The organism is Solibacillus sp. FSL K6-1523 (genome assembly GCF_038005225.1).
Taxonomy (GTDB): Bacteria; Bacillota; Bacilli; order Bacillales_A; family Planococcaceae; genus Solibacillus.
This window is the reverse complement of record NZ_JBBOSU010000001.1, coordinates 4060172-4175514: the sequence shown is the minus strand read 5'-3', so window position 1 is coordinate 4175514 and position 115343 is coordinate 4060172. Positions and strand designations below refer to the sequence as shown.

General features: G+C 38.0%; 107 protein-coding genes, 8 tRNA genes and 3 rRNA genes (1 of these 118 cut by a window edge). 95 read left to right on the top strand and 23 right to left on the bottom strand.

What is annotated here, in order from left to right:
- Positions 1 to 61 carry the 3' portion of an RNA polymerase alpha subunit C-terminal domain-containing protein gene (locus MHI10_RS20105; protein WP_340788663.1) on the top strand. Its footprint begins 236 nt before the window's first position, so only the last 61 of its 297 coding nucleotides appear in the window; its start codon lies off the left edge, out of view; the stop codon is at positions 59 to 61.
- Positions 62 to 222: 161 nt separating this feature from the next.
- Positions 223 to 807, top strand: a complete 585-nt coding sequence (locus MHI10_RS20100; protein WP_340788661.1) for a CueP family metal-binding protein — start codon at positions 223 to 225, stop codon at positions 805 to 807.
- A 67-nt stretch (positions 808 to 874) separates the two neighbouring features.
- On the opposite strand, the gene MHI10_RS20095 is transcribed toward MHI10_RS20100, so the two are convergent.
- The 4 genes from MHI10_RS20095 to MHI10_RS20080 form a co-directional block, all read right to left on the bottom strand.
- Positions 875 to 1288, bottom strand: coding sequence for a GNAT family N-acetyltransferase (locus MHI10_RS20095; protein WP_340789302.1), 414 nt, complete (start codon positions 1286 to 1288; stop codon positions 875 to 877).
- A 97-nt stretch (positions 1289 to 1385) separates the two neighbouring features.
- Complete coding sequence (locus MHI10_RS20090) at positions 1386 to 3119, bottom strand: ABC transporter ATP-binding protein (RefSeq protein ID WP_340788658.1); 1734 nt, start codon at positions 3117 to 3119, stop codon at positions 1386 to 1388.
- Positions 3116 to 4858, bottom strand: coding sequence for an ABC transporter ATP-binding protein (locus tag MHI10_RS20085; RefSeq protein ID WP_340788657.1), 1743 nt, complete (start codon positions 4856 to 4858; stop codon positions 3116 to 3118). The genes MHI10_RS20090 and MHI10_RS20085 overlap by 4 nt, the downstream gene beginning before the upstream one ends.
- A 450-nt stretch (positions 4859 to 5308) precedes the next feature.
- Entirely contained in the window at positions 5309 to 6727 is a 1419-nt protein-coding gene (locus MHI10_RS20080; RefSeq protein WP_340788655.1) for an aminotransferase-like domain-containing protein, read from the bottom strand.
- A gap of 217 nt (positions 6728 to 6944) precedes the next feature.
- On the opposite strand from MHI10_RS20080, the gene MHI10_RS20075 reads away from it, so the two are divergent.
- From MHI10_RS20075 to MHI10_RS20050, 6 genes are all read left to right on the top strand, one after another.
- Entirely contained in the window at positions 6945 to 7547 is a 603-nt protein-coding gene (locus MHI10_RS20075; protein ID WP_340788653.1) for a LysE/ArgO family amino acid transporter, read from the top strand.
- An 80-nt stretch (positions 7548 to 7627) separates the two neighbouring features.
- Positions 7628 to 8101 (top strand): fructose-2,6-bisphosphatase, encoded by a 474-nt coding sequence (locus tag MHI10_RS20070; RefSeq protein ID WP_340788651.1) that lies wholly within the window; start codon positions 7628 to 7630, stop codon positions 8099 to 8101.
- Between the two features lie 13 nt (positions 8102 to 8114).
- Positions 8115 to 9698, top strand: coding sequence for an amidohydrolase (locus tag MHI10_RS20065; protein ID WP_340788647.1), 1584 nt, complete (start codon positions 8115 to 8117; stop codon positions 9696 to 9698).
- A gap of 159 nt (positions 9699 to 9857) precedes the next feature.
- Positions 9858 to 11474 carry a glutathione ABC transporter substrate-binding protein gene (locus MHI10_RS20060; RefSeq protein WP_340788644.1) on the top strand — a complete coding sequence of 539 codons (1617 nt, stop codon included), beginning with the start codon at positions 9858 to 9860 and terminating at the stop codon, positions 11472 to 11474.
- A gap of 106 nt (positions 11475 to 11580) precedes the next feature.
- Positions 11581 to 12084, top strand: a complete 504-nt coding sequence (locus MHI10_RS20055; RefSeq protein WP_340788643.1) for a DNA-deoxyinosine glycosylase — start codon at positions 11581 to 11583, stop codon at positions 12082 to 12084.
- Positions 12085 to 12366: 282 nt separating this feature from the next.
- Positions 12367 to 12834, top strand: a complete 468-nt coding sequence (locus MHI10_RS20050; protein ID WP_340788641.1) for a DinB family protein — start codon at positions 12367 to 12369, stop codon at positions 12832 to 12834.
- A 72-nt stretch (positions 12835 to 12906) separates the two neighbouring features.
- Here the strand turns inward: MHI10_RS20050 and MHI10_RS20045 are convergent, their stop codons facing one another.
- Positions 12907 to 13677 carry a TSUP family transporter gene (locus MHI10_RS20045; RefSeq protein WP_340788639.1) on the bottom strand — a complete coding sequence of 257 codons (771 nt, stop codon included), beginning with the start codon at positions 13675 to 13677 and terminating at the stop codon, positions 12907 to 12909.
- Positions 13678 to 13854: 177 nt separating this feature from the next.
- Here MHI10_RS20045 and MHI10_RS20040 point away from each other — a divergent pair, with 177 nt between their 5' ends.
- From MHI10_RS20040 to MHI10_RS20005, 8 genes are all read left to right on the top strand, one after another.
- Positions 13855 to 14577 carry a YjjG family noncanonical pyrimidine nucleotidase gene (locus MHI10_RS20040; RefSeq protein WP_340788637.1) on the top strand — a complete coding sequence of 241 codons (723 nt, stop codon included), beginning with the start codon at positions 13855 to 13857 and terminating at the stop codon, positions 14575 to 14577.
- Between the two features lie 125 nt (positions 14578 to 14702).
- A complete protein-coding gene (locus tag MHI10_RS20035) occupies positions 14703 to 15374 on the top strand; it encodes a nuclease-related domain-containing protein (RefSeq protein WP_340788634.1) in 672 nt (223 codons plus the stop codon).
- Positions 15375 to 15659: 285 nt separating this feature from the next.
- Entirely contained in the window at positions 15660 to 17279 is a 1620-nt protein-coding gene (locus tag MHI10_RS20030; RefSeq protein WP_340788631.1) for a glutathione ABC transporter substrate-binding protein, read from the top strand.
- A gap of 115 nt (positions 17280 to 17394) precedes the next feature.
- The gene (locus MHI10_RS20025; protein WP_340788628.1) at positions 17395 to 18153 is read left to right on the top strand and encodes an SDR family oxidoreductase; all 759 of its coding nucleotides are present in this window, start codon (positions 17395 to 17397) and stop codon (positions 18151 to 18153) included.
- Positions 18154 to 18335: 182 nt separating this feature from the next.
- Positions 18336 to 19220, top strand: coding sequence for a polysaccharide deacetylase family protein (locus MHI10_RS20020; protein WP_340788625.1), 885 nt, complete (start codon positions 18336 to 18338; stop codon positions 19218 to 19220).
- A 169-nt stretch (positions 19221 to 19389) separates the two neighbouring features.
- Positions 19390 to 20229, top strand: a complete 840-nt coding sequence (locus MHI10_RS20015) for a putative RNA methyltransferase (protein WP_340788623.1) — start codon at positions 19390 to 19392, stop codon at positions 20227 to 20229.
- 3 nt (positions 20230 to 20232) lie between these two features.
- Positions 20233 to 21120, top strand: a complete 888-nt coding sequence (locus MHI10_RS20010; RefSeq protein WP_340788619.1) for an NAD-dependent epimerase/dehydratase family protein — start codon at positions 20233 to 20235, stop codon at positions 21118 to 21120.
- A 66-nt stretch (positions 21121 to 21186) separates the two neighbouring features.
- A complete protein-coding gene (locus tag MHI10_RS20005; protein WP_340788617.1) occupies positions 21187 to 21780 on the top strand; it encodes a lysophospholipid acyltransferase family protein in 594 nt (197 codons plus the stop codon).
- A gap of 45 nt (positions 21781 to 21825) precedes the next feature.
- Here MHI10_RS20005 and MHI10_RS20000 read toward each other — a convergent pair.
- Positions 21826 to 23183 (bottom strand): IS3 family transposase gene (locus MHI10_RS20000; protein ID WP_340787714.1). Its coding sequence is split into 2 segments (ribosomal slippage): positions 21826 to 22730 and positions 22730 to 23183, totalling 1359 coding nucleotides; the frame shifts between segments, so codons are not numbered across the junction.
- Positions 23184 to 23391: 208 nt separating this feature from the next.
- Here MHI10_RS20000 and MHI10_RS19995 point away from each other — a divergent pair.
- The 6 genes from MHI10_RS19995 (at position 23392) to MHI10_RS19970 (ending at position 29899) form a co-directional block, all read left to right on the top strand.
- Entirely contained in the window at positions 23392 to 24111 is a 720-nt protein-coding gene (locus MHI10_RS19995) for a YebC/PmpR family DNA-binding transcriptional regulator (RefSeq protein ID WP_340788615.1), read from the top strand.
- Between the two features lie 205 nt (positions 24112 to 24316).
- The gene (locus MHI10_RS19990) at positions 24317 to 26056 is read left to right on the top strand and encodes a methyl-accepting chemotaxis protein (RefSeq protein WP_340788612.1); all 1740 of its coding nucleotides are present in this window, start codon (positions 24317 to 24319) and stop codon (positions 26054 to 26056) included.
- Positions 26057 to 26151: 95 nt separating this feature from the next.
- Positions 26152 to 27849, top strand: coding sequence for a M3 family oligoendopeptidase (locus tag MHI10_RS19985; protein WP_340788610.1), 1698 nt, complete (start codon positions 26152 to 26154; stop codon positions 27847 to 27849).
- Positions 27850 to 27959: 110 nt separating this feature from the next.
- Positions 27960 to 29048 (top strand): AI-2E family transporter, encoded by a 1089-nt coding sequence (locus MHI10_RS19980; protein WP_340788608.1) that lies wholly within the window; start codon positions 27960 to 27962, stop codon positions 29046 to 29048.
- A 146-nt stretch (positions 29049 to 29194) separates the two neighbouring features.
- A complete protein-coding gene (locus tag MHI10_RS19975; RefSeq protein WP_340789299.1) occupies positions 29195 to 29656 on the top strand; it encodes a hypothetical protein in 462 nt (153 codons plus the stop codon).
- An 18-nt stretch (positions 29657 to 29674) separates the two neighbouring features.
- The gene (locus MHI10_RS19970) at positions 29675 to 29899 is read left to right on the top strand and encodes a hypothetical protein (RefSeq protein WP_340788606.1); all 225 of its coding nucleotides are present in this window, start codon (positions 29675 to 29677) and stop codon (positions 29897 to 29899) included.
- A 48-nt stretch (positions 29900 to 29947) separates the two neighbouring features.
- On the opposite strand, the gene MHI10_RS19965 is transcribed toward MHI10_RS19970, so the two are convergent.
- From MHI10_RS19965 to MHI10_RS19955, 3 genes are all read right to left on the bottom strand, one after another.
- The gene (locus tag MHI10_RS19965; protein ID WP_340788603.1) at positions 29948 to 32056 is read right to left on the bottom strand and encodes an MMPL family transporter; all 2109 of its coding nucleotides are present in this window, start codon (positions 32054 to 32056) and stop codon (positions 29948 to 29950) included.
- Positions 32057 to 32173: 117 nt separating this feature from the next.
- Positions 32174 to 32794, bottom strand: coding sequence for a DUF47 domain-containing protein (locus tag MHI10_RS19960; protein WP_340788601.1), 621 nt, complete (start codon positions 32792 to 32794; stop codon positions 32174 to 32176).
- Between the two features lie 59 nt (positions 32795 to 32853).
- A complete protein-coding gene (locus MHI10_RS19955) occupies positions 32854 to 34020 on the bottom strand; it encodes a class I SAM-dependent methyltransferase (protein WP_340788599.1) in 1167 nt (388 codons plus the stop codon).
- Positions 34021 to 34313: 293 nt separating this feature from the next.
- Here MHI10_RS19955 and hflX point away from each other — a divergent pair, with 293 nt between their 5' ends.
- The 10 genes from hflX to zupT all read left to right on the top strand — a co-directional run bounded on the left by hflX (position 34314) and on the right by zupT (position 44515).
- A complete protein-coding gene (gene hflX / locus MHI10_RS19950; RefSeq protein WP_340789296.1) occupies positions 34314 to 35591 on the top strand; it encodes a GTPase HflX in 1278 nt (425 codons plus the stop codon).
- Between the two features lie 647 nt (positions 35592 to 36238).
- A complete protein-coding gene (locus MHI10_RS19945; protein ID WP_340788597.1) occupies positions 36239 to 37072 on the top strand; it encodes a GNAT family N-acetyltransferase in 834 nt (277 codons plus the stop codon).
- Positions 37073 to 37182: 110 nt separating this feature from the next.
- The gene (menC, locus tag MHI10_RS19940) at positions 37183 to 38304 is read left to right on the top strand and encodes an o-succinylbenzoate synthase (RefSeq protein ID WP_340788595.1); all 1122 of its coding nucleotides are present in this window, start codon (positions 37183 to 37185) and stop codon (positions 38302 to 38304) included.
- Between the two features lie 187 nt (positions 38305 to 38491).
- Complete coding sequence (locus MHI10_RS19935) at positions 38492 to 39439, top strand: ABC transporter permease (RefSeq protein ID WP_340788593.1); 948 nt, start codon at positions 38492 to 38494, stop codon at positions 39437 to 39439.
- Positions 39432 to 40388 carry an iron chelate uptake ABC transporter family permease subunit gene (locus tag MHI10_RS19930; RefSeq protein ID WP_340788591.1) on the top strand — a complete coding sequence of 319 codons (957 nt, stop codon included), beginning with the start codon at positions 39432 to 39434 and terminating at the stop codon, positions 40386 to 40388. The genes MHI10_RS19935 and MHI10_RS19930 overlap by 8 nt, the downstream gene beginning before the upstream one ends.
- Positions 40385 to 41149: an iron ABC transporter ATP-binding protein gene (locus MHI10_RS19925; RefSeq protein ID WP_340788588.1), complete on the top strand. Its 765-nt coding sequence runs from the start codon at positions 40385 to 40387 to the stop codon at positions 41147 to 41149. The genes MHI10_RS19930 and MHI10_RS19925 overlap by 4 nt, the downstream gene beginning before the upstream one ends.
- Positions 41150 to 41416: 267 nt before the next feature.
- Positions 41417 to 42418: a siderophore ABC transporter substrate-binding protein gene (locus MHI10_RS19920; protein WP_340788586.1), complete on the top strand. Its 1002-nt coding sequence runs from the start codon at positions 41417 to 41419 to the stop codon at positions 42416 to 42418.
- 62 nt (positions 42419 to 42480) lie between these two features.
- Complete coding sequence (locus MHI10_RS19915) at positions 42481 to 42813, top strand: antibiotic biosynthesis monooxygenase family protein (RefSeq protein ID WP_340788584.1); 333 nt, start codon at positions 42481 to 42483, stop codon at positions 42811 to 42813.
- Between the two features lie 141 nt (positions 42814 to 42954).
- Positions 42955 to 43566: a phosphatase PAP2 family protein gene (locus tag MHI10_RS19910; protein WP_340788582.1), complete on the top strand. Its 612-nt coding sequence runs from the start codon at positions 42955 to 42957 to the stop codon at positions 43564 to 43566.
- Between the two features lie 130 nt (positions 43567 to 43696).
- The gene (gene zupT, locus MHI10_RS19905; RefSeq protein WP_340788580.1) at positions 43697 to 44515 is read left to right on the top strand and encodes a zinc transporter ZupT; all 819 of its coding nucleotides are present in this window, start codon (positions 43697 to 43699) and stop codon (positions 44513 to 44515) included.
- A gap of 75 nt (positions 44516 to 44590) precedes the next feature.
- Here the strand turns inward: zupT and MHI10_RS19900 are convergent, their stop codons facing one another.
- The 3 genes from MHI10_RS19900 to thrC all read right to left on the bottom strand — a co-directional run bounded on the left by MHI10_RS19900 (position 44591) and on the right by thrC (position 47344).
- Complete coding sequence (locus MHI10_RS19900) at positions 44591 to 45238, bottom strand: NAD(P)-dependent oxidoreductase (RefSeq protein WP_340788578.1); 648 nt, start codon at positions 45236 to 45238, stop codon at positions 44591 to 44593.
- Positions 45239 to 45386: 148 nt separating this feature from the next.
- Positions 45387 to 46289, bottom strand: coding sequence for a homoserine kinase (gene thrB, locus MHI10_RS19895; protein ID WP_340788576.1), 903 nt, complete (start codon positions 46287 to 46289; stop codon positions 45387 to 45389).
- Complete coding sequence (thrC, locus tag MHI10_RS19890; protein ID WP_340788574.1) at positions 46286 to 47344, bottom strand: threonine synthase; 1059 nt, start codon at positions 47342 to 47344, stop codon at positions 46286 to 46288. The genes thrB and thrC overlap by 4 nt, the downstream gene beginning before the upstream one ends.
- Positions 47345 to 47543: 199 nt before the next feature.
- On the opposite strand from thrC, the gene MHI10_RS19885 reads away from it, so the two are divergent.
- The 3 genes from MHI10_RS19885 to MHI10_RS19875 all read left to right on the top strand — a co-directional run bounded on the left by MHI10_RS19885 (position 47544) and on the right by MHI10_RS19875 (position 51238).
- A complete protein-coding gene (locus MHI10_RS19885) occupies positions 47544 to 48785 on the top strand; it encodes an MFS transporter (RefSeq protein ID WP_445683201.1) in 1242 nt (413 codons plus the stop codon).
- 504 nt (positions 48786 to 49289) lie between these two features.
- Complete coding sequence (locus MHI10_RS19880) at positions 49290 to 50138, top strand: MurR/RpiR family transcriptional regulator (protein ID WP_340788572.1); 849 nt, start codon at positions 49290 to 49292, stop codon at positions 50136 to 50138.
- Positions 50139 to 50311: 173 nt separating this feature from the next.
- Positions 50312 to 51238: a manganese-dependent inorganic pyrophosphatase gene (locus MHI10_RS19875; RefSeq protein WP_340788570.1), complete on the top strand. Its 927-nt coding sequence runs from the start codon at positions 50312 to 50314 to the stop codon at positions 51236 to 51238.
- Between the two features lie 43 nt (positions 51239 to 51281).
- Here MHI10_RS19875 and MHI10_RS19870 read toward each other — a convergent pair whose 3' ends face one another.
- Positions 51282 to 52670 carry an FAD-dependent oxidoreductase gene (locus tag MHI10_RS19870; protein WP_340788568.1) on the bottom strand — a complete coding sequence of 463 codons (1389 nt, stop codon included), beginning with the start codon at positions 52668 to 52670 and terminating at the stop codon, positions 51282 to 51284.
- A 172-nt stretch (positions 52671 to 52842) separates the two neighbouring features.
- On the opposite strand from MHI10_RS19870, the gene MHI10_RS19865 reads away from it, so the two are divergent.
- Both MHI10_RS19865 and MHI10_RS19860 read left to right on the top strand, forming a co-directional pair.
- Positions 52843 to 53547, top strand: coding sequence for a DsbA family oxidoreductase (locus tag MHI10_RS19865; protein ID WP_340788565.1), 705 nt, complete (start codon positions 52843 to 52845; stop codon positions 53545 to 53547).
- A 233-nt stretch (positions 53548 to 53780) separates the two neighbouring features.
- Positions 53781 to 54419 carry an FMN-dependent NADH-azoreductase gene (locus MHI10_RS19860; RefSeq protein WP_340788562.1) on the top strand — a complete coding sequence of 213 codons (639 nt, stop codon included), beginning with the start codon at positions 53781 to 53783 and terminating at the stop codon, positions 54417 to 54419.
- Between the two features lie 57 nt (positions 54420 to 54476).
- On the opposite strand, the gene MHI10_RS19855 is transcribed toward MHI10_RS19860, so the two are convergent.
- Both MHI10_RS19855 and MHI10_RS19850 read right to left on the bottom strand, forming a co-directional pair.
- Complete coding sequence (locus MHI10_RS19855) at positions 54477 to 54821, bottom strand: DUF2500 domain-containing protein (RefSeq protein WP_340788561.1); 345 nt, start codon at positions 54819 to 54821, stop codon at positions 54477 to 54479.
- 25 nt (positions 54822 to 54846) lie between these two features.
- The gene (locus MHI10_RS19850; RefSeq protein ID WP_340788559.1) at positions 54847 to 55371 is read right to left on the bottom strand and encodes a YceI family protein; all 525 of its coding nucleotides are present in this window, start codon (positions 55369 to 55371) and stop codon (positions 54847 to 54849) included.
- A gap of 187 nt (positions 55372 to 55558) precedes the next feature.
- On the opposite strand from MHI10_RS19850, the gene MHI10_RS19845 reads away from it, so the two are divergent.
- The 12 genes from MHI10_RS19845 (at position 55559) to MHI10_RS19790 (ending at position 66955) form a co-directional block, all read left to right on the top strand.
- Positions 55559 to 55864: a winged helix-turn-helix transcriptional regulator gene (locus tag MHI10_RS19845; RefSeq protein WP_340788557.1), complete on the top strand. Its 306-nt coding sequence runs from the start codon at positions 55559 to 55561 to the stop codon at positions 55862 to 55864.
- 83 nt (positions 55865 to 55947) lie between these two features.
- Complete coding sequence (murB, locus tag MHI10_RS19840; RefSeq protein ID WP_340788555.1) at positions 55948 to 56859, top strand: UDP-N-acetylmuramate dehydrogenase; 912 nt, start codon at positions 55948 to 55950, stop codon at positions 56857 to 56859.
- A 132-nt stretch (positions 56860 to 56991) separates the two neighbouring features.
- On the top strand, positions 56992 to 57750 hold the full coding sequence (locus tag MHI10_RS19835; protein WP_340788553.1) for an exodeoxyribonuclease III: 759 nt from the start codon (positions 56992 to 56994) through the stop codon (positions 57748 to 57750).
- A 98-nt stretch (positions 57751 to 57848) separates the two neighbouring features.
- Positions 57849 to 60248, top strand: coding sequence for a penicillin acylase family protein (locus MHI10_RS19830; protein WP_340788550.1), 2400 nt, complete (start codon positions 57849 to 57851; stop codon positions 60246 to 60248).
- A 227-nt stretch (positions 60249 to 60475) separates the two neighbouring features.
- Positions 60476 to 60820, top strand: coding sequence for an ArsR/SmtB family transcription factor (locus MHI10_RS19825; RefSeq protein WP_340788546.1), 345 nt, complete (start codon positions 60476 to 60478; stop codon positions 60818 to 60820).
- Positions 60821 to 60825: 5 nt separating this feature from the next.
- The gene (locus MHI10_RS19820) at positions 60826 to 62940 is read left to right on the top strand and encodes a heavy metal translocating P-type ATPase (RefSeq protein ID WP_340788544.1); all 2115 of its coding nucleotides are present in this window, start codon (positions 60826 to 60828) and stop codon (positions 62938 to 62940) included.
- 167 nt (positions 62941 to 63107) lie between these two features.
- The gene (locus tag MHI10_RS19815; RefSeq protein WP_340788541.1) at positions 63108 to 63386 is read left to right on the top strand and encodes a late competence development ComFB family protein; all 279 of its coding nucleotides are present in this window, start codon (positions 63108 to 63110) and stop codon (positions 63384 to 63386) included.
- A 108-nt stretch (positions 63387 to 63494) separates the two neighbouring features.
- Positions 63495 to 63899 carry a transcriptional regulator MntR gene (gene mntR, locus MHI10_RS19810; RefSeq protein WP_340788538.1) on the top strand — a complete coding sequence of 135 codons (405 nt, stop codon included), beginning with the start codon at positions 63495 to 63497 and terminating at the stop codon, positions 63897 to 63899.
- A gap of 42 nt (positions 63900 to 63941) precedes the next feature.
- Entirely contained in the window at positions 63942 to 64799 is an 858-nt protein-coding gene (locus MHI10_RS19805; RefSeq protein ID WP_340788536.1) for a CvfB family protein, read from the top strand.
- A 124-nt stretch (positions 64800 to 64923) separates the two neighbouring features.
- Positions 64924 to 65844: a DUF1002 domain-containing protein gene (locus MHI10_RS19800; RefSeq protein ID WP_340788533.1), complete on the top strand. Its 921-nt coding sequence runs from the start codon at positions 64924 to 64926 to the stop codon at positions 65842 to 65844.
- 90 nt (positions 65845 to 65934) lie between these two features.
- Positions 65935 to 66216: a GNAT family N-acetyltransferase gene (locus MHI10_RS19795; protein WP_340788531.1), complete on the top strand. Its 282-nt coding sequence runs from the start codon at positions 65935 to 65937 to the stop codon at positions 66214 to 66216.
- A gap of 400 nt (positions 66217 to 66616) precedes the next feature.
- Positions 66617 to 66955: a hypothetical protein gene (locus MHI10_RS19790; RefSeq protein ID WP_340788529.1), complete on the top strand. Its 339-nt coding sequence runs from the start codon at positions 66617 to 66619 to the stop codon at positions 66953 to 66955.
- A gap of 120 nt (positions 66956 to 67075) precedes the next feature.
- Here the strand turns inward: MHI10_RS19790 and MHI10_RS19785 are convergent, their stop codons facing one another.
- Complete coding sequence (locus MHI10_RS19785) at positions 67076 to 68596, bottom strand: succinate CoA transferase (protein WP_340788525.1); 1521 nt, start codon at positions 68594 to 68596, stop codon at positions 67076 to 67078.
- A gap of 609 nt (positions 68597 to 69205) precedes the next feature.
- Entirely contained in the window at positions 69206 to 69856 is a 651-nt protein-coding gene (locus tag MHI10_RS19780) for a LytTR family DNA-binding domain-containing protein (protein WP_340788522.1), read from the bottom strand.
- 567 nt (positions 69857 to 70423) lie between these two features.
- Between MHI10_RS19780 and MHI10_RS19775 the strand changes: the two genes are divergently transcribed.
- The 4 genes from MHI10_RS19775 (at position 70424) to MHI10_RS19760 (ending at position 73712) form a co-directional block, all read left to right on the top strand.
- A complete protein-coding gene (locus MHI10_RS19775) occupies positions 70424 to 71218 on the top strand; it encodes a helix-turn-helix transcriptional regulator (protein ID WP_340788519.1) in 795 nt (264 codons plus the stop codon).
- Between the two features lie 412 nt (positions 71219 to 71630).
- Complete coding sequence (gene yidC / locus MHI10_RS19770) at positions 71631 to 72386, top strand: membrane protein insertase YidC (protein ID WP_340788517.1); 756 nt, start codon at positions 71631 to 71633, stop codon at positions 72384 to 72386.
- A 106-nt stretch (positions 72387 to 72492) separates the two neighbouring features.
- On the top strand, positions 72493 to 72753 hold the full coding sequence (locus MHI10_RS19765) for a hypothetical protein (RefSeq protein WP_340788515.1): 261 nt from the start codon (positions 72493 to 72495) through the stop codon (positions 72751 to 72753).
- Between the two features lie 32 nt (positions 72754 to 72785).
- Positions 72786 to 73712 carry a M15 family metallopeptidase gene (locus MHI10_RS19760; protein WP_340788514.1) on the top strand — a complete coding sequence of 309 codons (927 nt, stop codon included), beginning with the start codon at positions 72786 to 72788 and terminating at the stop codon, positions 73710 to 73712.
- Positions 73713 to 73776: 64 nt separating this feature from the next.
- Here the strand turns inward: MHI10_RS19760 and cls are convergent, their stop codons facing one another.
- Both cls and MHI10_RS19750 read right to left on the bottom strand, forming a co-directional pair.
- A complete protein-coding gene (gene cls / locus MHI10_RS19755; RefSeq protein WP_445683200.1) occupies positions 73777 to 75261 on the bottom strand; it encodes a cardiolipin synthase in 1485 nt (494 codons plus the stop codon).
- Between the two features lie 98 nt (positions 75262 to 75359).
- Positions 75360 to 76160 (bottom strand): YwqG family protein, encoded by an 801-nt coding sequence (locus tag MHI10_RS19750; RefSeq protein ID WP_340788511.1) that lies wholly within the window; start codon positions 76158 to 76160, stop codon positions 75360 to 75362.
- A 550-nt stretch (positions 76161 to 76710) separates the two neighbouring features.
- On the opposite strand from MHI10_RS19750, the gene MHI10_RS19745 reads away from it, so the two are divergent.
- Positions 76711 to 76848: an Lmo0850 family protein gene (locus tag MHI10_RS19745; RefSeq protein ID WP_169793440.1), complete on the top strand. Its 138-nt coding sequence runs from the start codon at positions 76711 to 76713 to the stop codon at positions 76846 to 76848.
- Between the two features lie 106 nt (positions 76849 to 76954).
- Here MHI10_RS19745 and MHI10_RS19740 read toward each other — a convergent pair whose 3' ends face one another.
- Positions 76955 to 78145, bottom strand: coding sequence for an FtsW/RodA/SpoVE family cell cycle protein (locus MHI10_RS19740; RefSeq protein WP_340788507.1), 1191 nt, complete (start codon positions 78143 to 78145; stop codon positions 76955 to 76957).
- Positions 78146 to 78352: 207 nt separating this feature from the next.
- On the opposite strand from MHI10_RS19740, the gene MHI10_RS19735 reads away from it, so the two are divergent.
- From MHI10_RS19735 to MHI10_RS19705, 7 genes are all read left to right on the top strand, one after another.
- Positions 78353 to 79102: a hypothetical protein gene (locus MHI10_RS19735; protein WP_340788506.1), complete on the top strand. Its 750-nt coding sequence runs from the start codon at positions 78353 to 78355 to the stop codon at positions 79100 to 79102.
- A gap of 107 nt (positions 79103 to 79209) precedes the next feature.
- Complete coding sequence (locus MHI10_RS19730; protein ID WP_340788505.1) at positions 79210 to 80283, top strand: D-alanine--D-alanine ligase; 1074 nt, start codon at positions 79210 to 79212, stop codon at positions 80281 to 80283.
- Between the two features lie 12 nt (positions 80284 to 80295).
- Positions 80296 to 81666 (top strand): UDP-N-acetylmuramoyl-tripeptide--D-alanyl-D-alanine ligase, encoded by a 1371-nt coding sequence (locus tag MHI10_RS19725; RefSeq protein ID WP_340788504.1) that lies wholly within the window; start codon positions 80296 to 80298, stop codon positions 81664 to 81666.
- Between the two features lie 54 nt (positions 81667 to 81720).
- Positions 81721 to 82413, top strand: a complete 693-nt coding sequence (locus tag MHI10_RS19720) for an alpha/beta hydrolase (protein ID WP_340788503.1) — start codon at positions 81721 to 81723, stop codon at positions 82411 to 82413.
- Between the two features lie 508 nt (positions 82414 to 82921).
- Positions 82922 to 84466: a DEAD/DEAH box helicase gene (locus MHI10_RS19715; protein ID WP_340788501.1), complete on the top strand. Its 1545-nt coding sequence runs from the start codon at positions 82922 to 82924 to the stop codon at positions 84464 to 84466.
- 144 nt (positions 84467 to 84610) lie between these two features.
- On the top strand, positions 84611 to 85090 hold the full coding sequence (locus MHI10_RS19710) for a PH domain-containing protein (RefSeq protein ID WP_340788498.1): 480 nt from the start codon (positions 84611 to 84613) through the stop codon (positions 85088 to 85090).
- Entirely contained in the window at positions 85083 to 86549 is a 1467-nt protein-coding gene (locus MHI10_RS19705; protein ID WP_340788497.1) for a PH domain-containing protein, read from the top strand. Before MHI10_RS19710 ends, MHI10_RS19705 begins: the two co-directional genes overlap by 8 nt.
- Before the next feature lie 38 nt (positions 86550 to 86587).
- On the opposite strand, the gene MHI10_RS19700 is transcribed toward MHI10_RS19705, so the two are convergent.
- Entirely contained in the window at positions 86588 to 87187 is a 600-nt protein-coding gene (locus MHI10_RS19700) for a rhomboid family intramembrane serine protease (protein ID WP_340788495.1), read from the bottom strand.
- A 98-nt stretch (positions 87188 to 87285) separates the two neighbouring features.
- Here MHI10_RS19700 and acpS point away from each other — a divergent pair, with 98 nt between their 5' ends.
- From acpS to MHI10_RS19555, 29 genes are all read left to right on the top strand, one after another.
- Complete coding sequence (acpS, locus tag MHI10_RS19695) at positions 87286 to 87639, top strand: holo-ACP synthase (protein WP_340788492.1); 354 nt, start codon at positions 87286 to 87288, stop codon at positions 87637 to 87639.
- Between the two features lie 65 nt (positions 87640 to 87704).
- The gene (locus MHI10_RS19690) at positions 87705 to 88703 is read left to right on the top strand and encodes a LolA family protein (RefSeq protein WP_340788490.1); all 999 of its coding nucleotides are present in this window, start codon (positions 87705 to 87707) and stop codon (positions 88701 to 88703) included.
- 42 nt (positions 88704 to 88745) lie between these two features.
- The gene (alr, locus tag MHI10_RS19685; protein ID WP_340788487.1) at positions 88746 to 89867 is read left to right on the top strand and encodes an alanine racemase; all 1122 of its coding nucleotides are present in this window, start codon (positions 88746 to 88748) and stop codon (positions 89865 to 89867) included.
- 185 nt (positions 89868 to 90052) lie between these two features.
- Positions 90053 to 90352: a transcriptional regulator gene (locus tag MHI10_RS19680; RefSeq protein WP_340788485.1), complete on the top strand. Its 300-nt coding sequence runs from the start codon at positions 90053 to 90055 to the stop codon at positions 90350 to 90352.
- A 4-nt stretch (positions 90353 to 90356) separates the two neighbouring features.
- Positions 90357 to 90707, top strand: a complete 351-nt coding sequence (locus MHI10_RS19675) for a type II toxin-antitoxin system PemK/MazF family toxin (RefSeq protein WP_340788482.1) — start codon at positions 90357 to 90359, stop codon at positions 90705 to 90707.
- 242 nt (positions 90708 to 90949) lie between these two features.
- Positions 90950 to 91348: an anti-sigma regulatory factor gene (locus MHI10_RS19670; RefSeq protein ID WP_340788479.1), complete on the top strand. Its 399-nt coding sequence runs from the start codon at positions 90950 to 90952 to the stop codon at positions 91346 to 91348.
- 14 nt (positions 91349 to 91362) lie between these two features.
- On the top strand, positions 91363 to 92358 hold the full coding sequence (locus MHI10_RS19665) for a PP2C family protein-serine/threonine phosphatase (RefSeq protein WP_340788476.1): 996 nt from the start codon (positions 91363 to 91365) through the stop codon (positions 92356 to 92358).
- Between the two features lie 79 nt (positions 92359 to 92437).
- Complete coding sequence (locus MHI10_RS19660; protein WP_340788475.1) at positions 92438 to 92770, top strand: STAS domain-containing protein; 333 nt, start codon at positions 92438 to 92440, stop codon at positions 92768 to 92770.
- A complete protein-coding gene (rsbW, locus tag MHI10_RS19655) occupies positions 92770 to 93240 on the top strand; it encodes an anti-sigma B factor RsbW (protein ID WP_340788473.1) in 471 nt (156 codons plus the stop codon). The genes MHI10_RS19660 and rsbW overlap by 1 nt, the downstream gene beginning before the upstream one ends.
- On the top strand, positions 93218 to 94003 hold the full coding sequence (gene sigB / locus MHI10_RS19650) for an RNA polymerase sigma factor SigB (protein WP_340788472.1): 786 nt from the start codon (positions 93218 to 93220) through the stop codon (positions 94001 to 94003). The genes rsbW and sigB overlap by 23 nt, the downstream gene beginning before the upstream one ends.
- Before the next feature lie 145 nt (positions 94004 to 94148).
- Positions 94149 to 96320, top strand: coding sequence for a Tex family protein (locus MHI10_RS19645; protein ID WP_340788470.1), 2172 nt, complete (start codon positions 94149 to 94151; stop codon positions 96318 to 96320).
- Positions 96321 to 96573: 253 nt separating this feature from the next.
- A complete protein-coding gene (locus tag MHI10_RS19640; RefSeq protein WP_340788469.1) occupies positions 96574 to 97032 on the top strand; it encodes a SprT family protein in 459 nt (152 codons plus the stop codon).
- Between the two features lie 243 nt (positions 97033 to 97275).
- Positions 97276 to 97350 (top strand) — tRNA-Asn (locus MHI10_RS19635).
- Position 97351: 1 nt separating this feature from the next.
- Positions 97352 to 97426 (top strand) — tRNA-Glu (locus MHI10_RS19630).
- Positions 97427 to 97454: 28 nt separating this feature from the next.
- Positions 97455 to 97530: transfer RNA gene (locus MHI10_RS19625), tRNA-Asp, on the top strand.
- Between the two features lie 5 nt (positions 97531 to 97535).
- A tRNA-Gln gene (locus MHI10_RS19620) sits at positions 97536 to 97610 on the top strand.
- 5 nt (positions 97611 to 97615) lie between these two features.
- Positions 97616 to 97691: transfer RNA gene (locus MHI10_RS19615), tRNA-Lys, on the top strand.
- A 56-nt stretch (positions 97692 to 97747) separates the two neighbouring features.
- Positions 97748 to 97833, top strand: a tRNA-Leu gene (locus MHI10_RS19610).
- Positions 97834 to 97851: 18 nt separating this feature from the next.
- Positions 97852 to 97925 (top strand) — tRNA-Gly (locus tag MHI10_RS19605).
- 200 nt (positions 97926 to 98125) lie between these two features.
- Positions 98126 to 99680: ribosomal RNA gene (locus MHI10_RS19600) — 16S ribosomal RNA — on the top strand.
- Between the two features lie 211 nt (positions 99681 to 99891).
- Positions 99892 to 102818 (top strand): 23S ribosomal RNA (locus MHI10_RS19595).
- A gap of 60 nt (positions 102819 to 102878) precedes the next feature.
- Positions 102879 to 102994: ribosomal RNA gene (gene rrf, locus MHI10_RS19590) — 5S ribosomal RNA — on the top strand.
- Together the 16S, 23S and 5S rRNA genes with 8 tRNA genes alongside form the textbook arrangement of a ribosomal RNA operon.
- A gap of 480 nt (positions 102995 to 103474) precedes the next feature.
- Positions 103475 to 103550, top strand: a tRNA-Asp gene (locus tag MHI10_RS19585).
- 330 nt (positions 103551 to 103880) lie between these two features.
- Entirely contained in the window at positions 103881 to 104219 is a 339-nt protein-coding gene (locus tag MHI10_RS19580; protein ID WP_340788467.1) for a hypothetical protein, read from the top strand.
- A 144-nt stretch (positions 104220 to 104363) separates the two neighbouring features.
- The gene (gene tsaE, locus MHI10_RS19575) at positions 104364 to 104816 is read left to right on the top strand and encodes a tRNA (adenosine(37)-N6)-threonylcarbamoyltransferase complex ATPase subunit type 1 TsaE (protein WP_340788465.1); all 453 of its coding nucleotides are present in this window, start codon (positions 104364 to 104366) and stop codon (positions 104814 to 104816) included.
- Positions 104813 to 105517 carry a tRNA (adenosine(37)-N6)-threonylcarbamoyltransferase complex dimerization subunit type 1 TsaB gene (gene tsaB, locus MHI10_RS19570; RefSeq protein ID WP_340788463.1) on the top strand — a complete coding sequence of 235 codons (705 nt, stop codon included), beginning with the start codon at positions 104813 to 104815 and terminating at the stop codon, positions 105515 to 105517. The genes tsaE and tsaB overlap by 4 nt, the downstream gene beginning before the upstream one ends.
- A complete protein-coding gene (rimI, locus tag MHI10_RS19565; protein WP_340788460.1) occupies positions 105517 to 105960 on the top strand; it encodes a ribosomal protein S18-alanine N-acetyltransferase in 444 nt (147 codons plus the stop codon). The genes tsaB and rimI overlap by 1 nt, the downstream gene beginning before the upstream one ends.
- Positions 105960 to 106976, top strand: a complete 1017-nt coding sequence (gene tsaD, locus MHI10_RS19560; RefSeq protein ID WP_340788457.1) for a tRNA (adenosine(37)-N6)-threonylcarbamoyltransferase complex transferase subunit TsaD — start codon at positions 105960 to 105962, stop codon at positions 106974 to 106976. The genes rimI and tsaD overlap by 1 nt, the downstream gene beginning before the upstream one ends.
- Positions 106977 to 107521: 545 nt before the next feature.
- The gene (locus tag MHI10_RS19555; RefSeq protein ID WP_340788455.1) at positions 107522 to 107908 is read left to right on the top strand and encodes a hypothetical protein; all 387 of its coding nucleotides are present in this window, start codon (positions 107522 to 107524) and stop codon (positions 107906 to 107908) included.
- A 217-nt stretch (positions 107909 to 108125) separates the two neighbouring features.
- Here the strand turns inward: MHI10_RS19555 and MHI10_RS19550 are convergent, their stop codons facing one another.
- The gene (locus MHI10_RS19550) at positions 108126 to 110063 is read right to left on the bottom strand and encodes an ABC-F family ATP-binding cassette domain-containing protein (RefSeq protein WP_340788453.1); all 1938 of its coding nucleotides are present in this window, start codon (positions 110061 to 110063) and stop codon (positions 108126 to 108128) included.
- Between the two features lie 129 nt (positions 110064 to 110192).
- Between MHI10_RS19550 and MHI10_RS19545 the strand changes: the two genes are divergently transcribed.
- The 3 genes from MHI10_RS19545 (at position 110193) to tatC (ending at position 111974) form a co-directional block, all read left to right on the top strand.
- Positions 110193 to 110828, top strand: a complete 636-nt coding sequence (locus MHI10_RS19545; protein WP_340788450.1) for a redox-sensing transcriptional repressor Rex — start codon at positions 110193 to 110195, stop codon at positions 110826 to 110828.
- Positions 110829 to 110907: 79 nt separating this feature from the next.
- Complete coding sequence (locus MHI10_RS19540; RefSeq protein ID WP_340788447.1) at positions 110908 to 111135, top strand: twin-arginine translocase TatA/TatE family subunit; 228 nt, start codon at positions 110908 to 110910, stop codon at positions 111133 to 111135.
- Between the two features lie 17 nt (positions 111136 to 111152).
- Positions 111153 to 111974 carry a twin-arginine translocase subunit TatC gene (gene tatC / locus MHI10_RS19535; protein WP_340788444.1) on the top strand — a complete coding sequence of 274 codons (822 nt, stop codon included), beginning with the start codon at positions 111153 to 111155 and terminating at the stop codon, positions 111972 to 111974.
- Positions 111975 to 112042: 68 nt separating this feature from the next.
- On the opposite strand, the gene MHI10_RS19530 is transcribed toward tatC, so the two are convergent.
- Complete coding sequence (locus MHI10_RS19530) at positions 112043 to 112792, bottom strand: CPBP family intramembrane glutamic endopeptidase (protein WP_340788442.1); 750 nt, start codon at positions 112790 to 112792, stop codon at positions 112043 to 112045.
- A 192-nt stretch (positions 112793 to 112984) separates the two neighbouring features.
- On the opposite strand from MHI10_RS19530, the gene groES reads away from it, so the two are divergent.
- The gene (groES, locus tag MHI10_RS19525; RefSeq protein WP_340788440.1) at positions 112985 to 113269 is read left to right on the top strand and encodes a co-chaperone GroES; all 285 of its coding nucleotides are present in this window, start codon (positions 112985 to 112987) and stop codon (positions 113267 to 113269) included.
- Between the two features lie 114 nt (positions 113270 to 113383).
- On the top strand, positions 113384 to 115021 hold the full coding sequence (groL, locus tag MHI10_RS19520; protein WP_340788437.1) for a chaperonin GroEL: 1638 nt from the start codon (positions 113384 to 113386) through the stop codon (positions 115019 to 115021).
- Positions 115022 to 115343: the final 322 nt, after the last annotated feature.

The following is a 115343-nucleotide window of genomic DNA, read 5'->3' as shown; positions in this document are numbered from 1 at the left end:
AATGCCAAAGTTAAGACAAGCACTCCAAGATGCCCACCTATCCTTTTCGAGTGAAAAGTAGAGATTTTCCGAGGAACCGATAAAAAAGTAGAACGTCATATGAAAGACGGATCAAGTGCAAGAGATGTTTTCTTCGTTATGGGAAGTTCACCAATTTTACATAACAATTCCAAGAAATTTGATTTACAATGAGTGGGATAGGGCTAGAAAGGGGATATTATAATGAAGTTTAAATTATTGTCAGTAGCATTATTAGCAGTAGGTATTCTTGCAGCATGTGGTGATGAAAAAGGAACGGATGGAGGACAATCTCCAGAACAACCGACTCAAACACAACCTGAAACGAAAGAACCTACAACAACACAAGGACAAACAGATGATATTAAAGCATTAGTAGAAAGCTATAGCTCAAACAAAACAACAGATGAGCAAGCATCCATTACATCAACACAATTAATCGTAACGGATAAAGATGGTAATGCAACGACATACGATTTACCTGAAGAAGAGTTTTTCGTGTCGATTGCGCCATTCATTAATCAAACACATCCATGTACAAACCATAGCTTAACAGGCTGCCAAGGGGAGCTAGTGAGCCAGGAATTTGATGTGTTTATTGAAAATGAAAAGGGAGAGGTTATTGTAGATGAGAAGATTACAACATTAGAAAATGGTTTCTTCGATTTATGGCTACCTCGCAATCAAGCATACATTATTCAAATCGAGCAAGACGGTAAAAAAGTAGAAGGTGGCATTACAACGTTTGACGAAGACGGTACATGCATTACGACATTACAGCTTAAGTAATATGGAAATAATCTCTTAAATTAGCACATAAAAACGCTCGGATAAATCCAAGCGTTTTTTCGTTCATTTATTTCATTGTAATCCCAGACTGCATTTCATAATTCCGTACAAGCATGCCGTTTGATTTTATCATGCCAAAGTTTTTGTAGTAAGAGATTAAATCATCATCACAGCACAGATCAATCATATAAATATCATCTAGTTGTTGTAACATACGTTTTACTAATTCCTTCCCAATGCCTTTGTTTTTATGCTCGGGCAAAACTTCAAGGAACGGAATATAGGCTGATAGGACGCTATCACTAATGGCTGTTATAAACCCAACTACTTCATCTGTATTTTCATCGAACGCAATGACCACTTTACTGCTATTTTTCAATAGTTTTAAGTGCGTTTGTGGAATTGGAGGGTTAGGCCAATCCACGAAAAAACCGTTCAACATAGTAGGTGAAATGTCGTCAACATTATTTTTATATACGATCATATATATCAACTCCCGATTTTTAATTGATTAGGTAGAAGATATATTTCAAAAGTATAGTAACAAAGCCATTACCTCCGAATATTTATTAGGCTTCTTATGAAAGCGCCCCCGATTGTAAACGATACATCAGCTCATATTTCCCACCTAATGCTACAAGCTCATCATGCGAACCTTGCTCCACAATTTCACCGCGGTCTAACACTAAAATCTTATCGGCATTTTTAATAGTAGAAAGTCGGTGCGCGATGATAAATGTTGTGCGCCCTTGCTTTAAAACTTCCATCGCATGCTGGATAATTTCCTCTGTTTCAGAGTCAATATTCGATGTAGCCTCATCCAAAATTAAAATCGCTGGGTCAAAGGCTAGTGCCCGTGCGAATGAAATAAGCTGACGTTGACCGGAAGAAAGTGTGCTTCCTTTTTCAATAACGGGTTCATCAATACCTTTTTCTAATTTTGCTAAAACCCGATCGCCACCAACTGCAGCGAGCGCTTTTTCCACTGTTTCACGCGAGATGCGTTCGTCATTTAAGCTCACATTCGTTTCAATCGTACCCGTAAATAAGTAAGGGTCCTGTAAAACGATGCCCATATGCTGGCGAACTGCTTGGCGAGGAAGTTTTGTAATGTCTTGCCCGTCAATAACGATGCGCCCTTTTTGTGGATCATAGAAACGGAATAATAAATTCATAATCGAACTTTTCCCCGAACCTGTATGCCCAACGAGTGCAATTGTTTCCCCTTGCTTTGCTTCGAATTGAATGTTTCTCAATACGTACTCATCATTTTTATAAGCGAATGATACGTTATCAAATACAACATTTCCTTTGTAGCGGTCGATACGTTCTTCACTAACATTTTCTCCTGTTTGATCTAACAATTCAAATACACGAGAACCCGCAACGAGTGAACGTTCAAGCTGTGAAAATTGATTGACCAAGTTTGTGATTGGGTTAAAAAGACGCGTCATGTAATCAACGAAAGCATAAAGTGTTCCGGCTGAAACAGCTTCTGGTAACGTGATTGATTGTGTACCGAAGTAAAATACAAATACTGCAAACATTCCTAATCGTAAAAAATTTACTAAGTTATGCGAAGTAGCCGAGTCGAGAACGAGTAATTTACGATGGTATTCGTAATGTTCATCGTTCATCTTATCAAACTCTTGCGTCATCTGATCTTCGCGGCGGAATGCTTGAATAATTGTCATGCCATTAATCGATTCATTAATCATTGCGTTAATATCTGCAATTTTCGTACGGATGACATGATTGTACCCAGATGCGTATTTACGGTATAAAATCATCCATATATACACGATCGGAATGAAAATAAGCGCAACAAGTGCCATTTTCCAATTTAAAATAAACAGTGCTACATAAACCCCTGCAATCGTAATGAAGCTTGTAGCAAACTGCGAAAGCACCGTTACATAAAGATTGCGGATTGCCTCTGTATCGTTTGTCACACGGGCAACGACTTTTCCAGCAGGCAAATTATCAAAGTATTCGATTGGGAGCTTTTGAATATGCCCAAAAACGTCTTTGCGCAATTGCTGCACGACCCGGTTTGCCCCGCGCTGTAAGTAGATGTTCATAAAATAACGGAACACCGCTGTTACAACAGCAAGCAGGAAGAATACAGAAAGAAGCCAAATAATCGGTTCAGCCTGTAAGTTACCTGGTTCCATATAGTGGTCAATAATATATTTCGCAATGAACGGACCTGCAATATCCGTTACAACCGCAATCGTTAATAACAGTAAACCGATGAGTATCGGTGATTTAAATTTTAAAGCGTATAAATACAGCCTTTTTGATGTACTCATTCGCCCACCTCCTCTAGCTGCTGGCGATCAAATTGCTCTTTATACCAACCACCTAAAGCAAGGAGCTGTTCATGTGTACCGCGTTCTACAATCATGCCATCATCTAGCACAATGACCTCGTCAGCATGTTGAATACCTGACAGGCGGTGTGTGGAAATAATCGTCGTTTTACCAGCGCGCTCTGTTTGAATATTTTCAATGATTTTTGACTCTGTTTTCGCATCAACAGCGGATAATGAATCATCTAAAATTAAAATTTCAGGGTCTTTAATTAAGGCGCGAGCGATGGAAACACGCTGTTTTTGTCCGCCAGAAAGAGATACCCCTTTTTCACCAACAAGCGTTTCGATGCCCATTGGTAAATTTGTTAAATCCTTTTCAAAATCAGCAAGTCGGATTGCTTCATTCACTTCCTCGAATGTCGCATCTTCTTTACCAAACAAAATATTTTCACGAATTGAACGTGAGAATAACGTATGATCTTGTGGCACATAGCCAATCCAGTCTAAAATTTGTTCCTTTGTCATGTTCGCAAGGTTCGTATCGTTAATGACGATACTGCCATCACCAAGTGGATACTCTCGTAGTAATTGACGAATGAATGTCGTTTTACCTGCACCTGTTTTTCCGACAATCCCAAGCGTTTGCCCTTTTTGCAAGTTCAGTGAAATTTGCTGTAAATTTTTCATCTGAGACAGTGGATATTGGAATGTGAAGTTATCAAAACCGATCGAATTTGGTTTCGCATAGGCTGTTGGTGATGCTGGATTTTGAACATCTGCCTCATAATCAAGTGTATCTTGCACACGGTCTAAAGAGGCACTCCCTTGTTGCATGACGTTAATCAACTCACCAATTGCGAACATTGGCCATACCGCCAAACCTAAATACACGTTAAATGAAACAAGCTGCCCTACTGAAAGCTCATTGCGAGAAACGAGCACAGCCCCGTAGCCAAGCGCAATGACATAGCAAATGCCGGTTCCAATTTTCGTGATCGGCATAAATAGCGCGTTAATATAAGAAACGTGCATGTTTTTATTGAAAACATCTTCACTCATATCTGCGAAACGTTGCTCATCCTTTTTTTCTTGAACGTAAGCACGAATAACGCGTGTACCTGCAACAGATTCAAGAACATTATCGTTCATGTCACCGAATGCATGTTGCGCAGTCATATAACGCTCATGTACGATTTTCCCTAAATATTGAATGAGGAATGCCATAATCGGAATGGGTAACATAGCGAAAAATGTAAGCTTCCAAGAAATAAAGAAGCCCATTGCTAAAATAATAAGCCCCATATAAACAGTGGAATCAATGAGCGTCATAATTCCGAAACCAGCCGTTAACGTGACTGAGTTTAAATCATTGGTCGCTTTGGCCATTAAGTCACCGGTACGATTTTTTTCATAAAACGTCGGCGTCATATTTAAAAATTGCTGCATTAGCCGTTTACGTAAAATTCGGTCCAGTGTAATGGAACCACCGAATAATTGGTATTGCCATACGAAGCTTAGTCCATAGCTAATGAAAGCCGCGCCTATGATGAACACCATGTATTTCGTTAACAGTTCACGGGTCATTGTGCCACCTGTCATCGCATCGATTGCTTCTCCTAAAATCCATGGAGGCAATACGTCAATTACACTGGCAAGTATGAGCAGGGTGATGGCAATTGTATATTGCTTTCGGTATTTTTTGAAAAACCATTTTAATTTAAAAAGTACACTAAACATTTTTTAACCTTCTTTCCTCATAGTCATAAATGAGCTACCCATCGTCTGTTCGCTCGTTTCTTAATAGTTTTCTTTGGATACAATTTTTCATAGTAAAGCCCTCCTAAAGTGTTTTTTACACTAATAGAGCATCGCGTAGTTTATTGGGACGGTAATTTTCCCAATAAAAAAGACACCAATCCGATTTTTCGAATAGGTGTCAAAACGAAAAAGGGCACAGGTAAGTCCATACCTGTGCTAACTTTTGATTACGCGCTTATGCATAACATAAAAGAGAGTTTTGGCTTGGACGATATGAAATTGTATAGTTGTGTTGCGATTTAACAATTGGTGTGTTCATCATCGTCATGGCCTCCTTTTCTTTTTACATTATTTAGTGTCCCTTAATATTAGTTGAATGGATTATAACTGTCAATATATTTTGAAAATATTTTATATTCAGTCTCGTGTTTACTCTTCCAAAGCTATTTTTTGTAAACAGATTAGTCCTTCCTTTAAATCCTCTTCATTAGCGTAAGCATAGGAAAGTCGAATATGGAAGGCATCTTTTGGTTCGTAAATATAGCCTGGATTAATAAGTACCTTTTGTTTTAGTAATTTATAAAAAAATGCAGAAGTCAGGATTGGTTTGTGGAATTTTAGCCAAATATAGAAGCCTCCCTTAGATTTTTCCCAACTCGCGATGTTAGTGAAATATTGTGCCAGCAATTTTTCCATATAGAGCGCTCTCTTTTGCAATTCCGATTTTAAATACATTATATGTTCCTCATAAAGGTCGCTTGTAAGCCAATGCGTTACGATTTCCTGTGAAAAAGCACTAGAGCCATAATCCATCTGCATTTTTATGTCAGCGAGTCGTTTAATGACAGGTGTTGGTGCAACAACCCAGCCAATGCGTAAACCTGGACTGAGTGTTTTAGACACACTACCTAAATAAACGACCTGTCCAGAAGTATCAATAGCTTTTAAAGGAGGTGACAGTTTTTCGAAAGCTAGTTCAAAATAAACATCATCTTCAATAATGGGCATATTCGCTGCTAAACACTGTTCATAAAATTGTTCCTTTTTTTGCTGGGGCCATATAGCGCCTGTTGGGTTATGGAGCGTTGGAATAGCATAGAAAATATTTTGACCGCTCATTTTCCTTTGTATGACCATTTGATTGTTATTTGATGAAATGCTATGTAAATTCATGCCATACGATTGAAACGGGTGGACGGAATTTAGGTAAGAATATTTTTCTTGTAAAACTGTTGAGCCTGGTTCAAGTAAGCCGACAGCAATTAATTGCAATGCTTGTAAACCCCCAGAAACGATACATATATTGTCTACTGTCGTTTCGATATTTCGCTTTTTTAAATAGTGAACGAGTGCTTGACGAAGTGCTAAACTTCCTTGAGGTGAAGAATAGCCAATTGCTTTACCATCTAATTTTAAATGTTGTAATGATTGTTGAATTTTCTTAGTGGGTAAAAGGCTAGGAGAAAGCTCTCCGGTACTTAGGCGAATAATGGACTCGTCTTGCTCAAATTCATTGATTAGCTGGATTGTTTGGTAATTTGATTTATGAATGCTTGTTTCGATATATCTTTGCCAATTGGGCTGTTTTTGTTTAACAAGAATATTCCATGAATCATTTGAAACAAAGGTGCTCGAACCGACTTTAGAACATAAAATACCATCTGCTTTTAATTCCTCGATTGCTTCTTGTAAGGTACTACGATTCACACCTAGTGATAAAGCTAGTTGGCGTTGCGCAGGCAATTTTGTTCCATTTGGCCAATGCCCATTTAAAATTTGTTCGGTCATCCAATGTACAATTTGATTCACTAAACTAATAGATAATGCTCTGTTAGGTTTCCAATTCATAAGTAAGGCAACTCCTTCTACTTCCGCCAGAGGCTTTAGCTCAACAAGACGTTGATTACAAAAGCGTTGTCACACGATGTGATGATTTTAGCCTTTGTTCCTCTATTCAGCTTCTCTGCTGAATTAAGTTAAATTGGGTGGATAAAAAACCAACCAATTGGACCTGTTTTTTTAGTTATAACATAAGTAACATTGTTTCGTAGAGAGGTGAATATTTTTGGAACCATTATTTCATGGAGTTATTTTGGCGTTTGGATTAATTTTGCCGTTAGGTGTACAAAATGTGTTCGTTTTTACGCAAGGTGTGATGCAACCAACACTTTTACGTGCATTACCGGCAGCAATTACGGCGGCGATTAGTGATACGCTTTTAATCGTATTAGCGAGTTTAGGTGTATCATTAATTGTGCTGCAGTTTGAGTGGTTACGACTTATTTTATTAATTGGGGGCATTTTATTTTTAAGCTACATAGGATTTGTTATTTGGCGTTCTGATGCAGCCAAGATGGAAGATCAGCAGGCGATGCCGATGAAAAAACAAGTGCTATTTGCATTGTCTGTATCATTATTAAATCCACATGCATTACTAGATACAATCGGTGTAATCGGTACGAATGCGGTGAAATATAGTGGCACTGAGCAATGGCAATTTATTTTGGCTTGTGTGTTCGTTTCGTGGTTATGGTTTTTAGGTTTAATGTCCGCAGGGGCGCTGCTAAAAAAGATGAAAATTTCTCCGACTGTTTTTACCTTATTCAATAAAATTTCTGCGCTATTTATTTGGGGAACAGCAATTTATCTATTAAGTAGCTTATTTTAATTGTATACGTATTTGAAAAATTAGGATAAATTCGCTATGGTTAAAAAGTAGAAAGTAAAAAATAAAAGGAGCTGAACAGCATGAAAAAGCTAGTAATGTTAATGGTCTTAATGTTGGTATTGGCGGCTTGCGGAACGGAAATTTCAAAGCCAAAAGATAACACACAAGGAAGTGCTAAAGACAAAACAATCGTATTATACAAATCGGATGCCAATGCCGAATTTACGATGCCGTTTGAAGAAAAATATCCAAATAAAGATGAGGATTTAGTGAAATTTATATTTGCAAAAGTGAATGAGCATGATGTAGCGCTTATTGATTATAAATTTGAACAAGATAATAAAAGTTTAGTATTGAATTTAGGCGATGATGTTTATACAATCCAAGGCTCAGCAGGGGCGGCGATGTTTGTAGAAACATTAGTAAAATCATATTTTGAAAACTTCCCAGAATTACAGGAAGTTACGTTTATTCATAAAGGCTCTTACGAATCGATTTTAGATCACATGATGATTGGTGAACCATACAGTCGCGAAAACTTCAAAATGGACTAAGGAGACAAACGAAATGAACCAACTTTGGACAAATGGCGTCATTTATACAATGGAAAATGAATTTTCAACAGTTGAGGCTGTCCTTGTAGAAGAAGGGGAAATTCGAGCTGTTGGAACGTTTGAAACTTTGAAAAATCAAGCAGATGAAATCATTGATTTACAAGGGGCAACGATGTATCCAGGTTTTGTGGATAGCCATTTGCATATGATTGGTCACGGAGAAAAGTTACAGCGTCTAGATTTAACGCATGCAACATCTGCTGAGCAAATACTAGCACTTGTAAGTCAAGCTGCCGCAACATTAGAAGCAGGACAATGGCTATTTGGAGAAGGTTGGAATGAAAATAACTTTCAGGATGGGCGTATTCCTACAAAAGAAGAGCTGAATCGAATTTCAGGAGCACCTATACTGTTGACGCGTGCTTGTCATCATGTTGTGCTAGCAAATTCAGCTGCTCTAGCAACAGGTCATATAACAGCGCAAACAGTGGACCCGCCTGGTGGGAAAATTGGTCGTCATGCAGATGGTCAGTTAAATGGTTTACTGTATGAACTTGCGATTAATTTAGTAACGGATGAAATTCCAAAAGAAGGAGAAGCGTATATTAACTCCTTGGAAACAGCATTGAATCAAGCGGTAGAAAATATGCTTTCTTACGGATTAACGGGAGGTCATACGGAGGAAATGAGTTATTTTGGTGCCTATACAAACCCATTAACTGCATATGAGCGCGTCATAGGAAATAGGCAAAACTTCCGTGTACATCTACTCCGTCACCATAATGTGTTCCAGGAAATGATGGATGCGCATGTAGGTGATCAACAACCCTTTTTAGAACTAGGGGCGATGAAAATTTATGCAGATGGTTCTTTTGGAGGTTCGACAGCGGCATTACTAGCACCGTATGCAAATGATGAAAGTAATAAAGGAATGCTCATTCATACGGAAGAACAAATGGAGCGGCTAATAAAGCTAGCTCGAGAACATCAGGAAGCTGTTGCGATTCATATAATTGGTGATGCGAGTATGGAGCAAGTTCTTACGTTGCTAGAAAAGCATCCAGTATTTCCTGGGAAACGTGATCGACTCATTCATTGTTGTTTAGTAACGGCCGATCAAATCGAAAGAATGAAGAGGTTACCGGTTATTTTAGACTTACAACCGGCATTTGTCCCTTCAGATTTCCCGTGGGTGGCAGAAAGAATCGGTCCAAATCGTAAATCTTTAGCTTACGCGTGGAAAACATTTATAGATGAAGGACTCATGTGTGCAGCAGGAACCGATGCGCCGATTGAAGCGATCAGTCCACTGGAAACGATTTATGCTGCGGTAGAGCGTAAAAAAATGGGTGACACTCATAATGGCTATATACCGGAAGAAAAAGTAACGCGATTTGAAGCAGTGAAAATGTATACAGTTGGCAGTGCGCAAGCGATTTGCAAGGAACACAAGCGCGGTATGATTAAAGTAGGATATGATGCAGATTTCACCATTTTTGATCGGGACTTATTTGCAGGTACGACAGAACATATGCGGAAAGCCCAAGCATTAAAAACGGTAGTAGCAGGTAAAATCGTATTTAATAAAAATGAATAAAAAAGCAAACACAACTTCGATTTATTTTCCACGAGTTGTGTTTTTTTATTGAATCTAAAAAACTTTGTAAGTTATCTAAATATAATATTGTAATAATAGGGTGAAATAGGTAAAATATAAAAAACTGAAAATTCAGTTTTACGAAGGGGGATTCAAAAAATGAAGCTAAACCGTATAAGTATACTAGTCTTTATGTTTGCATTCGTTTTAATGTTAGCTGCATGTAGCGGTGATAGTGACGACGCAACTACAGGTGAAAAGCCTGATTCAAGTGTCCAAACCGATACAAATGTTGATGAACCTGTTGAATCAGGCGGCGAGTTAATTTTTGAAGTACTATCAGAAGCAATTGAGCTAGATCCTCATGGTTCAAATGATATACCATCATCCAATGTTCAACGCAATATTTTTGAAACACTTGTTACTCGTAATTTTGAAACAGGTGATATTGAGCCATTATTAGCGGAATCTTGGGAGTATATTGATGAATTAACATTACAATTAAAGCTTCGTCAAGGTGTAAAATTCCATGATGGGACAGACTTTAATGCAGCGGCAGTAAAGGCGAATTTAGATCGTATGATTGATCCAAAAATTGCATCGCCACGTTTTTCAAACTTTGAACCGATTACAGAAACTGTAGTTATAGATGATTATACAGTGCAAATTAAAACAGAAAAGCCATATGGTCCATTATTATTCACATTAACACACCCAGGTGGAAATATAATGAGCCCAGCAGTTATTGAAGAAGACTACAAGCGTATGGAAATTGGCGAGGAAGCTCGTGCATACGGCAATGAAAATCCAATCGGAACAGGTTTCGTGAAATTAGATAAATGGATTCCAGGGCAAGAAATTCGATTAGTGAAAAATACAGAATATTGGGGTGACCAAGTAGCTTATGATTCACTAGTATTCAAAACGGTACCTGAAAGTCAAACACGTGCGGCAGATTTAGAAGCAGGCTATGCCCATATTATTGACCCAGTACAACCAACAGAAGTACCGCTTGTAGAAGGTTTTGCAAATATGATTAAACAGCCATCTGTATCGATTTCATATGTAGGTTTTAATACAGAAAAGGCACCATATGATAATGCAAAGGTTCGTCAAGCGATTTCAAAAGCATTAGATCGTAAAGTAATTATTGAAGGCGTTTATGATGGATTTGGTGTAGAAGCATTTGGTCCACTATCTCCAATGGTATGGGGCTATACAGAAGATGTGACACACCAAGATACAAATATCGAAGAAGCGAAAAAGCTATTAGAAGAAGCAGGATTTAAAGATGGTTTCAAAACAACAATTTGGACAAATGACAATCCACAACGTCAACAAATTGCAATCATTTTACAAGAAACTTTAAAGCAACTAAAAATTGATGTTTCAATTGAAGTTATGGAATGGGGCGCATATTTAGAAAAAACATCTAAAGGCGATCATGACATGTTTATCCTTGGGTGGGCACCGTCAACTGGGGATGCAGATGGCGCGATTTATCCATTATTCCATTCATCGGATATTGGAAATAATAACCGTACGCGTTACTCAAATCCTGAGCTAGATAAGCTATTAGAGGCAGGGCGTGTGGAAACAGATGAAACAAAACGTGCAGCGATTTATAAAGATGCACAAGAGCTTATTAATGTGGAAGCACCAGCAGCATTTATTCACCACCAAGCATATTTAACAGGCTATAGTAAAAATGTTACAAGCTTAACTGTGGATGCTACGGGAATATATCAGTTGCATAAAGTGAAAATTACAAAATAATAGTATCATACTAAATGCTATCTTGATTTCGATCAAAGATAGCATTTTTTTGCAAAACTCCTTGGCCAATTTTGTATACTGAAGGGAGATGAAAGGAACTGATTTGATGCAGCACATTGAAAATATATTACCGCCTATTGTAAATCAGCGGACGAAAATCCTGATTGTTGGCTCCATGCCAAGCAGGCAGTCCTTAGAAAAACAACAGTATTATGGCAATCCACGCAATCATTTTTGGCCAATACTTGAGCAAATTTTAAATGTAGTCATTCCTGAAGATTATGAACAGCGCATTCAATTGCTTCTTACACATCACATAGGTTTGTGGGATTCGATTCAAAGCTGTGAACGGAAAGGGAGTTTAGATGCTACGATAATAAACGAAATACCGAACAATTTTGAACAGCTATTTTCACAGTATCCGCAAATCGAACTGGTCTTATTTAACGGTGGCAAATCTTTTGATGTTTTTAGAAAACGTGTAGGGCTTGCGACTTTAAATGGACGTGCGCATGAAAAAATGCCATCAACAAGTCCGATACCAGGGAAGAATATTAAAACATTCGAGCAAAAAGTAATGCTATGGAAGATCATGGAGCCTTATTTATAGCGAAAAAAATTTAATTTCGTTATCATTAAAATATTCAACTTGATTCAGCAAATGTATTTGTACCGAAAGCGAAGCGACAGGTACAGAAGTCCCCTATTTCTATAAGTGGGGGATGAATGCCAAAAAGGCAATTCTACTTGCGTGGGGTTTCAAATTCCGGCTGAATCAAGTTAAGCCCCGGCGGATGTCACAGATTTTTTAGGGGATTTTTTCGAGCAAGCTCGAAAAAATCTGGACGCAATTACGCCGAGGCGTAATTGATTATTGAGGGGGATGATTGATTTGTATCGTAACACAGAAGATTTTATTGCAGAATGGAACGGTTCAGCAAAAGGCACTTTAAAGGTAATGCAAGCAATTCCAAATGACAAAATGGATGTTGCTATTGTGGATGGGCATAACTCACTTGGTTGGCTATCATGGCATTTAGTAGGGGTAGCAGGCGCATTCGGTCATTTTGCAGGTCTCCAAATTCCAGCACCAGGGCCAGATATGAAGCAACCTGAGACGATGGCTGAGATTATCGAGGCTTATGAAAAAGTTATCGAAGCTTACAAAACTGAGGTTAGCACATTAACTGAAGAGCAACTTTTAGAAGAAGTTGCAGCGTTTGGTGGGATGATGAAACGTGGACAACTATTGCGTGTATTAATTGATCACCAAACACATCATCGTGGACAAATGACGGTGCTACTTCGCCAAGCAGGATTAAAAGTACCACCAGTTATGGGACCAACTCAAGAAATGTAATAATTAGTGAAAAACTCCAAGCTGAAGTGGCTCGGAGTTTTTTCTATAGAAATCAGTGTAGCATGTATTAGATTAGGCTAAAAAATAGTCATACGCATTTTTTAGAAGGAGCGTTACAGTAACGACGATAAACAGAATACGTACATAGCCGCCTCCTCGTCGAATTGCAAATTGTGAACCAACAATGGCTCCCACAATTTGTGCTGCTCCCATAATTAAGCCAACAGCATAATCAATTTGTCCGAGGCTAATAAACATTAAAAGTGCACCGATATTACTGCCGAAATTTAATAGTTTGGCATTTCCAGCAGCTTTTAGGAAATCATAGCCTACGATTAAAAAGGCGAAAATTAAAAATGTACCTGTGCCTGCACCTAAAAACCCATCATAAAGTCCAATGAGGGCAATGACCAATAAAAACGAAATAAACTTTGTTTTAGAAAGTTTTTTAACAGCTGAAATAGTACCCCAATCTTTCTTAAATATAGTAAACACCGCAACGGCTGCGAGCATAAATAACATGAGTGGCTTGAGTAAATTTGGATCAAGTAAATGAACGATCCAAGCCCCAAGCATTGCCCCGAAAAAAGTAAGTGGAAAAAACTTAATGACGGATTTAATGTCGAGTTTTCCAGAGCGATAAAATGAAATCGTACTTGTTAAAGAGCCCATTGTGCCAGCCAGCTTGTTTGTTGCAACCGCGGTAGAAGGACTCATGCCTGTGAACAGCAGTGCGGGTAAAGTAATAAGTCCGCCGCCACCAACAACCGAATCAATAAATGCAGCAAGAAAGCCAAAGCAAATTAAAATAATGATGAGCTGTGGGTCCAATTCAACCCCCATATGTACACCCTTCTTTCTATATAACCGATTGTGCCTAAGTACAATTAATATTATGCTAAAATAAAATAATAGCGATAATATATGTAAAGACATAGAAATGCTATCGGAATTTTAGGATAAAGTAAATAAAAATAGTGAATTTTTTGAAATAAAATAGATTGGAAATGGAGAAATAAAATGAAACAATATCAATTTTTATTATTTGATTTAGATGATACATTGCTCGACTTTAAAGCAGCGGAACAGCTCGCGTTACCGAAACTGTTTAAAGCTCAGCAATTCCCGCTGACAGAGGAAGTTTACCAAGTGTATAAAGAGATTAATAAAGGGCTTTGGCATGCACTAGAACAGGGTGAAATTACGCAGCAAGAATTAATGGCAACACGCTTTGCCAAAACATTTGAGGCATTAGGAAAAAAGGTAGATGGCCGTGCGCTAGATGCAGAATTCCGAGGTTACTTAGCAGAAAGCAAAGTATTTGTTGAAGGTGCATTTGAATTAATTCAATCACTTGCCCCAAATTATGAGTTGTATGTTACATCCAATGGTATTTCAGAAACACAGACAAAGCGCATACAAGTAACAGGGTTAGCTCCGTATTTTAAACATGTGTTTGCCTCTGAGGAAACAGGTTACCAAAAGCCGTTGAAACCTTTCTTTGATTATGTTTTTGAACGCATTCCACAATTTGACCCGGAAAAAACGATGATCATAGGGGATTCTTATAGCGCAGATATTGTCGGTGGGGCAGGGGCAGGTATTGATACATGCTGGTTGAACCCAGAGCGAAAAGAGGCACATGCAATGATTCAACCAACGTATACGATTGATACATTATCACAATTAATCCCAATCTTAGACAGGGCAAAATCTCTACAAAAAATTACGGGAAAACAGTGACTTTTTGATTGCATCCTGGGATTTTAAGGTCAAATGACTGAGAGAATGTAGTCCATAGGAGCATAGTAAAGGATGGAAAACTTTGATAAACTAGTGGGTAACTATGCATATAAGGAGTGGGCACGATGACATTACTTTTTATAATCGTACTTATTGCTATTTTGGGTTACTTTGCGATGAAGATTTACCAACATGATAATACAGTCTTTTATAAGTTAACGGGTTATTCATATTTGGACGTATGGACGAATAAAAAAATACGTACTACACATAAGCTAGTTGGCCAATTGGATGAAATGAAGAGTCCACATAAAATACTAGTAAATGTACAACTTCCTACAAATGAAGCGTTACAATCGATTGATGCGGTGCTCATCCATGAAACGGGTATTTATGTAATCAATATGCTAGAAATGTCTGGATGGATTAACGGGCGTGAGCAAGATAATCAGTGGACGCAGCTGCTACATAAAAATCAATCAAAACTGTTTAATAATCCGGTACATGAAACGGAAAAATTAACATTTGCGTTACAGGGGCAATTACCTGAAGTGAATGATGAAGTATTTAAATCTATTGTTTTGTTTTCAAATGATTGCTCTTTCCAAAATATTGAGCTATTTTCCGATAATGTAGATGTGATTAAATCTTCGTCAATTAAAAAGTGGACGCAGAATTTACAACAACAGTGTTTAAGTGAAACGGATATTCAAACAATTTATTCCGCTTTAGAAGGTATGAGGCAAGTGAAAAACAGTGTATCAGAAGTGAAAAATACCGTTCTCTCTTCAAATTAACATTAAGTGTAGCCAAGTAGATGATAAAAAATCTACTTGGCTTTTTTTGTAGGTAAAAGCAGTGCATAAGGGATTTGCATAAAAATGCGATATAGTTTATTTATCCCATCACTACATGTTTTATAGGGTGACTTAAATCCGTATTATAACTAGGTTTTTGGTAGGTATGTAAAATATGAAATTACATAAAGTGAATAAAAATTAAATATTCTGTTTATTTTATAGCGAATCATTGGTAGACTATGTTTATATTTACAATAATAAATGATGAAGGAGAGAATGAGGATGAAAAGGAAATTCAAAAATAGTTTGCTCGTACTTTTTGCATCCGTTTTCGCACTAGTGTTAGTGGCATGTAGTGATGATTCAACGGAAAAACCAGCAAATGGTGATAAATCAACAGATGATTCAACAACAGCAGTAGGGGCGGCAGATGGCGGAGATTTAGTATTTGCAACATTATCTGATGCGGCTAACTTAGATCCACACACTTCTACGGACGTTCCATCAGCTTCGGTACTTGCTAATCTTACAGAAGGATTAGTAAAGAAAGATAAAGATGGAGAACTTGTAGGGAGTTTAGCGAAAAGTTGGACAGCTGTGGATGATGTAACATGGGAATTTGTTTTGAATGAAGGGATTAAGTTCCATGATGGAACAGATTTTAATGCCGCAGCAGTAAAGAAAAACTTTGATCGAATTTTAGATCCTGTAGTAGCAACGCCTCGTGCATTTTTACTTGAATCTGTTAAAGAAGTTGAAGTAGTAAGTGATTATGTTTTACGTCTTCATACGCACTATCCATTCGCGCCATTATTAAATCATTTAAGTCACCCAGTAGCTGTTATTATTTCACCTGCACAAATTGATGCAGATTATGAAAAATTAAAGGCTGGAGAGGTAGCCGGACAGTTAATTAATGAGGAAGGTCCAATTGGTACAGGCTTCATGAAATTTGTTTCGTGGACACCTGGAACAGAAGTAAAACTGGAGAACAATCGAGATTACTGGAGTCAAAAGGCAATTTTAGATACGGTGACATTTAAAGTGATTCCAGAAAGTGCAACACGTGCGGCTGAACTTGAAGCGGGCTATGCACATGTTATTGAGCCTGTACAACCAAATGAAATAAGTTTAATTGAAGGTACGACAAATACAATTGATATAACACCAGGTTCTTCATTATCTTACATTGGCTTTAATATGAATAAAAAACCATTTGATGATGTACGTGTACGCCAAGCAATTTCAATGTTAGTAGATCAAAAATCAATTATTGACGGGATCTATGAAGGAATTGGTGATCCTGCAAAGGGACCATTAGCACCGAGTGTATTTGGTTATGATGATACGATTACACCTTTAACGTATGATGTAGAAAAAGCAAAGGCATTATTAGCTGAAGCTGGATTTGAAGAAGGATTCACGACGACGATTTGGACAAATGATAACCCACAACGTCAAAATATCGCGATTATGTTGCAAGAGGCGCTAAAACAAGTAAATATTACAGCAAATATTGAAGTGGTAGAATGGGGAGCATACTTAGCTAAAACGGCTGCTGGTGAGCATGATATGTACATTTTAGGCTTATCCAACCCAGTTGGAGATGCGGACTACTTCTTGACGCAATTATTCCATTCGAAAAGTCACGGAGAAGCTGGAAACCGTATGTTCTACACGAGTGCAACGACAGATAAACTTTTAGATGAAGCACGTGAAGAAATTGATACGACAAAACGTTTAGCTTTATATAAACAAATTCAAGAAATATTAATTGAAGATGCGCCAATGATTTATATTCATCACCAAGCCTATATTTCTGGCGTAAGCGATCAAATTGAAGGCTACTGGATCAATGACTCTGGTCACCATAAGTTCCAAGATGTAAAATTCGTAAAATAAACTTTTGAACAGTCTCTTTTTGGGGGCTGTTCTTTTCATTTTGGAATAAAGGAAATACCGCGATATATGTAGAATAAAAGTAAGGGAATAAAAAACTCTTGGGGAGGTTTTTTTTATGAGATTGCAAGATAAAGTTGCGGTTGTAACAGGTGCTGCGTCAGGTATGGGAAAAGCGATTGCCATTCTATTTGCGAAAGAGGGAGCGAAAGTCGTTGTATCCGATTTAACACTTGAAGGAGCAGGCAATACAGTTGCTGAAATTACCGCTTTAGGTGGAGTGGCAACAGCTGTAACTGCCAATGTAGCAGTAGAGGCGGATATTCATAAACTAATAAAAGCCGCACAAAACAGCTATGGGACACTTGATATTTTAGTGAATAATGCTGGTATTATGGATGACTTTTCTCCAGTTGGTGATGTGAAAGATGCGTTATGGGATCGCGTTTTTGATGTGAATGTAAAAGGTGTCATGCGTGCTACTCGTCAAGCGATGCCAATCTTTCTTGAAAAAGGAAATGGGACGATTATTAATATTGCCTCAGTTGGGGGTTTATATGGGTCTCGTGCTGGTGCAGCTTATACCGCGGCTAAACATGCGGTTGTTGGATTAACGAAAAATACAGCTTTCCAATATGCAACGCAAGGGATTAAATGTAATGCAATTGCCCCAGGTGGCGTAAATACAAATATTAGTGCAAGCCTTCAAAATCCAAATGAGCATGGTATTGCCCGAGCTATGGCAGGTGCTGACTTTAATCCGAGAAATGGCGAGCCAGAAGATATTGCCCGTGTTGCGCTATTTTTAGCATCAGCGGATTCTGACTTTGTAAACGGCGTTGTCATTACAGCCGATGCTGGGTGGACAGCTTACTAAAAATTAACTATAGATCGTTTTGTAAAGATAAATTTATAAATGAAGAATGCCATTTTGATGCAAAATCAAGATGGCATTTTTCAATTTTAGGAAATTCAAAAAACTACAAATTTCTTCATAAATCTATCAACTTTTCACGCTCTTCATCCGTCTAATAGGTAATACATATTTGGAGGGCAACGATGAAAAAACAGATTTGGAAACTGATTGCGACACTCGGATTAATCGCTGTAATATTTTTGCAGTTTAATATAAAAGTAAGTCCACAAACTCAAGAAGGTTCATACAGTTTAACGCATCCTAGCTTAACTCAACAGCTTGCGTATGTTGCATTTTTACAAACTATAAAGGATGATACCGGAAATTCTATGGATGTGGAAAAGATGACAATCCGTCAAAGTGAATTGGCGTGTATGCCTCTTTATAAACTAAAAAAAATATGTGAACCGGCTGATTTTACTGACCAAGAGGAAAAGGAAGAACCACAAAAAAAGCCAACTGTGGATGCTATTAAAAAGAAAAAAGTTGCGCTTACATTTGATGATGGACCCCATCCGAAAGTGACTGAGCGAATATTAGCAGTGCTTCGTCAATACGATATACCGGCTACTTTTTTTGTGATTGGACAAAACGTCGAAAAATACCCACAAATCGTCCAACAAGCAGCGGATGAAGGGCATGAAATTGCGAATCATTCATGGAGTCATAGGAACTTAACGAAAATCCCGAACGACCAAGTACTAGTTGAACTTAATCAAACAAATGAAGCAATTTATAAAGCAACTGGAAAGTATCCGAGCATGTATCGTCCACCGTACGGAGCGACCAATGCAAATGTACGTAGCCTAACATCAATGGAAACCGTTATGTGGAATGTAGATACACTGGATTGGAAGCATCGGACACCAGAAAAAACACTTGCTTATGTAAAAGAACAAGTAAAAGATAATGGCATAATATTAATGCATGATATACATAGTGAAACGGCGGACGCTTTAGAAGCAGTCATAAACTATTTAATCGAACAAAACTATGAATTTGTAACAGCAAGTGAATTACTAGAGTAGCGAACTTAATCAAATGCCCATCACTTACCGTCCTACCAAGGGGAAGAGTGAGGGCTTTTTTAGTTATGTTGAGTAAGGGCTATAAAAAAGCAAAATCATTCGTTAGATTTTTGGTAATGTCTTAGATTATGGTACGATAAAATGGAACAAGTATGAAGGAGAATCCATCATGGGTCTATTATCAAAACGAGCATTAACAATTCAACAAATTAACGAACAAATTCAATTATTTTCTTGTCCGATTTGTAAACAACAAATGGCGATGAGTGAAGGCGGGAAAATGAGCTGTCCAAACAATCATTCATTTGATGTGGCAAAGCAAGGGTATATTAACTTATTGCATCGTCCAGTCAATTCCATGTATGGCAAGGCACTTTTTGAATCGCGTCATGCGGTCATTGAAAGTGGATTATATGACAAGGTGCAACAAGCTCTTGCTAAAGAAATTACAGCAACTATGCCAATTATTTTGGATACGGGGTGTGGGGAAGGCTCCCACTTGCACCGGATTTGTCAGCAACTTGAACAGGCAACAGGTGTCGGTATTGATATTGCTAAAGAAGGCATTATGGCAGCAGGGAAATACTATTCAGATGAAATATGGTGTGTTGGTGATTTAGCGAATAGTCCGTATAACGCCCAGTCGTTTGATGCGATTTTAAACATCCTTTCACCCGCAAATTATGAGGAGTTTAAACGGCTTTTAAAACCAGGTGGTAAAGTGCTGAAAATAGTCCCACAGGAAAATTACTTGAAGGAATTGCGTATCCAAGCTTTTGCAGATTCTACGAAGGAAAGCTATTCTAATGAACAAACGGTAGCCCGCTTTAAAGAGAGCTTTGCAAATACAGTTATTAAAAGAATTACGTATACGCTCCCTTTAGATGAAGAACTTGTACCGAAATTGCTTGAAATGACACCAATGGGCTGGCATATTGAACAGAAAGAGAATATTCAACTACATGAAATTACGATTGATTTCGACTTATTAATTGGCATGGGGGAATAGACGATGAAAAAAATTTTAGTACTCGGTGGCACACGATTTTTTGGTAAGAAATTAGTGGAACAATTATTAAAACAAAATCATCAAGTAACAATTGTGACAAGAGGTGTTACTGGAAATCCTTTTGGTGATCAAGTCGAGCATCTGCAAGTAGATCGTCAAGATGAAGCGGCATTCAAAGCGGCTGTTGCAGGTCGAAACTTTGATGTCGTGTACGATAATATTTGTTATTCACCGAATGAAGCGAAGGCATTTTGTGAAATATTCAATGGTTCAATTGGCAAACTCGTATTTACATCAACACTTTCAACGTATGAAGCAAATGGTAAGCCGCATACTGAAACGGACTTTGACCCGTACCACTATGATATCGTGATGGGAGATGCAGCAGACTTTACTTACGGGGAAGGTAAGCGATTAGCAGAGGCTGTTTTTTATAAACATGCAAAATTCCCTGTTGTAGCGGTACGTTTCCCAATTGTCATGGGGGAAGATGATTATACGAGACGTTTACATTTCCATATTGAGCGTATCGTTAATAACGAACCAATTGGCTTTGTAAATATGGATGCTGAAATGTCATTTATTCAAGCGTCAGAAGCATCGGAGTTTTTAGCTTGGGTTGGATTACATGATGTAGAAGGACCAATTAATGCAACAGCAAATGGAATCATTTCTTTAAAACAATTAATCGAACTCGTTGAAGAAAAAGCAGGGGAACGTGCGAAAATAGCATTGCTTGGAACCGATGAAATTCGTTCTCCATATGCAATTCCAGCATCATGGTATATGACAACGGAAAAAGCACAGCAAGCCGGTTTCACATTTAGCGAGTTAAACGATTGGCTCCCTAATTTAGTAGAAGAGATTGTAGAGAAGACTTCAAAAAAGTAGGTATTGGATTAAAGGGTATTTTTCGCATACAATAGTAGAAGAATAAAGATAAGGTAGGATTCGAACGTGTATAAATTTATTGCAAATATTGTCAAAGCAATTTTAAGTGTCAACGGAGCAAAAGCTAAAGTTTACGGCCTTGAAAATGTGCCAAAAGAAGGCGGATTTGTTATTGCCTGCACACATAACGGCTATATCGACATATTGAATTTAGGGGTGTCAATATTCCCTCGCGAAATTCATTTTATGGCAAAGAAGCAGTTGTTTGAAGTGAATGGATTAGGTTGGCTCATTACAAAGCTTAATGCTTTTCCGGTAGATCGCGATAATCCAGGTCCAAGTGTTATTAAAATACCGCGCCAGTTAATTAAGGACGGTAAAATTGTAGGGATATTCCCGAGTGGCACACGTAGCTCAGAAAATACCGAATTAAAAGCAGGCGCGGTAACGATTGCACAACTTGCAAAAGCACAAATTGTTCCAGCTGCATACATTGGTCCAAAAAATGTGAAGGCTGTCTTTAAGCGTGAAAAGGGCTATCTTGTATACGGGAAACCATTTTCTGTTGAAGGTGGAAAAGAAGGACGAGAAGAGTCAATCCGTCATTTAGAAGCCGAGCTAGAGCGCTTAACAAATGAATTAAAGGCTAAACATGCATAAGCACTCTCGACTTTGATCTGACCCAAGAAAGTTAGACATATTTAGTTAAGCAGCTTCTAAGACCTGAGTTCGGTATTCCACCGGGCTTAGGTCTTTTAATTTTTCCTTCATTCGTTTGTTGTTGTAATAGTAAATATAGTCTTGGAGTTCCTGTTCAAAATGCGCCATGGATTCAAATTTTTGTAGGTACAGGAGTTCAGATTTTAATAAGCCAAAGAAGTTTTCGATGACTGCGTTGTCCAAACAATTGCCCTTACGGGACATACTCTGCGTAATCCCATGTTGTTTTAATGTCCGTTGATACTTTTTCATTTGATAGTGCCAGCCTTGGTCCGAATGAAGAATGACTTGATCACTTGGTTGAAGGCGCACCAATGCTTGTTCTAACATATCATGGACTAGTTTATACACTGGACGTTTCATTACCGTATAGGCAATGATTTCACCATTACATAAATCAAGTACAGGCGATAAATAACGTTTTTCTCCAAATAGATGGAATTCTGTCACGTCTGTTACCCATTTTTTGTTCATTTTCTCCGCTTTAAAATCACGTTGTAATACGTTTGGAGCAATTTTCCCAACGTTTCCTTTATACGAACGATATTTCTTCATACGGACTTCACATTTTATACCAAGAGTATTCATTAAACAGTTAATCGTTTTAGGATCATGATGAAAGCCGTATTTTTTCAGTTCTTTGGCAATTCGACGATAACCATAACGCCCTTTATGTTCATGATAAATGGACTGAATTGCGACTTTCACATCTGCGTATTTATCAACACGATTCAAGCGTTTTTCCCAGTAATAATACGTACTACGTGAAATATCAGCGACTTTGATTAATTCCACTACTTCATAAATTTCCTTTAGTTCATAAATTACTTGCGCTTTGATTTGATTGGTAATTTTTCTTGTATTTGAACTAAAGCATTCAACTTTTTTAAGTACGCATTCTCCATTTCTAATTGTTTAATACGTGCTTCTAATGCCTCTACAGATCCTTCAGCTGGAGTTGGTTTGGCTAATCTTTTTGTTTCTTTTTTCACGGATAGATGCTCCTTTTTCTTAGAAACAAGGGCATCATAACCGCCAATCTCAAACTTCTTTCTCCAATTTCGTATCATACCAGGAGATGAGATATTAAATCGAGCAGCTGCGTCAATCGAAGATGTACCTGTTTCATTCATATAATTGAGTACATCCATTTTATATTCAGCTGAGTATTTTGTATAGGATTTTAAAAATGCCTCTACACCATTTTCTTCATAAAGACGAACCCAGTCACCGATAACCCGTTTTGTAACACCGTTATCTTTCGCAATTTCATTCATAGATTCATGTCCAAATATATATCGTTGAACTGCTTGGATACGTTGTTCAACACTTACTTTTGCCATTAAAAAAACCCCCGTAAAAGTTAGATTGGTGTCTAACTTTTACGGGGCAGTTCACTTAGAGAGTGTTTTTCTAGTGGGAGAAGTAGATAAATTTGCGCATAGTAATTTATCTTTTTTTGCTCTTTATGTATAATAAAGAGGATAGATAAAATTCTTAACTGTTTTTTAGGAAAACGTTACTTATATATGAAGAAAGAGAGTGAATCCAGTGGGTCGTAAATGGAATAACATTAAAGAAAAAAAAGCGGGTAAAGATGCAGCAGCAAGTCGTATCAATGCAAAATTTGGTCGTGAAATTTATGTAGCAGCAAAATCGGGTGAGCCAAATCCAGAATCAAACCGTGCACTAAAAACGGTATTAGAGCGTGCAAAAACGTATTCTGTACCAAAACATATTATTGAAAAAGCGATTGATAAAGCAAAAGGTGGCGGCGATGAGCAATTTGACGAGCTACGTTATGAAGGCTTTGGTGTGGGCGGTACAATGGTAATCGTTGATGCTTTAACGAATAACGTGAACCGTACAGCTTCTGAAGTACGCGCAGCATTCGGTAAAAACGGAGGAAATATGGGCGTTAGTGGTTCTGCGGCTCATATGTTCCAAGCAACAGCTGTATTTGGGGTAGAAGGTAAATCAGAAGATGAAGTACTAGAAATCTTAATGGAAGCAGACTTAGATGCACGCGATATTATGGATGAAGAAGGCACAATCATTGTTTATACAGAGCCAGACCAATTCCATGCAACACAAGAAGCTTTTAAAGAAGCAGGCGTGGAAGAATTCGCAGTTGCTGAATTAACAATGTTAGCCATGACAGAAGTTGAATTAGCAGGCGATGACTTAGCAAAATTCGAAAAAATGGTCGATGCATTAGAAGAGTTAGAAGATGTACAACGCGTCTATCATAATGCTGATCTAGGCGAATAATAAAATCCCCTTAAAAATCCGGAAGTATAGCAATATACTTCTGGATTTTTTATTGTTCTTGGCAAAATAAAGTTTGCACACAATTTTCCAATAAAATATATGACTCACTGGTAAGATGTGTGACTTTTTAGATAGTTTTGTCTATATAAGTAGGCTATACTAGATTGTGATTTATGAATTATATAGTGGGACAAGGGGTGGGAAGATGCGTAATTTACGTACAATACGCGGGAAATTGTTTCTTTTTTCCTTTTTATTATTTATGATTCCTAGTGTAATTATCGGCTCAAGCAGTTATTTGCAAGCCAAAGACGGGATGGATAATCTAGGGGAAACGATTATTAAAAACAGTGTGGAATCTTCATTACAGTTAATAGAAGCAACAAATAAGCGGGTAGAAGCTGGAGAGTTATCTGTTGAAGAAGCACAAGAAGTAGTATTAGCCACTTTAATAGGGGAAAAAAGTGCAGATGGTAAAAGAGTATTATCGAACCCAAGTAATTTAGGGGAAAATGGTTATATTTATATTTTAGGCCATGATGGTATATTGTTAGGTCACCCATCAAGAGAAGGGGACAGTCTTTGGAATGACCAAGATGGTTCAGGGGAATATTTTATTCGAGAAGTGAAGGCACAAGCAGATGCAGGTGGCGGTTTTACATATTATGATTTTAATCTACCTGGAAAAGAACAGGTAGCACCAAAATTAACATATTCCGTAATGGCACCTCATTGGAACTGGATTGTCGTTTCAGGAAGTTATTTACAAGACTTTAATGCACCTGCAACGGCATTATTAAAAATTATCTTTTTAACGGTTATTGGTTCGATGATCTTTGCTATTATTGCGACAATTGTATTTTCACGTCATTTAGCATTTCCAATCAATCGATTAGCACGTCAAGTTCGCCAAGTAGCAAAAGGTGATTTGACTGTTGATCTAGAGGATTTAGAGCGCAAAGATGAGGTAGGTATATTAAATGAAGGCTTCAATGAAATGTGCACACAGCTAAAGGAACTTATTGCAAATGTGGAGCATACGATTGTTGATATTCAAGGCACATCTTTGAATTTAACGGCTGTTGCCGAGGAAACGAATGCATACGGAGATGAAATTGTAAGGGCTGTAGGTGAAGTGGCTAAAGGTGCATCGCAGCAGGCAACAGATACAGAGATTACAAATCGAACAATTGTTCAATTCGCAGGGGGAATCGAGCAACTTCATGAGAAAAATAAGTCCATGTTAACTTCTTCCGAACAAATGCAACAATCAAATGAACGAGGAATCCGTAATTTAGAGCAGTTAAAAGTTCATTCTAATGAATCTTACGAGCTAATTAAGCATATGCAAGTTACTTTTAGTTCGCTTACATCAAAGGTGAAAGAAATTGAAGGAATTGTAGGAACGATTAATGAAATATCTGACCAAACGAATTTACTCGCACTAAATGCATCCATTGAAGCGGCGCGTGCTGGAGAGCATGGGAAAGGCTTCGCGGTCGTTGCAGAAGAAGTTCGAAAGTTGGCAGATCAAACGACGATTGCGACAGATTTAGTCCGAAATACATTGTACGGCATTGAAAATGAGACGCAAATAGTGACGGAAGAAATGGGGAAAACGACTCGAATTGTTTCAGAGCAAAATGAATCAGTATTGCAAACAGAAACATCATTTATAGAAATCGAAAAGGCTGTGCATCATATTAGCGTTGCGATTAGTGAGGTGTCGAAAGGCGTAGAAGAGTTAAATATTTCAAAAGTGATGATTATGGACTCCGTGGAAAGCATAGCATCCATTAGTGAAAAGAATTCAGCAATGGCAGATGAAATGACAGCATCTATTGAAGAACAGCAAAATGCGTTCGCGCTTGTAACGACTTCAGCAAGCGAATTAACAGACGAAATCGCAGGTCTTCAACAATCTATAAAGCGTTTTACCTTGTAAAGGGAGTTTTTACTAATAAATATTTGCAATTATAAATTGGATAATGAATAATAAAAAGTAATTTCGGATTCCGAATAAATTAACGAGGTGAAAAAATGAAGACATTTAAAGACTTTGAGTACACACGTCCAAATTTGGATGAGATGAAAAAAGAATCAGCGGCGTTAATCGAACAGTTTAAAGCAGCATCAACGGTAGAAGATCAAAGTGTCGTAATTGAAAAGCTGAATACGATGCGCAACGGATTTTCCACGATGGCAAATCTCGTTTATATCCGTGCATCCGTTGATACGAACGATGCCTTTTATCAAGCTGAACGTGATTTCTTTGATGAAGTAAGTCCGGAAGCAGATGAGCTAACATTTAACTATTATACAGAGCTTGTAAAATCACCATTTCGCGCACAACTAGAAGAGAAATGGGGCACGCAATTATTTGCATTAGCAGAAAACTTATTAAAAGGCTTCTCACCAGAAGTCATTGAGTTATTGCAAAAGGAAAATAAATTATCTTCTGAATATAGTAAGCTTGTAGCTTCTGCTCAAATTGACTTTGATGGGCAAACATTAACGCTTGCACAGTTAGGACCTTACGGGGAGTCTACAGATCGCAGTGTGCGTAAAGCAGCCCGCGTTGCAAGTGCGGAATTTTTTGAAAACAACAAAGATCAATTTGATTCGATTTATGATCAATTGGTCAAGTTGCGTCATGAAATTGCGACAACGCTAGGTTTTAAAAACTATGTGGAGCTAGGCTATGTGAATATGGACCGTATTGATTATGATGCAAAGATGGTAGCCAATTTCCGTGAGCAAGTGCGTCAATTTATTGTACCAATTGCAACGAAGTTATATGAGCGTCAAGCAGAGCGTATTGGGGTAGATGACTTTAAGTTTTATGATGAAGGCTTATCATTTTTAACAGGAAATGCTACGCCTCAAGGGGATGCCGATTGGATCGTAGCGAACGGTAAAAAGATGTATGAGGAACTTTCGCATGAAACAGGAGAATTTTTCAACTTTATGATTGATCATGACTTGATGGATTTAGTTGCGCAAAAAGGAAAAGAAGGTGGCGGCTATTGTACATTTATTGAGGACTATAAAGCACCTTTCATTTTCTCAAACTTCAACGGGACATCAGGAGACATCGACGTTTTAACACATGAAGCGGGTCATGCTTTCCAAGTGTATTCAAGTCGTGATATTGGCATTCCAGAATATTTATGGCCAACGTATGAGTCTTGTGAAATTCATTCGATGAGTATGGAATTTTTCACGTGGCCATGGATGGAATTATTTTTTGAACATCAAACAGAAAAATATAAATTTGATCATTTAAGCAGTGGTTTATTATTTTTACCGTACGGGGTCGCGGTGGATGAATTCCAACATATTGTGTATGAACATCCAGAAATGACACCAGCAGAGCGTAACGGAGCATGGAAAGAAATCGAAAAAAAATATTTACCACATCGCGATTATGATGGTCATGAATATTTAGAAACAGGTGCTATTTGGCAACGTCAGCAACATATTTATGGTAGCCCATTCTATTATATTGATTACACATTAGCGCAAATTTGTGCCTTCCAATTTTGGAAACGTTCACGTGAAGATTTTGATGCTGCATGGAAAGATTACGCGAACTTATGCCGCTTAGGTGGTTCACAATCATTTACAGGTCTTGTGCGTGAAGCGGGCTTAATTTCTCCATTTGAAGATGGCTGTGTGCAATCAGTTATTGAAACAATTGAGGATTATTTAAATTCGGTAGACGATAAAAAATTATAAAATTGCAAAATCCGTTCAAATAAATTGAGCGGATTTTTGTAATTCACCCCATTTTGTGGCATTCTAAGACATAACTAAGAAGAAATTATTGAAAGGAAGAAAGTGAAATTATGACAAGAAAATTATGGTTCCAAGTCGGCATAGGGATAGTCATTCTATTATTAATTATAAAATACTTTATTGAAATCCATGCCATTTTCAATCCAATTGTCATTATATTTAAGACAATTCTAATTCCAGTATTGCTCGGTGGTGTACTTTACTATGTGATGGAGCCATTACAAAGATTGTTAGAGAAGAAAGGAATGCCGAGATGGGGGAGTTTAACGACGATTGTTCTCATCTTGATCGGTGCAGTAACAGGGCTATTACTACTTGTTGGCTCACCAGTTGCGAACCAAGTAAATAAACTTGTAGCGAATGCCCCAACAATTGCTTATCAAATTGAAGAGGCAATTAACTTTGTGCTAGTAAACTGGCAAAATTGGGGGGACTTACCACCTCAAGTTGAGGAGTTTGTCGCAACGATAACGAGCTCCATTCAAAATATTGCTGTTACTAGTAGTAAGTATCTTGTAACGATTGTAAGTGGTGCGGTTTCGGTGACGTTTACATTAATATTAGTGCCGTTCTTCTTTATTTTTATGCTGAAGGATCATGAGAAATTTGCCCCACAAATTTATGATATATTTTCTGGAAAACGTCGTACATGGTTGAAAAAAACAATGGAAGATATTGATACAGTGTTACGTAGCTATGTACAAGGACAAGTGCTCGTTAGTTTTTTACTAGCAATGATGATGTTTATCGGATATTTAATTATTGACTTGGAATATTCAATATTACTCGCGATTTTTTCATTTTTTATGAACATGATACCGTTTATTGGTCCATGGATATCACTTGTACCGGCTGTTATTGTGGCACTCATTCAAGATCCGATGTTAGTTGTATGGGTAGGTGTGATTACATTAATTGCTCAGCAAGTTGAAAGTAATTTGATTACCCCGAATATTATGGGGAAATCATTGGATATTCACCCGTTAACAGTTATTTCTTTAGTGCTGGCTGCGGGGAATATTGCGGGCTTTATCGGGATTTTAGTAGCGATTCCAACGTATGCAGTTATTAAAGTAATCGTACAGAATATTTACCATGAACGAAAAAGTATTAAAGAAGCAGCAACAAAGACTGTCTAAAATAAGAAGCCTATGTCACAGATTTTTAAGGGGAGTTTTTCGAGCTCGCTCGAAAAAATCTGGACTAAAGTTAGCCGAGGCGTAATTGATTTATGGCGAACGTGTTATACTTAATAATTAAGAATGCAAAATTAAAGGAGCAAATAATGCTAACATTTGAACAAAAGCAAGCCATCATCGAAACATTTCCAACGCTAACGAAAAAGGAAATTTCGTTAAAGCGTTTAAATTATCATTTTGAAGAAACTTTATATGAAAAATCTATAGTGGTAGAAAAGCTCCATCCAAACGGCAATGGTTTTGTCTTTGTCGGAGATTTGGTGAAATACGAAAAAGAAGCTAGTGACAAAGGGCTTGTGAACATTCGTGATTACAGTGAGGCGGCATTACGCGAAATCGTGGCGGATGCGATTGACTATTTATCAGAGGAAATTGATGATTCACCAATTATTGAAATTTGGGCTTCTCGTGAAGGAACCGAGCTGGAGCTAGAATTTAATAATCGTTCATGGAATATTTATCATCAGCGCAATTTGGAAGAATCATTTGGTACGCGTGAAGATGCGGTAGCTTATTTACGCGAAGAGGGATTCCGAGCTGTAAAATAATAAAGTGAGGGAAAACGTATGGCACAAGTAGGAACATCAAAAGAAATTTCCGGTAAAAAGATGGGATTCATCGTGATCGGGACAATTATTGCAGCAACCATTGCGATTGTGATAGCCATTCAAGCTTTTTATATGACATGGGATCCAAAGCAAAAAAAAGACCAGCAAAATGATGAAACAAACGAGCCAAGCTATACAAAGTCAGCCATGCACCAATATGAGCAACTATTGAAAATTAGTTAACAAAAAAGGTAGAAATGTTGTCAAAAATCAACGTTTCTACCTTTTTCATTATTTATTTTTCGTAAATGGAAGCCACCAGTTCCAATCACCAAGTAATTTCATAAAGCTTGGTACGAGCATGAGGCGGATAATGGATGCATCAATTGCGACGGCAATGGCAATCCCGACCCCAATTTGCTTAACAGGCATCACATCAGTAAAGGCAAATGCGCCTGTAATCACAATCATAATTAATGCAGCAGACGTAATGATTTTACTTGTCGAAACAAGCCCGTCTACTGTCGCTTTTGTATTGCTTGAGCCTTTTAAATACTCCTCTTGTATACGTGAAATTAAGAATACTTCATAGTCCATGCTCAGTCCAAATACGAGACAAAATACAATGACTGGGATGATAAGTACAATCGTTCCTTCTGCTAAGTCGAAATGACCGTATTGGAAAATGTATACGAGCAGCCCGAATGTCGAGCCAAGTCCAATAATATTCATAATAATGGCCTTCAATGGAATTAAAATGGAACGGAAAGCAAACATTAAAATGATAAACGTAGAAATAATAATAATCGTTAAAGCAAGAACGATTTTATCAGAAATTTCATCAAATATTTCTTGACTGAACTTCGAATGCCCTGCGATTCCAAGTTCCACGCCAACATCCTTTTTTGACCAATCACGGACAAATTGCTGCGCTTCTGAAGATGCCCCGTCCGCAGTTAAGTAAGCAATTAAATACATGTTATTTTGCTGAACAAAGTTTTCGGCAATTTGATCGAGTGCACCAGGTGCTTGTGGGTTGGCATTGACCGTCTCCCACATTTCAACCGAGTCTATATTTGCCACAGTAAACATCGAAGTAACACTTTTTACAAGTGGATCCGAGAGCAGTTCTTCTTGAATTTCGAATATTTTTTCGCGAGCTTCAGTAGAATCCCAACCGGAATCATTTTCAGCTAGTAAAAAAACGGGTGTTTCCGAGCCGATATCAAATTGATTATTCAGTGTGTCATATGTTTGTCTTGCATCATATGAGGCTGGCAAGGCATCCGTTGAAGGAATTGTTAAATCGATATCTTTAATCGGAACCATTGCGATACCTAATAAAACAAGTGCTACGATAATAATAGGTAGGGGCCGTTTAACAACGAATGCTGCAAAACTTTGCCAGCGTGAAGCCGTTGATTTAATACGGAAAAGACGCCATTTATTTAATCGATCACCTAGCAGGACGATTGTTGCTGGCAGTAAAGTTAAGCCGGATAGTACAGCTAAAAATACGACAATGGTGCCACCTAACGCGATGTTTTGGAAAATCTCTACTTCAATGACGACCATCGCACCTAAGCCAATCATGACACAGAGCGCGGAAAAAATAATGGAGCGTCCGGCAGTTTGGATAGCTGTTTGTACGGACTCTTCGACAGAAAAATTCGCGCGTTCTTCCCGATAGCGGTTAATAAATAGTAAGGCGAAATCAATAGAAAGCGCCAAACCAAGCATCGGTACAATATTCAAGACGAAAATAGAAAGATTAAACACATCTCCTAATAATGTTAGGATACCAAGTGCAATAATTACCGTGGCACCACCGATAAATATCGGTAAAAGTGACGCGATAACCGAGCCAAAAGCAAGTAGTAAAACAATTAATGCGATGGGCACACCGATAGCCTCAGCCTTCATTAAATCCTTTTGACTGGCCTCATTAATATCTTTTGAAATTACAGGTTCTCCAGTAATGGAAATTCCCTTTTCATCAGCAATAACAGAACGAATCTCATCAATAATTGGGAAATAATCAACAATGGTGTTATCGAAATCTAGTAGCGCATAGGCATAACCATCCCGATTTAGCTCTTCAACCCCAATTGGAGATGTTATGGATTGCATCTGTTCAATCTTTTCAAGTTGTTGCAACGTGCTTTCGATTTCTGCATCCAATTTATCTTTAAATAGCACAAAAATTGTTTTTGCAGGAATATCGAATGTTTCTGAAAGTTCTTCGGTCACACGAATATGTTCACCATCGACAAAAAAGCCATCACCTTGCAATTTGGTAGGGAGTTGAATGGCAAAGTAAACCATTATCATCAATAATAGAATCCAAAATATTAAAATCGGCTTTGCAAATTTCGTGATGAAATGTGCTAGTTGCTTCATACAAATTCCGCCTTTCTATTTCACATACTATTAGTGTAATAGATTTTAAGGGGAAATGTAAAAATAAAAAACTGATTCAAAAGCAACGAGCGTTACTTTAAAATCAGCTTAAAAATATTATGCATTGCGCATAATAATTGTTTCAATTGTGTTTGCTACTGTTTGGCAATAGTCTGCAATTTCTTCGAGTTGCTCGTAAATATCTTTAAATTTAATTAAACGGATTGGATCTTTTTCATTTAAAAACAGTTGCTTAATAGATGAGCGTAATACTTCATCACATTCACGTTCGTAGTCTTTAATAAGAATCGCATGTTGGCGCATTCCTACAAGATCCTTTTTATTAAGTAAGTCTGTCGCTTTGACGATTTCATCAACTGATTTCACAATATAGGATAAGAAATTGCGCATGGATTCATCTACTTCGATTAATGAAAACATTTCAAAGTGTGCAATCGTGCCTTCTGTACCATCTAAAATATCATCCATACGAATTGCCAGTGCTAAAATGTCTTCACGTTCAATAGGGGTCATAAATGATTTATTGAGCATGACGATTAGTTCATGAATTAATTTATCACCGGCTGTTTCATATTGTTTCATGCGGACGCTAAGTTCTTTTAGATCAGCGACGGACTCTATACGGAAATCATTCGCGTAATGTACAGCTTCACGTATATTTACAGCAATTTTATGCAAGGCTGAAAAGAATGGGTCTTGTTTTCTTTGTTTAAACATAGAAGGCCTCCTAGTTATTTATTATCGATTGTATACTAATTACGCCGTGACGTAATGGATTAATTTTCAAGTAAATCACGAAGTTCATTTTCTAAAAATGGCTTTGCATTTAAGAATTGGACAAATTCATTATACTTTTGACGTTGTTCATGTGTAGGTACCTTGCCGGTAAAATACGCACGAATTAAAATGTTTTTAGGTGTGTTTTCCATATCGATAAATTCCAGTAGCTGCGTTTCATAGCCGACGAGTGATAAGATTTCAGCACGGATTGAATCAGTAGCAAGCGCGGCGAATCGTTCTTTCACTAGACCGTGCTGCGTCATAATATTTAATTCAGGAACTTGTAACTGACGGTTTAGTTCATGTTGGCAGCAAGGGACACTTAAAATAACTTTTGCTCCCCATTTAACCGCACGTGCTAAAGCCATATCGGTCGCAACATCGCATGCATGTAGGGTAACGACCATATCGACAGAAGTTTCGTCATTATAGTCATTAATGTCCCCAACTTGGAACTCTAGATCCTCATAGTGCAGATCTTGTGCAATTCGATTACAATCCTCGATGACTTCCTTTTTTAAATCGAGTCCTGTTACACGAATATTGAATCCTTTTTCGATTTTTAAATAATGATACAGAGCAAACGTTAAATAAGATTTGCCCGAACCAAAATCTAAAATGCGGATTTGTCGGTCTTTCGGTAAATGAGCAAGAGAGTCATCAATAAATTCAACAAAACGATTGATCTGCTTAAATTTATCGTATTTTTGCTTTTTAATTTGACCATCCTCAGATTGCACACCTAGACGTACTAAAAACGGATAAATACGTGATTCATCAAGTAAATACTGCTTTTTTCGATTATGTGATAAATTAATTTGCTTTGTTGATAATGCTTGATCTGATTTCCAAAGTACTTTATTTTTTTTCGAAAGCTGGACTTGAACAGTTTGGTCAGAAAACTCCGCATGCATTTGACGGAACTGTTCAAACAATAGATCCAGCTGTTGCCGAACATCTTCGAGAGGGATGTTTTCATGTTTTAAAACACGCTCATACTGATACTCGAGCTGAATCATATAGGCGCCACGTAATTCGACTGGTTTTAGTCGAACGCGTTTCAGTTCATTTGATTTTTGACGTGGCTGGCTAATTGTTGCCTGCACGAGTGTTTTTGAGTTAAAGAGCGCAATAAGTTGCTCCTTCATTTGTTGGAATTCCATAGTTACCGCCTTTTCTTAGGTAGCTGTTTTCTCTACTTACTTTTTCTTAGTTAAATATGTACAAACAGCTCTTATAGTGTTCGTTCTAGTTTATCACATTGAACATTAAGGAGGCGATTGTACAGGGTTTTTAACTTGATTCAGCTGAATAGGGGAACAAAGGCGTTGGCACGTCCTGTGGGCTCTCGAAAAAATCTGGACGCAATTACGCTGGGGCGTAATGGATATGTATGTTACGATAAAAAAAATAACGAGCCATTTTTAGCGCGTGAGGAGGCAACAAAGTGAATTCAATGAAAGATGTTGAAACTTTAGTGGAAAAAGGGATATTAGTGGGGGTGAGTTTACAAAAGGATGAGCATTTTGATTATTCAATGGAGGAACTCGCCAATTTAGCAGAAGCCTTAAATGTTGAAGTCGTTGGTATGGTCACGCAAAATTTAGACCGTGTCACGCCATCACACTATGTTGGGACTGGAAAAATCGAGGAGATTAAAGCTTTCTTTGAAGAAGCAGATGCGAATATTGTTATTTTTAATGATGAGCTTTCACCATCTCAAATCCGAAACTTGGAAAGTGAATTGGCGTGCAAAGTAATTGACCGGACGATGCTTATTTTAGATATTTTCGGAAGACGTGCTAAAACGCGAGAGGCACAACTACAAGTCGAACTTGCACAATTACAATATATGCTGCCACGCTTAGTTGGGCTACACGCTTCGTTATCGCGTCAAGGTGGGGGCACGGGCGGCGGCTTTAAAAACCGTGGTGCTGGTGAAACGAAATTGGAGCTCGATCGTCGTAAAATTGAGGATCAAATTGCAAAAATAAAACGAGATTTAGAAATTGTAAAAGAGCAACGAGAAACACAGCGAAAGCAGCGTCGGAAAAATGCAATCCCTGTCGTGTCAATTGTCGGCTATACGAATGCAGGGAAGTCTACGATTATGAATCAGCTTCTCGCTAAAATAGGACAAGATGAAGCGAAGCAAGTATTTGAAAAAGATATGCTGTTTGCTACGCTAGAAACTTCTGTGCGTCATATTGAGCTTGCGGATAATAAATCCTTTTTATTAACAGATACAGTTGGATTTGTTAGTAAACTTCCTCACCATTTAGTAAAGGCTTTCCGTTCAACATTAGAGGAAGCACGAGATGCAGATTTACTTTTACATGTTGTGGATGTGTCGAATGAAGAATACCGCTTTATGATGGATGTAACCAATGATACGTTAAAGGCTGTTGGGGTGGAAGATGTGCCAACGCTTTATGTATATAATAAGTCGGATTTAGCAAACTTAGAATATCCGCTCGTAAGTGGTGATAATATTTGGATTTCTGCCAAAGAGGATGTTGGATTAGAGGAGCTCGTACAGTTGATTCGCAAGCAAGTTTTTGCAGATTATAAAATGTGTAGGATGCTTATCCCATATGATCAAGGAGCTATCGTTTCTTATTTAAATGAGCATGCGACGATTTTGGAAACAGCTTATGAAGAAGAAGGAACTTTACTTACACTTGAGGTGCAGGAAGCCGATTATCAAAAATATGAGTGTTATGTAACGAAATAAAAAGAATATTAATTAGTTAGCCATTCTGAAGAGCTATTTTGAGAATTAAATCAAAATAGCTTTTTTGTTTTTCTTTATAAAAGGAAGTTATGAACAAGTTATGTCTTTGTTTAATCGCTACATGTAGCAGAAAGAACTACCTTTATAGAGGGTGAGTTAAATGCAGTTTGAGCCTGTTTTTCATTGATGTTCTAACACTCGTTGAAAAGCAAGGGTTCATCTAACCGCAACTTAAAATCTTAACGTCATAAAATACATAATTGAAAAATAGAGGTTTTTTTATTTTGTAGAAAAGGAATAATAAAAGATATGTACTGTAAATGAGTCACTGTGGTATATACTATTATAAAGTGAAGATTCAATCTTTTCGGAGGCCCCTCCGTATGGTGAATTTTGAACGCTTGCACAATATGGAAACTCATATTGTAGAAACAGCCATTATTGTTGGTGCTGAGGTGAGTGTTGAAGCAATCGAATTATTAGTGTAAGCGATTATTGAGGAAGTAGGGAAGGTTCTTTTATCCCTAAAGCTCCATCCACCCCAAAAAAGGGCGGTTAATGCAGATCGTCTAATTATTGGTGCGAAAATTTTAGCAAAACAGCTTTACTCGTATGACAAAAAGTGAAGAATGGGGAAGGTGGACATTATGTTAGAATCGGTAATTGTAAAGGAATTAACAACAATTGAGCAAATAGAAGAGGCAAGGGATTTAGAGCATGATATTTGGGCAGTTGGCAGTATTCCGGTGCACCAAACGCTTGCCACAATTCGAAATGGTGGGATTGTATTAGGCGCTTACCTTAATGATGAACTAATCGGTTTCAACTTTAGTTGCCCAGGCTTCATGGAAGAGAAAGTATACTTGTATTCACATATGATTGGCATTAAACGAAATTATCGTGAGCAAGGTGTAGGCGAGCTCATGAAAAATTATTTAAAGGATCTCGCAATCGAACGAGGTTATCGAAATTGCCGTTGGACATTCGATCCGCTTGAAGGGCGTAGTGGACATTTAAACTTTACAAAGCTACGCGGTTATAGTGATACGTACATTCCAAATTGTTACGGAGAAATGGAAGATCCGTTTAACCGCCTATTGCCGACTGATCGTCTTTACGTAGAATGGCAGCTTGTAGATAATGATTATTTACGCTGGGATGCAAAAGTGGAGGAATTGTTAGAGGAGGCAGTGCCTGTAGTGGAGTGGTCGCTCAGTACGGATGGCTTGCCGATGCTTGATAAGGAGCAACAATTTATGCAACAAGAATCTTTCCTAAAAGACTCCTATTTATTACCGATTCCTATGTATTTCCAAAAAGTGAAAGTGGAAAGTCCAGCACTTGCAGAGGATTGGCGCTATAAAACACGCCATATTTTACAAACGATGTTCGATCAAGGCTATAAAATTATTCATTTATCGAAACATAATGAGCATGTGAGTCATTATTTACTCGTAAAGCGCTCGCTATTTGCTCTATAATAAGCAAAAATTCAATCCGTGGGGGCTTTTCTCCACGGGTTTTCGTTCAGAAGAAAACACTTTTTTCAATAGGTAGGATAGTTAATACCGAATATAAGGAGCAATGACAGATGAAATTAGTTGAAGTAACGATTTATCAGCTCGAGATGATTATGAAAACACCATTCACAACGAGTCTAGGAACAATGCAAAATAAACGTTTTTTAGTCATAAAGGCAAAGGATGAGTCGGGTGTAATCGGCTGGGGAGAAGGCGTTGCATTTGAAGAGCCTTCTTATACTGAAGAGACGCTAAAAACATCCATACATATGCTAGAAGATTTTTTAATACCAAAAGTGTTAGGGCAACAATTATCCCATCCAGACGAGGTTTATGAATTGTTTCGTCCAATTCGTCGTAACAATATGGCAAAAGCCGCAATTGAAGGTGCGGCATGGGATATTTATGCACAGCAAACGAATCAAACATTAGCGCAAGCAATTGGCGGTACGGCTGAAAAAATTGAGGTTGGTATTAGCATAGGATTGCAGCCAACTGATGAGCAATTGATCGCAACGATTCAAGAATTTTTAGCGCAAGGTTATAAACGGATAAAGGTCAAAATTAAACCAGGAAAAGATATTGCATTAATCCGAACGATTCGAGAGGCATTCCCGACTGTGCCATTAATGGCTGATGCCAATTCGTCATATACTTTGGATGACATGGAGTTATTAAAGCAATTAGATGAATTTAACTTAATGATGATTGAGCAGCCGCTTGCCCATGACGATTTAATCGATCATGCGACATTACAAAAGCAAATTCAAACACCGATTTGCTTAGATGAAAGTATCACTTCTTATGAGGATGCGCGCAAGGCGATCCAACTAGGAAGCTGTGGTGTAATCAATATTAAAATTGCACGAGTTGGTGGAATAAGTGAAGCAAAGCGCATCCATGAATTATGTGGTGAACAAGGCATCCCAGTATGGTGTGGCGGTATGCTTGAAGCTGGAATTGGACGGGCACAAAACGTCGCGCTCACAAGTTTATCTAACTTCACAATGCCAGGAGACACAGCTGCTTCGGAAAGGTATTGGTATGAGGATATTATATTACCTGAGGTGACAGTAGAGGACGGCTACATAACCGTACCAAGTACAGTAGGCCTCGGCTATCAAGTAAACGAGCAAGCGATTGAAAAATATTGCATTGAGAGAAAGGTACTTAAAAATCCTTTGAACCTATAAAAATAGTCGGAAGTACAATAAATCTCTCAAAAAGCCCTTTTTACTTTCAATAATCAATAGAAAATAAAGAAAAGTTAATAAGGACTGTTTGATTTTCCACAACTACCTAGCTATAATTGAGATACATAAGGATGATAATCATTTTCAATGAGAATCATTTAAAAAAGAGAGAAAACGGGAGAATGACATGAGATTATGGTATTTGATCGTCGCTACTGTTGTTCTATCATGCATTTCGTTATTTCTAGGTGCTAAAGATATAACGCCACTCGATTTGCTTGATTTTTCATCAGAAGAGACAGAAATCTTTTTAATTAGCCGTGTCCCGCGCTTAATTGCAATTATATTAGCGGGTGTTGGTATGAGTATAGCTGGTTTAATCATGCAATCTTTAAGTCGAAATAAATTTGTATCGCCAACAACTGCTGGGACAGATGATGCAGCAAAGTTTGGTGTGTTAATTGCGATGATTTATACAGGTGGAACACAATCGGAAAAAGTTGTATTAGCCTTTGTTTTTGCATTGTTAGGTACAATGCTATTCATGCAACTGTTAAATCGTATTAAGTTTAAAGATGCCATTTTCATTCCACTTGTAGGAATTATGTTCGGAAATATTATTTCTTCCATGACGACGTTTTTTGCGTATAAAGCAGATATTTTACAAAACGTGTCAGCCTTTTTAATGGGGAGCTTTACATTAGTTATTAAAGGAAACTATGAATTATTGTATTTAAGTGTTCCTGTTATTATTGTTACATATCTTTATGCAAATCGTTTTACAGTTGCAGGTATGGGGGAAGACTTTGCGAAAAACCTTGGTGTTCGCTATAGATTAGTCGTGAATTTAGGACTTACTTTAGTAGCACTTATTTCAACAACTGTTATATTAACAGTCGGTTTAATTCCGTTTGTTGGATTAATTATTCCAAACATCGTATCGATTTATAAAGGGGATAATTTAAAGAAAACATTACCGCATACAGCAGTACTAGGGGCGTTGTTCCTACTGGCATGTGATATCGTTGGTCGAATTTTAATTTTCCCATATGAAATCCCAATTAACTTAACAGTCGGTGTAATCGGCGGCGTGATCTTCTTAATCATGTTGTTTAGGGGGCGTTCATATGCGTAAAACAGGTTTGAAATTAACCATTTTAGCGATTGTGGCAATCATTTGTATCGCGCTGTATGGTTTATATGATATTAAAGGAAGTTTTGACTATGCGTTTCCACGTCGAATGATTCGGGTCTTGGCAATGATCGTAACGGGTGTAGCAATTGCTTACTCAACGGTTGTCTTCCAAACAATTACGCATAACCGAATTTTGACGCCTTCTGTCATGGGCTTAGATTCGATGTATATGGTTGTACAAACATGTATTTATTTCTTTTTAGGATCGTCTTCTATATTAGTTTTAAATAAATATTTTAACTTTACAATTTCAATTGTGGCAATGGTATTATTTGCGCTTATTTTATATCGTTTCTTATTTAGAGCGGATAAACAACCGATTTATCTCTTATTACTGATCGGGATGGTTTTAGGAACATTGCTTGGAAGCATAACGACATTTATGCAAGTAGTGATTGACCCGAATGAATATACAAGCCTGCAAAATAAAATGTTTGCTAGCTTTAATAACGTCAATGGTGACCTTGTTTGGGTAGCGGTTGGTATTTTAGCAATTGCCTTTATTTACGGCTATACGATTTTAAGTAAGTTAGATGTCATGTCACTAGGTCGTGATACAGCAATCAATCTCGGTATTAACTATGACCGTATTGTGATGAATGTACTTATTTTATCTTCCGTATTAATTGCAACATCTACGGCGCTTGTCGGCCCAATTCTATTTTTCGGATTAATTGTTGCAAACTTATCGTATCAATTTTTTGCGACGTACAAGCATTCGGTCCTTATCGTAGGGGCAAGTTTAATTAGTATTATTGCATTAGTCGGTGGGCAGTTTATTGTCGAGCATGTATTCGAATTTAGTACGACATTGAGCGTTATTATTAACTTCATTGGTGGCGTTTACTTTATTTATTTACTATTAAAAGAGAGTAGGTCAGCAGGATGATTCAAGTAAAAGGATTAAGCAAATACTTCGGAAAAAAAGCCGTTGTAGAAGATGTCCATGTGACGATCGAAACAGGTAAAATTACATCATTCATCGGTCCAAATGGTGCTGGGAAATCGACGCTGCTTTCGATGGTGAGTCGTTTATTAGATTCAGATACGGGTGAAATATTACTAGATACAGCGGACGTGCGCAAAATGAAGTCAGAGGAATTTGCAAAACGCGTTTCGATTTTAAAACAATCTAACTTTATGAATGTCCGTTTAACGATACGAGAGCTTGTGTCATTTGGGCGCTATCCATATTCACGTGGGCGTCTTACAGCAGAGGATGTTGAGCATGTAGATCGTGCGTTGGAATACATGAACTTAGTTGATATGAGTGACAAGTTTTTAGATGAACTTTCTGGTGGGCAACGTCAGCGTGCGTTCATCGCCATGGTTATCGCACAAGATACAGAATATGTGCTGTTAGATGAGCCTTTAAATAACTTAGATATGAAGCACTCGGTTCAAATTATGAAAATTTTACGCAAGCTTGTAGATGAGCTTGGGAAAACCGTTATTATCGTATTGCACGATATTAACTTCGCCTCGGTTTATTCAGACCGTATTGTGGCATTAAAAGATGGGCGCATTGTTAAAGATGGTCCTACGCATGAAATCATTAATTCGTCTGCATTAAAGCAAATTTACGATATGGACATCCCTGTTCAAGAGCAGGATGGTTGTCGAATTTGTGTTTACTTTAATTCTCATTAGTGAAGAGGCCATTTTGACTCAGTCGAAATGGCTTTTTTTTATGGGCAGGTGGATAGAAAGTTAAAAGTAATGGATAAAACCCAAAAAGCTTCGGATAGAACAGATATTTGAAGAGGGGTCTTTTCATCATTAATAAAATAATTTCCAAAACTAGTTGACGATGAGAATCAATCTCGCTATAATGAGAATTGTTCAAATGATAATGATAATCATTTCGAACGAAGAGGAATAATACGATTTTACATATATGAATAGGAGCGATTACAGATGAAGAACTGGAAATTAATGACTGTTATTTTATCAATGCTTGTTTTAATGTTAGCTGCATGTGGCTCAAATGATGATGCCGCTTCAAAGGATGCAGAAAAAGAGAACGCTGCTCAAACAGAGGACACGAATAAAGATGAGGCAAATTCAGCATTCCCTATGACAATTAAATCAACAGACTCAAACTATAAAGATGTAACATTTGATAAAGTGCCAGAAAAAATCGTTGTATTTGACTATGGTTTCTTAGATACATTAACTGCTTTAGATGTTGAAGTGACAGCTGTTGCAAAAGGGAACTTCCCAGAATCTTTAAAACAATATTCAGAGGCCCGATATTTAAATGCAGGTGGCTTAAAAGAGCCATTATTTGAAGACATCGCTGCAATGGCACCAGATGTAATTTTCATCTCTGGTCGTCAAGCAGATGCATATGAAGAATTATCAAGAATCGCACCAACAGTATTCGTAGGTACTACAAATAGCGATTATTGGAATACATTTAAAGCGTCAACTCAAATTGCTGCAGATCTTTTCGGTAAGCAAGCTGAAGTAGATGCAAAATTTGCTGAAATTGAAGCAGCTATTGAAGAAGTAAAAGCAATCTCTGCTAGCTCAGATGAAAAAGCATTAGCAACACTTTACAATGAAAAGATTTCAGCTTATGGTCCAGGTGAAGGTTCACGCTTTGGTTTCTTACACAGCATTTACGGTTTCCCAGCTGCGGATGATAAATTGGAAAATTCAACGCACGGTGCACAAATTAGCTATGAGCAAATTTTAGAAATTAACCCAGATATTTTATTCGTAGTTGACCGTATGGCTGCTACTGGCGAAGAATCAAACATTGCAGAAGCTTTTAACAATGATTTAGTAAATAAAACGAATGCAGCTAAAAATAACAAAATTATTTATTTAAATGGAGCACTTTGGTATTTAGCAGCTGGCGGTTTAACTTCTGAACTTGATAAAGTAAATGAAGTTATCAACGCTTTAAAATAATACAAATAAGGCCGTCCTTCTAACCGAGGGCGGCTTTTTTCAAAATAGGAGGCTACATAATCATGTTTGTACAAATTCGAAAATGGACGTTAACAGAAGGTAATGCCGGAAAGATTATTGAACGTTTTAGCAAAAAGCCGGATCAAGGGCCCTCATTATTAGAAAAGCAACCAGGCTTCATTGGCCGTGAATTATTACAAAAGAAAGTTCGTCGTGGTGAAGATGAGGTTGTGATGATTATTCGCTGGGAATCTGAAGAAGCATGGAAAAACTGGGAGAAGAGTCCTGAGCATATTGCAGGACATAAAGCGAAAATTAAGGAGCATGGTGGCAAGCCGCCAAAACCAGAATTCGTTATTTCAATGGAAAACACAAATTATACAGTAGTTGAATAGTAGAATGGAGCAACGGTGAAATACTTACTGTTGCTTTTTTGATTGGATGATAGAAAAGCAACATGCAATCATTTTTCACGTTATATATGTATATGATAAAATAATGCTTATCACAATTAACATTAGGAAGTAGGTATTCGTGTGAAAAAGTGGGCTTATCCATTAGCCGTTGTAACAGGTATTATTTTTATCGTGATGGCGTTTACTTATAATACATCAACAATGAATGTATTTGATGATAAAATAGCAGCAATCCTAACTGGAAATGAATTGATTATTTTATTTCATTATATAGGGGAGCCAATATTTGTTATTGCAGTTGGAGTGATTGCTTTTCTTTATTTGTGGCTACGTGAAAAAAATTACCGTGGCATGAACTTTATTTTGCTGACATTTGCGGCAGGTACCTTAATAAATCAAATACTGAAAAGAATATTTGAACGTCCACGTCCGGAAATTGTGGATCAGTTAACTTCTTTTAGTTTTCCATCAGGGCACTCAATGGCGGGTGTACTATACTTATTTACCCTTGCTTATATTTTTTCAGAAATCGCAAAAGAGAAGCGGAAAATTCAAATTGTATGGGTTGCTGCTGTCCTATTAGCTTGTTTAATCGGACTGTCGCGAATTGCAGAAGGTCGCCACTTTGCAACAGATGTGATTGCAGGATGGAGCATGGGCTACAGTTGGTTCATTGTATGTGTCATTTGGTATGAAGAGAGGAAAAGGAAAGTTATAGAGAAGACCACCTAATGAAAATGTAGGTGTTTTTTTGTATCAAAAGTTGGTCTACCACATAAGATGTTACTATAGCTAAAAGAGTTGCCTAAGGGAAACATTTGGTTTATAATCAAAATAACATATTGATGAAGTGGGGAATTCTATGGAAGGAAATATTATTTTTGCGTTAGGATTAACACTCTTTGCAGGTCTTGCAACAGGAGTAGGTAGTTTATTAGCCTTCTTTACTTCAAGAACGAATACAAAATTTTTATCGGTTGCCCTTGGTTTTTCTGCGGGCGTTATGATTTATGTTTCATTAGTTGAGATTTTTGTTAAAGCAAAAGATTCATTAACAGCTGCATTAGGGGCTACACAAGGCTATTGGATGACACTTGTTGGTTTCTTTGGAGGTATATTATTAATTGCTTTAATTGACCGTTTTATTCCAAAGGCCAATAATCCTCACGAAGTTCGTACAGTTGAGGATGTCAATGCAGTCCAAATTAAGCCGCAGATAGATGAAGAAAGACTAATGAAGATGGGGATATTTACTGCCTTGGCCATTGCTATACACAATTTCCCAGAAGGAATTGCAACGTTTATGGCCGCGCTACAAGATCCGAATGTAGGTGTAGCGATTGCGATTGCGGTAGCCATTCATAATATCCCAGAAGGAATTGCGGTAGCAGTGCCCATTTATTTTGCGACAGGGAATCGTCGTAAAGCGTTTAATTTATCCTTTCTTTCGGGGTTAGCGGAACCAGTCGGGGCTCTAGTAGCGTTTTTTATCTTAATGCCATTTTTAAATGATGTAATGTTCGGAATTATATTTGCTGGAGTCGCAGGAATTATGGTATTCATATCATTGGATGAATTATTGCCAGCAGCTAAAAAATATGATGAGACCCATTTATCCATTTACGGATTAGTAGCAGGTATGGCTGTTATGGCGATTAGTTTAGTATTGTTAGTTCCGTAGTTATAAAAAGGGCGATTATTTTGGTTGAAGGGCCAAAATAATCGTCCTTTTGCATAGAGACAATGTAACACCTAATTAAGAGGCAGCCGTTACATTTTCAGATACAACGGTAAAGCATGTATTGTGATGTTCACTTTTTTCAATTTCATCAAGCATTGCAACAGCAAAATCTGCATAGCTAATATAACTATTGAATTGTGAATTAACGAGCATATGTTCCTCACCTTTCATGTAATGACCTGTACGAGGACCTTCTGAATCGAACATGGCAGAAGGAATGACATACGTCCAATGAATCGATGACTTTTCAAAGTTTCGCAAGTTTTGTAATTGTGCCTTAGAAGAAGCGAGAAGGTCTTTCGGGTATTCCTCTTCCTCCATTAAGCGTTTTGTTTTCTTTTCATCAACAAATAGACAACCTGAGCATCCGATGACAAATAACTTTTTTGATGTCCCACCAAGTAAGGATATTAAATGATGCCCTGCCGAAATATGAAGATGTTCTTCTCCCGGTAATGGGGCAAAAGCGTTAATAATTATATCGAATGGTACTAAATCTCCTTTTGTTAAATCAAATAAATTTTTTTCTATGTTTGAAACATTTTCAACGGAAAGAGTTGCTGCATTTTTTAGAATGGCCGTGACATCTAATTTGCGTAGTATTGCTTCACGTAAAAGATGAGTTCCGGCTTTACCAGCAGCCCCAATAATAGCAATTTTCATCTATAATTCCCCCTTTCAATTATAAAGTAATTTATACCCCAATTTAATGGAAACTATGCTTGATATATAGATAAAAGAGCATTTCGAAATTAATCAAAATGCTCTTTCTCATATTTGTAGTATTTAGTAAGTAAGAAAATCCAATCTTTTATGAAAGGGCTGTTACAACGATGCCTTTTTTATCGGCATATGTTAATACAATTTCTTGTTCAGGGAATTGTGCACACATCGCATGAACAAATTGATCCGCAATGGAAGTAGGAACAATTGAAATAAGTGTTGGTCCAGCCCCGCTTAAAGCTGTTCCGTAAGCACCAGCCTGTTTTGCGGCAGTTCTAATTTCCGTATAGTTTGGGATAAGCTGTGCACGGAAAGGCTCATGGAATAAGTCAGCTTCCATATAGCGACCAACCCGTTCATAATCTTTTGCGACAAAAGAGGCCGCTAGCATATTTGCATGTGCACTTGCACGGACGGCATAGCCACGATCAAGATTGGCAGGTAAAACATCGCGTGAATCCGCTGTTTTTAGTTCAAAATCAGGGATAAAAACGATAAATGCCACATCTAAGTCATGAATACGAATGGTATCGACAATGCCGCTTTCATCCATTGAAGAAATGGTTAAGCCCCCTACAACAGAAGCCGTCGCATTGTCCGGATGCCCTTCAATTTGTGAAGAAATATTTAGCTTGTCCTGTGTCGACAAATTGAGCTCACATAAAATATTCGCTAATTCAATTGCCGCAACGATTGCAGCTGCACTACTACCTAAACCGCGTGCAAGAGGCAATTCACTCGTCATTTCTACTCTACAAGGACGTAAAGTACGTTCGTATTGAAGTGCCACTTGCTGAGCAATTTGATAAATTAAGTGTGTTTCTACCGTCGTATCAGCAGGAACATTTTCTCCAATGTGAACAAACTCCCACTCGTCTTGTAAAGTTACTGTTAAATTTAAATAAAGAGATAAGCCAAGCCCAATCGAATCAAAGCCAGGGCCTAAATTGGCTGTGCTACCAGGTACTGAAATTTGCCATTTTGCACTCATAGTGAAAATACGCCTTCGATATAGCTACGAATTTCTTGCTCATCATTTTTTAATGAAACAAGATCAACTTTAGAAACATCCATCGCAGTGTCAGGATCTTTTAAGCCATTCCCCGTAAATACAGTAACGACACGACTGCCTGCTGCAATTTTACCCGCTTTTACAGATTTGATTACACCGGCTAATGAAGCAGCTGAACCAGGCTCAACGAAAATACCTTCTTTACCAGCGATTAATTTGTAAGCTTCTAAAATTTCTTCATCTGTTACCGAGTCAATGATCCCGCCAGATTCATCACGAGCTGCTTCAGCGAACTTCCAGCTAGCTGGATTCCCGATGCGGATTGCAGTTGCTACTGTTTCAGGGGCTGCAATTGGTTCGCCTTTTACGATTGCTGCAGAACCTTCCGCCTCGAAGCCATACATTTTTGGTAAACCACTTTGCTTTGCTTCATTATATTCTTTGAAGCCTTTCCAATACGCTGTAATATTGCCTGCGTTCCCTACAGGAATACATAAATAATCAGGTGCTTGCCCTAATTGATCCACGATTTCAAATGCAGCTGTTTTTTGACCTTCAATTCGGAATGGGTTAACAGAGTTTACAAGTGCAATCGGTGTTGTTTCGCCAATTTTACGAACGATATTTAATGCATCATCGAAGTTTCCGTCAATCTCAATAATTTTAGCTCCGTACATACAAGCCTGAGCGAGCTTACCTAGCGCAACCTTGCCTTTTGGAATGACAACGATAGATTGAATACCAGCGCGTGTTGCATAGGCTGCAGCGGCTGCTGAAGTGTTTCCTGTTGATGCACAAATGACAACTTTTGAACCTTCCTCAATCGCTTTCGCTACAGCAAAAACCATGCCTCGGTCTTTAAATGAACCAGTTGGATTTGCTCCTTCAATTTTCCCGTATAATTCGATGCCTAATTCCTTTGATAAGTTAACTAAATGGATGAGTGGAGTATTTCCCTCATTTAGCGTTAATGCCGGTGTATTTTCAGTTACAGGTAAAAATTGTTTATATTCTTCGATAAGACCTTTCCACATAGAAAATTAGCTCCTTCTGTTCTCACTGGATGAACATTTGTTTTTATATACAAGACATTTTAAACCTATAGCTAAGTGATTTCAATAGGAAATGAAAAATTGTCTAAACTATTCGATAAATCAATTAGGAGTTGTCACTATTAAGAAACAAATGTATAGTATTAATGGTATGACATATGTAAAGACACATAAAAGGAAGATGAGTAAAGTGGAAGCAAATAATAGAGAAACAAAGCCTCTTTCACGCAATAAGCTTTTACGTGTTGCAGGTGTAGGATGGATGTTCGATGCAATGGACGTTGGGATTTTATCCTTTGTTATTGCAGCACTGGCAGTAGAATGGAATTTAAGTAGTAGTGAAATGGGATGGATTGGAAGTGTCAATTCCATCGGTATGGCTGTTGGTGCACTCGTATTTGGTGTATTAGCTGACAAAGTGGGACGGAAACAAATTTTTATGTGGACGCTCATTTTATTTTCAGTTGCTAGCGGATTATCAGCATTTACAACGACGCTCACAGCATTTTTAATTTTACGCTTTTTTGTTGGAATGGGGCTTGGAGGCGAGCTACCAGTTGCCTCTACATTAGTTGCTGAAAGTGTAAAGGCGGAAGAGCGCGGAAGAGTAGTCGTTTTACTAGAAAGTTTTTGGGCGGGCGGTTGGTTAATTGCTGCAATCATTTCGTACTTTGTTATTCCAGCTGAATTTTGGCCGATTGACGGTTGGCGTGTTGCGTTATTATTAACGGCATTACCAGCGTTTTATGCGATTTATATTCGATTGAAATTACCAGACTCACCACAATTTAGAGTGAAAGCTGAATCTAAAAAGCGATCGATTTTTCAAAATATATCAGAAGTGTGGTCGCCAAAATATGCACGCTCAACATTGATGTTATGGATTTTATGGTTTGCCGTTGTATTTTCATATTACGGCATGTTCCTTTGGTTACCGAGCGTGATGGTTGGTAAAGGATTTGATTTAATTTCAAGCTTTAAGTATGTACTAATAATGACACTGGCTCAGTTACCGGGCTATTTTACAGCGGCTTGGTTTATCGAAAAGTTTGGGCGTAAATTCGTATTAGTTACTTATTTATTAGGGACAGCTGCAAGTGCATTTGTATTTGGTGGCGCAGAAACGGTCACAGCATTATTAATTTCAGGCATGCTGTTATCCTTCTTTAACTTAGGTGCTTGGGGCGCGTTATATGCTTATACGCCTGAGCAATATCCAGCAATCGTGCGTGGAACGGGTGCGGGAATGGCCGCTTCAATTGGACGTGTTGGTGGTATTTTTGGTCCGTTATTAGTCGGTACATTACTGACAAAGGGCTATGATATTAGCTATATTTTCGCGATTTTCTGTGTAGCTATTGTAATAGGCGTATTGGCCGTTATCTTTTTAGGGAAAGAAACGAAACAAACAGAACTACAATAAATAGTATTGATTGGGTACTAACATAAAAACTCACCATTTTGAACTTTGAGATGGTGAGTTTTTTGTATGGATTCAATTCATAACGGAGGTTAGCTTTTGAGTCATGCTTACGAAAAATAATCCTTTTTACTTTATGTATTAGTTGTTATGTATGAGGAAAAAGGTGTAGTTTTTTTAATTGTTTATGTAAATTGGTCTGTTTACAAAAAGGGGATTGAACTAATTGTGACAGTAAAAATTGGAAAACGCATTATATTAATACCTATTAATATAATAAGAATAGTACAGTCTTAATAATTCTCTCTTTATTTATTTAAATATTACGAATTAATGTCAATTTCCTACATAAAAGAAGGGGTTATTTAGTAAGTCCTAGTTTTTTCAGAAAACTCATTGAATTCAATTAATATAAGTGATAATGTATTTTTTATTATATAGAGAATATGCACTAATCATGGGGAATTGATAGGTAAAATTTAGATGTCGAAAGGGTAGAGATACAAAATGGAGATTTGTGTAGAAATTAAAAGGAGATTTATTCGCTTATCAAAAGGTCAGCGGAAAGTAGCCCAATTTGTAATGGACAATCCGAATATCGTTGCAACGCAAATTGCTTCTGAAGTTGGAAGGCAGGCAGGCGTGAGTGAGTCAACAGTTATTCGTTTTTGCTATGCAATGGATTTATCCGGATTTAGTGAATTACAAAATAGGGTGAAGGATTATTTGATTAGTAACGGGGAAATGTCACTAAAGAAGCAAGCTAGGCCAGTTTCAAAAGTAAAAAGTAATGTAAACTTGGATATTATTGAACAAAATATTGATGGGATTTCAAAGACTTTTAATCAGCTGAATGAACAACATTTTGAAGAGGCTGTCCAACTATTACATGGTACAAAAAAAGTCCACATTTTAGGGTTTAGACAGTCGGCTCCTGCAGCCTTTTGGTTATATAATAACTTAGCTACGTTACGAAATCATGTGTATTTTATGCAGCATGAAACGGAAAATATTGTTCAACAGCTTACGTTAATGGATGAGGATTCATTGCTGATTATTATTTCATTAGACGAGGAATATGAGGATATTATAGCGACAGTCGAAATTGCTAAAAGAAAGAACGTCAAAATTGTTGCGATTCGTGATAAAAAAATAGTAGCTGCTAAAGAACAAGCGGATAAAGTATTAATTGTACCATCTGCTCAAGAAGGTGGGGCAACATGTACAATTGTCATTTTTGCATTGTTACAGGCGTTAGTAGAGGCAGTAGTCAGTCAAAATCCGAAACAATATGATAATTTTCGTAAAAAACAAAATAAAGAAAGCAAAAGCTCAAATTTAATTGTAAATGAGTGAATTACAAAATATGTAAACTCTTTGGCACCTTTATGGGATTTATATGAGTTGGTAGTAATATAAAGTGAGCCGACGATCTAGTGCTTTCAAAGCGCGGAATCTTCTATTTTTCTCAATTACATGAATATGTTAAAATGGGGGACGAGATAGTAATTATTATAGGAGGCTCAATCATGAGTAAAGTTTTAGTTTTCGGACATAAAAATCCAGATACAGATACAATCACATCCGCAATCGTTTATGCGTATTTAAAACAGCAAATCGGTGTGGAAGCAGAAGCGGTGCGCCTAGGTGAAGTAAATAATGAAACGCAATTTGCGTTAAATAAATTTGGCTTTGAAGCACCTCGTCTAATCGGCAATATCAAAGACGAAGCACAGCAAGTTATTTTAGTAGACCATAATGAATTCCAACAATCTGCGGAAGGTATTGAAGAAGTACAAATTACAGAAGTGATTGATCACCATCGTATTGCGAACTTCCAAACAGCAGATCCAATATACTTCCGCGCTGAGCCGGTAGGGTGTACAGCAACGATTTTAAACAAAATCTTTAAAGAGAACGGTGTAGAAATTCCGGCAAATATTGCTGGTTTAATGTTATCTGCCATCGTTTCAGATACATTATTATTCAAATCACCAACATGCACAGAGCAAGATGTACAAGCGGGTGAAGAATTAGCGAAGATTGCAGGCGTGGATGCTGCAGAATACGGCTTAGCAATGTTAAAAGCTGGTGCTGATCTTTCGGATAAATCATTAGAGGACCTTCTATCATTAGATGCAAAAGGCTTTGAATTTGGTGCTTATAAAGCAACAGTTGCACAAGTGAATGCAGTAGATATTGAAGATGTACTTGGTCGTCAAGAAGAGTTAGTCAACTTATTAAATAAAGACGTTGCAAATAACGGATTGGATTTATTCTTCTTCGTTGTAACAGATATTTTAAATAATGATTCTACAGCAGTTGCGGCTGGACAAGTTGCAGAAGCAGCAGCAAAAGCATTTGGTGCAACAATTGAAAATGGTCGTATTGCACTTCCAGGTGTTGTATCACGTAAAAAACAAATCGTTCCTGTGTTAACAGAAGGACTAAAATAATAAAAAAAATCCGGTGCCTATTCTAAAAGCACCGGATTTTTTGTTACAGTTCACCTTGCCCATGTTGCAACTTTGTCATGTCTAATGGATAAACAGCGGGACCTTCAATTACTTGTCCGTGTTCATCATACCGTGAACCATGGCATGGGCAATCCCATGTGCGGTCAGCATCATTCCACCGTGTTTTACAACCGAGATGAGTACAGCGTGGTGCATTTGCCCGTGTCACATGACCTTTAATAAATTCCTTACCAACAAAGCCACCCGTTTGAATCATGAAATACAGTTTATCACCGAAGCTAGAGCGGCTTGGTGAAAATAATTCTGTGGCAGGATGTGGTGTTTTTGAAATTAAGTTGCTTATAATTTCCCCAGCAACGAGCGCGGTTGAAAGACCCCACTTATTAAAGCCGGTTGCAATATACATACTATCGTCATTTGGAGATAGCTGCCCGATGTAAGGAACTTTATCGGGTGTTTGAATATCTTGTGCGCTCCAACTATATTTCGGAGCAGGCAAACCAAATTGATTTTTTAATTCCGTGTGGAGCGTTGTATAAAATGGTTCCGTATGTGTAACAGTTCCAGCTGTATGTGAGCGACCACCATAAACAAAATAAGGCACGTTATTAATAAGCGCTGTCCGTATTGTCCGAGTTTGTTCATCAATGCTTATATATTGCTCTTGTAATAATTGCGTACACTTCGTAGCGGTCAAATAGGAACGATCTACTTGAAGTTTTACACTATACAATCGCCGAAGTGACTCAATTGGGTAATGCGTGCATAAGATGAGTTTTTTATATTGAATATCATGCCCTTGTTCAGTGGATACGCATTTTTTATTGGAATGAATTTGTGTAACACGTGTATTTAAAAAGAGTTCTGCACCATGTTGTCTAGCAAGTTGTACAAAATGTTGAGCAAAAAAGAAGGGATTAATTTGCCCTTCACCTTTCATACCAAGTGCTAATTGTGCGGATAATGCGAGCTCTGTTTCATTTGTTGCAACGTAGGGAATCCCTATTTTCTTATAACATTCGGCTTCCGCAGCCAATTGTTCTTTACCAGTAGAGGTACCTGTATATAAAAAAGAGGTAGCTCGTGAAAAACTAGGGGGATTCGTTTCAAGTGCACGTTCAATTGCCGAATGATTCGCTTCATAATAAAGCTTCCCTTGCTCCGTTGTTAAGGCTGAATAAATTAAGCTATGCTGTGCCGTTAATTTACCTGTTGAAAAGGCTGTTGTACCGTGTGAAAATTCACTAAGCGCTTCGATTAATACGACGTGGAAGCCCTTTTTTGCAAGTAAATAAGCGTTGTAAATGCCATTAAGCCCCCCTCCGATAATACAAATATCGCATTGAATGGATTGTTTTAATGATGGAGCAGAAATCGTAGGAACATGTTCTAACCAGAGCGACTGTTTCAATATATCACCTTTTTATTTTTAGGATGATGATAATGTTCATATTTTATACAACGTATTAATAATGGCTACTAAGGTCTCCGTTCTGAAAGGAATTAATGATGTAGATTGCAATCCGCTTAATGTACATATTTTTAGTATTCCGATACAATACATTACGAGGAGAGTGAATCAAATGAAAATTGAAGTTTGGTCAGATTATGTATGTCCATTTTGTTATATCGGTAAAAGACAATTAGAAATCGCGTTGAAAAAAACAGGTTATGAACAGGCGGTAGAGATTGAATATAAAAGTTATTTATTAGATCCAAATACACCTGTGGATGCCGCGGGATCAGTTTACGATGATTTACAACAGAAATATAATATGTCTTTAGAAGAAGTAAAAAATATGTCTGACAATGTTAAGATGCGAGCAAAAGACGTTGGGTTAGATTACAATTTTGACGATATGAAAACAGCTAACACAGTGAAAGCGCATCGTTTAGCAAAATGGGCAGAGGCAGAAGGTAAAGGGAAAGAATTTACGGAGCTTGTGCTAAAAGCATATTTCTTAGAAGGGCAAGCAATTGGGCAGGCGGATGTTTTATTAGCGCTTGTTGAAAAAGCGGGCTTATCATCAGATGCAGCGAAAGAAATTATCGCGAGTAATCAATTTGAAGATGAAGTACATCAAGATATTGCCGTTGCACAGCAACTAGGCGTGCGCGGTGTACCATTTTTCGTAATTGATAATAAGTACGGTATTGCTGGAGCGCAACCACAAGAGGTTTTTGAGCAAACGATTGAAAAGGCGGCTCAAGAAGCGGGCTTAAGAAAACCTTTAAATATGCAAGGTGGGAATGGTCCTACTTGCACAGATGATTCTTGTGAAATTTAAGACTTTCCTGAATAGGGGAACTGTAGTGAACCATCACGTCCTGCGGCAAATTCTGAGTGACTGGTATCGTACTAGTCCAATGCCTCCGGACGTAATTATATAAATTATAATAGACATCAGTCTAAAGTCTGAGGATAATCCAGTTGATTTTTTACGAATAATTGTATATTATAATAAAGTACCTCGAAATCGAGATATATAAAATTAGGATAACTAAGGAGAGTTAACATAGTATGACAAACGTATTAGTAATTAAAGCGAACAACCGCCCAGATGGCGTATCAACAAAAATGTATGAAACATTCATGGCAGAAGCTGCTAAAGTAGAAGGTTTAACACTTTCAACTTTTGACGTATTTGAAGAAAACTTAGAGTACTTCGGTCAAGAATTATTCAACGCTTTCGGTAAAGCACAAGCTGGTGAAGCATTAACAGCTCGTGAGCAAGCTTCAATCGAATCAATGAACAAATCTCGTGAAGCATTAACAGCTGCTGATTTAGTAGTATTTGCTTTCCCATTATGGAACTTAACAATTCCTGCAGCATTACAATCATTCATCGATTACACTTACAGCGCAGGCTACTCATTCAAATATGATGAGAACGGTAACTTAGTAAGCTTAATGACAGACAAAAAATATATGGTATTATCAGCTCGTGGTGGCATTTACTCAACACCAGAAACAGCTCCAATGGAAATGGCTGCAACATACATCAACACAGTAATGAGCGGTGTATATGGTATGGCAAAAGTAGGCGAAGTAATTATCGAAGGTCACAATGCTAACCAAGCAGAAGCTGCAAACATTATTGAAGCAGGTTTAGCGCAAGTTAAAGAAGTTGCACAAAAATTAGCTACAGTAACAGCTTAATTATAATATGAAAAGGCTTCTCGCAATTTGCGAGAAGCTTTTTATATTTATAGCTTTTTATTTCTGGCGCTCAAATGAAATAAAACGACTTCCCTGGAAAGCTAATAACCCTAAATCCTTCTCAACGAGCATCCCAAATTGCTCACCTTTTACTTCGAATTCCATTCGATCACCACTCTGCACTTCAAATGTGACAAAATAAGTTGTGTAAGAGCGCTCCCCTCGTACAGTAGTTCTTTTCGTTACTACTTGTGCAGGAACAGATAGCAATGGAGAATTATTGTTCTTGATACCCTGCTTAACGTTAGAAAATACACTGTAAATAATAATTCCAAATATTGTAATGATGAAAAGCGGAACTATTATAGTAAAAATTGAAAAAAACCCATCATCGAAATACATATAAACCTTCCTTTTCCTTTTGAAATTATAAAGGATTTAATGCCAATTCAACATTGATTTGAACGTCTTCACCAATTAAAACCCCACCAGACTCAAGTGCAGCATTGTATGTTAAGTTAAAATTTTTACGATTGAGGAGTGTTGTACATGAAAAGCCGTAAGCATCTGTATTCCACGGACTTTTGACATGACCGGAATAAATGACATCAAAAACAACTTCTTTTGTGAGGTCTTTAATTGTTAAATCGCCAATCAGCTTAAAATTTTTATTGTCACCTTCTGTTGCTGTCTTTATAAACGTAATTTTAGGGTAACGATCAGCATCGAAAAAATCAGCGGATACTAAATGATGATCACGTGAATGATCACGTGTATTAATACTTGCGACATCTAGATCAAAGCGAATTTCGGCATTTTTAAAATCCTCTATTTGCTCCATTTGTACATGACCAGAAAACGAATTAAATCCTCCGTGAATTTTAGAAATCATCATATGTTTGATCGAAAAATTAATAGATGAATGTCTGAAGTCAATAGCATATGTAGTCATGGTATATCCCCCTAAATAGTTCGAACTGTATTTATATGTTTATCATAAAATACTTGGATATTAATTACAACGATTGGAAGTAAGCTACTTACTTTTCGTAATTGAAGGAAAGTGTTAAAATAAAATAAAGAAAGTATACATTTTACTAATTTATATTGTATAGAATTAAAATATAGAGGTGAAAAAAGTGAAAGAAACACCATTATGTCCACGATTATCAAAAGCGATGGAGCTTGTAGGGAAGCGATGGACGGCATTAATTATTTATCAATTATTAGATGGAGCACAACGTTTTAATGCGATTGAATCCTCATTACCGATTAGTGGTCGCTTATTGTCTGAGCGTCTTAAAGAGTTAGAGAAGGAAGGTATTGTAGAACGTAATGTTTTTTCTGAAGTTCCGATTCGAGTAGAGTATTCATTAACTGAAAAAGGACACTCTCTTGAGCAAGTTGTCAGAGAAATTGAAGATTGGTCGAAAAAGTGGTTGTAGGAATGCAGTTTTACTTGTAAAAAGCACGGTAAAAACAGATACTAAAGGAGTACTGAGCTTTAGCAAGAAAGGAAATGGCTTTTATGACATTGAATCAATGGGAACTAGATTTAGCACAGTGGGTTCCAGCACATAATATAAAACGAAACGAATCATTAAAAAAATATACGATGACCAAACTTGGCGGTAAGGCAGATTTATTCGTTTTACCTGAAACAGAAGAGCAAGCAGCAGCAGTTGTAAAATACGCACATGAACATCAAATTCCACTACTTATGTTAGGGAATGGTTCGAATATGGTTGTCCGTGACGGTGGGATTCGTGGTATTGTACTACATTTTTCTTTATTAAATGAAGTTCGCATTGAGGGGAACACGATCATCGTGCAAAGTGGTGCACTTATTAAAGAAGTATCTAAAATGGCGGCGGCTCAATGTTTAACGGGTTTTGAATTTGCATGTGGTATTCCGGGTTCAATCGGGGGTGCGATGGCAATGAATGCTGGTGCATACGGGGGCGAAGTGAAAGATATTGTTACCTCTTGTACCCTACTTACACCAGAAGGCGAACAAATCATTTTAACGAATGAACAGCTTGAATTGTCGTACCGAAAAAGCATTATTGCTAAAAATGGTTATTATGTACTTTCAGCAACATTCGAATTAACACATGGTGACCAGCAAGAAATTGATGCCAAAATAGCAGATTTAACACATCAGCGTGAATCAAAACAGCCGTTAGAATATCCATCTGCGGGCAGTGTGTTTAAACGTCCACCAGGCTATTTTGCTGGAAAGCTAATACAAGACAGTGATTTACAAGGTAAAGGCGTAGGTGGAGCAGAGGTTTCTACAAAACATGCAGGCTTTATTATTAATAAAGACAATGCATCCGCAACGGACTATATCGAAACAATTAAAATGGTGCAAAAAGTTGTGAAGGAAAAATTTAATGTAGATCTTGAGATGGAAGTTAAAATCGTCGGCGAGGACTAACTAAGAAGGCACTTTTCGTATATAAAACGTAAAGTGTCTCTTTTTATTTTCTTTCAGTGAATATGCAAGCACAAATCAAAAATGGAACAAATGTTATCCAAGGGGTAATGGATTAATGGAAGGAAGAGAACAATGAAATTTATTTCGTGGAATGTAAATGGAATACGAGCATGTGTGAAAAAGGGATTTTTGGATTACTTTATGGAAATGGATGCAGACTTTTTTTGCATACAGGAAACAAAATGCCAAGCGGGGCAAATTGAATTACAACTAAAAGGCTATTATCAATATTGGAATTATGCACAGAAAAAAGGGTACTCCGGAACAGCTATCTTTACAAAGCATGAGCCTTTAAATGTTTCTTATGGTGTCGGAGAGGAAGAGTCCGAAGCAGAAGGGCGAATTATTACATTAGAATACGAAAATTATTACGTTGTGAATGTGTATACACCGAATGCACAGCGTGATTTGGCACGACTGGATTTCCGACTGCTTTGGGAAGACAAGCTTGCCCTGTATTTAAAAGAGCTTGATGCGAAAAAGCCAGTTATCTATTGCGGAGATCTAAATGTTGCACACGAAGAGATTGATATTAAAAATGCAAAATCCAATAAAGGTAACTCAGGATTTACGATAGAAGAGCGCGGGAAAATGACGGAATTATTGGCGAGTGGCTTCACCGATACATTCCGACATGGTCACCCGCATGAAACCGATCATTTTACGTGGTGGTCTTACATGAATAGTGTCCGTGAAAGAAATATAGGGTGGCGTATCGATTATTTCATCCTATCGAATCGATTGGTAGCAAATATTACAGAAGCAAGTATTCATGCTCAAATTTTAGGAAGCGATCATTGTCCAATTTTACTAAAACTAAATAACAAATAAAGTTGGATAAGAATAGATTTGCAGGATTTTGTCAAAATGTGTGGAAATTAATATAAGTGATATTCAGAATGATTACATAGACAATAGGGGTGGATAAAATGGCACGACAGGCAACAAAATCGAAAAAAAGCAAATTATTTAAAATCGCAATGTGGGTACTGGGAATACTCCTCGTTACCGGTGGTGCTGCCGTTGCAGGATTACAAATATATCTTTCACAATCGAAGCCACTAATTAAAGGGGAAGCGGTTGTTTCGATTTTAGAAAGCGAGGTAAAAGTAACGCGTGATGAAGTAGGGGTTCCACATATTGAAGCGCAATCGGATGCTGATTTATACCGGGCACAAGGTTATGTGCAAGCGCAAGACCGCCTGTTTCAAATGGATTTAGCGCGTCGTCAAGCAAGTGGTAACTTAGCAGAAGTAATTGGAGAAGCTGCGGTTAGTACCGACAAATATTTCCGTACATTTAGTTTGCGCCGTGCAGCAGAGCGCTCATGGGATGGCTATGATGACGAATCGAAACAAGTTTTAGAGTGGTTTGCGGAAGGGGTTAATACTTTTATAGATGAAGTAAAAGGAACGAGCAAGCTATCCTATGAATTTAAGGTGCTCGGCTATACACCTGAACCTTGGACGCCAATGGATTCTCTAACAATCGGTAAATATATGGCGTATGATTTAGGGGGCAACTGGAATCAACAAGCATTCCGTTCATGGGCAATACAAAATTATTCACAGGAGCAAGTAGAAGAATTATTTGTAGAATATCCTGAAAATGCAAAATCAATTATTGAAGCGAATTTAAATATAAAAACAAATGTGGCAACAGCTTTTACTGCTGATTATTTACCACCAGAATTTAATGGGAGTAATAACTGGGTTGTATCAGGTGAACTTACAGAGTCAGGGAAGCCGTTACTTGCAGACGATCCTCATTTAGGGTTAAGCACACCATCCGTTTGGTATCAAATGCATTTACAATCGCCAGAGCAAAATGTAAGTGGTGTTATTTTCGCTGGGATTCCAGGTATTATTTTAGGACATAATGAAGAAATTGCTTGGGGTGTAACGAACGTCAATCCAGATGTACAAGATTTATATATTGAAACGCCAAACCCAGAAAATCCATATCAATTTAAATATGATGGACAATGGGAAGATGCAACAGTACGCCAAGAGCCGATTAAAGTAAAAGGTGGGCAGACGGTTGATTTTGAAGTGGTGGAAACGAGACATGGGCCAATCATTTCGAACATTATTACAAAGGAAACGGAAGTAAAAGAGCAGTTTTCGATGCAATGGACAGCTCTGCAATCAACGCAGGAATTAAAGGCAATTATGGGCTTTAACAAGGCGACGAATTGGGATGAATTTGAGCTCGCTTTAGAAGACTTTAAAGCACCCGCGCAAAATTTCGTATTTGCGTCAACAGATGGGCAAATTGCCTATAAAGCAAATGGTTTAGTGCCAATTCGCAAGCAAGGTACAGGTGCACTGCCAGTACCAGGTGATTCCTCTGCCTATGGTTGGGAAAGCTATATTCCGTTTGATGAATTGCCAACAGTGATTGATCCGGTAGAAGGCTTTGTTGCAACGGCAAATAATGAAGTCATCGGAAAAGAGTACCCGTATCATCTGTCAAATCTTTGGGCGCAGCCATATCGTTATGAGCGTATTGTCGAAATGATTGTAGATGAAAAAGCAGATAAGCAAATAAAGTTAACTGCAGAAGATATGAAAAACATGCAAATGGATAAGAAAAACTTGCATGCAGTGGAATTTTTACCAGGGTTTTTAGAAACGATTAAAGCGAAAGATTCAGATGGGAAATATAAAGAAGCAATTACACTGTTAGAAGAGTGGGATTACTTTGATGATCAAGATCAAGGTGCACCGCTTATTTATCACTTTTTATTTGAAAATATGAAAAAGTCTTTATTTGAAGATGCGATGCCAGCAGATATTTATAAAATGATGCCTGCTAAAGCGCAAATTACAAATGACATGCTACAAGATGCATATGCCGGAAACCCGGGTGTTTGGATTACAGATGAAGGCGGATTAGATACATTTGTCTATACGGCTTTTGAAGATGCGATTGTGAAAATTCAAGATGAATTCGGGAAGTCTGTATCAAAATGGAAATGGGGCAACTATAGTCAGCTGACGTTTAATCATCCATTATCAAGTGCTTCGGATTTAATAGCTAGCTACTTAAATCCAAAAAAGGTACCAGTAGGTGGATCAAGCGTAACGGTACAAGCGGCTGCTGAAGATGGTAAAGGGAACGTCAATCATGGTGCATCATGGCGCTTCGTAGCAGACTTACAAAATTTATCTGCAGCTGAGCACATAGTAGGTCCTGGTCAAAGCGGGCATATAAAATCAAAGTGGTACGATAATCAAGTAGCTGATTGGGTATCTGGCAATTACCATAAAACAAATATTAACGATGAAGTTGATACAACCTATGAGCTCATATTGAAAGCGCAATAAAGAATCGGAAGTAAAGAAAAAATAATATGAAAAAGGGATTTCGACCTTGTGTTGAAACCCTTTTTTTATGCTATGTCCGTCACGTATGTCTCCGTTAGTCAAGCATATACATACTCAAATATTTATAAAATACCTTCTAATTGTCCCGGACATTCAAACGTTGGTTTGAATAAGATGTAGCATTAAGTTATAATACAATCAAACGAACATTTGAATGAGGTGATGATGTGACAAAGGAAACTTGTGAAGTGATTACGATTAATGAAGAGGCAGTACAACGTGTACAACAACAAATGCCAGAGCTTTCAAAAGTTGCTAGGTTTTTAAAAGCACTAGCAGATGAAACGCGCTTAAAAATTGCTTACGCTTTAACGATAGAGAAACGATTGTGCGTATGTGATGTTGCGGCGATTATTGGTTCAAGTACAGCAACCGCCTCCCATCATTTACGCTATTTAAAAGAACATGCTTTAGCAAAATCGACACGTGAAGGTAAGTTGATGTACTACTCATTAGCGGATGACCATGTTTATCAAATCGTTACAATTGCATACGAACATTCAAGGGAGTGAACGGGATGGCGCAAAAGACTGAACAATTTCGATTAGAAAATTTATCTTGTGCGAATTGTGCAGCGAAATTTGAACGGAATATACGTGAAATTTCTACTGTGGAAGAGGTGCAGCTAAACTTTGGTGCAGCAAAGTTAACCGTTACAGGTGACGTTACAGTTGCACAGTTAGAAGAGGCTGGAGCATTTGATGGCATAAAAGTAGCTTTAGCTAATGAACGGAAAAAAGTGAATTCGATACCATTTTACAAGCGAAAAGAAAATCTATTAGCCGCCTTTTCACTAGCCTTTGTTTTCTTTGGTTTGATTGTGAGCTTTACGAAAGGGGAAGGGCATATACTAGCGAATAGCTTATATGCCATCGCCATTATTGTAGGTGGGTTCCCGATTTTTAAAACGGGAGTTCAAAATTTAAGAAACTTAGAATTTGATATGAAAACATTAATGACAATTGCCATTATTGGTGCAGCTATTATTGGAGAGTGGCAGGAAGCAGCAATTGTTGTATTCTTATTTGCTGTCAGTGAAGCGTTGGAAGCCTATTCTATGAACAAAGCGCGTCAATCCATTTCACAGTTGATTGATATTGCGCCGCCCACTGCATCTATTAAACGAGCGCACGGCGAACATTTTCATGAGATGGAAGTGGCAACGGAAGATATTCAAATTGGTGATATTTTAATCGTCAAGCCAGGGCAAAAAATTGCGATGGATGGGATTGTCATCGAGGGTGTTTCAACGGTGAATCAAGCTGCGATTACAGGGGAGTCAATACCTGTAAAGAAAACGGTGGAAGATTTAGTATTTGCAGGCACGCTAAATGAAGAAGGTGCGCTTGAAATAAAAGTGACAAAGCGAGTAGAAGATACAACAATCGCGAAAATTATCCATTTAGTTGAAGAAGCTCAAGCTGAAAAAGCGCCATCACAAAAATTCGTTGACCGCTTTGCAAAATATTATACTCCAGCTATTATGGTAGTCGCGTTATTAGTTGCGGTCATTCCAGGCTTCATTACGGGGGATTGGCAACATTGGATTTATCAAGGGCTTGCGGTATTAGTAGTAGGTTGTCCTTGTGCGTTAATCATTTCAACACCTGTAGCAATTGTTACAGCTATCGGAAATGCCGCTAAACAGGGCGTATTGATTAAAGGTGGCGCCTACTTAGAAGAACTTGGTCGTATTCAAGCAGTGGCATTTGATAAGACGGGTACATTAACAAAAGGTCAGCCAGAAGTAGTGGCGATTTTAGCTGAAGAAGGACGAAATGAGCAGCAATTATTAGCGCAAATTGCAGCAGTAGAGAAAAAATCGCAACACCCATTAGCGCGTGCGATTCTCTCAAAAGCATTTGAGCAAAAAGTTCATATCCCTAGCGTAGAAAACTTCCAATCCGTAACGGGCAAAGGGGCTTATGCAAGCGTTAATGGCCAAATGATTTATGTAGGAAGCGTTAACTGGATTGAAACACTTGTACCAATTTCAGAAAAGTTACATGAAACGATTGAAAAATTGGCATCAGAAGGAAAGTCGGTCATTATTGCAGCGAATGAAACAGAACTGCTTGGTGTCCTTGCTATTGCGGATCAAGTGCGTGACGAAAGTAAAGAAGTGATCAAAGTGCTTCATGAAAATAAAATTCGTCATACGGTTATGTTGACAGGAGATGCAACGCAAACTGCAATCAAAATTGCTGAGGAACTGAGCATTGATGATGTGCGCGCGAATTTATTACCAGAAAATAAATTACAAGCGATGAAAGAGTTACAACAGCAGTATGGTACAGTTGCGATGATTGGGGATGGTGTCAATGATGCACCTGCATTAGCAGCAGCCGATATCGGTATTGCAATGGGTGGTGCAGGAACGGATGCCGCTCTAGAAACGGCACAAGTTGTGCTGATGAGTGATGATTTAACAAAGCTACCGTATACGATCAATTTAAGTAAAAAAACAGTGAAGATTATTAAGCAAAATATTATTTTCGCTTTAGGTTTAAAAGTAATTGCCTTATTATTAGTAATCCCTGGTTGGTTGACATTGTGGATTGCGATATTTGCAGATATGGGGGCAACTTTACTCGTTATTTTGAATTCACTACGATTATTAAAAACGAAATAGAATAAATTAATAAGATGGAAATTTAAAAATCACGTTTACACTACGAATAATTATGCTGAATCTAGAAAATAATAACGATTGGGAACTGAATAATTGAGTTATTTCAATGTACGGTATATGATTAGACGTAACATAAAACCAACAATTGAATGAGGCGAAAGTAAGAAATGTCGAATGGTAAATTGGTAAATGTGATGGAAGAAATTGTTCGAGGGCTTGTGAATTTTATGTTGCACGGTGTAGAGTATCAAACTTTTTGCCATTGTGAGCAATGTGAGATGGATGTTAATGCAATTGCATTAAATGTGTTGCCAGCAAGATATATAGTCTCACCAAAATCAAGAGACTTCGTATTTGAACAACTAAACACCCCAGAAAACCTTGAGGAAATAAATAAGCAAATTATTCGTGCGATTCATATAGTGAATCGATATCCAAGACATTAAAAAAGAGCTTTCTTCACTGAGAAGAGGGCTCTTTTACCGTTTTCAGTTAACTTTTCATGTGGAAATGTAGTAAACTTGAGATAGTATTTGGAAAGAGGGGAACAGACTATGCCAACACCTAGTATGGAGGACCACATAGAACAAATATATTTACTCATCGAAAATAAAGGATATGCCCGTGTGTCCGATATTGCGGAAGCTTTATCTGTTCTGCCTTCCTCAGTGACAAAGATGGTCCAAAAATTAGATAAAGACGGCTATTTAATTTATGAAAAATATCGAGGGTTAACTTTGACATCAAAAGGGCAAAAGTTAGGGAAGCGCCTCGTACAGAGACATGATTTATTAGAACAGTTTTTACGACTAATTGGTGTTGATGAGGAACGTATTTATGACGACGTTGAAGGTATCGAACATCATTTAAGTTGGAACTCAATAGACCGAATTGCAGATCTTGTTCAGCTTTTAGAAGAACAGCCCGAGCTGACAAAAAAGTTAGAACAAATGAAATAAAATCATAGTAAGTAATGATTGACAAGGAAAAGGGGATCATACATGAATCAATTAATGAAATCAGGACAAGTTGTAGATTTAACAATATTAGAAGAGCAAGGATCACGCTATATTTTAACAAACGGTGATATCGAAATTCCGTTAAATACTTCGGATGTAGAAGAGACATTAACAATTGGAGATATCGTAAAAGTATTTTTATACACAGACCGTCGTGGTAGCTTGCAAGCAACAACGGTAATTCCGCATATTACAGAAGCGAGTTATGGCTGGGCACGCGTATTAAAAGTGACGCAAGAAGGTGCTTTTTGTGATATTGGCACATCTCGTGAAGTACTTGTACGAGCGGAAGATTTACCTGCACTACAGGAAGTATGGCCACAAGCTGGGGATCATTTATATTTAACATTACGCACAGACCGCAACGGTGATTTATTTGGTCGTCTAATTACAGAAGAAAAAGTAAATGAAATGTATGAAGGTGCGCATGAGGATGCATTCAATAAAAACATTATTGCACGCCCGTATCGTTTATTACCAATTGGTTCGTTTTTAATTGGAGTAGAAGCTCCTTATCGTATTTTTGTACACCAATCTGAAATGAAGGCAGAGCCACGTTTAGGTCAGGATGTGCAAGTGCGTATTATTGATGTGAAAGAGGATGGCTCATTAAATGGTTCATTACTTCCACGTAAGCACGAAAGACTAGGGGAAGATGCGGAAAAAATCTTCGCTTATTTAGAAAGTGTTGGCGGAAAAATGCCGTTCCATGATAAATCAACACCTGAAGAAATTGAAGAAATGTTCAACATGAGTAAAGGTGCATTTAAACGCGCACTTGGAACATTAATGAAAGCTCGTAAAATCATACAACAAGATGGCTGGACGGAAATCGTTTAAGTCAACAACAATAACGAGAGAAAAGTAAAAGGCTAACAACATTGCAACCTTTTACTTTTTTTATTCGTACTATAAGGTAAATGCACATAGCATTAAATGTTCATTTTGAAAGGGGTATTTTAATATGAAACAAAAATGGATTGCACTCTTTGCAGTATTTGCACTTTTATTTTCAGGTATTTTTCCAATGTCCACATTTGCAGCGGACATGGCGCCGAAAAATCCAATCAATGAAAAATTAGGTGTACCAATTGTCGTTTATGGAAGTAATTTATCAGACGAGGAAAAGGACTATGTAAAAACGGCTTTACGGGTAGAGCAGGAATCTGAAATAGATGAAATAACAATCTCAGGACAAGATTTAGCCAAATACATTAAAGATAGTAACTCAAACTCGCGTATGTACTCATCTGCAAAAATTACGCGTCAAGATCAAGGGAAAGGGTTAACGATTAGTGTTGTTACCCCAGAAAATATTACACAAGTAACATCTGAAATGTATGCAAGTGCGATGTTAACAGCCGGAATTGAAGATGCAATTGTAGAAATTGCAGCGCCTAAGCCAGTAACAGGACACTCAGCATTAGTAGGTATTTATAAAGCATATGAGGTAAAAACAGGGGAAACATTAAATATCGAACGTACAGACGTTGCGAATGATGAGCTATCAGTTGCTACGTCATTGGCTGAAACGGCTGGTGTAAGCGATGAAAAGGTGGCAGAACTATTAACAGAAATTAAAAAAGTAATTGCTGAAAATAAGCCTGCTACAAAAGAAGAAGTACAAAAGATTGTAGAAGATCAATTAGCAAGGTTCCAAATAAATTTAAGTGATCAAGATCGCCAAATACTAGTAGATTTAATGAATCGAATTAGTAATTTAAATATCGACTTTAGTAAATTATCAAGCCAGCTTTCAGATTTGAGCTCAAAGTTTGAAGAAAAATTTGGAGCTATTTTAGAAGATGAAGGCTTCTGGCAAAGTGTAAAAAACTTTTTTAGTAATTTAATTGATACCATTTCTTCTTGGTTTACAAAAGAATAAGTGATTAAAAAGCTTCCAATTATGGAGGCTTTTTATTATTTATACTATTTAGAATTATGCTATATTTAATTTACAAAGAGGAGGGATAGTATGGAATTTAAATTGAACAAATCTAGTAACGGTCAAGGGGCATTTGAGTATGAGCTAGATGGGCAACGTGTAGCAGAAATTACTTGGATTGAGCAAGACGGGGTAATGTCAATGGATCACACATACGTATCTGATGTACTACGAGGTCAAGGCATGGCGAAAAAGCTGTTAGATGCAGCTGCAAACTATGCACGTGAAGAACAATTAAAAATGACGGCTGTTTGCTCTTATGTCGTTTCTGCATTTGAAAAAAGTAAAGAGTACGACGATATTAAAGTTTAAAAAATAACGGGCAAGTAATCAGACTAATAAATAAAGGATATTCGCTCACAATCGCTTTACGTGAATGAATATCCTTTTCTTTTCGTATTTACATCATTGTAAAAAGTGAAATAATAGTAGTAATAATAAGTGCTACACCGAAAAGAGCAGAAATTTCCATCCACTCAAAACCGACTTCTTTATCTTGGAACATATACACCACTCCTTTACGATAATACTAATAATCTACCCAAAAATACCTTAAATAAAACAATTGCATTAAAGACATACTATAAATACTTGAAATTTTTGCGATAAAGTTTCGAGTGGAAGACATCGTTTAGTTAGATGTTGAATGTTTTAAATGCGGCATTTAGGGTAAAAATACTAATAGGTAATTTATTTTCGGGAGGAATGCTTAATGGCGAAATTAAAAGGTAAAGGCGTTGTTTTAGCAGGTTTAGTTGCTGGAGTGGCCTCTATGTTAAGTAAAAAGGAAAACCGTGATAAAGCGGTCGGATTATTAAATGATGCAAAAACAAAAGCAACAAAGGTGATAGCAGATCAAAAGAAAAATTTCGAGAGTATGACAGCACAAAATAATTCTACTCAGGAAAATTTAATCGCAACTGGAGACGTAGCAGGCGATGTAGCACAAGCACCAGCTGGATCTAAAACTTTAACTATTCAAGAAAATAAGTTTATCGATGAAGGCGGCGCACAAACTGCAATCGATGCATTTAATAAGCATCAAGGTTAAGCAGATGTCACAGATTTTTTCTGTATTTATTTAAGTATGCTCGATAAATTGCTAAAAAAACTGTGATATTCACAAAAAAAAGACACAATTCAATTGAATTGTGTCTTTTCCAATAAAAAATTAAGCTTTAACAACTTCTTTTTTCATTGTTTTGTTTTTAGCAAGGTTTACGTGCCAAGAAAGTGCTTCCTCTAGGATGTGAGGAGTATGTGCACCACCTGTTGCTTCAACTGCGCGGTCGTAGTAATCGCGTAATTGCTCTTTGAAATCTGGGTGTGCACAGTTTTCGATGATTAACTCAACACGCTCTTTTGGAGCAAGACCACGTAAGTCTGCAATCCCTTGCTCAGTTACGATTACATCTACATCATGTTCAGTGTGGTCTACGTGAGAAACCATTGGTACGATTGAAGAAATCGCGCCACCTTTTGCATATGATTTCGTTACGAAAATACCAAGACGAGCGTTACGAGCGAAGTCACCAGAACCGCCGATACCGTTCATCATTTTTGTACCTGAAACGTGTGTAGAGTTTACGTTACCGTAGATATCTAACTCAAGTGCCGTGTTAATAGAGATTAAACCTAAACGACGGATAACTTCTGGGTGGTTAGAAATTTCTTGTGGACGTAAGCAAATTTTATCAGCATACTTTTCTAAGTTGCCGTATACTTTTTTCTGTAATTCTTCTGTTAATGTAATTGAAGTTGCAGCAGCAAAGCGTACTTTACCAGCATCAATTAAGTTGAAAACTGCATCTTGTAATACTTCAGAAGCAACAACTAAGTTTTCGAACTCAGAATCAGCAAAGCCATCTAATACAGCGTTCGCAACAGATCCTACACCAGATTGTAATGGCATTAATTCATTTGTTAAACGACCCGCTTTAATTTCAGAACGGAAGAAGTCTAATAAAATGTTTGCCATGTTTTGAGTTTCCTCATCTGGAGGAACGATTAATGAAGGAGCATCTGGCTCTTCAGAAATAACGATTGCTTGGATTTTCTCAACTGGAACACGGATACCGATTTCACCGATACGTGTTTCAGCATTCATCATCGGAATTGCTTCACGTTTACCTTGTTCACCAGGAACGTAGATATCGTGGATACCAATTAATGCTTCTGGGTGAGAAATGTTTAACTCGATAATAATATTTTCTGCGTACTCAGCGAAAATTGGTGAGTTACCAACAGAGTTTGTTGGGATAATTAAGCCATCTTCAGTAATTGCAACAGCTTCTAAAATTAAGTGTTTAATTGGACCCATAATACCTTGACGTACTAATTCAGCATTGTGAGAAAGGTGAGCGTCTACGTATTTGATATCGCCTTTGTTAATTAAACCACGCATTACCGCATCCCCTTGGAACGGACCACGTTTGTTAATAACACCTGCAGCAGCAAGGTAGTTATCAACTTCAGGACCTAAAGAAGCCCCTGTATATACATCAATTTTAATTTGTTCAGTTTTAGCGCGTTCAGCTAAAGCCATTGGTACTACTTTTGCATCTCCAGCGCGAGTAAATCCAGACATACCTACTACTGTGCCATCTTGAATTAAAGCAGCAGCCTCTTGTGCAGATACGACCTTATCTGCTAATTGTTTTAAACCTAAACGTTTCTCAACTCGTGGATCCATATTAAAAATCCTCCCCTAAAAGTTTTTTGATGGTTGTGAGCTATTAGAAAATCTTTGAAAGAATTTTCTGTTTATTTAGCCAGATAACAATCTGACAGATAAGATAATAATATCATCAAATTGTCACATTTTCCCCTCATACAACATAAAAGCGCTTAAAAGGTGTATAAAAGGGAATAAACAAGTAGAACCGATGAATGAGGTGGGATTTGCAAAGTTTAAAATGAGCATGAGGTAGCAAAAATATACTATGTGTGTTGAAAAAAACATTCAAAAGTGCTATTTATCAAGAATGACTTATTAGGAAATTTCAAACATATGAGCGAATCTCGTTGTATAGACTATTCTATAAACAGGTTGGTGTGCTATTTTAACTTGATTCAGCAGAATCCCTACACTTCTATAATTTGGGATAAATGCTAAAAGGCGCAATTCTATTCAGTGGGGTTCAAACCCCGGCTGAATCAAGTTAAGCCCCGGCGGATATCACAGATTTTTAAGGGAGATTTTTCGAGCTAGCTCGAAAAAATCTGGACGCAATTACGCCGAGGCGTAATTGATCAATCAAAAAACGACTTGCACATTTACAAGTCGTTTTTGATATAGTCATTAGAAGCCTAAAGAACGTCGGAAGTAACTTGCGTAACGTTGGCTTACTGGAATACGTGTACCGTCTTTCATAATTAATAAGAATGTTGAGTGAGAATCTGGTTGGATCTCTTCAATAAAGTCAATATTGACGATGTATGAACGGTGACATCTAATGAATGAATCAGATGCTAAGAATAATTCTAAGTCGCTTAAGTTTAAGCGGTGGTAGCCTTCCCGGTGCATTGTTTTTACAAATGTTTTACGAAGTTGCGTTTCTAGGTAAATGACTTCGCTATGTTTAATTGGGTACCAGCAGTCATCGATTTTTACTGTGATATAATTGGTTAAAAATGGTGATGGCTTTTGTGGGAAAATGGCAGTAATTGCCCCTTTTGTTTCGCCTTCTTCGATAAGAGGGATACTCATACCATAGTAAGGAACACCGAAAACATCAGACTCGATATAAGAATTGATTTTTTGACCGTAAGCTAAAGCTTTATAAGCAGCGGAACCTTCTTTAATAGGGTCACCTGGTTTAATTTTTAGGTCGACTTTTTTGCTAGGTTGGTAGTAGAAATATTCACTTGTATCTGAGATAGCAATTGACGTATTTTCTGGGAAAAACTCTTTAATGACATCCATAATTTCTTCGATTTGTTTTGGATTCACTTCTAACACCTCTTTATAAGCATTTTAAACAATTATGAACTATTTTACTACATATTAAAAGCAATTAGGTTGGGAAGATTTTTTTTGCTATACCGAAAGGATAAATTCTTTTAAAACTGTTTATAGTAGCATATTAATATATGGATGCTTATTGGATAAAAAGGTGATAAATGTATGTATATTTATGTGGGAATTTTAAGGAATAATAGCGTCATTTGAAAAAAGAGGGAATCGGTTGATATTTTAGAACTATTCGAATTGTTAAAATTAGGTTGTAAGAAAAACATAAATTATGGTAATATTCACTATAGTTACTAAAACGTGAATAAGTCATTAAATGCAAAGAAATATTGCATTAGAAATGTGAACTAAAATGATGAATAATAGCTTCACTTTACATAATTATATAAAATACATAGTTTTTACTTATTCATAACATTTCAATATAACATTCAAAGATCAAATTACTTTTGGCTGATAGGGGCATCATCCTTCACTATATTGCATGTAAGATGTTTGTCTAAAGAATAACAGAATATTTATGTCTGAAGAAAGATGGGATAATCTATGCAACTACATCAACATTCAATATCTGAAACGATATCGAAAAGGTATTTTCAGGAAATTGATAGTATTAATCAATACGTGGGTATTGAGGATTTTTATGTATTGGAGTCGAAGCTTTTATTTGAAGTTTATCATTTAGAAGCAACGAAAGCGAAGAAGACTTTACATGAGATTATTGATATTTTATCTGCGCGTTTTGGCAAGCAGGTTATTAAAGTTGTGCGTCACTACTTCATTACTATCTCATCGATTGTTGCGCGTAAACTGCTTGATAATCAAGTTCCATCGAAAAAAGCATTTGCATTTAATTTAGCATGCGCAGATATGATTGAAAATTCAATGAAGGATGCTGAGTTTTTACAATTTGCGGATGATTTAATTGATTTTTACGTGTATTTTATTGCAGATCGTAAGCAGCCAACATTCCGCCATCAAACGGTTAATAAAGTAATTATGTATATTAATGATGAACTTGAAAACGATTTAACAGTTGAGAGCATTGCCGCGAACTTCCATATTAGTACAAGTCATTTATCACGAATATTCCGTGAACATGTGGGGATTACATTAGTAGAGTATTTAAATGTGCGCCGAGTAGAAGAATCTCAATATTATTTGCGCCATACTAATAAGGGAATCACATCTATTTCTGAACAATTCCATTTTTGCAATCAAAGCTATTTCACGCGAATTTTCAAAAAGTATACAGGTGTAACGCCAAAGCATTTCCGTGATGAGCTTCACCATGAATTTTACCGTTTTGAAATGATTGAAATCGAGTATGAGAATGCCTAAAATAGAATGGATAGTACAAGCTTGACGATGTGTTTATTGTAAGAAGTAATTAAGTTGAAAAATGAAATAGAAACCTTATAAACTCTGCACTACAAACTGTTGTAAAGGCGATTTTTTGCCTAAAGTCAACAAATTGTGAGTGCAGTTTTTTGTTGTGAGGGAAATTTAGTTGAAGATGTGCCTGTGATTTTATGTTTTGTTAAAAGTGCGTTATACTTCAAAATAGTTTAACTTATTTCAGCGTACATCCCGAGAGCTTCAGGGGGGAGTTAAACAAGTTTCCCCGGCGGATGTCGCAGGTTTTTAAGCAAGTAGGAAGTTAGCCAAAAGACGCCTCGTCCTATGGTCCTGAGCTCGGAAAAGTCTGGACTAAAGTTAATTGAGGCGTAATTAATTGATGAGAAGGTGAACGATGAAACGATGGAAGTTATTTGTTCTATTCGCTATGACAACTATTGTATTAACAGGTTGTCAGTCTGTGGAAAATGGAGAGGGCTTTTTTTATAGTACTTTTGTAAAACCGATGAATTTTTTATTAGACTTTTTTGGAAATACTCTTTTTAATGGAAGTTATGGATTAGCCATTATTACAATCACAATACTCATTCGATTAATTTTAATGCCCTTTATGTTGAAGAACTATCGCTCTCAAGCGGTTATGCGTGTGAAGATGGATGAAATTAAGCCGAAAATGGATGAAATTCAGAAAAAGTTAAAAGCAGTTGAATCCAAAGAAGAACAAATGACGCTCCAGCAAGAAATGATGCAAGTTTACCGAAATGCAGGCGTTAATCCAATCAATATGGGTTGTTTACCAATTCTCATTCAATTACCAATTATTATGGGGTTATATTTTGCCATTTCACATTCTGCTGATGTAAAATCACATGAGTTTTTATGGTTTAGTTTAGGGTCACCAGATATGATTATGACGGCGGTTGCCGGAATTATTTACTTTATCCAATCAAAAGTTTCATTAGCAACAGTTCCGGAAGCTCAAAAAGCTCAGATGAAGCTAATGATGTATATTTCACCGATAATGATTGTATTCATTTCATATTCTTCCATGGCCGCGCTCCCTTTATATTGGTCTGTTGGGGGAATTATATTAATTGTACAAACGTATATCGGAAAAAGGTATTATTCAGATTTACCAAAACAAAGCTAAACCAAAAAGGTCGGGGCAATGATGTGCCTCGATTTTTTAGCAGTTAAGTAACAAGAGGTATGTTGTGCCAGTTGATGCAAGGTGTGCCCAATTAAAGGAGAAAAGAATGAAGAAAATTAAGAACGAGAAAGCCATTTCGCTATTATTAGTAGCAGCCGCAAGTTTTTCGGCGCTATATTTTATTATTCAACGAAATATGAATGCCGCAATTTTATCGATGACAATTATGTTTACGTTAACGAACTTTTTTAGGTCCCGTACGTTTAAAGAACAAGGTCACGAAAAAGAATCAAAATGGATGAAAAAGATGTCGATAACTTTTGCCGTTTTATCTGTACTCGTATTAATCATCATGATAGCTGGCTGAGAATAGTAGGGTTCTAGGGGAAGGTGAATAAGATGAAATCAAATAAGAAGAAAAGTAGCCCGATTGTTGCGGGTGCCATCATCTCATTGTTACTCATTATTGCAATCATTGGCTCGGTCATTTATAAATACGATGTCGCGAATCGAGATGTGGCAAATGAAAATGATGCAGTAACAGGACAAGTGCCACCGGATGATGGTGAACAAGAGCCATCAAACGATAAATTGGATTTAAACACGGGAGAACCAGAACAACCACAAACAACGCCCAATGAAGGCAATGATCCAAAAGAAGGTAATACAGATTCACCAAATACCCCACCAGCAAGTGCGAATGGCGATGGAACTACGGGTTTAAAAAGTGAAACAGATGCACCAAAGGAACATGAAGTTGTGAAAAAGGAAAATGGTTATATCGTTGGCCAACAGCCTGCGAAAGAACCGACATATGTAGAAAATATTTTAATTGCGAATAAAAAATACCCTTTACCAGCTACTTTCAATGAAGGGGAATCAGCTAAAGCACGCGCGGCGCTGGACGAGATGATTGCCGCGGCAGGCCAACAAGGATATACACTCGTAGCTTTTAGTGGTTTTCGTTCATACGAATACCAAACGGATCTATACAATCGTTATGTAAACCGTGATGGTAAAGATGCTGCTGATCGTTATAGTGCTCGCCCAGGCTATTCTGAGCATCAAACAGGCTTAACGTTTGATATTGGGGAGAAGGGCAAAGAAGACTTATGGTTAACGAGTGAGTTTGGTGAAACACCAGCTGGAAAATGGTTAGCGACCAATGCACATAAATATGGGTTTATTTTACGTTATCCAGAAGGGAAGGAAGACATTACTGGCTATATGTATGAGTCATGGCATTTTCGTTATTTAGAAGGAGACACGGCAACGAAGGTATATGATGCAGGTGTCACATTGGAAGAATATTTAGGGATAGAGTAAAATAGCACTACAAAAAAGGGTATTCTGACATCGCGTCAGAATACCTTTTTTTGTTGGATCATAGTTATAAAATAGGAGAGAGCAATCTTGAAAGAGACTCTTTAAACTTTATAAGATTTGAACGGTTTGCATAAATTTCTGGCGTAAGCTCCGAGCAGTCTAATATGTCCGATTCAAAAAGTTCAGCTAGCTGGTGGGCAAGTATGCGGTCGTAAATTAAGGCATTCACCTCAAAGTTTAAACTAAAGCTACGCACATCAATATTTGCGGTACCAACTGAAGCGACCTCATCATCAACGACAATCATTTTTGCATGAATAAATCCTTTTTCATAATGGTAAACTTTTGCTCCAGCTTGAACAAGTTGCCCAACATATGAATAGGTTGCCCAGTAGACGAAAAGATGGTCTGGTTTATTTGGTATCATAATACGTACATCTACCCCCGACAAAGCAGCAATGCGAATCGCATCCATAAAGGCATCATCTGGAATGAAGTAAGGTGATTGAATATAGACAAATTTTTGGGCGTTGGAAATTAACCGTAAGTAATTATTTTTTATAACTTCCCATTCCGTATCAGGTCCACTCGAAACAATTTGCAAAGCGACATTCCCTTTTTGCGGGATGATGGGGAAGTAACGATCGGAATATTCGATTTGATGATGAGTACTAGCTTGATTCCAATCGAGTAAAAAACGTGTTTGTAAAGGGTGTACAGCGCTTCCTTCAATGCGTAAATGTGTATCGCGCCAATAGCCAAATCGATCCGATAAACCTAAATATTCATCTCCTACATTAAAACCACCTGTATAACCGATACGTCCATCAATGACAACAATTTTGCGGTGATTTCGGAAATTTAAACGGGGGTTGATGAGCGGAAGGATAGATGGAAAAAAGACTTCTACCTCGGCACCCAACTCCATTAAACCTTTGAAATGATGCTTTTTTACACGACGTGAACCCATTTCGTCGTATAAAATACGTATTTTTACACCTTGCCTCGCCTTTTTTTTGAGGGCATTTAAAATGCGCTGTCCTAAATTATCCAGCTTGAAAATATAGTATTGGATATGGATATGGTTTTTTGCCGCAAGAATGTCGTGAATTAAGGCTTCGAACTTGTCGCTCCCATCACTAAAAACTTTGATATCATTGTCCTGCGTCAAAACGGCATGATTGGTTGTTAAATTCATATAAATTAAGTGATTGTATTCTTTCATATGTTCTGTGCGAAATTCGAGCTCATCATTTTTAATCGCTTCAACTTGATAACTAATCAGTTTATCGATGCCGATATCTTTTTGACCGTCCCAGCGAAATAAATGTTTTTTTCGAAGTTGTCGCCCTAAAAGTAAATATAAAACAAATCCGAAAAATGGTATGAAAAATAACACGAGTAACCATGCCCACGTAGAGGAAGGCTTTTTACGCTCTAAAAAAATAATGACTAATGCAAATAAAATATTTAAAAGCATAACGATAGGGAAAATGGATTTATAATCAAAAAGTGCACTCAAAGTTTCACCTTCTTTAGCTATTTTCATATCATTATACCGTATTCTTCAATTGCTTAATATGAGACAATTGTGAAAAAAAGGGTTACCTGCATTGTTACGCATACAATAAAGGCAACTTCGATTTTTTAATACTCCTCTAAATGAAAATAAATATCTGAGAAGTCGAGCCGCTGCAATTTCTCCGAATTAATAAAAAAGCTAATGATACCACTATCACCCCACATAATTTGTTGTTCATCATTCGACACAATTTGTAAGAGTAATGTGTCATAATGTTGTAAATGCGGAAATGACTCTCTAAAGTCATGTTCAATAAAATAGGGATAGCCCCCAATTTTGTGATCCGCTGCTAAATAATTTACTAAATAAATATCATGAAAAGAGCGTTCATCTAATGTAATAAATTCATTCATGATAGCTTGGTTGAAATAATTCTTTAAACGATAATCCATTATAGAAACTGGTTCGAATGATTGATTAAAATGTAGTTTCATTTCTTGCCTAATTGGGAAGCAACGAAAATCCGCGCGATTCATATAAGAAAAATCAAGTTCATAAGTGTCATCTATTTCATTTAGTAAAACATATTGCACGTGGAAGTAATGCCGCGCAGCGTTAGGCTTTACTTGTGAGGAGCATTGCTGAGAAATATAAAATTGCAATATTCCCTTCAGCGGAAATGGGTGATCTAGCTGAAACTCAGAAAAGTTAATTTGCGCGAGTAATCGCATAAACTGCCCATCGTCATCTTTAGGGTGTGTAATTCCTTTAGGTAAATACGGAATACCCGCAAACTTACTTTCATGTATAAGAGTTGCATATTTTAAAGGTTCAATAATAGCGACTTGGGTTGCGGAGCCTTTTAAGTAGTTATGAAAATGAATCAATTCTTTTGGGATAAAAATATCCTTTTTAACATCCCTCATAGAATCCCTCCTCGTAAGTAATATCGGAATAGTGTGGAAATAGTTATTCTCCACAGAAAGTTGCGTAATACTACAATATTTCCCCTTGTATTTGTCATTAAACATGATTAAAATTTAGTAATAAAGGGTTTTTACTATGGCTGTAGTGGAAATGTGTAAAATGCATTATTTCTCCACTCAAAAATAATAAAAATCATATCGTTTTAAGAAAGATATCTTAAAAAATAAGTCGATAGTTATAACGGATAATTTTTTAGTTATTAATGAAAATGACAGCATAAGATTTACTTCGGGAAATTTCAGAGAAAGAATGTTTACATTAAATGTAATAAGGTTATACTCAAAGTGAAAGTTTTTACATTTGTAACAAAATTGAAAGATTTTCCGATGTAAATAAGTGGTATGATGAAGATGTAGAAGGTCAGACCTTTGAGATCTTTCGAAGAGGTTCCTGACAAATTGAGCGGCGGATTATGCAGAGGCTGCTTGGAACTTTAATTTTAATGATTCGTTATATATTTTACTTAAGGAAAGGTTGAGGTGTAGAGAAATGGCGAAAGAGATTGATTTAAAACGTATTGTTACAAACTTATCTAAATTAGGTGTTACGGCGACAGTTACGAAATCTCGTATCGAACTTTTAAAAGTTTTAACACCACCAACACAAACTCCACAAACACAAAATTGATTAAATACTAAAGACGCCCATTGATTCTAAAAAATCAGTGGGCGTCTTTAAGCATAAAAAAGACAACTGGCGCGACTTTTATAAGTTGCACAAGTTGTCTTTTCTTTTAGTCTTCTTCCGGATCATTTGCAGAGAACATATACGTGCGGTAATGGAACTTCATACCAAACACAAGTCCGATTGCAAGTGCATTCCCCATTAACGAACTACCACCGTAACTTAAAAACGGTAGAGGTATACCGGTAATAGGTAATAATTGAATTGTCATTCCGATATTTTCAAAAACGTGGAACGTAATCATCGCAATAATCCCTGCACAAACGTATGTACAGAAAGGATCTTTTAGTAAAAGTGTTGTCTTTGTTAAATGATAAATTAATAGGAAGAATAGACAGATAACCGCACTTGCACCGATAAAGCCCCATTCTTCTCCGATCACTGCAAAAATAAAGTCTGTATGATTTTCAGCGACATATACTTCACGACCTTGATAGCCTTTCCCGAAAACTTCACCTGAGCCAATTGCATTTAATGAAGTGATTAAATGATAGCCATCAGATGTGGCGTAAGAATAAGGATCTAACCAAGAGTAAATCCGTGCAGCTTGATAGGACTGGAATCCAAATGTTTTTTCTAGGAAGTCTTGCATATAAACAGCCATCCATAGTAACGAACCACCAAGTGCAGCTGCTCCCCCAAAGAGCGGGAGAATAATTTTCCAAGAAACACCTGCAACAATGATGAGGGCTGCTGTAATCGCAAGAAACACAAGTGATGAACCTAAATCGGGTTGGAGCATAATTAATGCTAAGGGTACTGCTAAAGTTAATCCAATTTTTAAAAGAAGCATAAAATCTGTCTTCAATGTTTTTGTCGGATTGGCAACATGGTGCGTGCTAATTAAATATGCGGCTGCAAGAATATAAAAGGTTTTCATAAATTCTGCTGGCTGTATACTCCCAATTGGCGTTGCAAACCAACTTTGTGCCCCATTTCGGAATATCGTTAATCCAGTTGACGGGGGAATGATTACTACTGCGGCAAGCAAAGCTATTCCAAACCAGTAAAATGGCCATGCAAGCCTCTTATATTGATCAGGATCAAAGTACATAACGAATGCAACGATGAATGCGCCAATCATATAATTTAAAATTTGTTTGGGGACGAAATTTTCCCCATATTGCCCCGATGTTTGGGCAGAAGAAATCGCCAATAAACTAACACAAAGAAAAATTATTAATATAATGGCGAGTGGCCAGTCAAAACGTTTATTGAAACTAAGTTTATTTGTATCCATTCGTTTCACCTTATCATCTAAAAATATTTATTTCTATTAAAAAAGAAGCACTTTTGTAACTCGTTTAACTTTATCATATTCCACAGAAAATTACTTTAGGAAGCTCATTGTAAAAGTTGTGACGAAACAGCGCAGAAAATGTTTCAAATTCGTTCGATAAGTCATATAATAATCATACATAATTGTGTTTAAAGGGGCGTGTGTGTTGTGGCAAAGAAATTGAAATCCGCAGAAGATTTTATGCATCATTTATATATACATATGAATGACGTGGATCATTTTGTAATTTTTAGCGGCATTTCGCTAAAACAATTTTTACCTGCATTAGAATCTGTAAAAAATGTTTTACTTTTAAAACACGCATACGAAGATGGCTCTTTTAATATGCATACGCAATTTGACTTTGTAAGCAGTGAAGAGATGCAAGGTTTTTTAAAAACGGAACAGGATTTGAAAAACGACCTTTGTTGGATTGATTTTACGACAGAAAAAAATGTGGATACATTAACGCCGCTGGAACAAGCTGAGTTGCTTTATTTCAGTCATAAACGTGAGCCGTTAACGACACCGTTCATAGGTAAATTGCAAAATCGATATGCCTACTATTCTTCCATATCCGATAAAATGACGAAAGTGTATTTTCGTTTTATCGGAGACTCTGAATTATTAGTAGCGAATTTATTCAATCAAATGATCAAGGAAAAAGAAGGTGTAGGAAGCTTTTGGCGCAGAAAAAATAAAGATAATTTGCCAGTAATGGACCCTTCAACATTGCGTTTATATAGACCGTTTGTGAAGGAAGGCGCATTATTATCTCTATATAAACTAGACAAACCGAGTGCTCATTATGGAATTGAGATTCGCACGTTAGCGGATTATAATTTTCCAGATGAAGTATGGGATGATTTAGATGAACTATTAAAACTTAGCTATGATGAACTAATACAAATCAGTTAACACTCACAGCTGCTGCAGTGAGTGTTTTTAATGAATATGATGAAACGTAATCCGTATCGGTAAAGATTCGTGATACACTATGCTTAGAAAAAAATGGAGGTCGCAAAATGAAAAAAAGAATCGGTTTATTGTATGGAGGGAAGTCTGCGGAACATGAAGTCTCGTTGTCGACGGCACAGGCTGTAACGCAAGCTTTGAATTTTAATGAATATGATGTACATCCGATTTTTATTACATTGGATGGCGAATGGCGTGTAGGACCTCAATTAATAGAACCAGCACAATCGTCTGAACAATTACAATTTGATACAACGGCAGATTATGCTGCGAATAATATTAGACAATTTATTGAAGCGCATATGGAAAACCCTTTTGATGTTATATTCCCGTTACTGCACGGAACGAATGGTGAAGATGGTACCGTTCAAGGGCTTTTAGATGTTTTAAATATCCCTTATGTAGGCAACAGCGTACTTAGTTCGGCTGCTGGGATGGATAAGGTCGTGATGAAGCAGTTATTCGAAATGGCGGATTTACCTCAATTACCATATGTGTACTTCATTCGCAGTGAGTGGGAAGGCGATCGTACAGAATGGATTAAGAAGTGCGAACGAAAACTTGGCTACCCAATGTTCGTCAAGCCAGCAAATTTAGGTTCAAGTGTCGGTATTAGCAAAGCAACAAATACACAAGAATTAGAAAAGGCTGTTCAATTTGCTCTTCAATATGATCGTAAAATCGTTGTGGAGCAAGGAGTTATTGCCCGGGAAATCGAGCTTGCCGTACTTGGAAACGATACACCAGAAGTTTCAGTAGCGGGAGAAATCAAACCAGTAACGGAATTTTATGATTATGATTCAAAATATAAAGATGGCTCAACGGTATTAATCATTCCAGCTGAACTACAAGGGAATGTATATCAAGATTTAGTCGGTATGGCGAAAAAGGCATTTAAAGCAATTGATGGGTCAGGTTTAGTGCGGGCTGACTTTTTCGTGACTGTGGATAATAAAATATATATTAATGAAGTAAACACGATGCCTGGATTTACACCAGTAAGTATGTACCCGCTATTATGGCAGCATACAGCCGTAACGTATCCGCAATTAATCGATCAATTAATTGCCTTAGCCGTAGAGCGTCATACAGAAAAACAAAAGCTCCAATACAAAAGAGATTGAGTGGGATAAAGAGTGAAAAAAAACTTACAGCAACTTGCAACGTGGTTAAAAATTGAACAGCAATTATTTCAAGATACGATCGTAACAGGGATTTCGATTGATACGCGTACGATTCAGCCAGGCGATTTATTTATCCCTTTTCGAGGTGAGGCGGTCAATGGGCATCGTTTTGTCGAGCAAGCATTTGAAAAAGGGGCAGCCGCTTCTTTATGGATGAAGGACGAACCGAATCCACCCGCAAACTACCCATTAATTTTCATTGATGATCCGGAAGTGGCGTTGCAGGAAATGGCGATTGCTTACCGTAACGAACATCAAGCGACGTTTATTGGTATTACTGGTTCAAACGGGAAAACTTCATCAAAAGACATTTTAGCAAGTGCGCTCGCGCCGTATTATAAAGTGCAAAAAACGATTGGTAATTTTAATAATCAACTAGGTTTACCGATTACAATTTTGCAATTAGATGAAGATACGGAAATCTCTGTGCTTGAGATGGGGATGAGCGGCTTTGGTGAAATTGAATATTTAACGAAATTAGCACGTCCTCATTATGCGATTATTACAAATATCGGGGAAGCACATATGCAAGATTTAGGCTCCCGTGAAGGAATTGCACAGGCAAAATTTGAAGTTGTTCAAGGTTTAGAACCAGATGGCATACTGTTTTTTGATGGTGACGAGCCATTACTCCAACAGTTAATAGCAAAAAATGAAAATTTACAAACGCAATCATTTGGTTTTACGAAAGAGCAAAATTTAATCGCTTCAAACATTCATACATCAGAGTCGGGAAGTCACTTCCACGTAGAAGGATTAATTGATGGAGATTTTTTCATTTCTGTTTTAGGTGAACATCAAGTGAAAAATACATTAAGCGCGATGCTTGTCAGTAAAGCGCTTGGTTTAACGGATGAACAAATTCGAACGGCGTTAAAACAGGCTACTTTAACAGATATGCGTATGCAGCTCATGCCAGTTGGCAATAAATTATTTATTAATGACGCCTATAATGCTGCACCAACTTCGATGCATGCCGCGATTCATTTTATCCAGCAAACTGAGATTCGCGATGAGAAATGGTTAGTGCTTGGCGATATGTTGGAGCTTGGGCAAGATGAACAGCGTTACCACGAGGAAATTGCAAAAGTAATTGATTCTGACAAGACGACGTATGTTTGTCTATTCGGCCCCCGTATGAAGTGGCTTTATGAGAAATTACAAACGGTCTTTGATGAGCAGCACCTTCTCTATACGGAAGAAGATTATGCAATCATTATCGAGAAAATTAAACTGCACGCAACTAAGCAATCATTACTATTAGTAAAAGGTTCGCGCGGTATGCAGTTGGAGAATATTATAAAAGGCGTCGAGTTAGCATAATGCTAGCTCAACGCCTTTTTGTACATATCACATTGGATGATTGGAGTGGATTAAATGTCGATTGGCATACTTTTTTTACACGGATTTTCCGGTGGACCGTATGAAGTTCAGCCATTTGCCGATTATGTCCAAGAAAAAACAGAATGGCTTATAGCGATTCCAACATTATCGGGTCATGGTGAAGCAGAGGATTTAGCAATGAAGGGATATAAAGCGCATAATTGGTTAATGGACGCTGAAATTGCGTACCGCCGATTGGCAAAGCAAGTAGATGAAATTATCATTGTTGGTTTTTCGATGGGGGGCGTCATTGCCATGTATTTGGCAACGCGCTACAAGGTGAAGAAGTTAGTACTATTAAGTGCTGCTGCAAAATATATAAGCCCATCACAATTAGTGAAAGACTTCCGTTTAGTCGCGACAGATGCAATGCATAAAAACTTGCAAGATAACGAATTATTTGCTCGCTATAAATTTAAATTTTTGAACGTCCCATTTAGTGCAACTGTAGAATTTATGAAAGTTGTTCAAAAAACAGCGCCCTACATTAAAAATATAAAATGTCCAACATTTATTGTACAAGGATTATTGGATGGCATTGTGCCGAGCCAAACTGCGCGAATACTGCATGACCAAATTCAATCAAAGGAAAAACTGTTGTATCTTTCAGCATGTGGCAAGCATCATATTTGTTATAGTGATGATTGTGAAGAATGGTTTGAGAAAGTGCTGAATTTTTTAACTTGATTCAGCAGAATTGGGGAACAAAGGCAAAACCCGTCACGTCCTGTGACAACGCCTTTGTGATCAACATCGTGTTGACCCAAGTCCCGGCGGATGTCATAGATTTTTGAAGGAAGAAGGATGTCAGCCTAAAAACGTCACAGAGAATGAATAAACAGTTTATTTAGATACAAGCATTATCATTGCATACTGCTACAACCCATGTTAGACTGATGTAAGCAATGGATACATTTTGTACGAGGACTCTTCAGACTTTATTGATGAAGAGTACTTTTTTTTGAACTTAACGGTTTTATTCTATTTTTTAAACTTTTAATCCAAATTAGAATCGTAGAATTGAACCGCTCGGCAAAGACCGGGCTTTCCTATTCGTATAATAAACTCTACAAATAATGTAGAGATAAATTTAAAGTAACGGAAACGTTCCATATACATTGGCTCGAATTTGCCGCCATGTCATCTGAAAATGTAACCATTTGTCGACTTATAAGGAAAAAGGAGATTGAATAGTTTGACAAATTTTTCAGAATTAAATATTAGTGAATCTACATTACGTTCAATTAAACGTATGGGATTTGAAGAAGCAACACCAATTCAAGAGGGAACAATCACATTTGCAATGGATGGCCGTGACGTATTAGGTCAAGCGCAAACTGGTACGGGTAAAACAGCTGCATTCGGTATTCCGTTAATCGAGAAAATCGATCCAAAAAACCCAAATATCCAAGCATTAGTAATTGCTCCAACTCGTGAATTAGCAATCCAAGTTTCAGAAGAACTTTATAAATTAGGTTATGACAAGCGCGTAAAATTATTATCAGTTTACGGAGGTCAAGAAATCGGCCGTCAAATCCGTGCGCTTAAAAACCGTCCACAAATTATCGTAGGTACACCAGGTCGTATTCAAGACCATATTAACCGTCGTACTCTAAGATTAGATGAAGTACAAACATTAGTATTAGACGAAGCAGATGAAATGTTAAACATGGGCTTCATTGATGATATTAATGCTATTTTAGAATCTGTTCCTGATAATCGCCAAACGTTATTATTCTCAGCTACAATGCCTCCAGCAATCCGCAAAATTGCTGAAACATTCATGAATAACCCAGAAGTGGTTAAAATCAAAGCAAAAGAATTAACAATGGAAAACATTGAGCAGTTCTTCGTAAAAGCTACTGAGCGTGAGAAATTCGATGCACTTTCTCGTTTATTAGATGCTCAAAAGCCTGAATTAGCAATTATCTTCGGTCGTACAAAACGTCGTGTAGATGAGTTAAGCCAAGCGTTAGGTTTACGTGGTTTCCTTGCAGAAGGTATTCATGGTGACTTAAGCCAAGCAAAACGTATTTCAGTATTACGTCAATTTAAAGAAGGTAAAATTGACATTTTAATCGCAACAGACGTAGCAGCTCGTGGTTTAGATATTTCAGGTGTAACACATGTTTACAACTTCGATATTCCACAAGATCCAGAAAGCTATGTTCACCGTATCGGACGTACAGGCCGTGCTGGTAAATCAGGTGTTGCTGTAACATTCGTAACACCACGTGAAATGGGCTACTTACGCATCGTTGAAGAAACAACGAAAAAACGTATGACACCATTACGTACTCCTACATCAGAGGAAGCATTAGTAGGCTTACAAGAAGATGCAATGAAAAACCTAGTGGAATTAGTACAAAATGAAGATATTAGTAAATACCGTGAATTAGCGGCTCAATTATTAGAAAATAATGAAGCGCTGGATTTAGTAGCAGCTGCATTGAAATCAATTACAAAAGAACCGGATGCAACACCGATTTCATTAACGGAAGAGCGTCCATTACCAATGCGTCGTGACCGTTCTAATGGCGGTGGTCGTGGTGGAAATGATCGCGGTCGTTCAAGTCGCGGTGGTTACGACCGTCGTGGCGGTAGCGGTGGAGATCGTCGTCGTGAAGGTGGCGGACGTCGTGATTCAGGTCGTCGTGAAGGTGGCAATGGCGGCGGTGGTCGTCGTGAAGGAAGTTCTTCAAGTCGTGATCGTCGTCCTCGTCAACGTCGCGAAGACTAATAGCTTTATCTATAATACACATCAACGCTTTTCGTTGATGTGTTTTTTTTTACAAAATAATAGGTAGTTCGTGTAATCTGACATAAAATGAAACAAAATGCCGAGTGGAACGTATACAATAAGTAGTAGAAAGAGGTGTGAAAAATGAGATTACAACCGAAATATCAATTACCAAAAAAGTCACAAACAGTTTGGCGATTGTATGGAATCATTCAAACGGTAATTTTAGCACTTATTGCAGCGGGCGTTCTATTTTTTGCGGATAAATATGAATGGCCACAGTGGATTATTTGGATTACGATAAGTATCGTCGTGTTATCAATTATTTTATCGATTATTATTTTCCCGAATGTACGTTGGAAAATTTGGCGCTATGAAGTAAGAGAACAAGAAATTGAAATTCAAAGCGGCCTATTTGTCGTAAAGCGCACATTAATTCCGATGGTACGTGTGCAACATGTCGATACGGAGCAAGGTCCGATTTTAAAAAAGTATAATTTAGCTAATATTTCTATATCTTCTGCTGCGACCGTACATACAATTCCTATGTTGTTAACCGAGGATGCCGATATGCTAAGAACAAAAATATCTGAATTAGCAAGGGTGGCTGAAGAAGATGTCTAATGAAAAATATAAGCTTCATCCAGTTACAGCGATTATTAATATAGTAAAAGCGTTTAAGGATTTATTAATTCCCATCGTTATTATTGTAGTTGCGAATGGCTTTAATTTTAGTTTTGACTATCGTGATGAAAGCTTTTTTAGTGAAATGATTCCGCTAATCATCTTATTTGTCATCGTTATTTTGACAACAGTGAGCGGTTTAATTAAATGGATTACCTTTACGTATTGGTTTGAGGAGCGTGAATTGCGCGTTGAATATGGGTTATTCGTAAAAAAGAAGCGCTATATCCCATTTGATCGCATCCAAAGTTTAAACTATAAAGAAGGCATTTTTCACCGTGTTTTTGGATTAGTTCAAGTGCAAGTGGAAACAGCAGGTGGTAAAAGTGGCAAACCAGAAGCAGAATTAACAGCTGTTACGAAAATGGCAGCAGAAGAAATCGAAAATCAAATGAAGAAAGTAAAACGAATGGATTCTTCGGTGGAGGAGAATCAGGAAACATCAATAGAAGAACCTTCATCTATTGTTCATAAAATGCACCCGAAAGAATTGTTGTTATTAGCAACAACTTCAAGCGGTATAGGAGTTGTGCTGGCGGGATTGTTTGCTGCCGTATCGCAGTTTTCTCAGTTTATTCCGTTTGATGATATTTATAATGAAATGGCTATTTTGATGAAGTTCGGCGTGATTGTCGTTTCATTTTTGATTGCCTTTGCATTTTTGGTTGCATGGTTCATTTCCGTTGCGCTCACATTTTTGAATTATTATGATTTTACTGTGACGGAGCAAAATGAACGATTAATTATCACGCGAGGATTATTAGAAAAAAAGCGAGTAACGATTCCTTTGCATCGTGTGCAAGCGGTAAAAATTATCGAAAATCCATTCCGACAAATGTTAGGTTTGGCGACAGTCGTTGTGGAAAGTGCAGGTGGGAGCTTTAGTGGCGAGAAGGATAAAAGGATTGTGTTATTTCCGCTCATTTCAAAAAAAATGCTTATCAAGCCACTGAGTGAGTTGTTTCCACATATTGATTTTACAATGACACCAGAAGTGACACCACCGAAAAGAGCGCAACCCTTTTTCTATCGCATTGATTTTGTATGGATGGTGCCATTAATAGCGGTATTAACGTATTTCCTCTACCCATATGGCCTATTGTCGTTGTTAATCATTGTGCCAATTATATTGCTAGGAAGATGGCAATTTAAGACGGCGGGCTATTTATTAAATGGACAACAAATTACAATTGTTTCCCGTACCGTTAGTCGTGTGACATTCTTTGCAGAGAAAAAAAGAATTCAAGTTGTGCAAGGGAGTCAAAATTATTTTCAAAAAAGAAAACAAATTGGATCCGCAAAAATTGTTGTGATGTCAGGAATGGCAGGGGCATCTGCTACGGTTCGTCACATAGAACAGCAAGAAGTTGAAACAATTTTACATTGGTATGAACGCTAAAAGAACTGCTCTCATCATCAGAGAGCGGTTCTTTTAATTTATCGCCAACGCAGCATATTTTTAGAATTGAAGTAAACAAAACCTAAAATAAAACCAGTAGCCAATCCCCCTAAATGTGCCATAATATTAATATTAGGTGTGAGGAATGTCATAATGACACTAATGACGATAATCGGTAAAATAATTTGCTTTAACTGCGGGAAAGCATTGCGCGTGTAATATACGAGTGCAGCAAAAGCGCCGAAAATACCGTAAATTGCACCACTCGCACCAACGCTTGCATAGTATGGGTCTTGTGTAACAAAAGTAGCGGCAACACCAAAAATGCCTGCTAAAAAGTAAATCGTTAAAAAGCGCATTTTCCCAGCAATTTTTTCTAGTTCAGGACCGAATAAAAAGAGCGAAAACATGTTAAATAAAACATGTGCGAAACCACTGTGTAAAAACATGGAAGTAATAATGCGCCACCATTCACCCGCTGCAATGAAGGCATTGACACTCATTCCAGCGTATAAAATCTCTTTACCGATACCAGGGATTAATGTGATAATAAATACAATAAAGTTAATCGCAATAATTGACGACACAATAGGGTATAACTTAATGTATTGTTTAAAGTTTTCTCTACGAATAAACATGTTTCACCTCGGAATATGAATTGAAAAAAGTACGAACACTATTTTATCTACATAAGTATACATTGTAATAATGCTCAAATGGAAGGGGGAGGTCTTACTTGATTAAAGGAATTGGATTAGATCTTGTCGAAATGGTAAGAATAGAAAAAGCGATGAACCGAACAGAGAAATTTCAACAAAGAATTTTATCGGAACGGGAATTGGCTATTTTTGAAACACTTTCGGATACACGGAGAGTTGAGTTTTTAGCAGGGCGCTTTGCTGCAAAAGAAGCCTATTCCAAAGCGAATGGAACTGGGATTGGTGAAGGGTGTGAATTGCACCAAATTGAAGTATTGAAAGATTCATTAGGAAAACCAGTCCTGTATTTCAATGGTCAGCAAGCAAAGGCGTTTGTCTCTATTACCCATACGCATACAACTGCAGCAGCTCAAGTGATATTAATGGAGTGATACATATTAGCTTGTTCTTTTTCATATGCTGATTTATCGGAGCAGATGGGAGAAAGGGTGAAGCGTTGAAAGTCCGTATGTTAGTTGTAGTTGCCTGCTGTTTATTTTTGGTAGCCTGTGGAAAAGCCACTCAGGAGGAAGTTGTTCAAGAGGTAAATGAAAAGTGGAATGAAGCAAAGGGCTATGAATTGAATGCGACGATGGAAGTTAGGACAGGTACTGAACCGAGAGTTTATGATGTGAATGTTTGGCATACGAAGCCGGATTTCTATCGTGTTTCGGTCAATACACAAGGGGATAAAGAAACACAAATGATTGTGCGAAATGAAGAAGGTGTGTTTGTTGTCACGCCAGCGTTGAAGAAAACATATAAGTTCCAAAGTGAATGGCCGAAGCAAAATAGCCAAGCGTATTTGATTGGTATGCTAGCAGAAGATTTACTAGCAGACAAATCAGCGGTTATGACGGAAGATGACAAACAATATACATTCGAATTAGCTACGCGTAATGTCGAAAGAACGGCATTACCAGTGCAACAGATTACAATTGATAAAAAAACAATGCTCCCTACAAAAGTTAGTGTGTTAAACGAGTCATTAGAAGAGCAAGTTATTATTACGTTTAAAGATATCCAAATGGGTGCAAAACATAAGGCAGAAGAATATGCGGTAGAAAAATTCCCGGAAAATAAGGAAAAAGATTCAGCTCTTGCCGATATAGAAAATACAGAGTTCCAAGTACATTACCCGGTATTAAATTGGGAACATACAAAGTTAATGGAGGAATATAAAACCGAGGGAGATGGAAATTCCCGTGTTATTTTAACGTTCGAAGGTGAAAAGCCGTTTACTTTAATGCAACAACCTATATTGAACAATGAAGATACGTTACCTGTTTTCTCACCAGGAGACCCTGCTGATTTAGGGTTTACGGTTGGTGCGATGACGGAAAACTCAATTCGTTGGGAACAGGACGGCATAGCTTTCTTTATTGCATCGACACATCTGTCACAAGATGAATTAATGGAAGTAGCTGCAAGTGTAACGGCAGGAAGTATGAAATAAACTGAACAAAAAGTTCAAATGTAAAAAGAGGGAATAAAGAGTATGGAAAATAAAATTAACTATCGTCCAACAAAAGCAGTAATCGATTTACAAGCAATTCACCAAAATATCGTTTCCTTACGTCAGCATCTCCAACCGAATGTGGGGATCATTGCTGTAGTAAAGGCGAATGCATATGGTCACGGTGATATAGAAGTAGCAAATACAGCGATAAATGCTGGCGCAACAATGCTGGCAGTTGCCACACCAGATGAAGCAGTACATATGAGAGAACACTTTAAATACATTGACATTCTAGTATTAGGCGCAACCCCATCTTCTTTTATTCCCTATGCATCGAAAGAAAACATTACACTTACTGTATTTTCGGAGGAATGGATGGAGCAAGCGAAGCAATATTTACCGCTCTCTAACCAAGTGAAGTTACATCTGAAAATTGACTCGGGCATGGGACGTATAGGTGTTACGACACAAGAAGAATTAGTAATGTTGTACGAAGCGATTCAAAATTCAGAGCACTTCATAGTCGATGGTATTTTCACACATTTTGCTACCGCAGATGAAGAGGATAACGGATATTTTGAAAAACAAGTTTGTTTATTCAAGGAATTATTAAATGCTCTTCCAGAAAAGCCTCGATTAGTCCACGTGGCAAATACGGCAACTACATTAGTAAAGGAACCGTCTTTACAATATGATGCAGTTCGTTTTGGAATATCAATGTATGGATTATTGCCATCGCCTTATGTTGGAGAGTTATTACCATTTCCATTGAAGCCTGCATTTTCTTTAGAAACACAGTTAGTCCATGTAAAGAAGCTAAAAGCTGGGCAATCAGTTGGTTATGGAGCGAATTTTACAGCTGAACAAGATTGTTTCATCGGAACAATACCGATTGGTTACGCTGATGGGATGATACGCAGGCTCAGTGGACAAGAGGTATTAATTGGTGGCGGGCGTGCGCAAATTGTCGGAAGAATTTGTATGGATCAAAGTATGATTTTAATGAAAGAAGCATATAATATTGGTGAACGTGTTCTATTAATTGGCAGACAACAAGAAGATGAAATAACGATAGATGATTGGGCGTCTAAATTAGAGACGATTAATTATGAAATTCCTTGTGTAATTACTGGAAGAGTTCCAAGAATGTATAAGAACTGATTAGTTGAGTTTTGTCGAATAAAAGTAGTATAATCGACAGAAAAAGCGATAAACAAAACTGTAAACTTCACACAAACCTCATATTCATTGCAAGAATTGTCAGTATTTAATATTTCTTGTCTTTTCATTGTCGAGATTCGATGCTAAAATGAAAGTGAAATGGTATGTTTGTGGAGGTGCTTGTTTTGTTCGCAAAAGAACTAGAAGAAGTAAAAGTAGAATTGGAAGAAGTAATTATTGAAATTCCAGATGAATTAGTTATTCAATTTGAAAGAACACTAGGCCATAATATAAGTAGCGATGAAACGATAACGTATCTTTCAACGCGAAAATATATAGAGCATATGCAACCAAATCAATTACGGGAAGCTTTAATGAAAGGCTATGTGGAAATGTCGCACATAAATCTGTCTATTTGTGGTGAATGCTTACATGCAGAGTATGAAGCGGAACATATGGTGGAGCGTCTCGTTAGCGGGGGATGACAATTTGATTGTAAAGCGTGGGGATGTTTTTTTTGCTGACCTGTCACCTGTTGTAGGTTCTGAGCAAGGTGGTACCAGACCCGTTTTAATTATTCAAAATGATATTGGAAATCGATTCAGTCCTACAGTCATTATAGCTGCAATCACAGCGCAAATTCAAAAAGCGAAATTACCAACACACGTCGAAATTAATGCCAAGAAATACGGCTTTGAGCGAGACTCGGTAATTTTGCTTGAGCAATTGCGTACGATTGATAAATCACGATTAACAGATCGTATTACTCAGCTTGATTCACAACTGATGGAACAAGTGGATATGGCACTTGGCATCAGCCTAGGACTTGTTAAATTTTAATACATAAAAAAGGGCATCGAAGCAATTAGTTTCGATGCCCTTTTTATCTTTATTTAGAGGTTGTTTTTAACGGAAATTATAAATGATTTATATAATTTTGAAAAATAATGGGATTTTATTAGGTTTTTATATTATAATTTATTAATAATTCCAAATATTGAACAGGATGCATTGATAATAAAATTGAAATTAACAACTAATTAATATAGAGAAAACTTAAGTTGATGGTGGGGGGCGTTATATTGAATACTAAATCTACCGTTGAAATCATTACAGAATGGGATATTGTAGTTGCACGTCAATTGGGACGAAACGAAGCAAAAATCATCGGTTTTGGTACAGTAGAACAGGCTCGTATTACAACGGCAATTAGTGAACTTGCACGAAATATTTATTTGTATGCTAGTGCAGGTGAAATTGTAATAGAACGCACTGAAGAAAATGAGAAATGTGGAATTCGTATTACTGCGATAGACAAAGGTCCAGGGATTGATAATGTTCGTAAAGTGATGGAAGATGGATATTCAACTTCTGGTGGGCTAGGTGCTGGATTACCGGGTGTAAAAAGATTGATGGATAGTATGGAAATTCAGACCACCATAGGAAAAGGTACGATAATAAAGGTTGAAAAATGGATTTAGTAGGATGTGGGGAATTGAATGAACTACAAATTCAATATAAAAAAATATTAGCAGATTTCTTAAAAAATCAAACAGAACGGAATTTATATATCGGTCAGAATTTTATTCGTCAACTTATACAAAAAAAGTTGACACCTGAAGAAGTAATTAGTATTCATAAGTATGCCGTTGAACAAATTTATCCAGATATCCCTAGTGAAATCTCAAATAGCTTTGATTTTTTAATCGAAATTATGGTTCACTTTGGCTTAACTGTGCAAGAGCATCAAAGTTTATTGGCACAACAGGAAGAACTGCGGATTGAGATGAATGTAGCAGCTAAAATTCAAAATATGTTATTAAAAACAACGATTCCCACAGTAAATAAATTAGATATAGGGATGGTTTCAATTCCAATACGAAAGATGAATGGAGACTACGTATATTTTTTAAATGATGATCAGCATTATGTAAGTGTGGCTGTAACAGATGTTGTTGGTAAAGGAGTGCCAGCAGCGCTTTGTATGTCGATGGTGAAAAATGGATTAGATACATTAGAGTACGCGAATAATAAACCATCTTATGTACTTGAAGTATTAAATCGTATTATAGAAAAAAGTGTAGATGACAGTATGTTTGTTTCCATGTTTTATGGGACGTATGATATCGAAAAAAATATATTTACATATGGCTCAGCAGGTCATGAACCTGCAATCTATTATAATTCACGTGAACAAAAGTTTTATGATTTGGAATCCAAAGGTTTGCTTTTAGGTGTAATGTCGGAAGTGAAGTATCCGCAATATGATATTCAACTAGAAAAGAATGATTTTATATTAATGATCACAGATGGTGTGACAGATTTCCGAAAGCAAGGAGATTTAAATCCGCGAAATGTAATAAAAGAATTAGCATTAAACTATATTAATTTAAGTGCACAAGAAATGTGTGAACAAATGTATGTTTATTTAAAGGGTCTACCAGAGTTTGATTTAGAAGACGATTTTACTGTCGTAATATTTAAAAAGTAAAATGTAGAATAGTTTAGAAGATATGTTTAAATCGGAAATTTTTAGGTATATAAAGTAATTTTAGTCGGAGGTGTTTTAAATGAATGTTAATGTTCAGTTTAGAGAAGATGGAAATGTGATGAGAGGGTATATTGAGGGGGAAATTGATACATTTACAGCTCCTGTTTTATGTGAAGAGTTAGAAACGGTACAAATTGTTGAAGGCAGACGTGTTGAATTAGACTTGTCTAAAGTAAATTATATGGACAGTACGGGTTTAGGTGTTTTCGTTGCTTTTTATAAGAAAGTAACGCGTGAAAATGTACCATTGCGTCTCGTTGGATTATCGAGTCGCTTAGTGAGGCTATTTGAAATTACTGGTTTAAGTGAATTAATGAGTATCGAAACTGACGAAGAGGTGGAGTTAAAATAATGAAAGCATTTGATTATATTGAAATTCGGGTGCCAGCGAAGCCTCAATATGTGAGTGTTATTCGTTTAATGATTTCAGGATTAGCAGTACGTGTAGGTTTTTCTTATGATGAGATTGAAGATTTAAAAATTGCGACAAGTGAAGCCGTTACGAATGTTGTACATCATGCCTATAAAGAAAATGATGAGGGTGAAGTTGTAGTAGGGTGTGCGTTATTTGAAGATAAAATTGAAATTATGGTATCTGACTATGGTATGAGTTTTAACTTTGAAGAAATTAAATCGAAAGTGGGACCTTATCGTGAAGACGAAAACATAGAACTTTTACGTGAAGGCGGCCTTGGCATATATTTAATGGAAACTTTGATGGATGAAGTCAAAATGAACAATGAGGGTGGCGTCACTGTTTTCATGACAAAGTATGTCACGAAAGAGCAGGTGAAGGAGTATGTCGAGAGAATCACTACCTAAAAGCTCGTCAAAAGAAGAAATCCTGCAATGGATAGCACAATATCAAGAATCGGACAGTGATGAAGCGCAAACGAACCTAGTTATACATTATAAGCAATTAGTTGACTCACTTGCTCGTAAATATTCACGCGGCAAATCGTACCATGACGATATTGTTCAAGTAGGGATGCTCGGTTTACTTGGAGCGATGCGACGATTTGATCCTTCATTTGGTAGAAGTTTTGAAGCTTTCGCAGTGCCAACGATTGTTGGGGAAATAAAGCGTTTTTTACGTGATAAAACTTGGGATGTACATGTTCCCCGTCGTATTAAAGAATTAGGACCTCGAATTAAGGCGGCGGTTGAAACGCTTACGACGGAGTTACAACGCTCTCCCTCAATTCATGAAATTGCGAATTACTTAGAGGTACAAGATGAAGAAGTACTTGAAGCGATGGAGATGGGGAGAAGTTATCAAGCGCTCTCGATGGATCATTCCATTGAATCAGATTCAGACGGTAGCACGGTGACCTTATTTGATGTGGTAGGAAGAGTAGATGATGGTTTTGAAAATACAAACCAACGTATGATTGTTGCGGATGCGATGAATATTTTAAATGAAAGAGAACGGCAAATTATCGAGCTTACCTACCTAGAGCAATTAAGTCAAAAAGAGGCTGGTGAACGATTAGGTATTTCGCAAATGCATGTATCACGAATACAACGAAAAGCAATTAAGAAATTACAAGAAACCATTATATCAAGTGGTGGCGTTTCATTATAATATTCTTCGAGTCTACTAGTTACCATGGTGGACTCTTTTTTTATTTTCATCAAATCTGTAAATAATGGAAAGGAAGGGGTGACAACTGCTAGAAATGGCCAAAATAGTGGTAAACTAAATAAAGATTAACAAAGGGAGTGGTACGATGGAACAACAACAAATGCTACAAATGATTGCAAAAGAAACGAGCGTACAAGTAAAGCAAGCAGAAGCGGTAATCAAATTGCTAGAAGAAGGTAATACCGTACCTTTTATCGCGCGCTATCGAAAAGAAGTAACAGGTTCTTTAGATGAAGTGCAAATTAAAGCTGTAGAAGATCGATTCCATTACATACAGCAACTTGAAACGAGAAAAGAGGAAGTTTTACGTTTAATTGAGGAGCAAGGAAAGCTTACAGAGGAATTAGCGAGTGCTATTCAAGGGGCCACTGTACTTCAACGTGTTGAGGATTTATATCGACCGTATAAACAAAAACGTCGAACAAAAGCTACGATTGCAAAAGAGCGCGGATTAGAACCACTAGCAAATCAATTGCTTAAATTTACAAAACAAGATACACATCAAATGGCTGCGCAGTATATAAATGAAGAGCAAGGAGTTAGCACAGATGAAGACGCTTTAGCCGGTGCACGAGATATACTTGCTGAACGTTTTGCTGATGATGCTACAATCCGTGAAAAGTTACGAACGCTTTCATGGCGTGAAGGAAAGCTTGCGACAGCGGTAAAAAATGCTGAAAAAGATGAGAAACAAGTTTTTGAAATGTATTATGAATACGAAGAGCCGATCCATCGAATGGCACCACATCGTACGTTGGCAGTCAATCGTGGAGAAAAAGAGGAAATTTTAAGAGTGTCGATTGAAGTACCGATTGAAAAAGCAACGATTCAAATGGAGTATCAATGGATTCCTCGAAATTTCGTTGGCCCATCTGTGGAGCAAGCGAAGTTAGCGATTGCAGATAGCTATAAACGTTTAATTCAGCCGTCTATTGAAAGGGAGTTGCGCGGCGAGTTAACGGCAAAAGCAGAAACACAAGCAATCCATATTTTCTCGGAAAACTTACGGAATTTATTATTACAACCACCGATGCGAGGAAAGTTTGTACTTGGTGTCGACCCGGCCTATCGAACGGGCTGTAAATTAGCAGTAGTCGATGAATTAGGGAAAATGATTGAGGTAGGTGTCATTTATCCACACACTACTTCAGATACAACAAAATCAAAGGTAGCAATAAAAAATATCTTAACAAAGTATCCGATTAGCATTATTGCAATTGGCAATGGGACAGCTTCACGTGAGACAGAGCAGTTTATTGCAGAGCTGTTGAAGGAAGTTACGCAGGATGTGGCATATGTCATCGTTAATGAAGCAGGGGCATCTGTTTATTCTGCTTCTGAAACAGCGCGTGCAGAGTTCCCAGATTTACAAGTAGAACAACGGAGTGCGGTATCGATTGCACGCCGATTACAAGATCCGCTATCTGAATTGGTGAAAATAGATCCGAAAGCTGTAGGTGTAGGGCAGTATCAACATGATGTTTCGCAAAAGCAATTAGCGGAATCCCTTTCGTTTATTGTGGAAACAGCAGTAAACCAAGTAGGAGTAGATGTAAACACAGCATCAGCTTCCCTTTTGCAGTATGTATCAGGATTATCGAAAACGGTTGCGGAAAATATAGTAACGATGCGCGGTGAAAATGGAAAGTTTACTTCCCGTGCTCAATTGAAGAAAATTCCACGCTTAGGTGCTAAAACGTACGAACAAGCAATTGGTTTTTTGCGTATTCCAGAAGCGAAAAATCCATTAGACGCAACAGGAATCCATCCGGAGAGTTATAAATTGGCTGAAGAAATTTTACAAGCAGCAAGCTTAACAAAAAAAGATGTAGGAACAGTAAAGGCTGAGCAGGCGATTAGTCAATTAGGATTATCAGCGTTAGGTGAAACATTACAAGTTGGGGAAGTCACATTGAAAGATATTGTAGGGACATTAATGAAGCCATCACGAGATCCCCGAGATGCCTTTCCGCAGCCGTTATTAAAAACGGATGTATTACAAATGAAGGATTTACAAGTTGGTATGGAATTACAAGGAACCGTTCGAAATGTTGTTGATTTTGGCGCATTTGTTGATATCGGCGTTAAACAAGATGGACTCGTTCATATTTCAAAATTACAAAAGGGACGAGTTAAGCACCCATTGGATGTAGTATCTTTAGGTGATATCGTGACTGTTTGGATTGAAAGTGTCGAAGTAAACAAAGGAAGAATATCGCTAACAATGCTTCCACCAGCACTTCAAGAGAGCATTTAAAAATCATCCAATTCATGAACGCATTAGTTCATGTTGGATTAAAGCTATAGCAGAGATTTTGTTTGAAACGTACTTGTACGTATAATTAAGTAATTTATTAATAAATGTTAATCACTTATAATGAAGGTGCACCGTATGATTCGGTGTACTTTTTATTATAATTTTTTGTGCATTTAAATAGAGAGCAATATCGATTAGAGTTTGTTAATGATTAAAGTGTAATTTTCTAATTGATTTGATATGGGGTGAGTATTTGACAGACGAACAAGTTCAAAAGATAGTTGAAGAACTTTCAATTCAACACTTTAACCGACCATTTATACACCAAGCTTATTTTAATAGCAGATTGAAAACGACAGGTGGAAGGTATTTATTGAATTCACATCATATTGAATTAAATAAAAAAATGTACGATCACTTCGGAATGGAGGAACTCCGAGGGATCATTTTACATGAACTTTGCCATTATCATTTGCATTTGTTAGGAAGAGGGTATAAACATCAAGATCCAGATTTTAAACAATTATTGAATCAAGTGGGGGCGCCACGTTTTTGTTCGAGGATTGAAGAGGTGAAGAAAAAAGCAGCATCAGCAGTTCATGTTTATCATTGTATCAATTGTAATCAGTTGTATAGAAGGAAACGAAAAATGGATGTTAAAAAGTATTGTTGTAGCATTTGTGGGGGAAGTATAGAGTTAGTATGTAATTGATTTTAATGAGTACATGATATCGCGATTCATTTTAGAAGTCTGCATATAGTTGTTCAAGTTGGAAATACTTTATGTAACTACTTTAAGGAGAGGTTTCCCACTTCTCGAATGGTGTGAGCATGTAATTTTATAAGCAATTTTAAAGTTTGAAAATAAATTTCAAAAAGGTGTTGACGAATCGATAAAAGGTGTCTATAATAATAAAAGTCGGCAAGGTAATAACGACGACAACATAAACGATATTCCGAAGTAGCTCAGTGGTAGAGCAACCGGCTGTTAACCGGTTGGTCGTAGGTTCGAGTCCTACCTTCGGAGCCATGGCCCGTTGGTCAAGCGGTTAAGACACCGCCCTTTCACGGCGGTAACACGGGTTCGAATCCCGTACGGGTCACCATTTTAATTTTAATAGAAGAGTTTGTTTTGGTCCCGTGGTGTAGCGGTTAACATGCCTGCCTGTCACGCAGGAGATCGCCGGTTCGATCCCGGTCGGGACCGCCATTTATTGGGGTATAGCCAAGCGGTAAGGCAACGGATTTTGATTCCGTCATGCCCTGGTTCGAATCCAGGTTCCCCAGCCATTTCCGAGCCATTAGCTCAGTTGGTAGAGCATCTGACTTTTAATCAGAGGGTCGCAGGTTCGAATCCTGCATGGCTCACCAGTTTTATATTGACATTTTCTCGCAAAGATGTATAATTAGAGAAGTTGATAATAAACGCGGTCGTGGCGGAATGGCAGACGCGCTAGGTTGAGGGCCTAGTGGGGGTAACCCCGTGGAGGTTCAAGTCCTCTCGTCCGCACCATAACAACAAATTTCATATGCGGGTGTAGTTTAGTGGTAAAACCTCAGCCTTCCAAGCTGATGATGAGAGTTCGATTCTCTTCACCCGCTCCAAAAAACTTTTAAAAAAATGTTGACACGAAAGAGAATGTGTCGTAAGATATATTGAGTGTCGCAAGAATGACATAATGAACCTTGAAAACTGAACAAGCAAACGTTAATGATTTAAACGTTTAAGTGATGAACTTAAACAAATTATAGATATCAACTTTATGTTGATACGCTAGCAAAGCAAATGAGCTTTCAAACTAACTTTTATGGAGAGTTTGATCCTGGCTCAGGACGAACGCTGGCGGCGTGCCTAATACATGCAAGTCGAGCGGACTTTCATTGGTGCTTGCACCTTTGAAAGTTAGCGGCGGACGGGTGAGTAACACGTGGGTAACCTACCCTGTAGATTGGGATAACTCCGGGAAACCGGGGCTAATACCGAATAACACTTTTGAACTCATGTTCGAATGTTAAAAGACGGTTTCGGCTGTCACTACAGGATGGGCCCGCGGCGCATTAGCTAGTTGGTGAGGTAACGGCTCACCAAGGCAACGATGCGTAGCCGACCTGAGAGGGTGATCGGCCACACTGGGACTGAGACACGGCCCAGACTCCTACGGGAGGCAGCAGTAGGGAATCTTCCACAATGGACGAAAGTCTGATGGAGCAACGCCGCGTGAGTGAAGAAGGATTTCGGTTCGTAAAACTCTGTTGCAAGGGAAGAACAAGTAGCGTAGTAACTGGCGCTACCTTGACGGTACCTTGTTAGAAAGCCACGGCTAACTACGTGCCAGCAGCCGCGGTAATACGTAGGTGGCAAGCGTTGTCCGGAATTATTGGGCGTAAAGCGCGCGCAGGTGGTTTCTTAAGTCTGATGTGAAAGCCCACGGCTCAACCGTGGAGGGTCATTGGAAACTGGGAAACTTGAGTGCAGAAGAGGATAGTGGAATTCCAAGTGTAGCGGTGAAATGCGTAGAGATTTGGAGGAACACCAGTGGCGAAGGCGACTATCTGGTCTGTAACTGACACTGAGGCGCGAAAGCGTGGGGAGCAAACAGGATTAGATACCCTGGTAGTCCACGCCGTAAACGATGAGTGCTAAGTGTTGGGGGGTTTCCGCCCCTCAGTGCTGCAGCTAACGCATTAAGCACTCCGCCTGGGGAGTACGGTCGCAAGACTGAAACTCAAAGGAATTGACGGGGGCCCGCACAAGCGGTGGAGCATGTGGTTTAATTCGAAGCAACGCGAAGAACCTTACCAGGTCTTGACATCCCATTGACCACTGTAGAGATACAGTTTTCCCTTCGGGGACAACGGTGACAGGTGGTGCATGGTTGTCGTCAGCTCGTGTCGTGAGATGTTGGGTTAAGTCCCGCAACGAGCGCAACCCTTATTCTTAGTTGCCATCATTTAGTTGGGCACTCTAAGGAGACTGCCGGTGACAAACCGGAGGAAGGTGGGGATGACGTCAAATCATCATGCCCCTTATGACCTGGGCTACACACGTGCTACAATGGACGGTACAAACGGTTGCCAACCCGCGAGGGGGAGCTAATCCGATAAAACCGTTCTCAGTTCGGATTGTAGGCTGCAACTCGCCTACATGAAGCCGGAATCGCTAGTAATCGCGGATCAGCATGCCGCGGTGAATACGTTCCCGGGCCTTGTACACACCGCCCGTCACACCACGAGAGTTTGTAACACCCGAAGTCGGTGGGGTAACCTTTATGGAGCCAGCCGCCGAAGGTGGGATAGATGATTGGGGTGAAGTCGTAACAAGGTAGCCGTATCGGAAGGTGCGGCTGGATCACCTCCTTTCTAAGGATATTTTCGGAATCATTCCTTCGGGAATGAAACATTAACGTTTGCTGTTCAGTTTTGAAGGTTCATCTTTTTGATGAAACGCTTCAAAAAATTGTTCTTTGAAAACTGGATAAAACGACATTGAAAGCAATAAACAAACAAATGATCAAGAAATTGATCGTGCAATCTTTTAAAATCTTACTCATTTGAGTAAGTGTAACTTATTGGTTAAGTTAATAAGGGCGCACGGTGGATGCCTTGGCACTAGGAGTCGATGAAGGACGGCACTAACACCGATATGCTTTGGGGAGCTGTAAGTAAGCTTTGATCCAGAGATTTCCGAATGGGGGAACCCACTATGTTTAATCGCATAGTATCTTCACGTGAATACATAGCGTGTTGAGGACAGACGCAGAGAACTGAAACATCTAAGTACCTGCAGGAACAGAAAGAAAATTCGATTCCCTGAGTAGCGGCGAGCGAAACGGGAAGAGCCCAAACCAAAGAGCTTGCTCTTTGGGGTTGTAGGACATTCTATACGGAGTTACAAAAGAATGAGATAGTTGAAGCGGCTTGGAAAGGCCCGCCATAGAAGGTAAAAGCCCTGTAAGTGAAACCTCATTCCCTCTTGAATGTATCCTGAGTACGGCGGAACACGTGAAATTCCGTCGGAATCTGGGAGGACCATCTCCCAAGGCTAAATACTACCTAGTGACCGATAGTGAACCAGTACCGTGAGGGAAAGGTGAAAAGCACCCCGGAAGGGGAGTGAAATAGATCCTGAAACCGTGTGCCTACAAGTAGTTAGAGCCCGTTAATGGGTGATAGCGTGCCTTTTGTAGAATGAACCGGCGAGTTACGATTACGTGCGAGGTTAAGTTGATAAGACGGAGCCGCAGCGAAAGCGAGTCTGAATAGGGCGAATTAGTACGTGGTCGTAGACCCGAAACCAGGTGATCTACCCATGTCCAGGGTGAAGGTGAGGTAACACTTACTGGAGGCCCGAACCCACGTACGTTGAAAAGTGCGGGGATGAGGTGTGGGTAGCGGAGAAATTCCAATCGAACCTGGAGATAGCTGGTTCTCTCCGAAATAGCTTTAGGGCTAGCCTCGTGATTGAGAATACTGGAGGTAGAGCACTGTTTGGACTAGGGGGGCATCTCGCTTTACCGAATTCAGACAAACTCCGAATGCCAGATATTTATACACGGGAGTCAGACTGCGAGTGATAAGATCCGTAGTCAAGAGGGAAACAGCCCAGACCACCAGCTAAGGTCCCAAAGTAATCGTTAAGTGGAAAAGGATGTGGCGTTGCTTAGACAACCAGGATGTTGGCTCAGAAGCAGCCATCATTTAAAGAGTGCGTAATAGCTCACTGGTCGAGTGACGCTGCGCCGAAAATTTATCGGGGCTAAACGATTCACCGAAGCTGTGGATGCATCCGTATGGATGCGTGGTAGGAGAGCGTTCTAAGGGCGTTGAAGTCAGACCGGAAGGACTGGTGGAGCGCTTAGAAGTGAGAATGCCGGTATGAGTAGCGAAAGACGGGTGAGAATCCCGTCCACCGTATGACTAAGGTTTCCTGAGGAAGGCTCGTCCGCTCAGGGTTAGTCGGGACCTAAGCCGAGGCCGATAGGCGTAGGCGATGGACAACAGGTTGATATTCCTGTACCACCTCCTCACCGTTTGAGAAATGGGGGGACGCAGTAGGATAGGGTAAGCAGAGCGTTGGTTGTCTCTGTTCAAGCAGTAAGGCGTGTGTGTAGGCAAATCCGCACACTAATACGTTGAGCTGTGATGACGAGTCCGTATGGACGAAGTTCCTGATTTCACACTGCCAAGAAAAGCCTCTATCGAGGTGAGAGGTGCCCGTACCGCAAACCGACACAGGTAGTCGAGGAGAGAATCCTAAGGTGTGCGAGAGAACTCTCGTTAAGGAACTCGGCAAAATGACCCCGTAACTTCGGGAGAAGGGGTGCTCTTGAGCGTGCAAGCGCATGAGAGCCGCAGTGAATAGGCCCAGGCGACTGTTTAGCAAAAACACAGGTCTCTGCAAAACCGTAAGGTGAAGTATAGGGGCTGACGCCTGCCCGGTGCTGGAAGGTTAAGAGGAGTGGTTAGCGCAAGCGAAGCTACGAATTGAAGCCCCAGTAAACGGCGGCCGTAACTATAACGGTCCTAAGGTAGCGAAATTCCTTGTCGGGTAAGTTCCGACCCGCACGAAAGGCGTAACGATCTGGGCACTGTCTCAACGAGAGACTCGGTGAAATTATAGTACCTGTGAAGATGCAGGTTACCCGCGACAGGACGGAAAGACCCCGTGGAGCTTTACTGTAGCCTGATATTGAATTTTGGTACAACTTGTACAGGATAGGTAGGAGCCAGAGATCTCGGAGCGCCAGCTTCGAAGGAGGCGTCAGTGGGATACTACCCTGGTTGTATTGAACTTCTAACCCATGCCCCTTAACGGGGTAGGAGACAGTGTCAGGCGGACAGTTTGACTGGGGCGGTCGCCTCCTAAAGAGTAACGGAGGCGCCCAAAGGTTCCCTCAGAATGGTTGGAAATCATTCGTAGAGTGTAAAGGCATAAGGGAGCTTGACTGCGAGACCTACAAGTCGAGCAGGGTCGAAAGACGGGCTTAGTGATCCGGTGGTTCCGCATGGAAGGGCCATCGCTCAACGGATAAAAGCTACCCCGGGGATAACAGGCTTATCTCCCCCAAGAGTCCACATCGACGGGGAGGTTTGGCACCTCGATGTCGGCTCATCGCATCCTGGGGCTGTAGTCGGTCCCAAGGGTTGGGCTGTTCGCCCATTAAAGCGGTACGCGAGCTGGGTTCAGAACGTCGTGAGACAGTTCGGTCCCTATCCGTCGTGGGCGTAGGAAATTTGAGAGGAGCTGTCCTTAGTACGAGAGGACCGGGATGGACACACCGCTGGTGTACCAGTTGTTCTGCCAAGAGCATCGCTGGGTAGCTATGTGTGGACGGGATAAGTGCTGAAAGCATCTAAGCATGAAGCCCCCCTCAAGATGAGATTTCCCATTACGCAAGTAAGTAAGACCCCTGAAAGACGATCAGGTAGATAGGTTCGAGGTGGAAGTGTGGCGACATATGGAGCTGACGAATACTAATCGGTCGAGGACTTAACCACAATTTATTGCACAATTTCAATGAAACGTTTATCCAGTTTTGAGAGAGCAATCTTTCATAGTGAAGTGATGATGGCAAAGAGGTCACACCCGTTCCCATACCGAACACGGAAGTTAAGCTCTTTAGCGCCGATGGTAGTTGGGGGCTTCCCCCTGTGAGAGTAGGACATCGCTTCGCACTTTAAAACCCACTGAGAAATCAGTGGGTTTTTTTTGAAGTATGTAATCAAAATTATTATTTTATTGATAGAAATTAGCGGCGGAAAGTTACTTTATAATTTCTTCAGGATTAAAAGGTGCCAATCGTTCGAAAATATTAGAATGAAAATCTAACGAAGAATACGATCGACCTTCCGGAGATAGCAATGTACTCAATCAAGAAAAGTTTAGATTGGAGAATTACAAAGAAAATTAAGCTAAAGTCACCACGTCGTATGGCAACGCCTAAGTGACCAATATCATGCTAGTCCGACCTTGCACAAAGAATATGAGCCTCATATGCTTTGTCAGCCTAAACTAGCAGGTGTTATATTAGAATATCGATTTTAAACGGGAAAAACTCCTTTGTTTAATTTATTTTATATTTTTAATGAAAAGCATTGCACATTACTTAAATATATGGTATATTAATAAATGTCCAAAAGGAATATATAAAAATGGTCCCGTGGTGTAGCGGTTAACATGCCTGCCTGTCACGCAGGAGATCGCCGGTTCGATCCCGGTCGGGACCGCCATTTTATTTAGTTTTTATGAGAATAATCTCATAAAGGCTTTTTTTTTGCTTAAAATTAACTTGTACCAACAAAATTAGTTAAATTCAGGCTAGGAACACGCAAATAACCAACAACATCTTGAACTAATGCCTGTAGGTAGAAGTTACGGATATCTCATTACTAATAAAAGTGATTCACAGATGAAGAGTGACCCGAATATGCTAATAATACATTTTCAAGTACGACTAACTGTACCTCACCAAGTTAATCGAATGAAACCAGGAGAAACAATTGTGGTTTTGAACAGTCTCCAAAGGGGAAAAGTTTAGAGAGCACTTAGGAGGGATGGGGATGAATCGTATATGGTTAGTTCGCTTATTAGGGATTTGTCTCTTCGGATTAGTAATAATGAATTTAGCAGCATGCGTAGATGAAATGACAGAAATTGAGGAACAGAATACGTATAGATGGCAAAGATATATGAATGAAGATGAATATAATAAGTTAGAAAAAGGTATGACCTATATCGATGTGGTTAAAATTGCAGGGGGACCTGGTGTTGAAAATAACGAAAGTATTTATGAATGGAACGATGAAATACTTTTAACTAAAGGGTATCAAATCCACTTTGAAGATGGAAAATTAATTAGAACAGAGATTGTTAAAAGAAAAGGCAACTCAAATCGATAAGGTGTTATCTCTATTATCAGGAGATAGCACCTTTATTTGTAGAGGAAAACTTAAGATAAAGTGGTTTGAAGTGATTCATTTTGAACATTTAGCTCAGTTCAAGTAAACTAGAGATAATCGATTTTATGGGAAGGAAGCAACAGTATGATATACGAAAAGCAAATTAATGTGTTAGAAGAAACGCAGCAGCTTGCGATGGAGTTAGCACAGTTAGTGGAAGCACAATATACAATCACACTTGAGGGGGATCTGGGTGCGGGTAAAACAACCTTTACGCAAAGTTTTGCAAAGGGCTTAGGGATAACGCGCACAGTTAACAGTCCGACGTTTACGATTATGAAACAGTATGAGGGGCGCCTCCCATTAAATCATTTAGATGTGTATCGTTTGGAAAATAGTGATGAAGATTTAGGCTGGGATGAAATTTTTTATGGTGATGCGGTTACGGTTGTAGAATGGGCGCATTTAATTGAAGAGGAATTACCGAAAGAGCGGTTAGCAATTGAAATTACAAGAATTGATGAAGATGCTCGGAAATTTACTTTTAAACCGGTGGGCACAAAATATGTCCAACTTTGTGAGGAGCTATTGAAATGATTTGGTTAGGAATTGAAACAGCAAATGCACCGCTATCTATCACAGTTGTGAAAGATGGAAAAGTACTCGCTGAAGTAGTGCAAAATATAAAATTAACGCATTCTGTTGGTGCCATGCCTGCGATTGAAGAAGTGTTAAATAAAGCGGGTATTACACCAGCTGAAATTGATGCGGTAGCGGTATCAGAAGGGCCGGGTTCTTATACAGGTGTGCGGATAGGTGTGACACTAGCGAAAACATTTGCTTGGGCTATACAAAAGCCATTAGTAGGAGTTTCCAGCTTGAAGGCACTAGCGGCGAATGTAAAAATGTCGAATGCTGTTATTTGTGCGTTATTTGATGCACGTCGCCAAAATGTATATGCTGGCGTTTATGAAGGGGCACAATTAAATACAGTAATTGAAGATTACCATGATCATATTGACGGTCTGCTAGAAAAATTAAAAGTATTGCAGGTCCCTGTCTTATTTGTAGGAACTGATGTGGACCTTTATTTTGAACAGATCCAAGAGGTGCTTGGTGAAAATGCGCTACGTGCTCCACATACATTTGATTTACCACGAGCTTCTGAGCTGATTGCAATGGCACAACAGCAGGAGTTACCTTCAATTGAGGCTACGCATACATTTGTTCCACAATATCGTCGCATTGCAGAAGCGGAAGCGAATTGGTTAAAGGAACAAAAGAAGGAGCAACTATAATGGTCAATTATCGAAAAATGACAATTGCAGATGTAGAAGCGGTGCATGCGATTGAACAAGCGACATTTCCAACGCCATGGACATTGGATTCCTTTTACTATGAAATGACGGAAAATCAATTCTCGCATTATTTAGTAGCAGAGGATGAGCAACAAACGATTGTTGGTTTTTGTGGGATGTGGTTAGTCATTGATGCTGCACAAATTACTAATGTTGCGGTTGTGGATGCTGTACGTGGTCAAGGAATGGGAGAGGGCCTGATGCGAGAGGCAATGCGGGTTGCTAAAGAGGCAAACATGGAAGTGATGAGCTTAGAAGTACGCGTATCGAATGTGGTTGCACAAAATTTATATCGAAAGCTTGAATTCCAAGATGGTGGTATTCGTAAAAATTACTATACGGATAACCAGGAAGATGCTTTAGTAATGTGGGTGAACTTATAATGGATAACTATATATTAGCAATAGAAACAAGCTGTGATGAAACAGCCGCAGCAATTATAAAAAACGGTACGGAAATTATTTCAAATGTTGTATCATCGCAAATTGAGAGTCATAAACGGTTTGGCGGAGTCGTACCTGAAATTGCATCACGCCATCATGTGGAGCAAGTAACAATTGTACTGGAAGAAGCTTTAAAGCAAGCTGACATGACACCACAGCAATTATCAGCAGTAGCTGTAACGGAAGGTCCTGGCTTAGTAGGGGCATTGTTAATTGGAATTAATGCAGCGAAGGTATTTGCCTTTGTTCATGGCTTGCCGCTAATTGGAACGCATCATATTGCAGGACATATTTATGCAAATGCATTAGTGCAGCCGATGGAATTCCCTTTGTTAGCGCTTGTCGTATCAGGGGGACATACGGAGCTTGTTTTGATGAAAGAGCATGGGGCATTTGAGGTTATTGGGGAAACGCGTGATGATGCAGCTGGAGAGGCGTATGATAAAGTTGCACGTGTATTAAACATGCCGTATCCAGGTGGGCCGCATATTGACCGTTTAGCTCATGAAGCAACAGAAGCTGTACCATTTCCACGTGTTTGGTTGGAAGAAGGTTCATATGATTTTAGCTTTAGTGGGTTAAAATCAGCGGTTATTAACTATAAGCATAATATGGATCAACGTGGGGAAGAAATTATTCCAACACAAGTGGCTAAAGGTTTCCAAGATAGTGTTGTGGAAGTATTAACAGCGAAAACATTGCGTGCCGCTCGTCAGTATGAGGTAAAACAAGTTATTGCGGCAGGTGGTGTTTCTGCAAATAAGGGATTACGTACATCATTAGAACAAGTATTTCATGAAGAAGGGATTCCATTTTACGTACCACCATTAAAACTATGTACGGATAATGCTGCGATGATTGGTGCTGCTGCGTATCAAATGTACGGAGCAGGTATTCGTGGGAATTTAGCGATGAATGGTCGACCGGGTATGGAATTAATAAGTTGGGTAAAATAGTATAGAAATGTTTAGCGTAAGTAATTTTGTGATGTAAAATCACTGTTACTTATGCTTTTTATTTTTCCGAAATAACATAAAAACGCGAATTACGCACTTTTTGTAAAAAATATGTTGTTTACGTAGCAATTTTATTAAAGAGGAATTTTTCTGAAAAATTATCCACAAAACAATTCACATACCCACAAAAAGAATTGCGAACATGCGTACTTATGCACAATTTGTGGATAAGTTGTGGGTAACATGTGATTTATCTATATATAGTATTGGTTTTTACACAGATTAAGGTGTATAAATAAAATTGAAACTGTGGACAATGTGGAAAACCCTGTTGATATGTTGATATGACTGCATTTGTTTTGTGTATAAAATTGTGGAGACTTTTGTTGAAAAATTGTATATTGACCAAGATATATGACGAAAATTAGCGAGAGTAGGTTTAGAACTACCAATAGTATGGAATAGTAATTAAAATAGAATAATTCCCCGCTTTAGTTAATAAGGTAGTACAACCATTTAAATGCTGTATAAAGGGAGGGGCTTATATGAATTATTTAAAAGAACGTAATAAGATGAGAATGCTTTTGATTGGTGGTGTTCTATTAGCAATCATCGTTTTGTTCCTGTTGAACTCGGTACAACTAGGCCTATATGTTGCATCCTTTAGCGGGCTATTTTTGTTAGCGGCCATTAGTTGTTATCCGCTTGCGATTGTATACGGTCGCCGTCAAATCATTGATATTTTCAATAGCATTCGCATAGGGGAACGGCAGCCGTTTCGTTTACGGAAGTTCCGCTCACCGATGAAGCCAATCTATACATTACTAAATTTGATTGTTGCTACATTAACAACGTTATTTTTTGGCTGGATTTACGGAGCATATACAGCTTATCAAAAATTACGAATGTTAAAGAGCTTTCAGATAAAATAATCAAGTACACCTTGGTGCAATTGCGTTCAAAATTTATGACATCCACCGGGGCTTATTTTCATTCAGCGATTAATTAAGGATCTATTGAAAAACATGAATACTACATTCAATTCATCCACTTTAAAAGTTGAGTCTTCTGTAAAGCGAAGATAAAAGGAGAACGTTTGCACAATGTATGCAACGTTCTCCTTTTTTAGTAGTGGAAAAAAAGAATTGTTTATAAACTTTCAAGTTCTTCGTTTAGTTCAAGCCATTCCATTTCAAGTGTATCGTGCTGTTCTTTTGTTTCATTTAGCTCAGTCTGAATGGCAAGTGTTTTTTCATGATCAGAGAAAATTTCCGGATCGCATAATTGCTCCTCAAATAGAGCAATGGATTCATCAAGGGTCGACATATTTTTTTCGATTTCCTCAATAGAACGACGGATTTGACGTTCACGTTTTTTTGCGTCTTTATCAATCATAGAAGTCGTTTTCGTAGCTGGAGCCGTAACGTTCTTTGCTTCAAGTGCGGCAGCCTTCATCGCGGCCAACTCTTCAAGCTCTTGCTTTTTCTCCAAATAATAATCATAGTCGCCTAAATATTCGAAGGAACCTGTGCTCGATAGCTCCACGACTTTTGTAGCGATGCGATTAATGAAATAACGGTCATGCGAAACGAAAAGTAATGTACCAGGATAATCAATTAACGCATTTTCTAAAACTTCTTTGCTATCCAAGTCTAAATGGTTTGTAGGCTCGTCCAGTACAAGGAAATTCGCTTTTTGCATCATTAATTTAGCTAAAGCAAGACGTGCCTTTTCGCCACCTGATAATGAATTGACTAGCTTCGTCACATCATCCCCACTAAATAAAAAGCGCCCTAAAATGCTGCGAATATCCTTTTCATTCATTAAAGGCCACTCATCCCACAGTTCATTTAGTACAGGTTTATTGGATTGAAGCTTTGCTTGCTCTTGGTCATAGTAACTAATTTGCACATTTGTGCCGTAGCGGATGTCTCCAGCGAGCGCGGCTAAATCTTTTACAATTGTTTTAAGTAACGTCGATTTCCCAACACCATTTGGACCGACAAGTGCGATGCGATCTTCACGGAATACGCGCAACTGAATATTTTTAGAAATTTCCTTATTAGTATAACCGACTGCCAATTCGTCAATCGATAACACATCATTCCCACTTTGGCGCTCAATCGAAAAACCGAAATTTGCACTTTTCTCATCGCCATCAGGGGAATCCATCCATGCCGTTTTTTCAAGCACCTTGCGACGAGATTGTGCCATTTTTGTTGTCGAAGCACGCGCGAGATTTTTTTGAATAAATGTTTCGAGTTTCGCTTTTTCATCTACTTGGCGTTCATACATTTTTACATCACGCTCATAATTTTTTGCTTTTTCATCTAAATACGCGCTATAGTTCCCTGTATATTTTGTCGCTTTTGTTCGGGATATTTCATATACAATGGACACGACTTGGTCTAAAAAGTAGCGGTCGTGTGAAACGATTAAAATCGCCCCTTCATAGCCTTTTAAAAAGCCCTCTAGCCAAGAAAGTGTCTCGATATCTAAATGGTTCGTAGGCTCGTCTAAAATTAATAAATCAGGCTTTGAGAGTAATAATTTAGCTAATGCTAAACGCGTACGCTGCCCACCAGAAAGGGATTGAATTGGTTTTGGATAATCCTCAGGGAAAAATTGCATCCCGTGTAAAATCGAGCGTGTATCTGTCTCATATTGATAGCCACCAGCGTCTTTGAAATCATGCTGTAGCTGATCATAATCCGCCATTACGCGTGCATAAAGCTCACTGTTTTCATAAATAGTTGGGTCAGCCATTTGCTGTTCTAATTGGCGCAGTTTTTGCTCTTGTGCACGTAATTCGCTGAAAATGGTCATCATTTCATCCCAGATGGTCAGTTCAGAATCGATTTTGGCATGCTGCTCTAAATAGCCAATGCGCACGCCTTTTGGAATAATGATTTCACCTGAGTCAAAGCTCATCTGTCCAGCGATAATTTTTAGTAATGTCGATTTCCCGGCACCATTGCGCCCTACAAGAGCAACACGGTCACGATGTTGAACTTCTAGCTTTACACCGCTTAAAATTTCGTCGGTAATAAAAGATTTATATAATTGATTTACTTGTAATGTAATCATATTTACACCTCTATTTCTTCCCTCTAGTTTATCGGATGAAGAGGGGACACGCAACGGTGGATACTTTACTTGTGGCGATAGGTTTAGTAAGATTATAACGATTTCTAAAAGTATGTAGGAGGAGAATGTGTGAAACCAGAAATAAAAATTCCACAAGCAACTACGAAAAGACTTCCTCTGTATTATCGGTTTTTGCAAAATTTTGCAAATGAAGGCAAGAAACGAATTTCATCACAAGAATTAAGTGATGCAATGAAAATAGATTCTGCAACCATTCGACGGGATTTCTCTTATTTTGGTGCACTTGGGAAAAAGGGCTACGGCTATGATGTACAGCATTTACTCGAATTTTTCCGTAAAACACTAGACCAGGATGAGGCAATGAATGTTGCACTAATTGGTGTCGGAAACTTAGGGCATGGTTTACTTAAATACAATTTCCAGAAAAATCATAATACGCGTATTGTCGTTGCATTTGACTCAAAGGCACCGTATGAAGGAACGACGATTAGTGATATCCCAGTGTTTCATCCAGACCGCTTAGAAGAAATGTATGAAGAATTTGGTGCAGAACTAGCAATTTTAACGGTATCCTCGCGCTCTGCTCAAACAATGACGGATCGCCTTGTTAAAATGAATGCAAAAGGAATCTTAAATTTCACGCCGGTTCGTTTAGCTGTTCCGGATACGATTAAGTTAATGAATATTGATTTATCCGTGGAATTACAAGCGCTTATTTATTTAGTCCGTAATTCCAAACAATAACCATATGTTCACAGGATTGCTATTAGCCAAAAAGATGTAGATATTGTAAAATGTACATATAATAGAGGAGGTGGCTGTCGTGGTTGTGCATTTAAATGCGATTGGACCAGTAAGCCTAGTAATTATAGGGGTAGTAGCAATATTAATTTTCGGACCAAAGAAGTTGCCTGAGTTAGGTAAAGCAATGGGATCGACGCTTCGTGAATTCAAAAATGCCACAAAAGGCCTTGCAGATGACGATGATGATAAAAAAAATAAAGCTACCGTTATTGAACATAAAGATAACGAAAATAATCAAGCTAAGTAAATTAAGGATGTCTTAAAATGAATCCAGAAGAAAGAACTGTAATAGAACATTTCAATGAGTTAAGAAGTCGCTTATTTATTACAGCGATTTTCTTTGTAATTGCTTTGATTGGTGGTTTTTTTGTAACGGAACCGATTATTCACTTTATTCAACATAGCGATGAGGCTTCGCAGTTTGAATTGCACTTTTTTAACCCGACAGACCCTTTAGCGATATTTTTAAAAGTAATGTTTGTTGTGTCCTTTGTCTTTACATCGCCCGTATTACTGTATCAGCTTTGGTCATTCATTACACCAGGCTTACATGAAACGGAGCGTAAAGCGACACTCAAATATATCCCGTATTCATTCTTATTATTTATTGCAGGGATTAGTTTTTCATACTTTGTGTTATTCCCGTATGTAATGAATTTTATGACAATGCTTTCGAATGATCTAGACATTAAACCAACAATTGGGATTAACGAATATTTTAATTTCTTGTTTTCATTAGTGGTGCCGTTTGGGATTGTGTTTCAGTTACCAGTTGTCACGTTATTTTTTGCGCGTATTGGTCTATTGAATCCAGAACTGATGGTCAAGTTCCGTAAGTACTCCTACTTTGTATTATTTGTACTAGCTGCAATTTTAGCTCCGCCTGATTTGATTTCAAACTTAATCGTAGCAGTACCTTTATTTATTCTTTATGAAGTGAGTATCGTCATTTCTCGCGTCGGCTATCGTAAATTTGTCGAAGCAGAGGAAAAGCGAATAAAAGAAGAACAAGAGGCTGCGCAAACATCGCAAGTAGAGCAATTGCTAGAGGAACAACGTAGGAAAATTGAACAAATGAATAACTAAATATTTCTTAAACCATATAAAAAACGCTATTTCCCAATATAGGAGATAGCGTTTTTTCGTTGTGAAAATCATTTCGGTGCATTCTCAATAATTTGTTGGAACGTATCTGCATACATTTGAACGATTGTAACGAAGCCATTTAATAAAACATGCGCAATGATAGACGTTAGTAAGCGTTTCGTTTTGTAGTAAAGGAAGGCAAAAACCATTCCGCTAATCGTATAAATAATAATATGTGTAAAGTCCATATGAATAGCAGCGAATACAACGGAACTTATAATGCTTGCTATCCAAAAATTATAATTTTGAACGATCGAACCAAAAATAACCCGACGGAAAATTAACTCTTCTAAAATAGGACCGAGCAATACTGTAGCAATAATCATTATAGGTGCAACTTTTGTGATGAGCATAATGTCGGCTGTATTTTCAGATCCCATTTCAATACCTAATGCAAGCTCGATGTAAGCCCCAATTGTTTGACCGAAAAATACAAGGAAAAACCCGATAATTCCCCAACCAATAGAAGCGCCAATAGAAGCCTTTTCTCCTTTGAAAATATTCCAAAAGTGCTTGTCGCGCTGAATTAAGAGAAAGCTAATTAGAGTAGCGACTGCAAAGGAAATAGTAGACCACCATGCAGAAAGTTTAATTATTTGTTCTTGTTTCGTAGGCGCTGAAATAAACTCTAATAGATACTCTAGAAGTTCTGGGGATATTCTGAGTACGATTGCAGAGAGTTGACACACGAAATACGTGATCAACACATAAAGTGCGGTCTTTCGTGCTTTGAATTTAGGGGATGAACTAGATGTCAAGATGAGTAACCTTCTTTCATTTTTATTTATGAGAAAAACAGCAAGTAATTATATTGTAGAGGAATTTGGAAATAATTCAAAATTATTTATAGTTCTGACTTGCAAAAAAAAAGGGAATTCATTAAACTAATAATTGTGTTAGCACTCGTTAGTGTAGAGTGCTAAATTTAAAATTGTAGGGGGTTGTTTCACTTGTTAAGACCATTAGGAGATCGCATCATTATTGAACTTGTTGAGGTAGAAGAAAAAACTGCATTCGGTATTGTATTACCTGACTCAGCAAAAGAAAAACCACAAACTGGTAACGTAGTAGCAGTAGGTACAGGTCGTGTTCTTGACAACGGCACTCGTGTAGAGCTTGACGTAAAGGTCGGCGATGAAATTATCTTCTCACAATTCTCTGGTACAGAAGTGAAATACGACGGCGTAGAATATTTAATTTTACGTGAAAGCGACGTATTAGCAATTATCGGATAGACCCAAATTGAAAATAAACTGCAGCTAGATCTACATAATAAAGCATGCTAGCTGCATATATGATGTTGATAAATGAATGAAAATAGATAACTAATTTCAGGAGGTATATGGATTATGGCAAAAGATATTAAATTTTCAGAAGAAGCACGCTCATTAATGGCGGCTGGTGTTGATAAATTAGCAAACGCTGTAAAGGTGACACTTGGACCAAAAGGACGTAACGTTGTATTAGAAAAAAAATTCGGTTCACCACTTATTACAAATGACGGTGTATCTATCGCAAAAGAAATCGAATTAGAAAATGCATTCGAAAACATGGGGGCAAAATTAGTAGCAGAAGTAGCTTCTAAAACGAATGAAATTGCTGGTGATGGTACAACTACAGCAACGGTTCTTGCACAAGCTATGATCCGTGAAGGTTTAAAAAACGTAACAGCTGGTGCAAATCCTGTAGGTATCCGTAAAGGAATGGATAAAGCAGTAGCAGCGGCTTTAACGGAGCTTCAAACGATTTCACGTCCGGTGGAAAACAAAGAGTCAATTGCACAAGTAGCATCTATTTCTTCAGGTGATGACGAAATCGGTGGGTACATTGCGGACGCTATGGAGCGCGTAGGCAATGACGGTGTTATTACGATTGAAGAATCAAAAGGCTTCACAACAGAGCTTGACGTTGTAGAAGGTATGCAATTTGACCGTGGCTATGCGTCACACTACATGGTGACAGATACAGACAAAATGGAAGCGGTATTAGATAATCCATTTATTTTAATTACAGATAAAAAAATCTCGAACATTCAAGAGATTTTACCTGTGCTTGAGCAAGTTGTACAACAAGGTCGTCCAATTTTAATTATTGCGGAAGACGTTGAAGGGGAAGCTTTAGCAACTCTTGTAGTAAATAAATTACGTGGTACATTCAATGCGGTCGCAGTAAAGGCACCAGGGTTTGGTGATCGTCGTAAAGCAATGTTAGAAGATATTGCGATTCTTACTGGTGGTCAAGTCATTACGCAAGATCTTGGTTTAGATTTAAAAACAGCAGACTTAACATCATTAGGTCGCGCGGCAAAAGTTATCGTTTCAAAAGATAATACAACAATCGTTGAAGGCGCTGGTAACACAGACGCAGTAGCAGCACGCGTAAATCAAATTCGTATGCAGCTAGCTGAAACGACTTCAGAGTTTGATAAAGAAAAATTACAAGAGCGCTTAGCGAAATTAGCAGGCGGTGTTGCGGTTATTAAAGTAGGAGCAGCAACAGAAACAGAATTAAAAGAGCGTAAATTACGCATCGAGGACGCACTGAACTCTACACGCGCGGCAGTAGAAGAAGGTATCGTATCAGGTGGTGGTACAGCCCTTCTAAATGTATATAGCGCAGTTGCAAACGTGCTAGAAGAAGTAGACGGCGACGTAGCAACAGGTGTGAAAATCATTTTACGTGCATTAGAAGAACCAGTACGTCAAATTGCTGAAAACGCAGGTCTTGAGGGCTCAATTATCGTAGACCGTCTAAAACGTGAAGAAATCGGAACTGGCTTCAACGCAGCAACAGGCGAATGGGTAAACATGATTGAATCAGGTGTAGTAGACCCAGCAAAAGTAACGCGTTCAGCTTTACAAAACGCAGCATCAGTTGCTTCATTATTCCTTACAACGGAAGCGGTAGTAGCAGACATCCCTGAAGCAGGCGGCGGTATGGGCATGCCTGATATGGGCGGCATGGGTGGAATGGGCGGTATGATGTAGGGCTCACATGACGTGAGTCAGTCAAGCGTTGTCGCAGGACGCGACGACCTTAGCTTGACTTTCATCTATCATGGATGTGGTGACAAAGGCGTTGCGACAGGACGTTGTGACTTTAGCCTTTGTTCCTCTTTCACGAGGTGTTGATTTATAAATGGTTACGGGTGTTGGAATTGCATTATCAAGCTAAAAAATAACATTTCGCAAACAGATAAGTAAAAGAAGGAGCTTCTCATAATTTATGGGGGCTCCTTTTTCATTTGAAATGCTACACAGAAATAGGGCGAATGCTTACTGTCCAATCATTATCAGCTTACAAAAAAGT

Excerpts from the sequence above, each read along its gene's own strand:
- MHI10_RS20100 (WP_340788661.1), top strand. The coding sequence starts at position 223 with ATGAAGTTTAAATTATTGTCAGTAGCATTATTAGCAGTAGGTATTCTT.
- MHI10_RS20090 (WP_340788658.1), bottom strand. The coding sequence starts at position 3,119 with ATGAGTACATCAAAAAGGCTGTATTTATACGCTTTAAAATTTAAATCA.
- MHI10_RS20085 (WP_340788657.1), bottom strand. The coding sequence starts at position 4,858 with ATGTTTAGTGTACTTTTTAAATTAAAATGGTTTTTCAAAAAATACCGA.
- MHI10_RS20080 (WP_340788655.1), bottom strand. The coding sequence starts at position 6,727 with ATGAATTGGAAACCTAACAGAGCATTATCTATTAGTTTAGTGAATCAA.
- MHI10_RS20070 (WP_340788651.1), top strand. The coding sequence starts at position 7,628 with ATGAAAAAGCTAGTAATGTTAATGGTCTTAATGTTGGTATTGGCGGCT.
- MHI10_RS20065 (WP_340788647.1), top strand. The coding sequence starts at position 8,115 with ATGAACCAACTTTGGACAAATGGCGTCATTTATACAATGGAAAATGAA.
- MHI10_RS20060 (WP_340788644.1), top strand. The coding sequence starts at position 9,858 with ATGAAGCTAAACCGTATAAGTATACTAGTCTTTATGTTTGCATTCGTT.
- MHI10_RS20055 (WP_340788643.1), top strand. The coding sequence starts at position 11,581 with ATGCAGCACATTGAAAATATATTACCGCCTATTGTAAATCAGCGGACG.
- MHI10_RS20045 (WP_340788639.1), bottom strand. The coding sequence starts at position 13,677 with ATGGGGGTTGAATTGGACCCACAGCTCATCATTATTTTAATTTGCTTT.
- MHI10_RS20040 (WP_340788637.1), top strand. The coding sequence starts at position 13,855 with ATGAAACAATATCAATTTTTATTATTTGATTTAGATGATACATTGCTC.
- MHI10_RS20035 (WP_340788634.1), top strand. The coding sequence starts at position 14,703 with ATGACATTACTTTTTATAATCGTACTTATTGCTATTTTGGGTTACTTT.
- MHI10_RS20030 (WP_340788631.1), top strand. The coding sequence starts at position 15,660 with ATGAAAAGGAAATTCAAAAATAGTTTGCTCGTACTTTTTGCATCCGTT.
- MHI10_RS20025 (WP_340788628.1), top strand. The coding sequence starts at position 17,395 with ATGAGATTGCAAGATAAAGTTGCGGTTGTAACAGGTGCTGCGTCAGGT.
- MHI10_RS20020 (WP_340788625.1), top strand. The coding sequence starts at position 18,336 with ATGAAAAAACAGATTTGGAAACTGATTGCGACACTCGGATTAATCGCT.
- MHI10_RS20015 (WP_340788623.1), top strand. The coding sequence starts at position 19,390 with ATGGGTCTATTATCAAAACGAGCATTAACAATTCAACAAATTAACGAA.
- MHI10_RS20010 (WP_340788619.1), top strand. The coding sequence starts at position 20,233 with ATGAAAAAAATTTTAGTACTCGGTGGCACACGATTTTTTGGTAAGAAA.
- MHI10_RS19990 (WP_340788612.1), top strand. The coding sequence starts at position 24,317 with ATGCGTAATTTACGTACAATACGCGGGAAATTGTTTCTTTTTTCCTTT.
- MHI10_RS19985 (WP_340788610.1), top strand. The coding sequence starts at position 26,152 with ATGAAGACATTTAAAGACTTTGAGTACACACGTCCAAATTTGGATGAG.
- MHI10_RS19980 (WP_340788608.1), top strand. The coding sequence starts at position 27,960 with ATGACAAGAAAATTATGGTTCCAAGTCGGCATAGGGATAGTCATTCTA.
- MHI10_RS19975 (WP_340789299.1), top strand. The coding sequence starts at position 29,195 with ATGCTAACATTTGAACAAAAGCAAGCCATCATCGAAACATTTCCAACG.
- MHI10_RS19970 (WP_340788606.1), top strand. The coding sequence starts at position 29,675 with ATGGCACAAGTAGGAACATCAAAAGAAATTTCCGGTAAAAAGATGGGA.
- MHI10_RS19965 (WP_340788603.1), bottom strand. The coding sequence starts at position 32,056 with ATGAAGCAACTAGCACATTTCATCACGAAATTTGCAAAGCCGATTTTA.
- MHI10_RS19960 (WP_340788601.1), bottom strand. The coding sequence starts at position 32,794 with ATGTTTAAACAAAGAAAACAAGACCCATTCTTTTCAGCCTTGCATAAA.
- MHI10_RS19955 (WP_340788599.1), bottom strand. The coding sequence starts at position 34,020 with ATGGAATTCCAACAAATGAAGGAGCAACTTATTGCGCTCTTTAACTCA.
- hflX (WP_340789296.1), top strand. The coding sequence starts at position 34,314 with ATGAAAGATGTTGAAACTTTAGTGGAAAAAGGGATATTAGTGGGGGTG.
- MHI10_RS19945 (WP_340788597.1), top strand. The coding sequence starts at position 36,239 with ATGTTAGAATCGGTAATTGTAAAGGAATTAACAACAATTGAGCAAATA.
- menC (WP_340788595.1), top strand. The coding sequence starts at position 37,183 with ATGAAATTAGTTGAAGTAACGATTTATCAGCTCGAGATGATTATGAAA.
- MHI10_RS19935 (WP_340788593.1), top strand. The coding sequence starts at position 38,492 with ATGAGATTATGGTATTTGATCGTCGCTACTGTTGTTCTATCATGCATT.
- MHI10_RS19930 (WP_340788591.1), top strand. The coding sequence starts at position 39,432 with ATGCGTAAAACAGGTTTGAAATTAACCATTTTAGCGATTGTGGCAATC.
- MHI10_RS19925 (WP_340788588.1), top strand. The coding sequence starts at position 40,385 with ATGATTCAAGTAAAAGGATTAAGCAAATACTTCGGAAAAAAAGCCGTT.
- MHI10_RS19920 (WP_340788586.1), top strand. The coding sequence starts at position 41,417 with ATGAAGAACTGGAAATTAATGACTGTTATTTTATCAATGCTTGTTTTA.
- MHI10_RS19915 (WP_340788584.1), top strand. The coding sequence starts at position 42,481 with ATGTTTGTACAAATTCGAAAATGGACGTTAACAGAAGGTAATGCCGGA.
- zupT (WP_340788580.1), top strand. The coding sequence starts at position 43,697 with ATGGAAGGAAATATTATTTTTGCGTTAGGATTAACACTCTTTGCAGGT.
- MHI10_RS19900 (WP_340788578.1), bottom strand. The coding sequence starts at position 45,238 with ATGAAAATTGCTATTATTGGGGCTGCTGGTAAAGCCGGAACTCATCTT.
- thrB (WP_340788576.1), bottom strand. The coding sequence starts at position 46,289 with ATGAGTGCAAAATGGCAAATTTCAGTACCTGGTAGCACAGCCAATTTA.
- thrC (WP_340788574.1), bottom strand. The coding sequence starts at position 47,344 with ATGTGGAAAGGTCTTATCGAAGAATATAAACAATTTTTACCTGTAACT.
- MHI10_RS19885 (WP_445683201.1), top strand. The coding sequence starts at position 47,544 with ATGAGTAAAGTGGAAGCAAATAATAGAGAAACAAAGCCTCTTTCACGC.
- MHI10_RS19880 (WP_340788572.1), top strand. The coding sequence starts at position 49,290 with ATGGAGATTTGTGTAGAAATTAAAAGGAGATTTATTCGCTTATCAAAA.
- MHI10_RS19875 (WP_340788570.1), top strand. The coding sequence starts at position 50,312 with ATGAGTAAAGTTTTAGTTTTCGGACATAAAAATCCAGATACAGATACA.
- MHI10_RS19865 (WP_340788565.1), top strand. The coding sequence starts at position 52,843 with ATGAAAATTGAAGTTTGGTCAGATTATGTATGTCCATTTTGTTATATC.
- MHI10_RS19860 (WP_340788562.1), top strand. The coding sequence starts at position 53,781 with ATGACAAACGTATTAGTAATTAAAGCGAACAACCGCCCAGATGGCGTA.
- MHI10_RS19855 (WP_340788561.1), bottom strand. The coding sequence starts at position 54,821 with ATGTATTTCGATGATGGGTTTTTTTCAATTTTTACTATAATAGTTCCG.
- MHI10_RS19850 (WP_340788559.1), bottom strand. The coding sequence starts at position 55,371 with ATGACTACATATGCTATTGACTTCAGACATTCATCTATTAATTTTTCG.
- murB (WP_340788555.1), top strand. The coding sequence starts at position 55,948 with ATGACATTGAATCAATGGGAACTAGATTTAGCACAGTGGGTTCCAGCA.
- MHI10_RS19835 (WP_340788553.1), top strand. The coding sequence starts at position 56,992 with ATGAAATTTATTTCGTGGAATGTAAATGGAATACGAGCATGTGTGAAA.
- MHI10_RS19830 (WP_340788550.1), top strand. The coding sequence starts at position 57,849 with ATGGCACGACAGGCAACAAAATCGAAAAAAAGCAAATTATTTAAAATC.
- MHI10_RS19820 (WP_340788544.1), top strand. The coding sequence starts at position 60,826 with ATGGCGCAAAAGACTGAACAATTTCGATTAGAAAATTTATCTTGTGCG.
- MHI10_RS19815 (WP_340788541.1), top strand. The coding sequence starts at position 63,108 with ATGTCGAATGGTAAATTGGTAAATGTGATGGAAGAAATTGTTCGAGGG.
- mntR (WP_340788538.1), top strand. The coding sequence starts at position 63,495 with ATGCCAACACCTAGTATGGAGGACCACATAGAACAAATATATTTACTC.
- MHI10_RS19805 (WP_340788536.1), top strand. The coding sequence starts at position 63,942 with ATGAATCAATTAATGAAATCAGGACAAGTTGTAGATTTAACAATATTA.
- MHI10_RS19800 (WP_340788533.1), top strand. The coding sequence starts at position 64,924 with ATGAAACAAAAATGGATTGCACTCTTTGCAGTATTTGCACTTTTATTT.
- MHI10_RS19795 (WP_340788531.1), top strand. The coding sequence starts at position 65,935 with ATGGAATTTAAATTGAACAAATCTAGTAACGGTCAAGGGGCATTTGAG.
- MHI10_RS19790 (WP_340788529.1), top strand. The coding sequence starts at position 66,617 with ATGGCGAAATTAAAAGGTAAAGGCGTTGTTTTAGCAGGTTTAGTTGCT.
- MHI10_RS19785 (WP_340788525.1), bottom strand. The coding sequence starts at position 68,596 with ATGGATCCACGAGTTGAGAAACGTTTAGGTTTAAAACAATTAGCAGAT.
- MHI10_RS19775 (WP_340788519.1), top strand. The coding sequence starts at position 70,424 with ATGCAACTACATCAACATTCAATATCTGAAACGATATCGAAAAGGTAT.
- yidC (WP_340788517.1), top strand. The coding sequence starts at position 71,631 with ATGAAACGATGGAAGTTATTTGTTCTATTCGCTATGACAACTATTGTA.
- MHI10_RS19765 (WP_340788515.1), top strand. The coding sequence starts at position 72,493 with ATGAAGAAAATTAAGAACGAGAAAGCCATTTCGCTATTATTAGTAGCA.
- MHI10_RS19760 (WP_340788514.1), top strand. The coding sequence starts at position 72,786 with ATGAAATCAAATAAGAAGAAAAGTAGCCCGATTGTTGCGGGTGCCATC.
- cls (WP_445683200.1), bottom strand. The coding sequence starts at position 75,261 with ATGAAAATAGCTAAAGAAGGTGAAACTTTGAGTGCACTTTTTGATTAT.
- MHI10_RS19750 (WP_340788511.1), bottom strand. The coding sequence starts at position 76,160 with ATGAGGGATGTTAAAAAGGATATTTTTATCCCAAAAGAATTGATTCAT.
- MHI10_RS19745 (WP_169793440.1), top strand. The coding sequence starts at position 76,711 with ATGGCGAAAGAGATTGATTTAAAACGTATTGTTACAAACTTATCTAAA.
- MHI10_RS19740 (WP_340788507.1), bottom strand. The coding sequence starts at position 78,145 with ATGGATACAAATAAACTTAGTTTCAATAAACGTTTTGACTGGCCACTC.
- MHI10_RS19730 (WP_340788505.1), top strand. The coding sequence starts at position 79,210 with ATGAAAAAAAGAATCGGTTTATTGTATGGAGGGAAGTCTGCGGAACAT.
- MHI10_RS19720 (WP_340788503.1), top strand. The coding sequence starts at position 81,721 with ATGTCGATTGGCATACTTTTTTTACACGGATTTTCCGGTGGACCGTAT.
- MHI10_RS19710 (WP_340788498.1), top strand. The coding sequence starts at position 84,611 with ATGAGATTACAACCGAAATATCAATTACCAAAAAAGTCACAAACAGTT.
- MHI10_RS19705 (WP_340788497.1), top strand. The coding sequence starts at position 85,083 with ATGTCTAATGAAAAATATAAGCTTCATCCAGTTACAGCGATTATTAAT.
- MHI10_RS19700 (WP_340788495.1), bottom strand. The coding sequence starts at position 87,187 with ATGTTTATTCGTAGAGAAAACTTTAAACAATACATTAAGTTATACCCT.
- alr (WP_340788487.1), top strand. The coding sequence starts at position 88,746 with ATGGAAAATAAAATTAACTATCGTCCAACAAAAGCAGTAATCGATTTA.
- MHI10_RS19660 (WP_340788475.1), top strand. The coding sequence starts at position 92,438 with ATGAATGTTAATGTTCAGTTTAGAGAAGATGGAAATGTGATGAGAGGG.
- rsbW (WP_340788473.1), top strand. The coding sequence starts at position 92,770 with ATGAAAGCATTTGATTATATTGAAATTCGGGTGCCAGCGAAGCCTCAA.
- sigB (WP_340788472.1), top strand. The coding sequence starts at position 93,218 with ATGTCGAGAGAATCACTACCTAAAAGCTCGTCAAAAGAAGAAATCCTG.
- MHI10_RS19645 (WP_340788470.1), top strand. The coding sequence starts at position 94,149 with ATGGAACAACAACAAATGCTACAAATGATTGCAAAAGAAACGAGCGTA.
- MHI10_RS19580 (WP_340788467.1), top strand. The coding sequence starts at position 103,881 with ATGAATCGTATATGGTTAGTTCGCTTATTAGGGATTTGTCTCTTCGGA.
- tsaE (WP_340788465.1), top strand. The coding sequence starts at position 104,364 with ATGATATACGAAAAGCAAATTAATGTGTTAGAAGAAACGCAGCAGCTT.
- tsaB (WP_340788463.1), top strand. The coding sequence starts at position 104,813 with ATGATTTGGTTAGGAATTGAAACAGCAAATGCACCGCTATCTATCACA.
- rimI (WP_340788460.1), top strand. The coding sequence starts at position 105,517 with ATGGTCAATTATCGAAAAATGACAATTGCAGATGTAGAAGCGGTGCAT.
- tsaD (WP_340788457.1), top strand. The coding sequence starts at position 105,960 with ATGGATAACTATATATTAGCAATAGAAACAAGCTGTGATGAAACAGCC.
- MHI10_RS19555 (WP_340788455.1), top strand. The coding sequence starts at position 107,522 with ATGAATTATTTAAAAGAACGTAATAAGATGAGAATGCTTTTGATTGGT.
- MHI10_RS19550 (WP_340788453.1), bottom strand. The coding sequence starts at position 110,063 with ATGATTACATTACAAGTAAATCAATTATATAAATCTTTTATTACCGAC.
- tatC (WP_340788444.1), top strand. The coding sequence starts at position 111,153 with ATGAATCCAGAAGAAAGAACTGTAATAGAACATTTCAATGAGTTAAGA.
- groL (WP_340788437.1), top strand. The coding sequence starts at position 113,384 with ATGGCAAAAGATATTAAATTTTCAGAAGAAGCACGCTCATTAATGGCG.